The organism is Collinsella sp. CLA-ER-H3, assembly GCF_040092425.1.
Classification (GTDB): domain Bacteria; phylum Actinomycetota; class Coriobacteriia; order Coriobacteriales; family Coriobacteriaceae; genus Collinsella.
In genome coordinates this window covers 1-115,343 of sequence record NZ_JBBNLP010000005.1, presented here as the reverse complement: position 1 = coordinate 115,343, position 115,343 = coordinate 1, and the positions used below count along the sequence as shown (strand labels likewise).

Genomic DNA, 115,343 nt, shown 5'->3' with positions numbered 1-115,343 from the left:
CGCTCAAAAAGATTAAATCGATGGACGAGCACCTGACCCGTGCCCGTGATATCAACAAGGAAATCGCCCGTCAGCTGCGACCGCTGGAGCGTCAGGTCGATCGCGCGCGCAAGTACAAAGAGCTGTCCTCGCGCGCGAACGAGCTTACGCAGATGCTGGCCGTCGACGAGCTTCGTTCGCTGCAGTCGCAGTGGAACGACCTGGAGAGCCGCTCCAAGGAGGGCGCTGCCGAGCTTGAGCTTGCGCAGTACCGCCTGGGCGAAAAGGAGCGCGAGCTCGAGAAGCTCCAAGTTATGCTCGAAGAAAAGGGCCTGTTTGTGGGCGACTTGGGCGAGCAGCGCCGCCATATGCAAGATGTGGTCGGTCGCATTAACTCAGACATGCGTCTGCTCGAGGAAAAGGGCCATAACATGGTGTCGCGCCTGTCCGACATGCGCGGCCAGATCTCGAGCTCCGAGCATCAGCGCCGTCGCGTGGTCGAGGAGCTCGAGGATGCACGTGCCCAGCTTGAGGAAGTTACCGGTGCGCACATGCAGGCCCAGGAGGACGTTGATGCCGCTGGTCCTGCCGCCGCCGAGCTCCACGAGCGTCGCGTTGCGCTCGACAATCAGATTTCGCAGCTCACGCGCGAACAGCGCGATGTGCAGCGCGTTGCCGATAATGCTGCGCTCGAGCTCGCCAAGGTGAAGGACTCGCTGAGCAACGCCGAGGTCGAGGACAACATGTATGCCTCGCGCCTGGAGCAGATTGATGAACAGCTCGAGGAGGTCACGGCATCGCTTGATAGCCGCCGCAACCGTGCTGAGGAGCTTGAGAGCGCCCTTGAGGCGGCTCGTCAGGCCCAGAGCGATGCGCGCGAGGCCACCGAGACGGCGCGCGCTGCCCTCAAGGACCTGCGTGCCCGCGAGAGCGAGGCACGCAACAAGCTGTCCGAGGTGCGCTCGGAGCTTGCCAGCCAAAAGAAGCTTGATGCTCGCATGGCCGACAGCTCGCCGCTCGTAAGCCGTCTGGTGGGCGCGCTGGGCGACGATGTCTCGGGTCGTCTGGGCGATGTGCTCGAGGCCCCTCGTGAGCTTGAGGGCCTGGTTGAGCAGCTGCTCGCCGGCGATATCGATGCCCTGTTGTTCGATAACGCTGCCGCACTTGAGCGCGCCGGTCGCGCCGCCCTGGACCAGAAGAAGGCCTCGGGCGAGGCGCTGCTGGTGGCGCGCAGCGTGAGTGGCTCTGCGGCTGCCGAGGGTGCCGCCGGTACCCGTCTTGTTGATCGTCTGTCCGTGCGTGCGGGCTACGGTCCGGTCGTCGAGGCATTGCTCGGCGGCTATTACGTGGTCGATGACCTTTCTACCGCCCTGGCTGCGCCTGTAGTTGACGGTGTGACCTACGTGACTCCCGATGGCGCACGCGTTGCCTGCGGCGGCTTGGTTCGCGTGGGGGTCGATGCCGGCGAGGCTTCGGGCGCTCTGGAGCGCAAGCGTCGTATCCGCGAGCTGGAAGGCCTGGAGCCCGATCTTGCTACCGTGTTTGAGCGTGTTTCGGATCAGGTCGTCGAGGCCAACGCTGCCGTCGAGGAGGCCCGTGCTGCCGAGGGCGATGCTGCCGGCGAGATCGCCCGCCTTGAGGGCGAGCGTCGCTCCCTGCTGTCCGAGATCGGCCGCCTGGAGCAGAGTGCCAACAATGCCGAGGTCGAGCGCGTGCGCATTTCCAAGCGCCGCGAGCAGGCCGCAGAGGCCGTTCGTGCCGCACGTCCGCGCGTGGACGAGCTCACTCGTTCGCGTGACGAGGCCCGTGCGCAGGCGAGCGACTTAGGCTTGCAGATTGCCGAGGCCAACGACGAGCTCGATCGCGTGCGTCGCGACGACTCCGAGGCCGCCGGTAAGCTCGCCGACGCTAAGGTGCGCCTGGCTCAGACGAGCGAGCGCCTGCGTTCGCTGAAGGGCCGTGTGCCCGATCTTGAGCATCGCCTGGAGGGTATCGACCGTCGTATCCGCGGGACACGCCAGGCCTCGCGCTCGCTTGAGCTGCTGCGCCTTCGCGTCGACCCCATGCACGAGCGCTATTCTGCCCTGTTGGAGCGCGCCTCGGACTGGGCTGCGCGCCTGCGCGATCAGGCCTCGCTCGAGGAGGCGGACTCGGCTTCGCTTAAGAAAACCATCGAGGACGCCAAGACCGAGGTCGCCCACGCCAAGGAGCGGGTCGATGCTGCCACGGCGACGCAAAACGAGTTCAAGGTCGCACGCGGCAAGCTCGAGGTTCAGGTCGAGGCTGCTATCAAGGCCATCACCGCCGATGGCACTACGGTGCTCGAGGAGGCGCTCATGCTGCCGGCGCCCACCGACCGCGACGCCGCCGAGCGCGAGCTCAACCAGCTCGTGCGCCAGATCAACAACTTGGGTCCTGTGAACCAAGTCGCCATGGAGGAGTACGAGCAGCTCAAGCGCCGTGCCGATTACATCGAGGAGCAACTTGCCGATCTGGAGAGCGCGCGCAAGGCGCTCACCAAGATCACCGTGGCGATCGACCGCAAGATGCGCAAGGCGTTCCTGGTGACGTTTGAGAAGGTTGATGCGAACTTCCGCGAGATCTTCGCCATGCTGTTCCCGGGTGGCCAGGCACATCTGGAGATGACCGACCCCGAGCATCCGGCCGAGACGGGCATCGAGGTCGTGGCGCAGCCGCGCGGCAAGCGCATCACCAAGATGATGCTCATGTCGGGCGGCGAGAAGAGCCTGACGGCGCTCGCCTTGCTCTTTGCCGTGTATCGCACGCGCACGGTGCCGTTCTATGTGCTGGACGAGGTCGAGGCCGCGCTCGACGACGCCAACCTGTCCAAGCTCATCGGCGCCCTCGATGTGCTGCGTTCCGATACGCAGCTCTTGGTAATCTCGCATCAGCGCCGTACTATGGAGGATGCTGACGTTCTCTACGGCGTCTCGATGCAAGCCGACGGCGTCAGTCGCGTCGTCTCGCAAAAACTCGATCGCGAAACCGGAAAGGTCGTGAATGCATAATGGGATTCTTTGACGCACTCTCGCGCGGACTTGAGCGCAGCCGCGAGGCCCTCAACGAGGTCTTCTACTTTGGCGGCGAGGTCGACGAGGATTTTTGGGAGGACCTTGAGGACACCCTCGTTATGGGTGACATGGGTGCCGAGGTCGCCATTCAGGTCTCCGATGACCTGCGTGACGCCGCTGCCAAGAAGAACCTCAAGACCGCCCCGCAGCTTCGCCGCGCCCTGGCCGAGCAGCTCGAGGGCCATTTTGTGCCTGTTGAGCGCGATCCGTTTTCCGATACGCCGAGCTGCGTGCTGTTTGTCGGCATCAACGGTGCCGGCAAGACCACCACGGTCGGCAAGATTGCGAGCGCCATGGCCGCCCGCGGCAAGAACGTGGTGATCGGTTCGGCCGACACCTTCCGCGCCGCTGCCATCGAGCAGCTCGATGTGTGGGGTCAGCGTGCCGGCGTACCGGTTATCAAGCGTGACCGCGGCTCCGATCCGGCGAGCGTGTGCTATGACGTGCTCGACGAGGCCGATAAGCGCGGCAGCGACCTGGTGCTCATCGATACCGCCGGCCGTCTGCACACGAGTCCCGAGCTCATGCGCGAGCTCGCCAAGGTGGTTAATGTGACCCGTAAGCGCGCCGCCAATATGGCCGCCGGTCCCATGCCGGTCTCGGTCGTGCTTGTGATCGATGCCGCCACTGGTCAGAACGGTCTGAACCAGGCGCTCGAGTTTAACGAGGCGCTGGGCCTGGACGGTATTATCATGACTAAGCTCGACGGAACGGCTAAGGGTGGTATCGCCATGGCCGTGGCCGAGAAGCTCAAGCTCCCGATCCTTCGCATCGGCGTGGGCGAGCAGGTCGATGACCTGCAGGAGTTTAACGCCAAAGATTTCTGCCGCGCCCTGGTGGGCGAGTCCAACTAAGGAGTGACTAGTGTTTGATTCCCTGAGCGATCGCCTCAACGACACATTTGACCGTCTACGCGGCAAGGGTAAGCTGACCGAGGCCGATATCACTTCAGCCATGCGCGACATTCGCATGGCACTGCTCGAGGCCGACGTTAACTTTAAGGTCGTCAAGGAGTTCGTCGCCAAGACCAAGGAGCGCTGCATGACCGCCGAGGTCATGGAGTCGCTGTCGCCGGCGCAAAACGTCGTCAAGATCGTGCTCGACGAGCTCACCGAGATGCTCGGCTCAACCGAGAGTAAGCTCGTCTTTAGCAACCGCATTCCCAATGTCATCATGCTCGTGGGCCTGCAGGGCTCTGGTAAGACCACGGCGGCCGTAAAGCTGGCCTACCTGCTCAAGAAGCAGGGCCGCTCGCCGCTGCTCGCCGCGTGCGACGTCTACCGTCCCGCCGCTGCCGACCAGCTGGCCACGCTCGGTGGCGAGATCGGCGTGCCGGTCTTCCGCGGTGACGGCGCGCACCCGGTCGACATTGCCAAGGGTGCCATCCAGGAGGCCGTCGACCACCTGCGCGACGTGGTCATTGTCGATACCGCCGGTCGTCTTCAGATCGACGAGCAGATGATGCAGGAGGCCGTCGACATCAAGAAGGCCGTCAAGCCCGACCAGGTGCTGATGGTCGTCGATGCCATGACCGGCCAGGATATCGTCAACGTCGTCTCGACCTTCGCCGATCGCACCGACTTTGATGGCGTGATTATCTCCAAGCTTGACGGCGATGCCCGTGGCGGTGGCGCACTTTCGGTGCGTCAGGTGACCGGCAAGCCCATCAAGTTCGTGAGCATGGGCGAGAAGCCTGATTCGCTGGAGCCGTTCTATCCCGATCGCATGGCCAAGCGAATCTTGGGCATGGGCGATGTCGTAGGCATTATCGAGAAGGCCCAGGAGGCAGCCGATGCAGAGCAGCTCGAGGCTGCCGAGCGTATGCTGCGCGAGGGCTTTACCATGAACGATATGCTCGACCAGATGAAGGCCGTCAAGAAGATGGGCGGCATGAAGGGTATCCTGGGCATGCTCCCCGGCGGACAGCGTGCGCTCAACCAGATGGGCGGCAACCTGGATGAGGGCATCTTCGATAAGAACGAGGCCATCATCATGTCGATGACCAAGGAGGAGCGCCTGCGTCCCTCCATCATCAACGGTCAGCGTCGCGCGCGTATCGCCAAGGGCGCCGGCGTAACCCCCACCGAGGTCAATAGCCTTATGAAGCAGTGGGGCGAGATGAATAAGATGATGGGCCGCATGCGCACAATGGCCAATCAGGCGCAGGCCGGCGGCAAGAAGGGCAAGAAGGGTAAGAAGGGCAAAAAGATGCGCATGCCCAATATCCCCGGCCTGGACGCTATGGGCCTGGGCGGCATGGGCGGCCTGGGTACGGGCGGCCCCAAGTCCGATATGGACCTGCTGCGCCAGATGGAAGCGCAGATGCGCAACAAGAAGTAACGACTAGTTGAGTCGTGTATGGCGAAGGCCGCCTGGATGGTACTCCAGGCGGCCTTCGCCGTTCGTTCGCAGGTTGTCGCACGCGCGGAAGCGTGCTGGCGCCGGGGTATGTGCCGCTAGTGGCAGCCGCAGCCCTCATGTCCGTCGTGGTCGTGATGGCCGTGACAGCCGCAGGACTCGCCATGCTCATGGGTGTGCTCGTGGTCATGTCCATGGCAGTCGCAGGTGGCCTCGCCGTTCTGTGCGAGCGTGCCGGCAATGAGGGCCTCGACGCAGGCATCGCAGCTGCCCTGGGCGCCCGCATAGACCGTGATGCCGGCTTGGGCAAGCGCGTTGATAGCGCCGCCGCCGATACCGCCGCAAATGAGCGTGTCAACGCCACCGTTGGCAAGCAGGCCCGCCAAGGCGCCGTGACCGGTGCCACCGGTGCCTACGACCTGCTCGTTGAGCACCTTGCCATCCTGGATGTCGTAGATCTTGAACTGCTCGCTGCGGCCAAAGTGCATAAAGATGTTGCCGTTGTCGTACGTTGTTGCCACCCTCATGGTGCCGACCTCCTTTGCTGGCCATGCGGCCGTCGTCGTGGTGATGGGGGAGTACGCGATGTTGCCGCCTTCGATGACGATCGCCCGTCCATTGACCAGCGCGTTTGCCACCTTGCGATGCGCGCGACTGCTGATTGCCGCCACCGTGGCGCGGGCGATACCCATGTGCAGGGCGACGGCCTCCTGATTGAGGCCCTCCAGATCGCACAGGCGCAGTACTTCGAGCTCATCGACCGTCATATCGATAGCGTCTCCGCTGGCAAGGCCATCGGGGGTAAAGCCGCGATATTCGGGGATGATCCCAACGCGGCGCAGTTTTTCGCGTCTTCCAGCCATACACTCTCCAAATCTGACATATGTCAACAATAGAATAGCGAACGTGCGGATTTGCGCAAGGAATTTCTGGCATATGTCAGAAAATGAGGGCTTATGTTTGGGCTGTGGGGCCGGGTGCGCCTGGGCTACAATAAAAATCGCTTATAGGCGACTGACAGGAGGGTCAATGAGCAAGGCTGATCAACAGTTTGTAGCCATGTGCCGCGACATTCTGGACCATGGCACCACCACCGAGGGCCAAAAGGTCCGCCCAGTGTGGGAGGATGGCACCCCTGCCTATACCATTAAAAACTTTGGCGTCACGGCACGCTACGACCTGCGCGAGGAGTTCCCCGCACTTACGCTGCGTCGTACGGCGCTCAAGTCCGCCATGGACGAGATCCTGTGGATCTATCAAAAGAAGTCCAATAACGTGCATGACCTCAATAGTCACATTTGGGATGAGTGGGCTGACGAGACCGGCTCCATCGGCAAGGCCTACGGGTATCAGATTGGGCAGAAGAGCCATTATGCCGAGGGCGACTTTGACCAGATGGACCGCGTGCTGTACGACCTTAAGCACACGCCGTACAGCCGCCGCATTATGACGAACACCTATGTGTTTAGCGATCTGTCCGAGATGCACCTGTATCCGTGCGCCTACAGCGTGACGTATAACGTCACGCAGCGCCCGCAGGATGACAAACCGACGCTCAATATGATTCTCAACCAGCGCAGCCAGGATATTTTGGCCGCGAACAACTGGAACGTGTGCCAGTACGCCATTCTGCTCATGATGGTTGCGCAGTCGGTCGATATGATTCCCGGCGAGCTGCTGCATGTGATCGCCGACGCCCATATCTACGACCGTCATGTCGATATCGTCCGCGAGCTTATCGAGCGTCCGCAGTTTGCGGCTCCCAAGGTAACGCTTAACCCCGATGTGCATGATTTCTACGCGTTTACGACCGACGACCTGATCGTGGAGGGCTACGAGCACGGTCCGCAGGTTAAGAACATTCCCATTGCGGTGTAGGTGACGCGCATGACGTGTAAGCTTTCTGCCATTGTCGCCGTGTGCGATGACTGGGGCATTGGTTGCGAGGGCGACATGGTCGTCTTCAATCGCGCCGATATGCGCCATTTTGTGGCGTGTACCAAGGGGTGCCCGGTCATTATGGGGCGCAAGACCCTGCTGAGTTTTCCCGGCGGGCGTCCGCTTAAGAACCGCCGTAATATCGTGCTTACGCGCGACGATAGCTTTGCGCCCGAGGGCGTTGACGTGGTGCATAGCGTTGACGAGGCGCTCGCCGCGGTAGCCGATGAGCCTGTTGCCTGGGTGATCGGTGGCGGTGAGGTGTATCGGCAGTTTTTGCCGTATTGCGCCGAGGCCGAGGTCACGCACAACCATTGCGCCCATGCCGTGGACACGTACTTTCCCAATCTGGATGCCGATCCTGCGTGGGAGATTGCGCAGTGTAGCGGGGTCGCGACGATTGCCTCTGGCGAGGGTGACGAGGGCGTTGTTTATGAGTTCGTGACGTATCGTCGCATCGAGGCGTAAAACCGATTATCCCTTCGGTATTATCGGGATGAAATGAATGACGGGGCGGCGCATGGCGTTGCCCCGATATTTGTATAGGTGCTGTAAAGAAGGGTGCGGGCAGGCTGCTATGACTGATGCCGTTGAGGTTCTGCGAATTGATTCGCTCGAGGACGAGCGGCTCGATGCCTACGTGCGACTGACCGAGCGTGAGCTGCGCTGCGTGCTAGAGCCGCAAAAGGGCATCTTTATCGCCGAGAGTGCCAAGGTTATTGAGCGCGCGGTGCGTGCCGGATACGAGCCGGTGAGCTTTCTTTTGGGCGAACGCTGGCTCGACCAGATGATGCCGCTGTTTGAGCGCCTGGTTGTGCGCGAGGGCGCAGGTCCGGTTCCCGTGTTCGTGGCCTCCATGGAACTCATGGAGCAGCTGACGGGCTTTAACGTGACGCGCGGTGCGCTCGCGGCGTTTCGTCGCCCGCGGCAGATTCCGGTTGATGAGTTCTTGGGTGGCGTCGTTGAGGCGGCGGGGGAGCGCCCGGTGCGCGTGTGCGTGCTCGAGGGTATTGTCGACCACACGAACGTGGGTGCGATTTTCCGCTCGGCCGCCGCGCTCAATGTCGACGGTATTTTGGTCAGTCCGACGTGCTGCGACCCGCTGTACCGTCGCTCGGCCCGCGTGAGCATGGGCACGGTGTTTCAGGTGCCGTGGACGCGTATTGGCAGCGAGGCTCGTGTGTGGCCGCACGATGGCCTGGCGGCACTGCACGAAGCCGGTTTTTCGTGCGCTGCGATGGCACTGACGGACGACTCCGTTTCGCTGGACGATCCTGCGCTGCAGGAGGTTGATCGCCTGGCGATCTTTATGGGCACCGAGGGTGCCGGCCTGGGCGCCAAGACTATCGCGGGCTGCGACCGAGCCGTGCGTATTCCGATGGCGCACGGGGTCGATTCGCTCAACGTGGCCGCGGCGAGTGCCGTCGCCTTTTGGCAGCTGTGCCCGCACGTGAGCAACGAGTATCACTACCAGCCGGGGCTGTATCACTAGGCAGATAGTTTGCACCGGGCTCTGACTCGGGGTGTTTCGGTCGACGTCGGTCGGTGCTAAGCTGCTATTAGCTTAGGTCTTTAATTACTGTTTTGTCGGTTGACGTACGCTTTTGGGGAGGGCGTGTGGCTAAGAAATCTACGGCTATCGATGTAACGCAGGGTGTTATTTGGCAGCAGCTGCTTTCGCTGTGCGTTCCCATCTTTTTTAGTTCGTTTTTTCAGCAGGCCTACACGCTTATCGGTACCTATATCGTCGGTCAGTTTGGCGGCAAGCTCGCGCTAGGTGGCATTCAAGCTACGATGGTGCTCACCGAGCTCTGCATTGGCTTTTGCGTTGGCGTCGGCGCCGGCTGCGCGGTCATTACCGGTCAGTATTTTGGTCAGCACGATGATGAGCGACTGAGTCGTTCGGTCCATACAGCCATGACGCTCGCGCTGGTGGGCGGTATCGTTTTCTCGATTCTTGGCATAGTGTTCGTTGAGCCCATGCTGGTGCTTATGAACACGCCGCATGAACTATTGGCCGAGGGCGTGGCCTATGCTCGCTGTTATTTTGCCGCGATGGTTGCGGCGCTGCTGCTTAATATGGGAACCGCACTGCTGCGTGCCGTGGGCGACACGCGCGGCCCCGCTGTGATCATTGCCTCTGGCTGCCTGGTTAACGTGGTGCTGGATATCATCTTTGTCGCTGTGTTGCATATGGAGGCGCTGGGCTGCGGCATCGCAGTGGCGCTGACCATTTGCTCCAATGCAACGCTGATCGTGTTGCGCATGATGCGCGCTCCGGGCGCATGGCGTCTTTCGCTGTCTAAGCTCGGCATCGATCGCGGTATTTGCAAGAGTATGATCTCGTGTGGTCTGCCACTCGGTTTTCAATCGGCTGCCTATTCGATCTCGAACGTGCTGATCCAGGTGTCGGTTAATTCGTTTGGCGCCGATGTCACGACTGCTTGGGGTCTATCTGGGCGCCTGGATGGCATTATCTGGATGGTGACCGAGGCGCTCGGCGTATCGATCACTACGTTCTCGGCGCAGAACTTTGGCGCGCGCAACTACGAGCGCATGCGCAAGGGCTACCATACGTCGCTCGTGCTGTCGTTTATGCTCATTGGTGGCCTGTCTGCCGTGCTGCTGGTGTTCTCGGGCCCGCTGTCGCGTTTGTTTGTCGACGATGCTTCGATTTCGGCGTACACCACGACCATCCTCCATTTCATTGCGCCGTTCTATGCGATTTTCTCGATTATCGAGAACGCCTCGGGTTCCATCCGCGGCGCCGGCGTGAGTCTGCAGCCTATGATGCTCACCATCTTTGGCACCGTCGTACTCAGAGTGATTTGGGTGTTTGCGATCATGCCCTTCGATCCGTCGCTCGAGCATCTACTGCTGGTCTACCCCGTAACCTGGCTCATCACCGCAACCATGTTCACCATCTACCACCACAGCGGCAACTGGCTAGGTCGCGCCACCGCCTAGCTCATCCGTCAGATACCCCTGATAAGTTGCGGTGAAATAGTTCCTGAAAAGCCCTTGCGGACCGTCAAACAAGTACTATTCCACCGCAACTTCCTTATGAGCTGTAGGTGTTGGCGGAAAACGAATCAATTAGTATTCGATGCCTTGGCGGGCTAGGAGGCCTTCGTCGAAGCAGTGTTTGATGGGACGCATTTCGGTGACTAAGTCCGCGAGGTCGGCCAACGGCAGCAGCCCGCGGCCGGTGAGCACGAGTTCCGTGGTGGCGGGCTTTATCGCGATCAGCGCTTCGACATCCTCGCGTGTCACGAAGCCGCGGCGCATGGCCTCGCCGAGTTCGTCCAAAATCAGAACGTCGACCTGTGATATCTGCTCGCATGCGAGCTCCATGATCTGTGCGGCGCAAGCCTCGGGCGTGTCGCGGTCAGCTTGTACGATGCGCAGCCCCAGGCGCGGCGCGGCATCGTGTTCGGCGCAGCGCAGTTTCTTGGCAAACTGCAGCCTAAGAACGTCGAGCCCGTAGCCCGTCGCGCGCAGCGCGAGCCCCAGCGCAGCCGTCGTCTTGCCCTTGCCGTCGCCTGTATAGATTTGAACCTTGCCGACTTACAGTGATGCCATCTCTGTCCTTTCGTGCCCGGCGTCGGTTTATCGCCGTCCGGGTTGGGTATTCTAGAAAGCATTATCAACCCCAGTAGATGGAGTTCAAGCAGATGGAGATGGATGACAACAAACGTAGACGGAATATGATCCTCTACGTGCTCATCGCCTTCGTCGTCTACCTCGTGCTCTCGACCGTTCTGTTCCCCAACATCGGTCACACGCAGCAGATTACGAAGACCGATTACTCGGCGTTTGTCAAAGCGCTCGATAAGAAGAGCGTCGACAAGGTCGAGTACAACACGGACGATTACTCGATTTATTACACCAAGAAGGGCGAGGACGAGAACATCGCCTACAAGACGACCGGTGTGCCGAATGACGCGGGCTTTACCGATCGCGTGCTTGAGTCTGGCGCTTCGCTGGAGTCGGTCGTTCCCGATAAAAACTCGGGTTTGATGACCTACTACCTGCTCACACTCATTCTTCCCATGGCGATTTTCTTCCTCATCGGTTGGTGGCTCAACCGCCGCATGAAGAAGGCTATGGGCGATGACGGCCCGTCGATGAACTTTGGCGGCGGCGGTTTTGGCGGCGGCGGACTGGGTAAGTCCGGCGCGCGCGTGATCGCCTCCAAGGACGTGGGCGTGACCTTTAAGGACGTCGCCGGTCAGGAAGAGGCCAAGGAGTCTCTCAAGGAGGTCGTCGACTTTCTGGAGAAGCCGCAGCGCTACGAGGAGATCGGCGCCAAGCTGCCGCGCGGTGCTCTCCTTGTTGGCCCTCCGGGTACCGGTAAGACCCTGCTTGCCAAGGCTGTTGCCGGCGAGGCCGGTGTTCCGTTCTTTAGCATTTCGGGCTCTGAGTTCGTTGAGATGTTTGTCGGTCGCGGCGCTGCTAAGGTTCGTGACCTGTTTAAGCAGGCCAAGGAAAAGGCACCGTGTATCGTCTTTATCGATGAGATCGATACCATCGGTAAGAAGCGCGATGGCGGCGGCTTTAGCGGCAACGACGAGCGCGAGCAGACGCTCAATCAGTTGCTGACCGAGATGGATGGCTTCGATAACCACAAGGGTATCGTTGTCCTTGCCGCAACCAACCGCCCCGACAGTCTCGATCCCGCTCTACTGCGCCCCGGTCGTTTTGACCGCCGCATCCCCGTCGAGCTGCCCGATCTGACCGGCCGCAAGAACATCCTCGAGCTGCATGCTAAGAGCGTGAAGACCGAGCCGCCGATCGACCTGACCGCGATTGCCCGCGCCACGCCCGGTGCCTCGGGCGCCGACCTGGCCAATATCATCAACGAGGGCGCCCTGCGCGCCGTTCGCGAGGGTCGCAAGCGTGCAACCCAGGACGACTTCGAGGAGTCGGTGGAGGTCGTCATTGCCGGCCAACAGCGTAAGTCCACGGTGCTGTCCGACCACGAGAAGCAGGTCGTTTCTTATCACGAGATCGGCCATGCCATCGTTGCCGCTCGCCAGAAGGGCTCTGCGCCGGTCACGAAGATCACCATCGTGCCGCGCACGAGCGGTGCTCTTGGTTATACCATGCAGGTCGAGGAGGACGAGCGCTTCCTGACGACGCGCCAGGAGGTCTTGGACAAGCTCGCTGTCTATTGCGGTGGCCGCGCAGCCGAGGAGCTCATCTTTGGAGAGATGACGACCGGCGCCGCCAACGACATCGAGCAGGCCACCAAGCTCGCCCGTAATATGGTGACGCGCTTTGGTATGTCCGACGAGTTTGGCATGATGGCGCTCGGTACCGTGCAGAACGCGTATCTCAATCAGGACACGTCGCTCACCTGCGCCCCCGGTACGGCCGAGCGCGTGGACGCGATTGTCGCCAAGCTGATCGAGGATGCGCACGACCGCGCTTTGCAGATTCTGAAGGAGAACAAGTTTAAGCTCCACGAGCTGGCTCGTTATCTGTATAAGAAGGAGACCATCACGGGCGAGGAGTTCATGAACCTCCTCACGCGCGAGAATCCGCTGATGCCCAAGCAGCAGTAAAGCCGCGGCCGAGCCAGTAAACGCCGACGCCCCATTTGAGCAGCTTTCTCAAATGGGGCGTTTTGCTTGAGAGGGATGGAAATGAAGATCGTGGTGAGCGCCTGCTTGATGGGCGAGAGCTGCAAGTATAATGGGCTCGACAACTATCATCGCGAGTTGGTCGAGGCCTGCGAGCGTACAGGGACCGAGGTCCTCTTGGTGTGCCCTGAGGTCTTTGGGGGCCTGCCCACGCCGCGCAAGCCGTCCGAGATTGTGAACGGCGAGGTCTGTACCTGCGAGGGCGTGTCCGTTGACCTGGAATTTCGCCTAGGCGCCCAACGTGCGCTCGACATGTGCGAGCAGGCGGGTGGGCCGGAAGAGATCGCCGCGTGCATCCTGCAGGACCGTAGTCCCTCGTGCGGCGCGAGCCTCATCTACGACGGAACATTCAGTGGCACCCTCACGGCGGGCAACGGCGTCTTCGTTGATTTACTGCTCCTCCACGGTTATCGCGTGATCCCGGCTAGCGAGTTCGACCCCAGCATGCTGGAGCAATAAAAAACCACCACAAAGGTGCGGCTCCCTTGTGGTGGTTTTGGCCTGGGTCTAGAGCGTGTGGCCGTAGGCGTTGGCGGCCTTGATGGCGGCGGCGAATTTTTCGTCGGTGAAGGGCTCCGGGTTGCCTTGCTTCCACTCGTTGGTGGCGTGCGCGTGCTCGCACAGGGCAGGGATATCGGTCTCGGAAAGCCCGACCTGCTCAAGCGTTACGGGCAGCCCCATCTGCTTGTTGAAGTCAGCATAGCGCTTAAGGTTCTCGGTGTCGCCCGTGTAGGCGAACAACACCAGCACGCCCAGGCTTACGACTTCGCCGTGCAGGTAGGTGCCCTCACGCGGAATGCTGCAGGTGGCGTTGTAGAACGCGTGCGCCACGCTCGAGTTGTAGTAGTAATCGTTCTGGTTGGTCAGGTTCGAGACATAGCCCGTGTTGACCACGATGTCGAGCGCGATCTGCTTGACGGCCTCGCTCGACAGATTCTGACGAACGTCCTCAAGACCCTGAACACCGTAGGTAAACAGCGGCTCGGAACAGGTGTGGGCAAGAGCCAGGCCAAGGCCGGCGGTGTGCTCCAGGTCGCCGGCGCTCGTGGCGTACTCGACTTCGGGCTGCTTGGACAGGGCGTCGCCCACGCCGGCCCAGAAGTACTCCGCCGGAGCCTCGGCGATGATCTTGGGATTGATGAAGATGTGCGCCGGTCGGTTGGGGTACGAATAGCCCTCGAGCGATCCATCGTCGTTGTAGACGACGGCAATGGCGGTCGCGGCGGAACAGTTAGAGCAAATCGTCGGCACCGTAAAGACAATCTTCTTGAGCTCGATTGCCGCTGTCTTGACGGTGTCGAGTGCCTTGCCGCCGCCACAGGCGATAAGCACGTCTGCCTGCTGGCAAGCGGGGGAGTTCACGACCTTGGCGATATTGGCGCGCGTACTGTTGGTGCCGTAGACGCTCGTCTCCAGAATCTCGACGTCGGTACCTTCAAGCGCCGCCTCGATGCCCGGCAGCGCCGCAGCTAGGGCTCGCTTGCCGCCAATGATGGCGACCTTGGTCGCTCCGTACTCTGCCAGTGCGGCGGGCAGCTCGGTAAAGCAATCCTCGCCGACGGTGTAGTCGCTCATTCCGATTGTGCGCATGGCAGCCTTCTTTCGTTAGTTAAAGTGCTTTCAGGTATTTTGCTCCTAGAGAAGGCTAACGACCACGAGAAATTTCTTACGTATGAAACCAGTGTTGAGGGTTTTTCGCCGGCGCGGAACGTGCTAGCATACTCCGCATAAGCGTTGATGGGGACGAGTAGTCGGCCGTCCGCATGCCACAGAGAGCGGGGAGCGCTGAGAACCCGTGCATGCGACCGATGAAAATCACCCCGGAGCTGCGGTCCCAACGGACGTGCCGCGCAGGCACGTCTTAGTAGATATCGCCGAGATGGTCGTCGATACAGGCCAGCCGAGTAACGGATGCGAGCGCGCGAATACGCGGGCGAGGGCATCTAAGCTGGGTGGTTAAACGAAGAGCTTTTGCGGGCATACAGCCCGTTTTTGTGGCGCTTCGTCCCAGCTTGTAGGGACGGGCGCTTTTTTGGTGCCCAACGGGCGTGCGCGCCCACGACATGAAAGGGGTACCGTGGCAAACGAGTACAAGCAGACGATGAATCTGCCCAAAACCGGTTTTCCCATGCGTGCCGGTCTTTCCAAGTCCGAGCCCAAGCGACTCAAGGACTGGCAGGACAACAAGGTCTACGAGCAGGTTCTGAAGAAGAACAAGGGTCACAAGAAGTTCGTGCTGCACGACGGCCCTCCGTACGCCAACGGCCCGATCCACATCGGCCACGCCATGAACAAGATCTCCAAGGACATGATCAACCGCTACTGGATGATGCAGGGCTATGAGGTTCCCTATGTTCCCGGTTGGGACTGCCATGGCCAGCCGATCGAGCATAAGGTCGAGGAGAAGCTCGGCACCGAGAAGTTCAACCAGACCTCCACGGCTAAGATCCGTGAGCTTTGCAATAAGTTCGCTGTCGAGAACATCGAGCTGCAGAAGGCCGGCTTCCGTCGCCTGGGCGTGCTCGGCGATTGGGACAACCCCTATCTGACGCTCTATCACCAGCATGACGCCGCCGACATCGAGGTTTTCAAGGCCATGTTCGACAAGGGCATGATCTATCGCGGTCACAAGCCCGTCCACTGGTGCAAGCACTGCCATACCGCACTTGCTGAGGCCGAGATTGAGTACTCCGACGAGACGAGCCCGTCCATCTTCGTGCGCTTTGAGATGACCTCCAAGCCCGTCGGCCTCGAGAACTTCGACGGCCCGGTTGACTTTATCATCTGGACGACCACGCCGTGGACCATCCCCTCCGACCAGGCAGTTTCTCTCAAGCCCGGTGCCGCCTACGTCGCCGTTGAGCACGACGGCCGCGCCGAGGTCATGCTCGAGGACCTGGCTCCCAAGTGCTGCGAGGAGTTTGGCTGGGAGTACACCCCGGTTGTGGTCGACGGCAAGCCCTATGTGGTTCCCGCCGAGACCTTCCATCACATTCACTATAAGCAGCCGATCTTTGACGGTGTTGAGGGCGTGGCACTGTTGGCCGATTACGTCGGTGTCGATGACGGTACCGGTATCGTCCACAACTCGCCCGGTCACGGCGTCGACGACTACTTCGCCTGCCTCAAGGAGGGCATCACCGACATTTGCATGCCGGTCGATGACGACGGCAAGTTCTACACCGGCGAGGAGTTTGGCACCGGCGGCCCCTTCAGCGGCATGGATACCGACGAGGCCAACCCGCACATCATCGAGTTCCTGCGCGAGCGCGGCACCCTGGTCCTCGAGAAGAAGATCACGCACAGCTATCCGCACTGCTGGCGCTGCAAGCACCCGGTGCTCTTCCGTGCTACCGACCAGTGGTTTGTCTCGATGGACAAGACCGGCTTGCGCGAGCAGGCTGGCAAAGAGGTCCGCGAGAACGTTAAGTGGTATCCGGCCCACGCGGCCAACCGCATCGGCGCCATGGTCGAGCAGCGTCCCGACTGGTGCATCAGCCGTCAGCGCAACTGGGGCGTGCCTATCCCCAGCTACACTTGCGCCGACTGCGGTGAGAAGGTCATGAACGACGCCACGCTCGACGCCGTCATCAAGCTCTTCCACGAGAAGGGCTCCGACGCCTGGTTCACCGACGCTCCCGAGAGCTACCTGGGCGAGGCCTGCGTCTGCCCCAAGTGCGGCGGCCATCACCTCAAGGCCGATAAGGACATCCTCGACGTGTGGTGGGATTCCGGCGTCTCTTGGAAGGCCGTCTGCGAGTACCGTCCCGAGCTGGAGTATCCGGCTGATGTGTACCTCGAGGGCTCCGACCAGCACCGCGGTTGGTTCCAAAGCTCGCTGCTCACCTCGGTGGGCGCCAACGGCCACGCTCCGTACAAGGCGGTTGTCTCGCAGGGCTTCACCCTCGACGGCCAGGGCCGTAAGATGTCCAAGTCGCTCGGCAACGTCATCGACCCCAATAAGGTCTGCGACGAGATGGGCGCTGACATCATCCGTCTGTGGGTTGCATCCGTCGATACCAGCTCCGACGTGTCCATCGACCACGAGATCCTTGCTCGTACGTCCGATGCCTACCGTCGTTTCCGCAACACGCTGCGCTTCCTGCTCTCCGAGCTCGAGGGTCAGTTTGAGCCCGAGACCGACGGCGTCGCCTTTGCCGACCTGCTGCCGCTCGACAAGCTCATGGTTGCCCGCCTGACTCAGGTTCAGGCCGAGGTCGACGACGCCTACGCCAGCTATGAGTTCCCGCGCGCCTACCGTGCGCTTTATGACTTCGTGGTTACCGAGCTCTCCAACGTGTACCTCGACGCCCTGAAGGACCGTCTGTACTGCGACAAGCCCGGCTCGCTCGAGCGTCGCAGCGCCCAGACCGTGCTGGCCGAGCTCTTCTCGATGCTCATGCGCGACCTGCAGCCGATCCTGTCCTACACGGTTGACGAGGCCATGGCATATGCGCCCGCTGGCTGCGTCGATCACCAGAAGTACGCCGCGCTGCTCGATTGGTACAAGTCGCCCATCACGGTCGACGAGGCCAATGAGTTCGAGGGCGTGCTCGAGGCTTCTCTTGAGCTCCGTAGCGCCGTGACCAAGGCCCTTGAGGATGCCCGTTCTGCCGGCACCTTCACCAAGAGCCAGCAGGTTCGCGTCAAGGCGGTCGTTCCCGCCGAGATGTACGCGCTGCTGACTGGTGACAAAGCGGTCGACCTGGCCGAGTTCTACATCGTCTCCGATGTTGAGCTGACCCAGGGCGAAGAGCTTTCCGTCTGCATTGATGCTGCCGAGGGCGAGTGCTGCGACCGTTGCTGGAACTACCGCACCACCGTCGGCGAGTACAACGGCCACGCTCATATTTGCAAGCGCTGCGCCGATGCTTTGTAGGTTACGGCGTTCGTAGAACGCCGTAACCTACCGACGCTGCAAACGCCCCTAAGCGGCAATCTGACGTTCAATCGTCGGTCGCGTACCAAAGTACGCTTCCCTCCTCTTTCACGTCACCTTGCTCGCTTAGGGACGTTTTCGCTGTTGGTGACGATAACGCGGCGTTTCCATTGCTGGAGCTAGAGGCTTTCTTTCGACTTGCGTTTTTAGTCGAAAGCTATTAAGCGACATTCCGTTATTCGGAATGTCGCTTTCGTTTTTAGCTGGTTATTTCGCTTGCGTTGGTGGATATGTCGTGCGTTCTGCGTATGGCAATATAAGATAGTTCTTTGTATTAAACGTAATTCGATGATCTTGAGGGTAGGGGATTTCTTTGGGTCGTGCTGGGGATATGACGCCGCCTTTGCGCTGGCGGTTAGGTGTTGCTGGTGGGGTGGTGCTGGTTGTGCTGCTTTTTGATCAGCTGACCAAGCTTGCGGTTCGTGCCGTGGGCGACGCTTTGCATGTGACTGTTATCCCCGGTGTGATCGACTTCCTGTTTGTCCGCAATATCGGTGCTGCCTTTAGCATGGGCGAGGGGCATGGCGTTGCGTTTGCTTTGCTGGCGCTTGCGGTCATTGTCGCCATTGCCGTGTACTTGCTTCGCGCGCCCCAGCTTGCTCGCTTGGAGGTTGTGGGCATGGCTATGGTCGCGGGCGGCGCCATTGGCAACGCGATCGACCGTCTGGCCTTTGGCTTCGTGACCGATTTTATTGCCACCACCTTCATCGACTTTCCCGTCTTCAATGTGGCCGATATCGGCATTACCGTGGGCGTTGTGCTCGCCCTCTTCGGCTACATGTTCTTGAGTCCCGCGGCCCGCGAGGTTGATGCGACTGCCGAGCTCAATGCCCGTGATGAGGCCCGCGCTAAGCGCAAAGCCAAGCAGCGTGGGGAGCGTGCCCGCAAGATTCGCGAAAGGAATGAGCGTTAATGGCCGACATCCATATTCTTGTTGCCGACGATTCCGCTGGTCAGCGTCTTGACGCCTATTTGGGCGCCAACGATGGCTGTCCCACGCGCTCTGCCTGCGCGCATCTGATCGAGGGCGGCGCCGTTGCCGTCAACGGTGAGACTTGTCTCTCTAAAAAGTACGCCGTACGCGCCGGCGATCGCATCTCGGTCGACTTGCCCGAGCCGCACGACCCGACCGACGTGATTCCCGAGGCCATTCCCCTCGATATCCGCTACGAGGACGACTACCTTATCGTGCTCTCCAAGCAGCGGGGCCTGGTGTGCCATCCCGCCCATGGCCACGAGAGCGGCACCCTTGCGAACGCTCTGGTCTACCACTGCGGCATCGATCATCTTGGTACTGTGCAGGGTGAGGACCGCCCCGGCATCGTGCATCGCCTGGATCGCGATACCTCGGGCCTTATGCTCGCGGCAAAAGACGACGACACCCAGCGCGCGCTTCAGAATCTCATCCGCACGCGCACGCTCGACCGTCGCTATATCACGCTCGTTTACGGTCACATCGCCATGGACGAGGGCACTATCAACACCGGTATTGCCCGTTCCACGCGCGACCGCGTGAAGATGGCGGTTTCGGATGACCCCTTTGCCCGTCAGGCCATTACGACCTTTAAGGTCCTCGAGCGCTTTGATTCCACGCGTTTTGACGACGGCTATACGCTCGTTGAGTGCCACCTGTTTACGGGCCGCACACATCAGATTCGCGTGCATATGCGCCATATCAACCACGCCTGCGTGGGCGATCCGCTCTACGGCAAGTGCGATGCGCGTGCCGATCAGGGCCTGACCAGGCAGTTCCTGCATTCTTGGCGCGTTGCGTTCGATCATCCCGTAACGGGGAAGCGCATTGAGTGCCGTGACGAGTTGCCGTGGGATCTCGCTGCGGTTCTCGACGATCTGGCTCCGCGCTCGCTCGGTCGCACGGCCGTTGGAGATGAAATCGTTCCGCAGCTCGGTCTTCTCGAAGCCTAGCCAGTATTAGGTGGTTTCTTGAACTCGGTAAGCCTGCGGTAAGATATACGATTGTTTACGTTACACGTTGCTGGGAGCCTGCATGCTCGCCTTTTTACAAACCAACACACCCATCGTGATCTTCAACCAGATTGTCGTCACGCTGCTCACGGTCTGCTTTCTGTACCAGGTGGTCTTCTTTGTCATTGGCGCTCTTCGTGGCGAGGTCGCGCCTCCCAAGGCCAAAAAACTCCATCGCTATGCCTTTTTTATCGCGGCGCATAACGAGGAAGCCGTAATTGCCAATCTCGTACGCTCCATCAAGGACCAGGACTATCCGTCCGAGCTTATCGAGGTCTTTGTCGTTGCCGACGCCTGCACCGACAACACCGCGCAGCTCGCACGCGAGGCCGGTGCCATTGTTTACGAGCGCAATGACCTGGCCCGAAAGGGCAAGAGCTGGGTCATGGACTTTGGTTTCGATCGCATTCTCAACGAGTATCCCGACACGTTTGAGGGCTACTTTATCTTCGATGCCGACAACGTTATCTCCCGCGATTACGTGTCCAAGATGAACGATGCCTTTGACCAGGGCTTCCATGTGGTCACGAGCTATCGCAATTCCAAGAACTTCGGCAGCTCGTGGATCTCGGCTGCTAATGCCACGTGGTATCTACGCGAGGCGCGCTTCCTCAACAACGCGCGCAATATCTGTAAGACGTCCTGCGCTGTTTCGGGTTCGGGTTACCTTATCTCGTCAAGCGTTATCGAGGGCATGCACGGTTGGCAGTTCCACACGCTGACCGAGGACATTCAGTTCACTACGTTCTGCGCTATTCACGGTATTCGCATTGGCTATGCGCCGGCGGAGTTCTTTGACGAGCAACCCGTGACGTTCAAGGCATCCTGGAAGCAGCGTATGCGCTGGACCAAGGGCTTTTACCAGGTGTTCTTTACCTACGGTAAGCATCTGGTCAAGTCGATGTTCCGCTATCATCGCTTTGCCGCCTACGACATGTTCATGACGATCGCCCCGGGTATGCTGCTATCGCTGATCTCGATGCTCGCTAATGCGACGTTCTTGATTGTGGGTGGCCTTTCGCATGGTTTCTTGGCAACCGAAGTCGAGATGCAGGCGTGCGCCGCTTCGCTCATTATAACCTTCGCCATGATGTATCAGACGTTCTTTATCCTGGCGCTGCTCACGACTATCTTTGAGTACAAGCATATTCACTGCGCGCAAAAGTGGCGCCTGGTGACTAACCTGTTTACCTTCCCGATCTTTATGTTCAGCTATATCCCCATCACGGTGGCCGCGCTGTTCCTGAAGGTCGACTGGGTGCCGACGCAGCACGCCGTCAACGTTACCCTTGACGAGGTCATGCAAGGCGCCAAATAACCACCACCAAAACCACCGCAAAGGGGACAGGCACCTTTGTGGTGGTTTTTGCTTTTGCGATGCAGCTCGAGGAGGAGTCCGATGGCCTATATCCCGTTTTGGATTTGCATCTTTGCCGGCGTGGCAAGTGATGCCCGAGAGCGACGGTTTCCCAATGGGCTTGCCGGCGCATGTGCCGTGGCGGCGTTGGCGGGCGTTTGGCTCGACCTCGGTTTGAACACAGCGCTTGACCACGCCGGTCTTGCGGTCATCGTCTACCTTGCCCTTGTGCTCACTGAGTCGCTCTGGCGGCGCCTTCGCCACGCCCCGGGCATCGGCATGGGGGATGCCAAGGCGCTCTTCGCGCTTTGCACGCTCGACCCTATGGGTGGCATCGTGGCATTTGCCGTCGCACTCCTGGCCCTGGCCCTCTCCTGCCTCTTCACAAAATCACGCTCCCTGCCATTGCTCCCGTTTTTGGTGCCGATTTTTGCCATAATCGAGGTCGTGGGCTGCACTTTGTAACCGATTGCGCATCCTTCTTAAGGAGCATGCCATGGCAACTAATCAAGAAACGGCCGTCATTAAGGCGCGCATGGACCGTATTCCCTCGGCGTTGTCGCCCGAACTTGTCGAGCGCATTGCCGCCGATCGTGCTTCGGGCTATGTCAACCCGTATCGTTGCAACGACGATCAGGTCATTCGTCGTATTGATCGCGCCGCCGACAAAGGCACGCTTATGCGTCCGGCGTTTATGCGCGATACCGAAAAGATACTTCATCTTCCGGCGTACACCCGTTATGCAGGCAAAACGCAGGTCTTTAGCTTCCGTAGCAATGACGATCTGTCACGCCGCGGTTTGCACGTGCAGTTCGTCTCCCGCATTGCGCGCGATATCGGTCGCGCCCTGGGGCTCAATTGCGATCTGATCGAGGCGATTGGCCTGGGTCACGACTTGGGACACACGCCTTTCGGCCATGCCGGCGAGCGTTTCCTCAACGATATCTATCATGAGCGTACGGGGCGTTATTTTTTCCATAACGTGCAGTCGGTCCGCGTGCTCGACACACTGTACGGCCGCAACGTGTCGCTCCAGACGCTCGACGGCGTGCTATGCCATAACGGCGAGTACGAGCAGCGTGTGTTTGAGCTCTCGGACATGAGCTCCTTTGACCAGTTTGACCAGACGGTTGAGGATTGCATTGCCACGGGCTATAGCGCAATTGGGCATCTGCGTCCCATGACGCTCGAGGGCTGCGTCGTTCGCATCTCGGATATTCTTGCCTACGTCGGTCGTGACCGTCAGGATGCGATCGCGGCGGGCCTGCTTTCGCCCGACGTTTTTGATGATGGCCGGGGCGGTGCCTACAACAGTTGGATCCTTACGCACGCTTCCATCGATATCGTTGAGCACAGCTATGGTAAGCCGCGCATCGAGATGAGCGAGGACCTGTTTGGGGAAATCCGCCGAGCCAAGCGCGAGAACTACGAGAAGATCTATAGCAAGGGCGGTATCGAAGGCGATTCCGAGGTGGAGCTGCGCGAGGCCTTCGAAAAGCTCTACGACCGTTGCCTGCGGGATCTAAACGAAGGCGACGAGTCTTCGTATATCTTTAAGCATCATATTTCGCGCATTGAGCAGCAACTTTCCTACTACGATCGCACCTATGCCTGGCAGGACGACAAGGATCAAGCCGTGGTGGATTATATCGCGAGCATGACGGACGGTTATTTCTGCGAACTGACGAGCAAGCTGTTCCCGGGTCTAAAGTTTCCGCATCGTACCTATATTAACGAACGGTAGTTCGTATCCTTTCGGTATACTGGTTAGTTGAAAACGTTTTTGATTGATGCACGGGATGGCTATGGACGACCTTTTTTCTGCCTCGACGCGCGAGCGTTCCTTTAAAAATGCGCCGCTCGCGGTGCGCATGCGACCCAATTCGCTCGACGAGTACGTGGGCCAGCAAAAGGCCGTCGGTAAGGGCTCATGGTTGCGTGCCGCGATCGAGCACGACGTGCTTTCGAGCGTGATTCTGTACGGGCCGGCCGGTACGGGTAAGACGACGCTGGCCCACATTATCGCCAACCATACCAAGAGCGAGTTTGTCGAGGTCAGCGCCGTGACGGGTACCGTGAAGGATCTTCGCCGCGTGATTGACGAGGCCAAGACGCGCCTGAATACCTACGACCGCCGCACCATCCTGTTTATCGACGAGATTCACCGCTTCTCCAAGTCTCAGCAGGATGCCTTGCTGCATGCGGTTGAGAACCGTACCGTCATTATGATTGGCGCCACGACGGAGAATCCGTACTTCGAGGTCAACTCGGCATTGCTCTCGCGCGGTCGCGTGGTGGAGCTTGAGCATCTTAAAGACGAGGATATCGCCACGCTTATCGAGCGTGCGCTCGAGGCGCCGCAGGGTTTGAACGGCAAGTTCTCGGCCGATGAGGATACGGTTAAGACCATCTGCACGCTGGCAGCGGGTGACGCTCGCTCGGCGCTCACGACGCTCGAACTTGCGAGCGAGATTGCCGTCACGCGTCCCGATACCGAGGGAACGCCAGCGCCCGTGGCGGGGGAGCGCTATCCCATCACCGTGGATGACGTGAAGATCGCCAACCCGCGTCGTGGATTTTCGTATGACAAAAACGGCGACATGCACTACGACATCATCAGTGCGTTTATTAAGTCCATGCGCGGTAGCGACCCCGATGCCACAATCTATTGGCTCGCGCGCATGATTGATGCGGGGGAGGATCCCAAGTTTATCGCTCGCCGTATTATGATTCAGGCTTCTGAGGATGTTGGCAACGCCGACCCGCAGGCGCTTTTGGTGGCGCATGCCGCGTTTAAGTCTGCCGAGGTCATTGGCTATCCCGAGTGCCGCATTAACCTGGCTCAGGCTGCACTCTATGTGTGTTTGGCCCCTAAATCCAACGCGTGTGAGGCTTCGATTGATGCGGCGCTGGCCGATATCCATTCTAGTGGGCTTCGCGAGGTGCCGAGTTATCTGCGCGATCGCCATCGCCCAGGCAGCGACGACTACGGTGTGTATAAATACCCGCACGATTATCCCGAAGGCTGGGTCGATCAGCGCTATTTGCCCGAGGGGCTGGAGCGCGGTGCGTTCTGGCAGCCTGCCGGGCGCGGCTGGGAAGAGTGGCGCGTAGAGCAAAGCGAGCGCGACCGCAGCGGGAATGCACCGAAGTAGCTGCTGATAATTTTGTCCCACGTTGCTACTCTTGGCATGTTCGGTCCCCTTTGGGGTACCATGAAAAGCGTCTGTATTTCGATTTTTCCGGGAGGCTTGTATGAGTCCCATTCAAATCGCCCTGCTGCTGCTCGCCGTTGCCGGCGTGTGGGCCATCGCTGAGCTCGCGCTTACCCTGCGCAAGACCCGCAATGTTGTCGACTCGCTCGATAAGACCGTGAACGACCTCAACAACACCATCGCCGAGGCTCAGCCTGTGGTGGCAAAGCTCGATGGCGCTGTCGATGAGCTTACGCCGGCGCTTGCCCAGATGGAGCCGCTGCTTAAGTCGAGCAAGACGGCAGTTGATGCCCTTACCTCCAATCTCGTAGAGGTCGAAGCCGTGGTTCGCGACATTTCTGAGGTTACGGGCAGCATGGCCGAGGCCAGCAATGCTGTGTCTAGCGTGACCGACTCTGCCGCCGGTGCTGTGCAGAAGCTCTTCAATAAGGTGAAGGCTCCTGCAGCCGACGCCGATCGCAAGCTCGCCGCTGCCGCTGCGGAGGCCGAGCTGCCTACCGAGCGCGTCCTAATTGGCGAGGACGAGGCTGCCGCGGGCGACGATGATGGTCAGAAGTCTGTATCCAAGCCGGCTCAGTATTACACCTACACGCCCGCCGAGACCTCTGAGGAGTCCTGCGATGAGTAGCGAAGCAACTTGCCCCATTACGCTGACCGTTGCCGGCGACCCGCGTCTGGCGCGCCTTGTGCGCATGACGGCGGCAAATGTCGGTGCGCTCTGCTCCATGTCCGTCGATCGCATCGAGGACATTCGTATGGCTGCCGAGGAAGCATTTATTTTCGGCTGCACGGCTGTTGATTCCGATGACATCTCGATCAAATTCGATGTCGACGAATCTCACGTTGGCATGACCTTTACCTTTGGCGACCAGGCCACCGTCGACGAGGATGACCAGGCCGCTGTGTATGCCGAGCTCATTTTGGCGAGCGTGTGCGACTCCTACGAAAAGACTGCGGCGCCCCTGACGCTTTCCCTCGACCTCAAGGCGGATATCTAATATGACCGAACGTTCCCGGAGCGGTAAGACCGCTTGGGACAAGGAGAAAACCCGCGAGCTGTTTCGTCGCTATAAAGAGACCGGTGACCCGGACGCACGCGAGCAGCTCGTCATGTCCCACATGAACCTGGTAAGGTTTCTTGCCAACAAGTTTAAGAACCGCGGCGAGCCGCTCGATGACCTGATGCAGGTTGGTTATTTGGGCCTGCTCAAGGCTATCGATCGCTTTGACCCTGAGCGCGGACTCGAGTTCACCACGTTTGCCACGCCTACCATCTTGGGCGAGATCAAGCGTCACTTCCGCGACAAGGGCTGGAGCGTGCGCGTGCCCCGTCGCTTGCAGGAGCTCTCGGCCAAGGTCAACCAGGCTACCGATAAGCTCACCAACGAGCTACAGCGCTCGCCTAAGGTTGAGGAAATCGCTGAGTACTTGGACGTGACGGTCGATGAGGTGCTGGAGGCCATGGAATCGTCTTCGGCCTATACCTCGGTGCCCATCGAGGCTCCTGGTGCGTCCGATTCGGACGATGCCCCCTCGATTCTCGACCGTTACGCCGACGACGACAACGAGCTCGACTTTACCGATGACCGCCTAGTGATCGAGGAAGCCATCCGTGATTTCTCGCCGCGCGAGCGCGAGGTGATTGAGCTGCGCTTTGTGAAGGGCATGACCCAGATCGAGATCGCCAAGAAGCTGGGTATTTCTCAGGTACAGGTTTCGCGTCTGCTGCGCCGCACGCTTAAGAAGATTCAGGACAAGATCGACCCCGACGGAGTGATGATTCGTTCATGAGTGAGCACCCCCAGCAAACCGATCGCGTGCTGCGCGACACCCGCATTCTGACGCTGCGCATTTGGGCTGTTGTCGGCTGCATTGTTATTGCTGCTGTCATCTTTAACCTTATGGGCATCCTGGCACCGGTTATTGAGTTTCTTGCCGTCGGCTCCATCATTGCTTTTGTGATGTCCCCGATCACCAACTGGCTCGAGCACCATGGCGTGAATCGCGGCATCGGTTCGCTTATCGCGCTTATTGTTGTTGTTGCCGTGCTCGTCGGTGTCGTTTGCATCTTGTCGCCGATTCTCTTTGGTCAGATCATGGAAGTCCTGAGCCGCCTGCCCGAGCAGCTTCGTGTTGCGGGTGGCGATCTCAATGAGATGATCTCGCATGCCAAGACGCTCAACAACACGCCGCTCAAGGAGTATTTGGACGATAATCTTTCGTCCCTGGTTACCGTGGCATCGAAGTATGTGTCTCAGATTGCTGCCGAGCTTGGTCGCGGTGTGTTCCCGCTCATCACCAATACGGCCTCGCAGTTGTTCGTGATCTTCCTTGGTCTGGTGCTTGCCTACTGGATGGCCTGCGACTACCCTCGCATGCATCACGAGATTTGCACCATCATCGGTCAGGAGAAGGAGACCTCGTACCGCTTTATGGTCGCCATCCTTTCTCGCTCTGTCGGCGGCTACATGCGCGGTATGGTCGTGACGTCCATCTGCGGTGGTTTCCTCGCCTTTATCGGTTTTTTGATCATCGGTCATCCGTATGCGGCGCTCATGGCTATCTTTACCGGCATCATGCATTTGGTTCCGGTCGTCGGTCCCTGGGTGAGCGCAGCAATCGCCACGGTACTCGGCTTCATGTTCAGTCCCATGTTGGCGTTATGGACGCTCATCGTGACGATGGTCGCGCAAAACGTCACCGATAACGTGATTTCGCCTAAGGTTATGCAGAGCTCGGTGCAGGTGCATCCCATCATGAGCCTCACGGCGCTCGTTATTGGCTCGGCACTCATGGGCCCCATCGGCATGATTATTGCCATCCCGCTATGTGCGGCCCTCAAGGGTATCTTCGTGTACTACTTCGAGAATGAGACCGGCCGCCAGCTTGTGGCCTATGACGGCGCCGTGTTTAAGGGCACACCGTACCGCGATGTCGATGGCAACCCGGTCGCCGCCTACGACGCGCTCGGCGACGACACCTTCATCTACGAGTCCGAGCTCATCGGCAACGAGACCGCGCCCGAGGCCCAGGCCATGCCCAAACCCGAGCTCGATAATCCCTGGATGAAGCTCTCGGGCCTTCAGCCCGATGCTACGGGCTTTTTCAAGAATCCCTTCGCCAAAGACGACGATTTCAATATGAACGACGAAACCAAAACCGGCATCGACGGCTCCATGGACGATTCGGATTCTAAATAGGTTCTATTAACGTTTCTTGAAGTTGTAAATGACAAGAAACGCGACCAAAGCGATTGATAAGGGGCCGGCTACATAGAAAAAGAGAACGTCAATTGCGCGTAGAGTGTAATAAGCCTTATCGCCGGACATTACTGTATACAATACGTATCCAAATGATGGTTGGTTTGCGTACCAGCATGAGAAGGCTAAGAGCGCTAAAAGTGCTACAACCAGAAGTGCATTCAGGACAAATCGTTTGCTTTTCATCGATCGCTCCTTCCGGGTGAATCTTATATGCAATTATTCAGCAGTCCTTTTTCAAAGGATCGCGCAGTACTAAATAACGTGCACTTTCGCTGGAGGGTCGCTGTTTGGCGACCCTCTTTTTTGCACAGGCGCGGCGGGATGGTAATATCGTTACGTTTGAACTGTTTCGATGTGAAACCGAGGAGATTCCCTCTATGAGTGCTGACTACCCGTCAATGACTACGGCCGAGATTCGCTCCAAGTTCCTCAACTTCTTTGAGGAGCGCGGTCTTAAGCTCTATCCTTCTTCGTCCCTCGTCCCTGACGATCCTTCGCTGCTGCTTGCCAACGCCGGCATGAACCAGTTTAAGGAGTACTACCAGGGCAAGAAGACCATGAAGGAGATCGGCGCTATCTCCTGCCAGAAGTGCGTCCGCACCAACGACATCGATTGCATCGGCGAGGACGGCCGTCACCTGTCCTTCTTTGAGATGCTCGGCGACTTCTCCTTTGGCGGCGTCTCCAAGCAGCAGGCTTGCGCCTGGGCCTTTGAGCTCATCACCAAGGAGTTCAAGCTGCCGCTCGACCGCCTGTACTTCACCGTCTTTACCGAGGACGACGAGACCCACGACGTGTGGCGTTCTCTGGGCGTTGCTGAGGACCACATCTCCCGCCTGGGCGAGGACGATAACTTCTGGGCCGCTGGCCCCACCGGTCCCTGCGGTCCGTGCTCCGAGATCTACTTTGACATGGGCGAGGAGGTCGGCTGCGGCAGCCCCGACTGCAAGCCTGGCTGCGACTGCGACCGCTTCCTGGAGTTCTGGAACCTCGTCTTTACCCAGTACGACCGCCAGGAGGACGGCTCCATGCCGGAGCTGCCGCACCGCAACCTCGATACGGGCATGGGCCTGGAGCGCATGGCCGCCATCATGCAGCACAAGACCGCCAACTACGACGGCGATCTGATGCAGCACCTCATCAAGCTGGGCGAGAAGATTAGCGGCAAGACCTATGACGCCGACGATTACTCTGGCGCCAGCCGCTCCCTGCGTATCATCGCCGACCACTCCCGTGCCGTCGACTTTATGATCTCGGACGGCATCCTTCCCGGTAACGAGGGTCGCGAGTACGTCCTTCGCCGCCTGCTCCGTCGTGCCGTGTTCCACGGTCGCCTGCTGGGCATCGAGGGCGCCTTCCTGACCAAGTTCATCGACGAGGTTAACGCTCAGATGGGTGAGGCTTATCCCGAGCTGCTCAAGAATGTCGCGCTCGTCAAGGGTATCGTCGTCTCCGAGGAGGAGCGCTTCTCCACGACGCTCGACAACGGCCGCGTCTATCTGGACGAGGCCCTGGCAGCGCTTGCCGAGGGCGCCGTGCTTTCGGGCGATGTCGCCTTTAAACTGCACGACACCTTTGGTTTCCCCATCGATCTGACCGTCGAGATCGCCGGCACCGCTGGCCACGACGTCGATATGGACGGCTTCACTGCCTGCATGGAGGACCAGAAGGCCCGCGCCCGCGCCAATGCCAAGGGCGACGCCTGGGGCAGCTTCAACGACGTGTGGGTCGAGCTTTCGGACAAGGTCGCAGCGACCGAGTTCGACGGCTATGACAACGATGTGATCGAGGGCGCCAAGGTTGTCGCCATCGTGCGCAACGGCGAGTCCGTCGAGTCCGCTGCCGCCGGCGAGGATGTCGAGGTTGTGCTCGACCGCACCCCGTTCTATGCCGAGATGGGTGGCCAGCAGGGCGATGCCGGCAAGCTTTCCGCCGAGGGCGTTGTTCTGACCGTTGCCGACACCAAGAACCACAACGGCCTGTATGCCCACGTCGCGCACGTTGCCGAGGGCACGCTGGCTGTCGGTGCCGCTGTTACCGCCGCGCTCGACGCCGAGCGCCGTGGCTTCCTGCGCCGCAACCACACCGCCACGCACCTGCTCGACGCTGCCCTTAAGCAGGTCCTGGGCGAGCACGTCTCCCAGGCCGGCTCGCTGGTGACGCCCGAGCACCTACGCTTTGACTTCACGCACTTCGAGGCCCTGTCCTCCGAGCAGCTCAAGGCTGTCGAGGACCTGGTCAACCAGCAGATCTTCGCTTCCAAGCCGGTCGTGACCCGTGTCATGGGCATCGACGAGGCTAAGGCTGCCGGCGCTGTCGCTCTGTTTGGAGAGAAGTACGGCGATGTCGTCCGCGTCGTCTCCGTGGGCGCTGAGGACCAGCCGTTCTCCCGCGAGCTCTGTGGTGGCACCCATGCCGCCAATACCGCAGAGATTGGTCTGTTCAAGATCATTTCCGAGTCCTCCACGGGCTCCAATGTCCGCCGTATCGAGGCCGTGACCTCTAAGGGTGCCCTCGACTACATGGCCGACCGCCTGGCGCTCGTTGACGCCGCCGCCGCTGCGCTCAAGTGCCGCGTCGACGAGGTTCCCGCCCGCGTGGAGAACCTGCAGGCTGAGCTGCGCGAGACGTCCAACAAGCTCAAAAAGGCTCTGACCGGTGGCTCCTCCGACGCCATCTCCAGCGCCATCGAGGGCGCCGTCGAGCTCGACGGCTATAAGCTCGTTGTCGCTGAGCTCCAGGGCCTTGAGGCTGCCGACCTGCGCAACGTATGGGATACCGTGCATCAGAAGGTCGCCGGCCCTGTCGCTTGTGTCGTCGCCAGCGTGACTGAGAAGGGCACTCCGACCCTGCTCGCTGCCGGCTCCGATGACGCCGTCAAGGCCGGTTTCCACGCCGGTAACGTGATCAAGCAGATCGCGGGTCTGGTCGACGGTCGCGGTGGCGGTCGTCCCAACATGGCCCAGGCCGGTGGCAAGAATGCTGCCGGCATCGCCGATGCCCTCGCGGCCGCTAAGACCGCGCTCGGCGCCTAAGAATCTAAGAAGTCGCTGTGGTTGCGCTCGCGCTGGACATAGGGGAGACCAGGATTGGCATCGCCGTCTCGAGCCGTGATGGCAAGATGGCGATGCCTGTCAAGGTGCTTCCGGCTGCCGAGGTCACCGGTATGGCCAAGACGTTCCGCTACCTGGTTGAGGACTATGAGCCCGACATCCTGGTAAGCGGACGCCCCCTGACCATGGCCGGTGAGCCCGGCCCCCAGGCCGAGCGCGTTGCCGCCGTGGCGCAAAAGATTGCCGACGAGCTCGATCTTCCGCTGGAGTTTGAGGACGAACGTCTGTCTTCGCAAGAGGCCAAGCGTATCCTGCGCGAGCAGGGCCTCAACGAAAAGCAGATGAGGGGCAAGATCGACATGATTGCCGCCAGCCTGTTTTTGCAGACGTGGCTCGATCGTAAAAACGAGGAGGTTTCGCATGTCTAGCGCTTCCGATCCGCGCCAGCAGAATCGTACACGGCAGCCGGCGTCGCGCCCTGCCCAGCCTGGCCAGCGTCCGGCACAGCCGACGCAGCGCGCAGCTCAGTCTGCCGCGCGCTCGGTGCAGTCCTTCTCTCATTCGGCCCAACCTGTTCAACGGACGGGTCAGCAGCCTTCTGCTCGTTCGGTTCAGCATTCGGCTTCTCACGCGGCTCAACAGCCCACTGCTCGTACGGCCCAGCCTGCAGGCGGTACCCGCTTTAAGCAGCAGGCACCTACCCAGCGAACTCAGGTCCCTCAATCGCATTCGCATCACGCTCGCGGTTCGCATGGCGTTGCTCCGGCGACCCGCTCGAGCTACAACACGCATGCTCGTCGCGGTGCTCAAAAGAAAAGCTCCCCGGTGCCTATGATTATCGGCGTTGTGGTGGCGGTGCTCGCGCTTGCTGCGATCGCTTTCTTTGTCGTGCCGGCCGTCAAGGGCTTCTTTGCCGGTGAGGATACGAAGGTCACGGCTGGTCAGCAGGTTACGGTGACCATTCCCGATGGTGCTTCAGGCGATACGATCGCCTCGATTCTCTCCGAGAACCATATCGTAGAAAATCCCAAGGATTACTATGCGGCGGTGAAAAAGCTCAACGCCGATATGTCGCTCAGGCCCGGTGATTATTCGTTCACCACACTCATGGATGCGACCAAGGTTGTTCAGCAGCTCATGGAAGGCCCCAACGCGGGCTCCAGTGCGCTGACTATCCCTGAGGGCCTGACGGTCGATCAAGTCGCCGACCGTGTGGCCCAGGCCTACGACAGCATCTCTAAGGAAGACTTCCTCAACCAGGCCAAGGCCTCCAACTACGTGGACGACTATAGCTTCCTTAAGGGCGCCGCCAACGATTCGCTCGAGGGTTTCTTGTTCCCCAAGACCTATTCGTTGGGTGATTTGCCGACGGCCGATGGCGTGATTCGCGCTATGCTCGATCAGTTTAAGACCGAGTACAAGTCGCTTGACTTTGCGAGCTGCGAAGCCAAGATCAAGGAACGCTACGGTGTGGAGATGTCCGACTACGACATCGTCAACTTGGCCTCTATCGTTGAGCGCGAGGGCCTCAACGCCGACCAGCGCGCGCACGTGGCCTCGGTCTTCTACAACCGTCTTGCCGGCAAGCTCGATGGTCTGCGCTATCTCAACAGCGATGCGACCATGATGTATGTCACCGGTGGCGAGGTTACCGCCGACGACCTGCAGAGCGATAGTCCGTATAACACCTATAAGCACGAGGGCCTGCCGCCCACGCCCATCTGCTCTCCGTCGCTCGAGGCACTCAAGGCCACGCTTGAGCCGACCGACTCCGATGACCTGTATTTCTACATTACGCAGGACGAGGAGTACTTCTCGCAAACCTACGAAGAGCATCAACAGTCTTGGAATTAGCATGAGGATTTTTAGCCCCAAACGTTACGTTGCCTCGGTCGATCGCATCGACCTTGATACCCTTTGGGCCGACGGCAAACGCGCCATTCTGCTCGATCGCGATAACACCCTGGTGCCGCGCGACACCGAGCAGGTTCCCGCCGCGGTTTCCGCTTGGCTCGATACCGCCCGCGCCAAAGGCTTTAAGCTGTGCATGGTGTCCAACAACTGGCATCGCGACCAGGTCATGGCATCAGCACGCGAGCTGGGACTCGAGGCCATCAGCCATGCCATGAAGCCGGCGCCGTTTGCCCTCAAGGCGGGTCTTAAGCGCCTCGGCGCCACGGCTGACGAGGCGGTGCTGATCGGTGATCAGCTCTACACGGACGTGTGGAGCGGCAACTTCGCCGGCGTCGATACCATCCTGGTAAAGCCGCAGGCGACGCAGGACCTGTGGTATACGCAGATCTTCCGTATCTTTGAGCGCCGGGCCCTGCGCGACCTTCCTTGCGAGGAATAGGTCTCGTCATGTCCCAGCACATCAAACACGGCTGCGACCATATCTTCTTTATCGGCTTTTTGGGCGCGGGCAAGTCGACGCTTGCGCGCAACGTGGGCACCATGTTCAAGCGGCGTTTTATCGATACCGACCGTCTGGTCGTGCGCCGTTGCGGCAAGTCGGTAACCGAGATTTTTGAGACCGAGGGCGAGGATCGTTTTCGCGAGCTCGAGACCTCGGCGCTCCGTTCGCTCCAAAGCGAGCGCAGCCTGTTGGTTTCGTGCGGGGGCGGTATCGTCGAAACGCCGGTGAATATTGAACTGATGCACGAAATGGGTACGTGCGTGTACCTCGAGGGCGACTTCGAGGATTCGATTCGACAGATTCGTCGGTCCGACACGCGCCCCGATTTCCGTTCGCCCGAGCATGCTGCGCGCCTGTTTGAGCATCGCCGTCCGCTGTATCGCCAGGCCGCCGACCTTACCCTTGATATTCGCAACAAGTCCTTCGAGGACGTTTCCTACCTTTGTGCCGAGATGCTTTTGGAGCGTGGGCTGCTATGATTCGCCGTCAACTGATCAATTTCCAAAACCGCAGCGTCGATGTCCGTGTCGGATTGGGTGCGTTCGATGAACTGTCGCGCATGTTTGCCTCGGCCGTGGGCAAGCCTAAGCGCGCGATGGTCGTTTGGAACACCGCCACGTCAGAGCGTTTTGGTGAGGTCGTCGAGCATGCGCTGGTCGACGCCGGTTTTGTCATGTCACAGCTCTTCCTCGAGGTTTCGCCTGCTGGTGCCACGCTGGCCGATGCCGATGCGATCTTTGGCGCCCTGTCTGCCAACGGCATTACCTGCGACGATCTGGTTGTCGCCGTTGGCGATGCCCCGACCTGCTCGGTTGTTTGCTGGTGCGCCAACCAGTGGTGTGGCCGAACCGAGTGCGCACTGCTGCCGACGACCTTCGACGCCATGCTCACGGTCGCGACGACCATGAAGCCGCTCGTCGCCTCGTCGGCCAATGCGCTTCCCGCTATCGCGTTTCGTCCCGAACCGGGCTTGGTTGTGTGTGACCTCGACCTTGTTCGCGAGACGGACCCCGAGGACCTCAAGCTCGGCTACGCGGTACTTGTTGGCACCATGCTTTCAAGTAGCAAATCCCGCTGGAATCAGTTTACCGAGACCGTCCCCGAGATTCTTGCCGGCGACGAAGTTGCACTCGTCAATGCCGTCCAGTGGTCTCAGACTGCCCGCAAGGACGTACTGATGGCCACGAACCCGAGCGCCCGCCATGCACTCGATTTTGGTAAGACGGGGGAGCGCACCCTGCGCGCCTGCTTGGGCGATGCCGCTTCGCAGGTCCCTGCCTACCAGCTGTTGTCCGAGGGCATGCGCTTTGAGGCGCGCCTAGCACATGATGCCTGCGACTTTGATATCGATTACGTCTTTGAGGTCGATGACTGCCTGGAGGACTTTGGCATCGAGGAACTTGCCTTCGACCTGGAGCCCACCGCGTTTATCGAGGAGTTCCGCAAGCAGCAGTTCGCCCGCTCGAACCGCAGCATGTTGCCGCTGCCCGCAGCGCTCGGCTCCATTCGTCTAACGAGTGTTGAGGACGAGGTTCTTGAGCGCCATGCTCACGCCTACTTGGCTTCCCGCAAAGAACTTCTCTAAGATTTATTGACATCCATCGTCTTTCGTATCATGTTGAGGGACGGGTTTTCAATCGGTTGCGGTTCGTATGCGATTCCGACGTTCGGTTGAGACCCGTCCCGCACTTTTTGAGACAATAAGAAAGGAATCTGCATGTCTGAGTTTGCTGCCGGTCCTGCCGGTCGTATCGAACGTGTCCGTGCCCTGATGGTCGTGCGCGGTTACGACGCTATCGTGGTACGCGATGAGGCCAATCTTCGTTGGCTCACGGGCGTGAAGGGCGTCTTCGACTACACCTTCGAGTTCCCGCACGCGGCGTTTATTACGGCTGACCAGTGCCTGTTCCATACCGACTCGCGCTACCTCAACAGCTTTGAGGAGAACACGCCCGCCGACAGCCCCTGGGTCTACGACATGGACGAGGGCACCATCCCCGGTTGGGTCGCCGGCAAGATCGCGGCCAACAAGTGCCGCGTCTGCGCTGTCGAGGACGACATGCAAATCAACTTCTACCAGGGTATTCAGCGTGGTCTGGAGGACCGTTCCGTCGCCTGCATGTTGCCGCTGATGCATGACGACATTCGCAAGATGCGCGCCATCAAGGACGCCGAGGAGATCGAGCTCATGCGCCATGCGCAGTCGATCACCGATGCCGCCTTCCAGCATATGCTCGGCTTTATTAAGCCCGGTATGACCGAGAAGCAGGTTCGCAACGAGCTCGAGAACTTTATGTTCGCCAACGGCGCCGACAGCCTGGCCTTCGGCTCCATTGTGGCGAGCGGCCCCAACACCGCCAACCCGCATGCCGTACCGAGTGACCGTGTCATCGAGAAGGGCGACTTCGTCCTCATGGATTACGGCGCGGGCTACTGCGATTATCGTTCCGACATGACGCGCACCGTCGTGATGGGCGAGCCTACCCAGGAGCAGCTTGACCTGTACGCGCTCGTGCGCCGTACGCACGAGGAGTGCGTCGCTGCCATCCATCCGGGCGTCGAGGGCAACGACATTTTTAAGCTTTCCAAGAAGATCATCGGCGATGCCGGTTATGGCGATTACTACAACCATGGCCTGGGCCACGGCGTTGGTATCGACATCCACGAGCTGCCCAACTTCAACCGCAGCAAGAACAGCATCGAGGTCGGCTCGGTTATCACCATGGAGCCCGGCGTGTATCTGCCCGGTGTGGGTGGCGTGCGTCTGGAGGACTACGGCGTGGTCACTGAGAACGGCTACGAGCCCTTCACCAAGACCCCGCACGACCTGCACGTCATCGATTGCTAGCCCATTTCGATAGATTTTTGGGGCGGGGCGTCCGGAGCAATTCGGGCGCCCCGCGTTCTCTTTTTATGCGCTCGCTGCAGGCGCCGTCTGCAAGTGTATAATTTCGGTCGTATGTAATTTGGACGCTTGTGCGTTCTGCCCATAACAAGAAAGGTCGCTATGCCTACCATTTCTACCGCCGACTTCAAGAACGGCCTCGGTCTCCGCATTAAGGACAAGGTCTACACCATCGTCGAGTTCCAGCATGTCAAGCCGGGCAAGGGTGGCGCGTTTGTGCGCTACAAGACCCGCGACATCAAGAGCGGCCGCGTCGTCGAGAACACCTGCAACGCCGGCACCAAGTTCGAGAGCGTCATGCTCACCACCCGTGAGTTCCAGTACCTCTACAACGATGGCGCTGACTACATCTTCATGGACAACGAGACCTATGAGCAGGTTCCCGTTCCCGAGGACATGGTGGGCGAGAACTCCAAGTGGCTGCGCGAGAACGACATCTGCCAGCTGCTCTTCGCCGACGATGAGCTCATGGGCGTGACGCCGCCGATGTTCATCGAGACCACCATCGTCCAGACCGACCCGGGCTTTAAGGGCGACACCGTCCAGGGTTCCACCAAGCCGGCCACGATTGACACCGGCGCTGTCATCCAGGTCCCCATGTACCTCAACGAGGGCGAGGTCATCAAGGTTGACACCCGCGACGGCAAGTTCGTCTCCCGCGTCTAGCAACCAACTCTTCTAGGAGGACTCATGCCCCAGGAAATCAAGATTGACGGCATCGGCATTTCGCCCGATGTTCTGACCGCCATCGTCTCGCGCGCCGTGTCGGATGTCGAGGGCATCGCCTCCGTTGGCGTCAAGGACCTTGCCACCAACCTTGTCTCCATGATGCTCTCGTCCAAGGCCCCGGCTTCCGAGCCGGCGGTCGAGGCCGAGGTCGTCGGCGACAAGCTCGCACTCACCGTGCGTGTCGTGGTGTTCTTTGGCTATCCGTTCAAGAAGCTCGCCGAGGCCGTTCGCGCCGCCGTGGTCGCTGCCATCGATGCTCAGGTGGGCGTCGAGGTCGAGCGCGTTGACGTTTGCATCGACGGTCTCGTTTTCCCCAAGGAGTAACCTTTGAGCCTTAAGGTTTATCGCGGGCGCACGCTTGCCCGCAGTCAGGCGCTACAGTTGCTGTTCCAGGCCGAGGCCACGGACAGTCCGCTCGAGCGCGTCCTCGAGGGCGATTTCCTGATCTCGAAGGGTCCCCTCGACCCCTATGCGCTGGAGCTTTGCCGCGGTGCCTACGAGCATATCGATCGTATCGACTGTGCCCTGCGCGCCGTCGCCAAGAACTGGGATCTTATGCGCATGCCCGGCGCCGACCGCAATTTGCTGCGTATCGCCGTCTATGAGATGCGCTTCCTCACCGACGAGGAGGTCTCGGACGCCATCGTAATCAACGAGGCCGTCGAGCTTGCCAAGGCCTATGGCACCGACCAGTCCGCTTCGTTCGTCAACGGCGTGCTGGGCAAGATTGCTCGCAGCGAGGAGCTGCCAGGCGAGGACCTGTACCAGGAGCTGCTGGCCGAAGATCGCGCTCGCGAGGAGGCGCAGGCTGCCGAGGCTGCCGCCAAGGTTGCGGTTGCCCAAGCTGAGGCTGGCGTGCTGGCCGAGGATGCGGACGCCGCCGAGGCTGTTGTCGACTCCGTCGAGGAGTAGCCATGCCAGAGGGTTCTGTCCGTAACTTTGATGAGATCTCGGACCGTCTGGATCAGATCATCGCTACCGTTCGCTCCAAGGATACCTCCTTGGAGCGTTCGCTCGATTTGTTTGACGAAGCGATTGAGCTGGGCTCCCGCGCGGTCGATATGGTCGACAAGTTTGAGTTGACGCCGCGTGAGGCCGACAAGCTCGAGCAAGAATACGATGAGGATGCGACAAACGAATCCCAGGATAGCTAGGCCGCATCTCCGGATACGAATGGTTGATGGCATTCATGAAACGCGTGCGTCTTGATGACGAACTGATTTCACAGGGCATCTGCGCCGATCGCGCGGATGCCCTTCGCACTCTTATGGCCGGCTTGGTCTCGAGTGGCGGTGAGCGCTTGACTTCGCCGGGCCTTAAGGTGATCCCGGGGCTGCCGCTGCACGTGAAGGGGCGCATTCCCTATGTTGGCCGCGGTGGTCTTAAGCTCGAAGGCGCGCTTGATGCGTTTGGCATCAATCCGACGGGCCTTGCCTGTTTGGATGTGGGCTGCTCTACCGGCGGTTTTACCGATTGCCTGCTCAAGCGCGGAGCTGCGACCGTTGTCTCTGTGGACGTGGGTCACGCCCAGTTCGATTGGTCGTTGCGTCAGGACGATCGCGTGACGCTGCATGAGCGCACAAACGTGACGCAGCTGCCTGAGCTTGGCTATACCGGCGCCATCGACCTGGCTGTGTGTGATGTCTCGTTTACCAGCATCGCGAATATTATCGATGCGGTACTGGCGTGCCTCGCGCCTACGGGTGCATTCTGCACGCTCGTAAAGCCGCAGTTTGAGGCTCCGGCGGCGCTGGTGGGCGAGGGCGGCATTGTGACCGATCCCGCCGTGCGCCGTGATACACTCGTTGCGGCAGTTGAACTCTTTGCCTCTAAGGGGCTGTTCCCGGTCGATGTGTGCGTGTCGCCCATTCATGGTGCCAAGGGAAACGTTGAGTTTTTCCTGTACGGCACGAGATTTGACTCTGGCGACCGCCCGCAAGACGAGTTGCAATCTCAGGTATCGGTTTTGAGCGAGAAAGCTGCAACGCTATGAAGGTCTTTCTGGTTCCCAATTACTACAAGCAAGAGGCGGTCGAGAGCGGCCTGATGATCGAGCTTTGGCTGACGCGCCAGGGCTATGAGGTCGCATGGGCTGCCGACCAGCGATCCAAGATTCAGAGCACGCCTGATATTGACGGCTCCGATCTGGTCATTACGCTCGGCGGCGACGGTACGTTGCTGCGCGCTGCCCGCATCCTCAACCATCGCGAGATTCCTATCCTCGGTCTTTCCTATGGTCACCTGGGCTTTTTGACGGCTGCGAGTCCCGAGGAGCGCGACATTCTGCAGGTCGTGAGCGACGCCCTGTCCGGCGAGCTGCATGTGAGCCGTCGCGCTACCATCGCCGCGGATATCGTGTCCGTGCGCGAAGACGGTACGAAGGATGTCGTGCGCACCTTCGCCCTCAACGACATGGCGCTTACCCGCGGTCCGCTGTCCGATATGGTCGAGTTCGACATCACGGTGTCGGGCCACCATATCGACCGACTGCGTGGCGACGGCGTGGTCGTGTCCACGGCGACTGGTTCTACGGGTTACGCGCTCAGTGCCGGTGGCCCCATCGTGAGCCCCGACTATACGGGCATGGTCTGCGTACCCATTGCGCCGCACACCATTCAGGCCCGTGCCTTCTTGACTTCGCCGAGTGATGTCGTCGAAATCTTTATGTCCGATGACCGTCCGAGCGTTCCGGCGATCGCTATCGATGGGCAGTTTATTACCTGTGATGGCACCGTTGAGAGCGTGGCTGTGCGCCGCGGGCCCGGTGATGTGCTGCTGCTGGATTACGGCCCCGAGAGCTTCTATAACTCGGTGAGCCGCGTATTCTACGGAGTCCGTCATGATCGATGAACTGCAGGTTTCTAACATTGCACTCATTCGCGAGGCGACGCTGGTGCCGAGTGCCGGCCTGACTGTCCTGACCGGTGAGACCGGCGCCGGCAAGACTGCGCTGCTCTCGGCGCTCAAGCTTATTTTGGGCGAGCGCGCGGATTCGTCGACGGTGCGCGAGGGCGAGGCGCTGGCGAGCGTCGAGGCGCGGCTGTTTGACGGGCCGCACGACACGGAGGGCTTTACCGTGCAGCGTAGCCTTTCTGCCGAGGGCCGCAGCCGCGTGAAGATTGACGGCCGCATCGCCAGCGTGCGCGAGCTTTCGGAGCGCGTCGGCGTGATGATGGATCTGTGCGGCCAGCACGAGCACCAGCGCTTGCTCGACCCGGCGCATCACGTTGCGATGGTCGATGCATGGGCAGGGCGCCCGGCACTCGAGGCGCTGGATGCGTACCGCGCCTGCTTTAAGGCATCGCGTGCTGCCGCCAAGGAGGTTCGACGTGTCGAAGAGGCCTCGCGTGCGCAGGGGAGCCGCGTCGAGGAGGCGCGCTTTGCCCTCGAGCGCATCGGCGAGGTCGACCCCAAGCCGGGCGAGTATGAGGAACTCGAGGAACTGCTGCCGCGCTCCGAACATGCCGAGGTACTGGTTGCCACGGCTAACGATGCCCATGCATCGCTTGCCTCCGAAGGGGGAGCGCTCGATGTCGTGAACAGCGCCGTGGCAGAGCTTTCCCGTATGGCTACCGTCGATCGCAAACTGGGCGACATTGCCGATGCGCTTTCGGATGCCTGCATCTCCCTTGAGGATTGCGCGAACGAGCTTCGTGCCTATCGTGATGGCGTCGCCTTCGACCCGCGCGAGCTCGCTCGCATGCGTGAGCGGTATTCCGACCTCAAGGGCCTGTTGCGTCAGTGGGGTCCCACCATGGACGATGTTTTTGCTATGCGCGATCGCTCGCAAGAGCTGCTGTCCCTGGTCGATGATGGCGATGAGCAGATCAAAAAGGCGCGTGAGGCACTCGGGAGCGCTGAGCGCGAGTTGTTTACCGCTGCCAAGGCACTTAAGCGCGCTCGAAATACGGCGGCCCCGCGCTTCTGCCACGAGGTTGGCCGCCAGATGGCGCGCTTGGAGATGGGTAGTGCCGAGCTCGTCTGGGAGTCGCGCGATCTTCCCCGTGCTGAGTGGACGCCCGTTGGTCCTTCGAGCTACGAGCTGCTATACCGCAGCGGTGCCGGTTTGACTCCACGTCCCCTGCGCCGCATTGCATCGGGCGGCGAGCTCAGCCGCGTCATGCTGGCAAGTAAGGTTGTCCTCGGTAACGCGGACGGTGTCGATACGCTGGTGTTTGACGAGGTCGATGCTGGTGTCGGTGGCTCCACGGCGCGTGCACTCGCGGGCGTGCTGTCAGATCTCGCCTCTACGCATCAGGTGATTGTCGTAACCCACTTGGCGCAGGTCGCCGTCATGGCCGATAAGCATTATGTTGTCAGCAAGGAACCAGGCGATGTTCCCCAGACGCATTTGGACGAGGTAACCGGCGAAGCGCGTACCGCCGAGATCGCCCGCATGTTGAGCGGCGATCAGTCCGAGGCAAGCCTGGCGCACGCCAGGCAGATGCTTGCGGAGGCGCGTGCCTAGGTCGAGTCGCCACACGCATGTCCAACCCGGCCGCCACGAAACGGGTCCATCTACTACGTTTGGTAGGGCATCGGCAACCACGCCGAGAATTGCAAAAAGAAAACCGCAGGTAGAACGCCTGCGGTTTTCTCTATTTTGGGTGTATGGTTGGCGGTTGCGGTTAAAACGTAGTAGATGGGCGGGTTTCGTGGCGAGGGGCGTCTATCGGCTCCCCAATTTACCTACTCAACGACCTTATCCGGCTGGATGAGCTCCTCGTAGTAGCTGATATGCTCGCGAGCGTCTTCAATCTCGGGCAGCAGGAAGTTGTAGATGACTTCGATGATCATCGTGGCACTGATCTTGGAGAACGCAAAGTCGCCTGTCGTCAGCAGCGCTTCGTGGTTGACGGTATTAAAAGTGTGGTCTGCCAGGCGCGCGAGTGGGGATTTGCTGTCACTGCTGATGACGACTACGGTTGCGCCGCAGTTGCGAGCCGCTTTTGCCATGCGATTCAATCGGCGCGATTTGCCGGAGTTTGAGATAAGCACGATGACGTCACCCGGGCGTAACGTGAGCGCAAAGCCGATTGATGTCTCGCTAATGGTGCTCGCCATGCAGCGCAGGCCCAGCTGCGAAAACTTAAACGTCGCATCGAGCGCGACCGCGTTCGTATTGCCCACAGCTGCAAACTCAATAATCCCTGCATGCTTAAGGGCATGCACAACAGCCGCCAGCGTATCGTGGTCGATCCCGTCGATGGTCGCATTAAGCTCGCTCACCTTGGCAGCCAGGATATTCTTGAGGCTCTGCTCCATATTGTCGAGCGAGACCTCGTCAGTCAGGCCCTCGTTACGCTGGCTTTCCAAATCCCTCGCCAACGAAAACTGAAAGCTGCGGAAGCTACCAAAGCCAAGCTTTCGGCAGAAGCGCGAAACGGTCGCCTCGGACGTGGCGGCGGCGCGTGAGAGCTGAGCGGCCGTGAGGCGCGGCGCCTCGGACTGGTGCTCCAATATATAGTCGACGATGCGCTGCTCGGACTCGCTGTATCCCTGATGGGTGCTTATGAGGGAAAGTGCGCTCTTGCTACTATCGCTCATGGATGGCTCCTGGTTGGCATGAAAATCCAATTTGATTTGCAATGCCATAGTATACGGGCATTTCCAATTACAAGATACACCTTGCCGTTTCAAGTGTTGATGGTAAACTTTCACCTACCGTTTACGGTTATGAAAGAACCTTTCACCGGAGAATTGCACCTTGCCTCTTCTCACGCGGACGGTAGGTTGGTATCTTTCAGTTGTGGAAAAACGCGCATCGAAGCGCGTGTAGGGGAGCGCCCGCGGGCGCTGTACTCAAGAAGGAGGGACACATGGCTAAGTTTGACATCATCGCCGCCACCGGTTGCCCGACCGGCATTGCGCACACCTTCATGGCGAAGGAAGCGCTGGAGAAGGCAGCTGCCGAGCGCGGTCTGACCATTAAGGTCGAGACTCATGGCCAGGTCGGTGTCGAGAACGAGCTCACCAAGAGTGAGATCGCTGGTGCCAAGGCCGTCGTCGTCGCAGCCGACAAGGATGTCCAGGCTGAGCGTTTCGCCGGTAAGCCCATGGTTTCCGTTGGTGTTTCCAAGGCCCTGTCCGTTGAGGCCGCCGGTAAGCTGATTGACCGCGCGCTCGCCGCCAAGGGCGACAGCACGGTTGCAGCCGCTGCCGATGTCGAGGATGAGGTCGAGGAGAAGGAGTCCATCGGCCACGTCATCTACAAGCACCTCATGAACGGCGTCAGCCACATGCTGGTCTTCGTTGTTGCTGGTGGTGTTCTGACCGCTGTCTCGTTCCTGTGGGGCATTACGTCCTTCGATTCGACGGCGTCTGACTACAACAGCTTTGCTGCGATGCTCAAGATCATCGGCGGCATCGCCATGAACCTTATGGTTCCGGTGCTTTCCGCCTACATCGCCGAATCCATCGGCAAGCGCCCGGCGCTCGTCCCCGGCTTTGTTGCCGGTATGATCGCCATCCAGGGCCTGCCTGTTAACGCCGAGACCGGCATGATCGATGCCGGTGGCGCCGGCGTGGGCTTCGGCTTCCTGGGCGGCATCGTCGGCGGCTTCCTTGCCGGCTATGTCATCTTGCTGCTCGAGAAGGTCTTTGCCGGTCTGCCCAAGAATCTGGACGGCCTCAAGGCTATCTTCCTGTACCCGCTGTTCTCGACGGCTATCGTCGGCCTGGTCATGCTCGGCATTTCCGGCCCCATGGCTGCCATCAACACCGCCATGATGGACTTCCTCAAGGGCCTGTCCGCCTCTGGCGCCGTTGTCCTGGGTCTTGCCATTGGCTGCATGTGCGCCTTTGACATGGGCGGCCCGGTCAACAAGGCTGCTTACGTCACCGGTACCGCTATGCTCACCGAGGCTCTGGCCGCCGGTGTTGGCACCGATACCTATAACTTCGGCACCAACTTCATGGCTGCCGTCTCCGCCGCCTGCATCGTTCCGCCGCTGATCACCACCTTTGCCGTCGTTGTCGGCAAGAAGTACTTCAGCCAGGAGGATCACGACGCCGGTGTCGTCAACCTCATCCTTGGTTGCACCCACATCACCGAGGGCGCCATTCCGTTCATGACCAAGAACATCTGGCCCGTCATGCCCATCATGATGCTCGGTTCCTCTATCGCTTCGATCCTGACCATTATGTTCAACGTTCACGATCCGGCGCCTCACGGTGGCTTCCTGGTCCTGCCCGTTGTCGAGAACGGTCCGCTTTGGGTCCTCGCGATCCTCATCGGCGCTGTGGTCGGTGGCATCCTGTTCGTGGCCTTCAAGAAGTACGACTTCGAGAAGAACCAGAAGGCCGCTCCTGTAGCCAAGCCCGTTGAGGCCCCCAAGGCCGCTGCCGTCGAGGCCCCCAAGGCCGAGGCTGCTGACTTCGTGAAGGTCGAGAACGTCTTTGTCGCCGAGGACTTCGCTTCTCGTGACGAGGCTCTGAGCTTCGTTTCCAACCAGGCCGTCAAGGCCGGTATCGCAAGCGACGCCGACGCCGTGATGAACGCCTTCCTGGCCCGCGAGGCCGAGGGCACCACGGGCATGATGGAGGGCTTCGCCATCCCGCATGCCAAGTCCGATGCCATTACCGAGGCTGCCGTTATCGTCGTCAAGGACGAGTCCGGCGTGACCGGTTGGGATACCATGGACGGCGCTCCCGTCAACGTGGCTATCGCCCTGCTCATCCCCGGTGCCCAGGCCGGCACTACGCACCTCAAGATCCTGTCCAAGGTCGCCGAGGCGCTCATGGACGAGGACTTCCGTGCCACCGTCAAGGGTTCCACCGACGCCGTCGAGATCGCCAAGACGATCAACGCCCGCCTGGTCTAATTCCACGGTACGGGAATAACATCGCCCCCTGTATATAAGGCGGAGTCCCTCTCCAGGGTCTCCGCCTTTTTCGGTAACAGAGAACGCACCGGTTGATCCCATCAGCCAGAATTCCTTTCAGCCGACATTACTCTGGACCGACCGAGTTTCCGCAGCTCGCCCGCCGGGCGGGGCGGTTAAGTTTGTCGCGAGTTCCGCACGCAAAGGAAAGCACTTAATGTGCTTTCCGTCTTGCGCAGGACTGTAGAGCAGCAAACTTAACCGCCCCGCCCGGCGGGCGAGCGCAGGGATACGACATCTGTCCAACAATTCGTGTGAAACACAATGAAAAACCGTTTGATGTGAGTTAATATAAATAACGTCGTGAATCTGACTCCTGCCACATGCATGACAGGGGTTAAACACAAAAAGGAGTCAACTATGGTTTCTGAGAAGGCTACCCTCGTTAATCCTCAGGGTCTGCACATGCGTCCGGCTGGTCTGTTCGCCTCCACCATGGGCAAGTACGCCTGTGACGTGACGGTCGTCACCCCCGAGAAGGAGGTCAACGGCAAGTCCCCGATGGCCCTCATGGCTGCTGGTATCCCCTGCGGTACTGAGGTCGAGGTCAAGTGCGACGGCGCCGACGAGGCCGAGGCTCTGGCTGCTGCCATCGAGCTCATCAAGAGCGGTCTTGGCGAGTAGAACTCAAACGGGTCGCATGTTGAACAACTAAGTTCATATTTGGGGGCGCAGTGACCTGTTGTAAGGTAGCTGCGCTCTTTTGTCATGGATATGGCAAAACGCTTTATCACATGACACGGAGAGAGGAATGGGAATGTATCAGGGAGTCAACGCTTCCGAGGGCATCGGTATCGGCACCGTCATGGTCGCCGTCGATCCCGACTTGACGTTTGAGCCGCACGAGGTTGCTGATTCGGCAGCAGAGAAGGAGCGCTATCAGTCCGCTCTTTCGGTCTTCTGCGAGAAGACCCAGGCTCAGGCCGACCATATGAAGGAGACGGTGGGCGAGGCCGAGGCCGAGATCATGAGCGGACACATTGTCCTGGCTCAGGACCCGGGCATGACTGACGCCATCAACGCCGCCATTGACGGCGGTACCTGCGCCGAGCAGGCGCTCATGGACACCTCGACCATGTTTGAGAACATGTTCCTGTCCATGGACGACGAGATGTTCCGTCTGCGCGCGGCCGACATTGCCGACATCCGCACCGGTATTCTGGCCGAGCTGCTGGGCAAGGAGGTCGTCGACCTTTCCGTCCTGCCCGAGAACACCGTCGTTGTCGTGCACGACCTCACGCCGTCCATGACCGCCACGATCGATAAGGCCCACGTTGCCGGCATCGTCACCGAGACCGGTGGCCGCACGTCGCACTCCGCGATCATCGCGCGCGCCCTCGAGATCCCGGCTGTCCTTTCGGTTTCCAACAGCTGCACCGCGCTGCGCAACGGTATGACCGTTGTCGTCGACGGTGGCAAGGGTATCGTCGAGGCCGATCCCGACGAGGAGACGCTCGCTGCCTATACCGCCAAGGCCGAGGCCTTCGCTGCCGAGAAGGCGGCCCTCGAGGCCTTCCGTGGCAAGCCGTCCGTGACTGCCGATGGCATCAAGAAGATCATCGCCTGCAACATCGGTAACCCCGATGACGTGCCCAACGCGCTCGATCACGACGCCGAGGCCATCGGTCTGTTCCGCTCCGAGTTCCTGTTCATGGACTCTGCTGAGCTTCCTTCCGAGGAGGAGCAGTTCAACGCCTACCGTAAGGTCGCCAGCGCGCTCAAGGGTGCTCCGGTCATCATCCGCACGCTCGATGTGGGTGGCGACAAGGAGATTCCGTATCTGCATATGGTCAAGGAAGACAACCCCTTCATGGGCTTCCGCGCCGTGCGTTACTGCCTGGCCAATCCCGACCAGTACAAGGTCCAGCTCCGCGCTCTGCTGCGCGCTAGCGCCTTCGGTGACGTCAAGATCATGATCCCACTCGTCACCTGCGTCGAGGAGGTCTTGGCTGTCAAGGAGCTCGTCGAGCAGTGCAAGGCCGAGCTGACCGAAGAGGGTCGCAAGTTCAACGAGAACATCGAGGTCGGCATCATGGTCGAGACGCCCGCCGCTTCGCTGCTCGCAGACCGTCTTGCCGAGGTCGCCGACTTCTTCTCCATCGGCACCAACGACCTGATCGGCTACACCATGTGCGCCGACCGTGGTAACGACACCATCTCCAACCTGTACCAGGTTTACTATCCCGCCGTGCTCCGCTCGCTCAAGAACATCATCGAGAGCGGCGTGAAGGCCGGCATCATGGTCGGTATGTGCGGCGAGGCCGCTGCCGATCCGCTGCTCGAGCCGCTGCTGATCAGCTGGGGCCTGGAGGAGTTCTCGATGAGCGCTCCGTCGATCCTGCGCGCCCGCAAGACCATCAGCCAGTGGACCAAGGCCGAGTGCGACGAGCTCGCCGAGAAGGCACTCGCCTGCAACACCGCCGCCGAGGTCAAGGCACTGCTCGAGTCCGCAGCTCGCTAATTTGGTATCAGAGGTAACCGCGTGGTTGGAATGGGCCGGCCACGCGGCCCTCACATATACAGGGGGTACTGTAAATGTTCTACACGCTAACCGCTAACCCGGCTGTCGACATGACGGTTTCGAGCTCTCCGCTCGAGCCCGACGAGAACGTCCGCACCGGCTCGGCCAGCTACACGGCTAACGGCAAGGGCCTCGACGTGTCCTTCGCCTTTAAGAAGATGGGCGTCGACACCGTCGCGCTCGGCTTCTTCGCTGGCTTCACGGGCAAGTTCATCGTCGAGGAGGTCATGAACCTGGGTTGCCTCTGCCGCCCGGTCTGGACCGACGGTATCACGCGCATTAACACCTACGTCAACGATGGCCAGCACGAGTACGGCATCCTGAACCCGGGTGCTCCTATTACGCCGCAGCACCAGGAGGAGCTCTACAACATCCTGGACACCGCGGGCGATCTCGAGTGCCTGATCGTTTCCGGCTCCGTGCCTCCCAAAGCTACGCCCGACTTCCTGGCTCAGGTCATGGAGCACGCTCAGGCTCGTGGCGCCGACGTCGTCCTGGACCTGTCCTCCGACAAGCTCAAGGAGCTCGCTCACAAGAAGCCGCTGCTCATCAAGCCGAACCATCACGAGATGAAGGCCATCTTCGGCGTGCCGGTCGACACCGACGACGAGGTCCGCGTTGCCATGAAGATGGCTCACGACGCTGGCGTTCAGAACGTGCTGCTCACCCGTGGTAGCCGCGGCGACGCTTACTTCTCCAACGGCGAGGATATTTGGTACGCCAAGCGTGAGTTCAACATCAAGCTGGTTTCTTCTGTCTGCGCCGGCGACTGCACCCTCGCTGCGTTCCTGCACAAGTGGTACAGGGATCGCGACAACGTCGAGGAGGCCATGAAGCTCGCTATGGCCACCGGCGCCAACGTTGCCGAGTCCGTCGGCATCGGCGACTTCGGTCACGTCGACGAGTACAGCAAGCGCGTTGCTGTCCGCAAGCTCGATCGTCAGTAATCGAAACGCGACATATTCGTGCGCATGCGGCGCCCCGGTTTCGGCTGGGGCGCCTTTTTTGTTCCGTTATTGGAGAGAGATGCTCTGCCGTACTTCATCGCTTCCACACCGTTCACCGAGTTGTCCTAGCCTTTTACCGTTGGGTGGAATATACTTTCATTAACACGTTACTTCGTGAAAGGAACATTCATGATTTACACGCTCACTGCAAATCCCGCCATTGACTACAACATCGCCTGCGACGGCCTTGCTGCCAACACCGTCACGCGTACCCGTAACGCCGTCTACACGCCCAACGGCAAGGGTCTCAACGTCTCGTTCACCCTCGATCACTACGGTGTCGACACCACGATCCTGGGCTTTTTCGCCGGCTTCTCGGGCGAGTTTATCGTTAAGGGCGCCGAGGCCCTGGGCGTGCCCGTCAAGCCCGTTTGGACCGACGGCATCACGCGCGTCAACGTGTTCCTCAATGCCGGACCCGACACCGAGTACAACATGGTCAACGCCGGTGCCGCCATCAACGAGGCCAACGAGCAGGAGATGTTTGAGCTCATCGATTCGCTCGATGACATGACCTGCCTGGTCATCAGCGGCTCGCTGCCTCCCAACACTTCCGAGGGCTTCTTGGCCGAGGTCCTGCGCCGCGTCAAGGCCAAGGGGGCCGAGTTCGTCCTCGACATCTCGAGCCATCAGCTGGCAGACCTCATTGCCATGGAGCCGCTGCTGATCAAGCCCAATGACGACGAGCTGCTCGACATCTTTGGCATTAAGGTGAGCGGTGGCGACGATGAGTCCGTCAAGGGCGCTATGGCCGAGCTGCACGCTAAGGGCGCCAAGAACGTGCTGCTGACCCTCGGTGGCGCCGGTGCGTACTTCTCCAACGGCGAGCACATCTGGTTTGCCAATCGCACCTTCGACGTCAAGCTGCTGTCGACGGTGTGCGCCGGCGATTCCTCGCTGGCTGCCTTCCTGTCCGTATGGCACGACGCCCCCGAGCGCGTCGAGGATGCCCTGCGCCTTTCGATGGCTACCGGCGCCAACGTGGTCGAGTGCCCGGGCCTGGGCGACTTTGCCAAGGTCGAGGAGTATAAGAAGGGCATCGCTATCCGCGAGGTCTGCTAACTCCGGCCTAAAGCTTGAGTATTTCGAGTGGTTCGCATCCGTCTTGGCAACAGGACGGATGCGTTTTTGTTTATCGGACTTGCGTGTGCAGGGGAGGCTGTTTCTTGCTAGACTTCTTGCAGATGCAATCGACAACCAATTTGATAGCCGCAGGAGGCCACAGGTATGTGCAATGTTTCGCTCAACGGTACGCACCCGACCGATGCCTCCCTGCGAGTGCTGCGTGCGCTCGAGGCGGCTGGTCTTGAGGCTTGGTACGTGGGCGGTTGGGTGCGCGACGCCCTGATGGGGTGCTCCAGCCACGATGTTGATATGTGCTGTAGCGGCCTGTGGCAAGAGTCCAAGGCGGCGCTCGAGGCCGCTGATATTGCGGTCGTGGAGTCGGGCATTAAATTTGGCGGAATCACGGCTATTTCCGATGGCGAGCGTATCGAGGTCACCACGTACCGTCTGGATGGCTTCTATACCGATGGGCGCCATCCTCAGAGCGTCGAGCGCGCCGCCTCGCTCGAGGACGATCTGGCGCGCCGCGACTTTACCGTCAACGCCATGGCCTGGCATCCCGAGCGCGGGCTTGTCGACCGCTACGACGGCCAGGGTGACTTGGAGTGCAAGCTGATTCGCGCTGTCGGCGATCCCAAGCGTCGCTTTAACGAGGACGCCCTGCGCATGCTGCGCGCGGTGCGCTTTGCCTGCCGCCTGGACTTTATGATTGAGCCCGAGACCAAGCGTGCGCTTGCCGAGTGCGCGCCGCTGCTCGATGCCGTAGCGCGCGAGCGTGTGGGTATTGAGCTCGAGGGCATTCTTTCGACCGGTCACGGGGGAGACGCCATGTTGCGCTACCCTGAGCTCATCTGCGCCGCTGTGCCCGAGTTGGCAGCGGGTCGCGGGTTTGATCAGCGAAGTGTCTACCATGCGTTTAACGTCTACGAGCATATCGCCCGTGTGCTGACGGTGGCAGGGGAGCTGGCGCTGTGCGACGGCGTCGCGCCATCGTCGAGCCTTATGTGGGCGGCGTTTTTGCACGATGTCTCCAAGCCCGAGTGCTTTACGGTCGATCACGCCGGCAGCGGACACTTCTACGGTCATCCCGAGCTCGGCGCCAAGAAAGCGCGCGTCATTATGGATCGCCTGGCTCTCTCGCACGACCTGGTGCGCGACGTGTGCCTGCTCATCAAATATCACGACAAACCGCTGCGTCCCGAGCGATCCTGCCTGCTCAATATGATGTGCGCGCTTTCTGGCGAGGGCGTCGACACGGCCCGTCTGATTGACGAGCTCATGGACCTTAAGCGTGCTGACACGCTCGGCAAGGCCCCGTCGTGCTTCTATTACGTTGAGACGATTGAGGAGATGCGCGCGATGGCGCACGAGCTGCTGAAGGCAGGGGAGCCCTATACGCTCAAGATGCTCGCCATCAACGGCGGCGACCTGATCCGTGCCGGAGTCAAGCCTGGGCCGGAACTGGGTCAGCTTCTCAACTCCGCCCTCGACGCCGTGATCGAAGACAACATTCCCAACGATCGCGAAGCTCTTTTGGTCCATCTCAACTTGAATTAGCTACCCAGTTTACCTGCGTGTTCCATAACCTGCCGACAATTTTTCGGCAATTTGGAATTTCTTCTTGCGCTGACGTTTTTTGTCCCGTAATATATTTCCTCGCAGCACGGCAGTGCAGATGTCATGTGGCCCGTTCGTCTAGCGGTTTAGGACGCCGCCCTCTCAAGGCGGAGATCACCAGTTCGAATCTGGTACGGGCTACCACTTCTTTTCTGCTGATTTCTATGGCCCGTTCGTCTAGCGGTTTAGGACGCCGCCCTCTCAAGGCGGAGATCACCAGTTCGAATCTGGTACGGGCTACCACGCATCTGATACCCGGACTTCCCATGGAAGTCCGGGTTTTTTGTTATCAAACAACCGTCTGCAATTCCCGTTTGAACCAGAGCTTTGCGTTCTGTCTATGGCCCTTACGGGTACAATATCCAAGATATTTTGACTGTTAGAAGGAGTCTCATGACGGAGTCCTCTCAGCATACGTCTAAGCCCCAGGTCGAGGTTGAGGCCTCGGGCGGAGATGACAATAAGAGTGCACGCCGCGGCGCCATCTTTATCGGCGTCGTGCTGGTTGGTTATATCGTCTATCTGGTGGTAACCGGGCAGATGGGACAGTTTTGGGCCGCTATGTCGAGCGTCCAGGCGTCTTGGCTCGTTGTCGCGTGTCTTTGCATGTTCATGTATCTGTTCTTTGGCATTGTGGCCTATGCGATCGCTGTCTGGCTCGACCCCAATTCACCCGTCGGCATCCGCGACCTGATCTCGGTCGAGGCGAGTGGCATCTTCTTTGGCAACCTGACGCCCATGATGATGGGCTCGACTCCTGCCCAGATCTACCGCCTGACCAAGGCGGGCCAAAATGTCGGCGAGGCTGGCGCCACGCAGTTCACGCGCTTTATCGTGTACCAGTTTGGCCTCGTTGCCTGGGGCGCTATCCTACTGCTTGCTCGCATGCCGTTTTTTGCCGAGCGCTATGGCGACATGACGCTGCTGTGCGTCTTTAGCTTTGGCGGGCACTGCTGCATCTTGCTGGGCATCTTCGCCGTCGCGCTCATGCCTAAGACCGTCACGCGCGTCGCCCATTGCATCATCAATTGGCTCGAGTGCATAGGTGTCTCGGCCACTAAGATCGAGGGATGGCGCACGTTTGTCGACGGCGAGATCTACTCCTTCTCCGAGAAGTTCAAGCTTTCGGCCGGACATTTTTCTTCCATGCTGCTCACCGTGTTTATCACCATGCTGCAGCTTGCGTTTTTCTATCTGGTTCCGTATTTCCTGATGCTTGCTTTTGGCCACCACGAGGTCGACTTTTTTTCGGTCATGGCCGCGAGCGCCTTTGTCCAGCTGCTGAGCTCTGCGGTTCCCTTGCCCGGTGGAACTGGTGGCGCTGAGGGCGGCTTTGCATTGTTCTTGGGTCATTTCTTTGGGTCGGCTTCGACCGCCGGCTATCTGCTGTGGCGCCTCATTACGTTTATTGCGCCGACCATTTTGGCTGCGCCCCTGCTGGGCCTTAAGAGCGCCCACAACGAGAGCATCCATGCGCGCTGGGATCGCGTGATGCGCAAACTCGGCCGCACGTCTCAGACGCCCTCTGCGCCCACTAAGCCGCACCCCACGAATGCTGTTACCGTTGACCCCAAGAAGCACGCTCAGAAGGCTTCTGGGGTCGCTAAGCCGGCTCATAAAACCTATGTGCGCCAGACAGGCGACGGTATTCGCGTATCTCCGTCGGCACTCAATAAGAAGAAGCACCCTAAGTCGAAGTAGGGTAGTCGTGCGTTCTTCATGATGCGGGGCATATTTGTGCTGTATGGGGGATAATCCTCTTACGTAGATTATCTCTCATCTGTTGATGAATGCCCTCTTATCGAAGGGACACGCCCATGGCAACCAGCAAACCGCGTCTTGACCGCCGCATCGTTCGCAGCCGCAATGCCATCCTTTCCGCTTTCGAGCGCCTGCTCATGGAAAAGCCGTTGGCAGACATTACGGTGAGTGCCATCGCGCGCGAGGCCAATGTCGACCGCAAGACCTTTTACGTTCACTTTGGTACGGTTGACGGCCTGCTCGATGCCATTGCCGTCGATGTTGTGGAGATGATTGTCGACTCGGTCGAGAAAACGCTTGCTTCCATGGACGGCGACACCAACGAGCGCGCCCTTGGCGCGGCGGCGACCTTCTTTAAAACCGTTAACGAGGCGCTGTGCAACAACCTCGTGCTCAATCGTCAGTTGATCGAGAACATTCCGCTCGATGATTTTATGGCTCGTCTTCGTGCACCGCTCGAGCACGAGATTGCCGAGCGCGATCTGCTGCCTCAAGGTCTCAAGGACGAGATGTTCGACTACTATTTGGCGTTTTTGCTATCGGGTATTATCGGTATCTATCGCACGTGGGCGCTGTCTGACGGCTCGGTTCCTATTGAGCGCGTCTCTGAGGTCGCCAACGACCTGACTCTCAACGGCCTGTCGAGTCTGGAATCTCGCTTCGAATAGCATCGATAATTCAACAACTTAAAGAAGTTGCGGTGGAATAGGGATTGTTTTGGTTATTGGAAGGCCGATCTAGTCCCTATTTCACCGCAACTTAGTAAAACTGTTTTGATGGTAAGGCGGAGCAGCCTCGAAGATGAGCCTCGAGACTGCTCCGCTTCATTTCTGAGCGTTTGCCGTGTAGAACAGCATTAATCGCCGTTTTTGAGCGTGCGGCCCTGCTTTTCGAACTTGTGCATGTCGCTATCGGCCATGCCCTGCGACTTGTCCTCGTGACGCTTGGCGTATAACGGATCTTCGGAGTCGTTCCAGATGCGGTCGGCGACAGGTGACCATGCCTCGGCGGCAGCCTGGGTCTTTTCGCGCAGTTGCTCGGGTGACTCCTTCTCGATTAGGTCGGTGCTCATTGCGCCACTCTCGGCGATCAGTTTGGGCAGCACGTCGGGATTCTCGAGCATGGGGCATGGCTTGAGGTAGTTGTCGTTGAACGGCATGTTCTCGTAGTACTTCATAAAGAGGGGAGAGCGCAGCGCGTCGAGTAAGCTCACATCGTGGATGTTGGCGTTTGAGTAGTGGATGAACACGCACGGCTCCACGTCTCCGGCGGCGTTGATGTGCAGGTAGCGGCGGCCGCCGGCGATACATCCGCCTACAAACTCGCCGTCGTTTTGGAAGTCGAGCGTAAACAGCGGCTTCTTCTCACGCATTTCGCGGATAAAGTGATACATGTGCTCGCGCTGCTCGGGCGTGGGCATGAGCTCGGGGGTTGCATTGCGGCCAACCGGCATAAAGTGGAAGTACCAGCAGAAGAGTGCTCCCTCGCCGATCATCCAGTCCATGTTCTCCTCGGTAGCAACCGTATCGGCATTGGCGCTGGTCCAACAGGTGGAGATACCAAACGGCAAGTCGCGCTCGCGCAGGAGTTTCATGGCGTGCTCGATCTTTGCGTAGGTACCCTCGCCGCGACGGGCGTCGGTGGTGTGCTCATTGCCCTCGGCGCTGATGGCGGGGACAAAATTACCTACGCGAATCATATCGTCGCAGAAGGCCTCGTCGATCAGCGTGGAGTTGGTAAAGCAGAGAAACACGCAGTCCTGATGTTTTTCGCAAATTCTGATCAGGTCGTGCTTGCGGACGAGCGGCTCGCCGCCGGTATAGATGTAGATATGCGTACCGAGCCCTTTGCCCTGCGTAACGATAGAGTCGATGTCTTCGAACGAGAGATTCTGCTTGTAGCCGTACTCGGCGGCCCAGCAGCCCGTACAATGCAGGTTGCAGGCGCTCGTGGGATCGAGCAGGATGGCCCACGGAACGTTGCACTGGTACTTTTCGCGGTTCTTTTCCTGCTCTGGCCAAGCTAGCAGGTTGGCGTCGACAATGAGGGTCTTAAGCAGTTTGGTTCGCATCTGGGGATTAAGGCTGAACACACGCATGATCAGGTCATACCAATTGCCGCGGCTCTTGATGACATTGGTGAATGCCTCTCGCTGTACAGGAAATACGCGATTGGGGACCAGCTTGTTCACGAGGTCCATGATTTTGTCGATGTTTTCTTGCGGGTTGTCGTCGAGATAATCGATGAGCTTGTTGAGCGCTGCACGCTCTGCTGACCGTGTAAGCGACATGGGTATATCCTTTCACGTGTGCTTAATGTGTGATAATACCCACTTGTGGATTAAACGAAGTCTAAAGATTTGTAGTGTGTCTATTCAACGAATCAATTTAATTTGGGGTGAAGCGTTATACGCCGACACCTTCTAAGTTGCGGTGAAATAGTGTCAGATGGGGATGCGGACGATTTCTTGGACCGCGCCTAGGCGTATCCATTGGAATCCTCCGATGCGCCTTCGCACGCTCGCATGACCTCGATACCATGCGAGCGTGCAAACTCGACGAGCTCTGCGTTGCGGGCGTTTATGGTGCCGAAGGCGGCGGGGCACACGATAAGGCGCGCGCAGTGGACGAGGAGCTCTTTGGCGCGGGCTATGGTTTTATCCCCGATCGGCTCGAAGGCGCGCTCGGCCACGCATTCCGCCGCCAGGTCGCGCGCGAGCTCGCAGTCGATGTCCCCTTCGTGCAGAACTCCCGCGTAGAACGCCTTGCCCTGCCGGATGAGCTGGCGAAACATAGCCGACCCCGTACCTGCGCCGGCGATGACGAACGTGTGCGCATCGCCGTGCGGGCGCCCAATTTCCACGCTGCCGAAGCGCTCGTTGAAGGTGCCATGTTTAAGGCCGTAGAGCTCGCCAATCGTCTCGCGCGTGAATATGTCCTCGGGTGCGCCGGCGCGGAAGACCCGGCCGTCCTTCACGCAAATCACCTTGTCGGCGCTTTTCTGCGCGAGCTCGAGTTCGTGGATGGACATGATGACAGCCACATTCCTCGATTTCACAAGGTGGCGAAGTATTCGTAGCAGGTCGATCTGGTAGCGGATATCGAGATACGACGTGGGCTCGTCGAGAACGAGCACACGCGGATCCTGCGCGATGGCGCGCGCGAGCATGACGCGCTGGCGTTGCCCGTCGCTTATCTGCATGAAGTCGCGCTCGGCGAGCTCTTCCACATGTGCGGTTTTTATGGCCTCATCGACCCGACTATGGTCGTCGGGCGAGAGTGTGCCCATTCGCCCGGTGTAGGGATGCCTTCCCGCCTCTACGATATCGCGGCAGGTGAGGAGCTCGGTCCGGGGGCGATCTGTCAGCATAACGGCAAGGTTCCTTGCGAACTCCGCCGTCTTCCATCGGGAAATCTCCCGCCCGTCGAGCTCGACCGCGCCGGCAAGCGGTGCCAGATGGCGTGTGATGGTTTTCAAGATGGTCGACTTGCCAGAGCCGTTCGGCCCGATGAGCGCCACGACGTCGCCCGCGCGAACCTCCAGATCGACGCCTTCGACTACGACCTTCTTATCGTAGCCCGCCGACAGGTCGCTTATGCGGAAAAGCGGTGCTCCGTCAGCCTGCGTTTCGACCGGGGTTTCGAGGTTCGACTCCCCTCCGAGCGTTTTGGGCCGCGGCATGAATTCCCCCATCTACCTCACTCGTTTCTTCAACATGAGCGCGATAACCACCGGCGCGCCGAAGATGGCGGTGACGGCGCTGATGGAAAGCTCGACGGGAGAGAACAACGTGCGCGCGATCAAATCGCAGCCCGCGCAGAAGATGGCGCCCCCCAAGAAGCACGCAGGAATCACGCGGATGGGCTTCGACGACTTTATCGCCGACTTCACGAGATGTGGAACCGCGATGCCTACGAACGACACCGGACCGGCGAACGCGGTCACGCAGGCGGAGAGCATGCTCGCTAGAAGAACGAGCACCACGCGGAAGCGTGCGACGTTCACGCCGACGCTTTTCGCGTAGGCTTCTCCCAGCTGGAAGGCGGAAAGGGGCTTCGATATCGCGAATACGCATGCGCTCACGGTGATCACCACGACCGCGATGACCGCGACGTCGTCCCAGCTCGAACCCGAGAAACTACCCAAAGACCAGTTGTGCAGGTTTACGATGGACTGGTCATCGGCGAAGGCGATGAGGAAGTTCGTCGCCGCCGAGCAGATGTATCCCACCATGACGCCCGCCACGATGAGCATGGCCATGGAACTTATGCGCCGTGCGATGAGGAGCACGAAGCCGATGGTGATAAGCGAGCCCAGAAACGCTGCGGCCACCATGGCCGGCGAGGTCATGGCCTGGTTCGCGCCCAGAAGTACGATCATCGTAAGCGCGACGACGAACTTTGCGCCCGAGGAGACGCCCAAGATGAACGGGTCGGCGATGGGGTTGTTGAAAAACGTCTGCAGTAGGAACCCGGAAAGCGAAAGTGCCCCGCCGAGAAGCACGGCTGAAAGCACGCGCGGCAGGCGAATCTCCCAGATGACCTGGCTTTCCATGGAATTGGCCGCGCCGCCCGAAAGGATGCCGGGGATGTGGTCTGCTGGTACGAGCACGCTCCCGATGCACAGGTTGGCCCCGACGAGCACGATGAGGGCAACGGCGAGCAGCGCCGTCACGACGCGACACCGCGCGGCGCGCCCCGATTCGTCGTATGCCATGGAAAGCCGGCTTCTCATGGCGCTAGCCTAGCTTTCTCAGATAATGGAAGTCGCTCGCGTCATCGCCGGTGAACGCCCCGTGCAGCTCGTCGATAATGTCGGCGGTGGAAGTCATCTGCTGGTACATGTCGGCGCTTGTGACCCAGACGTTGCCGTTCTTCACGGCTTTGAACTGCGACAATAGCGCGTTTTTGCCTACGAAGTCGTTCAAGGTGGCAACCGATTCGTCGATGGTGCCGTTGTAGACGATAATGTCGGCATCCTTCGCCGTCGCGTAGAAGCGCTCCATTTCGAGCGTTACTGACGAACCTGACGTCGACGCGGTCTGCGCGTCATCGAGCGCGTAGTTGCCGCCTGCAAGCTCGATCATCTGCGCCACGTAGTCGCCCGCCCGCCGCGTGACGGCGGCCCCGTTCGAGTTAATGTAGAAATACGCCACGGTTTTACCTGACGACGCGAGCCCCGACGTTTGCTCGACGCGGGCCTTCTGCTCGTTGAACAGGTGCGCGGCCTCGTCTTCCTTGTCGAATAGGACGCCGAAAAGCTTAATCCACTCGACGCGCCCGAGTGCTTCGGGCTCGCTCGACGACTGTTCGGTGAGCACGACGAGCCCGAGTTTCTGCAGCTTTTCCTTCACATCCGGTGTGTGGTTGATCATGGTGTTCTCGATGGCGAGCGTGCAGCCCGAGGCCGATATTCGCTCGTAGTCGGGCGCGCTGTACTTGCCGCCGTAGGCGATCGCCCCACTTTCGAGTGCACTTTTGAAGCCCGCGACCGAGCAATCGTCGGCCTTCGTGCCCGACATGATGATATTGTCGTTCGCATCGAGCGCGTCGACCAGGCACATCGTCGCCGACGACACGAGGTACACCTTGTCGGCGGGGCGCCTTATGACCGCGATGTCGGAGCTCAACCCATCAGGTACCTTCGCATCTTGCGGCACCACGAGGAAGCGCTCCCCGTTCGAAATGCAAATAAGCCGCAGGCCGCCTTCGAACTCGTCGACAGTGAAGTGCTCGGCGTATTCAAGCTGAAGCGTCCCCGTCGGCTTCCAGCCGCAGCCCAAATCGGCGTTGTGGAAGTCGGCCGCGGCGCTTGAAGCCGTTCTCGCAAGGGAGCCGCCGCTTGCTTCGTCGCCCGATTTCTCCTTCATGGTGGATGAGTCGAAGTAGAGCGTGTAGTCGATGGTGTGCGGCGTCGACATGGCGACGGTCTCGGCCGACACGGCGATGTCCTCGTCGAGCGTGACGGGTATCTCGAACGTGGAGTTGCCGCCGTCGTTTACAGGCGCGTAGTCCACGCCGTTGACGGTCATTTTGTCGTAGTTCGAACTCGACCAGGTGATGGTCGCGGTGTAGGTGTCGCCATCCTTCACAATTGTGGTGGGTGAGGCGATGCTTGCGCGCCCTGACCCGCCGGAGAGCGAGACGCTCACAGTGTATTCCTGAGAGCCTGCCGTGCCACCGGTCGCGTTCGGGCTCGCACTGCACCCCGCGAAGGGAAGCGCGAGCAGGGCGACGAGAACGCAGGCGATCGCGCGCACCGCGATGCTGCGACGCTTCCTGCTTTCCCCCTTGGGAAGAATCGACCGCATGGCGTTACTTCAGTGCGTCGGCGCGCAGATCGACGCCGGCGGATTCGAACACGAGCGTGCGGTCGTACCACTGCTCTTTTCTAATACTCCACGCGGCGCAGGCGGTGTCCTCGTCGAGCGCTTCAACGGGCACGTCGTAGGTGTACTTGCCTTCCGCGTTTTCCACATAGGGGATGAAGTCGGCCTCGCTTGCGGCGGCAGCCTCGTCGCCCGTGCCCATGAAGAGCTTGCCGTAGCCCGTGCCGGAAAGCGTCATCACGCAGTGCATGGAGCCGTTTTCCACGATGAGCTGGGCGTCCACAATCCTGAACATGTTCGAGCTGGAATCTACGGTGATCGGATAGGTGCCGTCGGCCACCTTGTCGGCGGTGATGGGGGCAGCGCTTGCGCCCTCGGGCGCATCGGCCGCCTGTTCGGTCTTTTCCTGGGAATCGGCATCGCTTGCCTTTGCGCTGTCGATTGAATTTCCGCCGCAGCCGGCGAGCGAGAACGCGAAAAGCGCCGCTGACAGGGCGAAGGCGAGGGTTTTCTTCAACATGGAGGGGGTTCCTTTCAATCGCTTCGACCGCCCGCGCCGTGCGGTGGGCTGGCGGGATGCGAATGCAACGGGCATGCGCCGTCAGTCGGGGAAGGCGCATGCCCGTTGCACGGGGACGCGACCGGCGCCCCCGTGCGCGGCGAGTTTACAGCTTGGCGATGGCGTCGTCCACGTGCGAGACGTAGATGTCGTCGACCGCGACGTTCTGTCCCAGACCCTGGAGCAGGCACGTCACTTCGAAGCCGGCGGCCATGAACTTCGCAGCCCAGCTGTCGGGGTCGGTCTCGTCTGCCATGTCGTTGTTCGCGTGGTCGCCCGCGACCACCATGAACGGCGCGAGCACGGCCTTCTTGTAGCCTGCGGCGCTCGCGGCGGCGATAACATCCTCGCAGGTCGGTTCAGCCTCGACGGTGCCGACGAAGAACTGCGTCAAGCCCTCGTTCTTGAACACTTCCTGCATTTTGGCATAGTCGGCGTTGGAATCGGCTTCGGTGCCGTGGCCCATGAGGCACAGCGCCGTCTTGCCGTCGTCGAAGGACGCCATGTTCTCCTTAATGGCTGCGGCCACCTTCTTGTAGTCATCGTCGGAGGTGAGCAGCGGGTCGCCGAGCGAGATTTTGTCGAACTTGTCGGCGTACTTGTCGAGCTCGTCTTTCACGTCGGTGTATTCCAGGCCACCCATGAGATGCGTCGGCTGCACGACGATTTTCTTCACGCCGTCTTCCACGCAGCGGTCGAGCGCCTCGGTCATGTTGTCGATCGTGATGCCGTCGCGCTTCTTCAGCTTGTCGATGATGATCTGCGCGGTGAAGGCGCGGCGGATGTCGTAGTCCTGCCAGTACTTCTCGCGGATAGCGTCTTCGATGGCGCCGATGGTGATGTGGCGCGAGTCGTTGTAGCTCGTGCCGAAGCTCGTGACGAGGATGACCGGCTTCACGGCCTTCTCCTTTTCACTCGATTTCTCGGAACTCGCGGAGGTGTTGGAGCAGCCCGCGAGCGCGACTCCGGCGAGCGCGACGGCTCCGGTTGCTGCGGCGCCCATGAAGCCGCGGCGTGACATCTGGTCGGACATGGTTTTTCCTTTCCTCGGTTTGCCGGTCCACCGGCGACAGTTGCTTGTCGGCACAAGCGAAAGAAAAGCGCACCCCTCGGGGTTCACAAGGAGCTAACGCCACGGCGATGCCGTGAGGAAAAGGCGAAGCAGTCTGGCTTGGGGCGCGAGGCGGTTCGCCCGTGCGTCCTATACAGTAATGTCCCTTGCCCAGGATTCCCACCTGGTTCCCTCCGCAAGCCAGCGCGGGCTGTGCGGGCGCCGCGCCGGTCATTTCCTTTTATCCGATTGTCATATGCTCGTTGCCGAATCTTTTACTATGATAGTGGGCACTTGTGAACGTGTCAAAGCCAGGGCGGGCGGCATTGCGCCTCCTGCCTGCGTATTTGCGCCGATTGCCGCCGCAGGCGCCGTGTTTTGCCCGCTGCGCGAATGGCGGCGTAAACGGTTGCGATGAGAAACGGGAAGGGAAGGCTCGGATGATTCATATCGTTGGCGCAGGCTCGGGCGCCGCCGACCTTATCACGCTGCGCGGGGCGCGCCTTCTGCGCGCGGCCGACGTGGTCGTTTGGGCGGGAAGCCTTGTGAACCCCGAGCTGCTCGCTGAGTGCAAGGAATCCTGCATCGTCTACGACAGCGCGCACATGACCTTGGAGGAAGTGCTCGACGTGATGTGCGCGGCAGATGCGCGGGGCGAGGAAGTGGTGCGCCTGCACACGGGCGACCCGTGCCTGTACGGCGCCATCCAGGAGCAGATGGACGCGCTCGACGCGCGCGGCGTGGACTACGAGGTGGTGCCCGGCGTGTCGAGCTTTTGCGGTGCCGCGGCGGCGCTTCGCCAGGAATACACGCTGCCGGGAATCAGCCAGTCGGTCGTGATCACGCGGCTTTCCGGACGTACCCCCATGCCCGCGGGCGAGGGCATGCGCACCATGGCGGAAAGCGGCTCGACTATGGTCATCTTCCTGAGCTCGGGTATGCTCGCCGAGCTTTCCGCCGAGCTTTTGGCCGCGGGCCGCAGCTCCGACGAGCCGGCGGCGCTCGTGTACAAGGCGACCTGGCCTGAGGAGCGCGTGGTGCGCTGCACAGTGGGCACGCTCGCCGATGCGGGCGCGCGAGAGGGCATCGACCGCACGGCGCTCGTGGTGGTGGGCCGCGTACTCGGAGCTCGCGGCGGGCTTGCGCACGACGGCGTGCAAGCGGAGTCGTACGAGCGCAGCAAGCTTTACGACCCTTCGTTTGCCACGGGGTATCGGAAGGCGAGCAGCTAGCGTGGCCTTCGAGCACTACATATATACCGGGACGACCCGCCTGCGCTGCGGCTACACGACGGGGAGCTGTGCCGCGCTCGCGGCGAAGGCCGCCTGCGAGATGCTCTTGTCACGAAAGCCCGCCGGCCGCGTGTCGATCGTCACGCCCGGCGGGCTGCCCGTCGAGACGGACGTGGTCGACGCATTTATCGGCGAGGGGTGCGCCCAGTGTGCCGTGCGAAAGGACGCAGGCGACGATGCCGATGTGACCGACGGCGTGCTCGTGTACGCGCGCGTGGAACATGCGGGGTCGGGCACCGGCGCTGCGGGCAGCAAGGACGTGCCCACGCGCGAATCGGAAGTTTCCGTCGATGGCGGCGTGGGCGTGGGGCGCGTGACGTTGCCCGGGCTCGAGCAGCCGGTGGGGTCGGCCGCCATCAACGCGACGCCGCGCGCGATGATCACTTCGGCGGTGCGCGAGGTGTGCGCCGCGCACGGCTTTTCTGGAAATATTGCTGTGACGATTTCGGTACCCGAGGGCGTTTCCCTAGCCGAAAAGACCTTCAACCCGCACCTGGGGATAGAGGGCGGCATCTCCATCCTGGGCACGACGGGCATCGTCGAGCCTCGCAGTCTCGCTGCCTTGCGCGACAGCATCGAGCTCGAGATCCGGCAGCATGCGGCTATGGGGCGGCGCGGAGTCGTGCTCACGCCCGGCAACTACGGCGGGCAGTTCATCTCGGGGCATTTCCACCTAAACGGTGCGCCGGTGGTCTTCATCTCCAACTTTGTGGGCGATGCGATTGATTGCTGCGTTCGCGAGGGATTCACCAATGTCCTTCTTGTGGGACACATCGGCAAGCTGGTGAAGGTCGCTGGCGGCATCATGGACACCCATTCGCGTACCGCCGACTGCCGCGCGGAGATTCTGGCCGCCCACGCGGCCTTGGCCGGCGCGGGCGCGAAGACCGTGCGCGAGATCATGTCGTCGGTCACGACCACGGCGGCGCTCGAGGTAATCGAGGCCGCCGGCGTGGGGGACGCTGCGCGCGCCTCGCTCGCTGCGGCAATCGAGGACAGGTTGCGCCGCCGCGCGGCGGGCGCATGCGACATCGCCGCGGTCGTGTTCGACGCCGAGCGCCGCGAGCTTTTCCGCACGTCGGGCGCCGATGCAGTTATCGGGGAATTGGGGGCGACGTATGAGTAAAGGCGTGCTGTATGGGGTGGGCCGCGCAATCGGCTGGCCAGGGACGAAGGTGGTCATGAAGGCGCGCCGCTCGCTTGCGGACACGAAGCGCATCCTTCGCGAGGAGGGCGCCTTCGACGGTGGCGAGCTCGTAGAGGACTGTGGGCTTCCGGGCGAGCGCGTGTACCGTTCGCTCGACGATGTGCCCGATCGGGGCAGCTACTTCTCGACGATGGTGGTGCGCTAGATGAGGGTTTCCTGCATAGCGTTCACTGAGAGGGGGTATGCGTTGGCGGAGCGCACCGCACGCGCGCTTTCCGATTGCGCACAGACAGGTGAAGATGACCCTGGCTGGGACGTTTCCGTTTCGCGCGGGTTCGGCGAGGGGAAGGCCGACCTGCGCGCATGGACGGCGCTCGCGTGGGAAGCGTCGGACGCGCTTCTGTTCGTGGGCGCGGCGGGCATCGCCGTGCGGGCGATCGCGCCGCATGTCGCCTCGAAGGCAACCGATTCCGCGGTTGTGGCGATCGACGAGGCGGGGCGCTTTGCCGTCCCGCTTTTGTCGGGGCATTTGGGCGGTGCGAACGAGCTTGCGCAAACTGTGGCACGCGCGGCAGGGGCCATCCCCGTCATCACCACGGCGACCGACGTCCGCGGCGTGTGGGCGGTGGATACGTGGGCGCGCTGTGCGGGGCTCGCCGTTTCGAATCCCGAGGCCATCAAGCGAGTGTCGGCGCGGCTGCTTTCGGGCGGGCGCGTGGCGCTCTATTCCGACATGCCGATTTCGGGACAGCCGCCTGAGGGGGTTGACATTGCGTCCGACCGCGCTCGGGCCGATATCGTCGTGTCGCCGTTCGCTGGCGCTAATGCAGGTGCGTCCGTTCGCGCCTTGGAGACAACGGGCGAGGTCGTGCCCGCCGGTGAGACGTGGAAGCCGGCGGGCGTGCGGGCGCAGGCGCCTGCGCCCGAGCCGCTTCGCCTTGTCGTGCCCTGCATCGTTGCGGGCATAGGGTGCCGTCGCGGTGCGTGCGCCGAAGCGATCGAGGAGGCGTTTCTTCTCGCGTGCGGGCAGGCGGGTATCTCGCCTTCGGCCGTGCGCGAGGCGGCGACGATCGAAGTGAAGGCGCACGAGGAGGGTCTGCTCGCCTTCTGCCGCGCGCGCAATATCCCGCTTGCGACGTATTCCGCAGAGGAGTTGTCGCAGGTCGAAGGCAGCGTTTCGCCATCTAATTTCGTGCGCGCGACGGTGGGGGTCGACAACGTGTGCGAGCGCGCGGCGCTCGCGGACGGGGGCAAACTTATCTTCCCGAAGCTCGCTCACGGCGGCGTGACCGTCGCGTTTTCCAAGGTAACTATCGAACTTTCGTTTAAGGAGCGGTGATGGGAAAGCTCTTCGTGGTGGGGATCGGCCCGGGCGGCCCCGACGGCATGACGATTGCGGCCCGGCGCGCGCTCGAGGCGGCCGACATCGTTGTGGGGTACACGAAATACGTGGAGCTCGCGCTCGCCGCCGTGCCCGACGCGGCGCATCTCGCGACGCCGATGATGCACGAGGTTGAACGGTGCCGCCTGGCGCTTTCGCGCGCGCAGAGCGGAGAAGCCGTGGCGCTCGTGTGCAGCGGTGACGCGGGCGTGTACGGCATGGCGAGCCCCGTGCTGGAGCTTGCGGAGGACTACCCCGATGTAGACGTGGAAGTTATCGCCGGGGCCACCGCGGCTCAGAGCGGGTCGGCGGTGCTCGGCGCCCCGCTTGCCCACGACTTCGCGGTCGTGTCGCTCTCCGACCTGCTCACGCCGTGGGAGGTCATCGAGCGCAGGCTCGCCGCCGTGGCGAGCGCCGACTTCTGCATCTGTTTGTACAACCCGCGCAGCAGAAAGCGCGCCGACAGGCTCTCGCGCGCGGCGAAGATTATGCTCGAATGGAAGGCCCCCGACACGCTCTGCGGCTGGGTACGCAACATCGGGCGCGAGGGGCAGCAGTCGGGCATGTGCAGGCTCTCCGAGCTGGGGGAGATCGACGCCGACATGTTCACCACCGTGTTCGTCGGCAACGCTGACACGAAGCTCGTAGGCGGCCGTATGGTCACGCCGCGCGGGTATCGGGAGATTCCATGCGAAAGGTAACGATCATCGGGGCGGGGCCCGGAAACCCCGACTTGCTCTCGCGCGCGGCGCTCGACGCGATCGACATCGCCGACGTGGTCATCGGCGCTCATCGCGCGCTTGCCGGCATCGACGTGCCGCCCGACGTGGTGAGATGCGAGCTCGTGAAGACGGCGGACATCGTCGCCGCGCTCACCGATGCGGCGTCGTGGCGGCGCGCCGTGGTCGTGATGACGGGCGATGTGGGGCTGTTCAGCGGCGCGCGCCGCCTGGTGGAGGCGCTCTCCGGCGACGCGCAGGTGGACGTGCGCGTTGTTCCCGGCATAAGCTCAGCGTCGTATCTCGCCGCGCGCCTCGCGCGTCCATGGCAGGATTGGCGCTTCGCGAGCGCTCACGGCGTGGCGTGCGACATCGTGGCCGAGGCCGAGCGCGCAGGTGAGCTCTTCCTCGTCACGTCGGGCGGGGAAGATCCCTCGCGGCTTTCGGGCGAGCTTGTGCAGGCGGGCTTCGGGGACGCGAGCGTGACGGTGGCCGAGCGCCTGTCGTACCCCGACGAGCGCATCACCTGCGCGACCGCAAGTGAAATCACAGGTCAGACGTTCGACGACTTGAACGTGATGCTTATCGATTTCGCAGGCAGCGCCGGGTCGCCTGCGGGCTCTAGCGCAGCCTCCGAGGTGCCGGCCGGCGTGTCTGCGCCCGCGGCGGCTTCTTCCGCGGCGGACTCTGCGGGCGCATCCCGCGCCGCGAGTTCCCGCTGGCCGTACGCTTCCTCGGGCATTCCCGACGAGCTCTTCATCCGCGGCGACGTTCCCATGACCAAGCAGGAGGTGCGCGCCGTCGCGCTCGCGAAGCTGCGCCTTACCGCGACCGACACCGTGTGGGACGTCGGCGCCGGCACGGGGAGCGTGTCGATCGAGGCGGCGCTCGTCGCGCGAGCGGGGTCGGTATGGGCGGTCGAGCGCAACGCGGCCGGCGTGCGGCTCATCCGAGAGAACGCGGATGCATTCGGGTGCGGCAACGTGCATGCGGTCCCCGGTGTCGCCCCCGAAGCGCTCGCGATACTGCCCGTCCCCGACGCCGTGTTCGTCGGCGGGAGCGCGGGCGAGCTTCCCTCCATCGTGGAGGTGGCGCTCGAGAAGAACTCGCAGGTTCGCCTGTGCGTGCCATGCGTCACCGTTGAGACGCTCACCGAGGCGTGCACGCTCCTCTCGAGTTCGCGCTTTAAGGGGTTCGAGGCTTGCCAGGTGTCGGCCGCCCGCGCCGAGGCTGTAGGCTCGCACCATCTTATGAAGGCGCAAAACCCCGTGTTCCTCGTCAGCGCGCGTGGTGCAGGTGGGGAAGGCGGCGCCCGGTGAGCACGACCATCCCGCGCTTCATGGTCGCTGCGCCCTCGAGCGGGAGCGGCAAGACGGTCGTTACGTGCGCGCTCCTGCGCGCGCTCGCGCGCCGCGGCCTCGCATGCGCGGCCTTCAAATGCGGCCCCGACTACATTGATCCGCTCTTTCATCGCCGCGTCGTGGGCGCGCGCTCGGGCAACTTAGACGGCTTCTTCACCGACGCCCCGACGCTGCGCGCCCTGCTCGCACGCGGCGCCGCGGGTGCGGATATCGCGGTGCTCGAGGGGGTCATGGGCTTCTACGATGGCATGGCGCCCGGCGTGGCCGACGCGAGCAGCTACCAGGTTGCGCGCGACACGGAAACGCCGGTCGTTTTAGTGGTGAACGGGCGCGGGGCGTCTTTATCGCTCGCCGCCGTAATTCGCGGCATCGCCGAGTTCCTGCCTTGTGCGAACGTGCGCGGCGTCGTGCTGAACAAGACGAGCGCCGCTGCCTGCGCCTACGCGGCGCCTGCGATCGAGAAGCACACGGGCGTCGCGGTTTTGGGGAATATCCCCGCCGACGAGGCGTTCTCGCTCGAAAGCCGGCATCTGGGGCTTGTAACCGCCGACGAGGTCGAGCAGCTCTCCGAGCGCATCGACAAGATGGCCGAGCTGGTGGAAAAGAGCGTCGACGTCGACCGCTTGCTCGAAATAGCGGCAACGGCACCCGATATCCGCGAGGAACCTTACCGGTTGGAGCCGATCACGGGAGCGCGGCCCATCGTCGCCGTCGCGCGTGACGAGGCGTTCTCGTTCTACTACGAGGAGAACCTGCGCGCTCTCGAGGACCTGGGTTGCGAGCTGGCCTTTTTCAGCCCCCTGTGTGATAGCGAGTTGCCCCGGGGGACAAGCGCCCTCTATCTGGGGGGCGGCTACCCGGAGCTCCATGCGCGTCAGCTCTCCGAGAACGCGCCGATGCGCGAAGCGGTGCGGCGCGCGGTGGAATCCGGCATGCCGACGGTCGCCGAATGCGGTGGGTTTCTGTACCTGCAGCGCGAAATCGCCGATAGCGAGGGGCGGCGCTGGCCTGTTGCGGGCGCCCTTGAGGGCGCAAGCGAGAACGGGGGAAGGCTGTCCCATTTCGGGTACGTGGAGCTCACTTCCCAACGCGACGGGCTCTACGGGCCGCGCGGCACACGCATCCGCGCGCACGAGTTCCACTACTGGCAGTCCACCTGCCCGGGCGGCGACTTCTGGGCGCAGAAGCCCCGGCGCGACAAGGGCTGGCCGTGCATGACGGCCACCCCGTCCCTGGTGGCGGGCTTTCCGCATGTGTACTATCCCGCGAACCCCGACGTTGTGCGCGCGTTCGCATCTGCCGCAGCGTCGTTCGCAGAGAGGAGACGGCATGGCTGAAACAACCGAAACCGCGCTTGCCTGCATTCGCGAGGAAGTCGAGCGCGCGTTCTCGTCGGCGCCGGGCGCCGTGCTCGAAGCCGCGCTTTCCCGGATCGCGCCTGCAGACGAGTGCGCCCGCGCCGCCGCGTACGCCGCGTGGGACTCCATCGCGCACCCCTTGGGGGGATTGGGCGACTTTGAAGACGCCGTCGCGTGTATCGCCGCAGCTCAGGGGAGCGCCGAGGTGGCCGAGTTCCCCCGTGCGCTCGCGGTATTCTTCTCCGATAACGGGGTCGTTGCCGAAGGCGTGTCGCAAAGCGGGCAAGACGTGACGCGAGCCGTCGCGCGCAATATGTGCGAGGGGGCCACGAGCGCCTGCCGCATGGCGGCGTTCGCGGGTGCCGAGGTCGTGCCCATCGACGTGGGTATGGCCCGGGGCATAGAAGACGCGCGCATGGTGCGCGCGAACGTGCGGCGGGGGAGCGGCAACATCGCGCACGGCCCCGCTATGTCTCGCGATGGGGCCGTGCGCGCGATCGAGGTCGGAATCGCCGTCGCGTGCGGGCTTGCCCGCGCCGGCGTGCGCCTTCTCGCCGCGGGCGAGATGGGCATCGGCAACACGACCACCTCGGCGGCGGTGGCCGCAGTGCTCCTCCGGGCGGACGCGCGGAGCCTCGTCGGGCGCGGCGCGGGGCTCTCGGACGCCTCGTTCGCGCGCAAGCGCGACGTCGTCGAGCGTGCTATCGACTCGAACTCGCCCGATCCCGCCGACCCGATCGACGTGCTCTCGAAGGTGGGCGGCTTCGACATCGCGGCGATGTGCGGCTTCTACCTGGGGGCCGCGGCCTCGAAGGCGCCGGCGCTCCTCGACGGGGTCATATCCTGCACGGCGGCCCTGTGCGCGGCGCGCCTGTGCCCCAACGCCTTGGGCTACCTCGTGGGCACCCACGCATCAAGCGAACCCGCAAGCCAGGAGCTCCTTCGCGAGCTCGGCATAAGGGCACCCCTCGACGCAGGCATGCACTTGGGCGAGGGCGCGGGCGCCATGGCGTATCTGCCCCTTCTGGATTCGGCGCTGCGCGTGTACCGGGATGGGAAGACGTTCATGGCGACTGGCATGGCTGCTTACGAGCATTTCGAGGCCGGGAAATGACGGTGACGCTCGTTATCGGCGCCGCCGCGAGCGGCAAGAGCGCCTACGCCGAGTCCCTGTGTCTCGGGCACGACGGCCCCCGCGTGTACCTGGCAACGATGGAGCCCTTCGGGGAAGAGGGTGCTCGCCGCATCGCGCGCCATCGGGCACTGCGCGAGGGCAAGGGGTTTTCCACCCTCGAGCGCACGCGTGACGTGGGCGCCGCAGCGCCCGGGCTTCCGCGCGGCTGCACGCTTCTTTTGGAGGACGTGGGCAACCTGGTTGCGAACGAGCTCTTCGCGGAAGGTGGCTTGTCCCCACGTGACCCCGACGCTGTGGCGCGCGATGTGCTCGGAGGCATCGAACGGCTTGCTCAGGCCGCTTCGTATACGGTGGTGGTCACCGTCGACGTGTTCGCCGATGGGATGCGCTACGATGAGGGGACCGAGGCATGGAGGCGCGCGCTCGCGCGCGTGAACGCGGGCGTGGCGGAGCTGGCCGACCGCGCAGTCGAAGTGGTATGCGGGATTCCCGTGTGGATGAAAGGCGAAGGACCTAGAAGGTGAAGATAGTAGAGGCAATCGGCGCGGCGTTCGGAACGTTCTCGCGCATCCCCGTCCCGAAATCGGACTGGACCGATTTCGGGTCAACCCATGCGCTTGCCGCGTTTCCCCTGGTGGGCCTTGCGGAAGGCTTCCTCATGACGGCGTGGGGACACGTTGCGAACCTGCTCGGTGCGCCCGCGACCATCGTCGCGGCCGTGCTTGTGGCGCTGCCTGTGGCGGTGACGGGAGGCATCCACCTAGACGGGCTCTGCGATACCTCCGATGCGCTTGCAAGTTGGGCCCCGCGCGAGCGAAAGCTCGAGATCATGCACGACCCGCGGGCGGGCGCCTTCGGGGTCATCGGTGTTGTTGTGTACCTTATTCTGCAGTTTTCCCTTTTCACCGCGCTGCCGCTTACGGCGGGGGCGTTCCTCGCGCTTCTGTGCTCGCTCGTGTTCTCCCGCTCGCTTTCGGGGCTCGCTGTTGAATGCTGGCCTGCCGCGCGGGCGGATGGCATGGCCGCGGGGCTCTCGCCTGCGAAGAAGCGCGCGGCGATCGTCGTGCCGCTTTGCGCTTTCGCTGCGGCTTCGGCTGCAGGGATGGTCGCGTGCGCTCAGGCCGTCGGCGCCCTTATGGCGGTGGCGGGGCTTTTGGCGCTCGCGTGGTACCGCCATGTTGCCCTGTCCCGCTTCGGCGGGGTGACGGGGGATTTGGCCGGATGGTTTCTGCAATGGGCCGAGCTCGCGATGCTTGCCATGCTGGTGGCGGGGGGAATGCTCCTATGATACTCGTGGTAGGTGGCGCGCATTCGGGGAAGAGGACCTTCGTGCGCGAAAAGCTCGGGTTCGCGGCGGACGATTTCGTCGACGCGGCGCGGTTTGCGGAGGGCGGCGTGCCCGCGGCTTTTGCCGGCCGCGTCGCGTACCGTGCTGAGGAACTCGTACGCGCGCTCGACGCTGAGCGGGCGCTCGAGCGGCTGATCGGCTTCGACGTAGTGATTCTGTCCTTGGTCGGCTCGGGGGTCGTCCCTATGCGTGCGGAAGACGCCCAATGGCGCGAGCGCGCGGGGCGCCTGGGATGCGCGCTCGCTGCGCGCGCCGACGTCGTCGTGCGCATGACGTGCGGGATACCCCAGGTCATCAAAGGAAACCTTGCCGATGCGCCTCGAGGGACGCAGGGCGCGGGCGCGCCTTTGGAAGTCGTCTTCGTGCGCCATGGTGCCACGGCGGGCACGGAAGACCATCGCTACAGCGGGGCGGGCAGCGACGAGCCCCTGTCGAGCGCGGGCGAGCGCGCTTTGCGCGACCTCGCGTGCTATCGTGACGTGTTCCGTGTCATCACGAGCGGCATGGTCCGCACCGACCAGACGGCGCGCGTCCTCTTCCCGAACGCGGAGCTTATGGCGTGCCCCGGTCTGCGCGAGATGGATTTCGGCGACTTCGAGGGGCGAAGCGCCGCCGAGCTTAACGAGGATGCGCGCTACCGCGCCTGGGTAGACTCCTGGTGCGAGTCGCGCTGCCCGCATGGCGAGGGCAAGAGCGATTTCACCCGCCGCGTCGTCGCGGCGTTTCGGGAGGCGTGCAAATCGGAGTGCGCCCAGGGGAGTGGGCGCGCCGTCTTCGTCGTTCACGCGGGTACCGTGAAAGCGCTACTCTCCGAGCTAGCTGTCCCAAAAATGGGATACTTCGACGTGCATACCGAGCCGGGCGGCGCATGGGCCGCCACCTGGGATGGGCGCTGCCTTCGCGACGTTCGCCCCGCTTTGGGGGGCGATGCCCGGTGATGACGATTCTTGCCGTCGCCGCCGGGTTCGCGGCCGACCTTGCCTTCGGCGACCCGCGCTGGCTTCCCCATCCCGTCGTCGCCATGGGGCGCGCGATCACGTGGGCCGAAGGTCGCCTGCGGGGCGCATTCCCGCAAACGTCCGCGGGCACGCGCGCCGCAGGGCTTGTGCTCGCTGTGGCGCTTCCGCTTGCGTGTGGGCTTTTGACCTGGGGAATCCTGCATCTTTGCGGCATGGTTCACTCCGGCTTGCGCTTCGTGGTCGAGGCATGGGCGAGCTATCAGATTCTCGCGGCATGCGAGCTGCGCCGCCAGAGCCTGGCCGTGGCCCGCGCGTTCTCGAAGGGCGGCCTTGTCGCGGCGCGCGAAGCCGTCGGGCTCATCGTGGGACGCGACACGTCTGTTCTCGACGAGCAGGGCGTCGCGCGCGCCGCCGTGGAAACGGTGGCGGAGAACGCGAGCGACGGCGTCATCGCGCCGCTTTTCTACCTTATGATCGGGGGTGCGCCCTTGGGTATGGCGTACAAGGCGGTGAACACGCTCGACAGCATGGTGGGCTACAAAAACGAGCGCTACATCGACTTCGGCTGCGCCTCGGCGCGCCTCGACGATGCGGTGAACTGGATTCCCTCGCGCTTATCGGCCTTGCTCATGATCGCCGTGTGCCCGATCGTCGGGCTTGACGCACGCGGGGCGGCGCGCATCTGGCGCCGCGACAGGCGTCGCCATGCGAGCCCGAACGCGGCGCAGACCGAGTCAGCGTGCGCGGGCGCGCTCGGGCTGCGCCTGGCAGGGCCCGCGGTGTATTTCGGCAAGCTCGTTGAGAAACCGACGATAGGCGACGCGTCCCGTGAAATCGAGTGGGGCGACATCGCCCGGGCGACGAGGCTCATGCTCGCCGCGTCCGTATGCGCGCTCGTCGTCTTCGGCGCCGCGCGCGCGGCGGTCGTGCTCGCCGTGGGGGCGATGGCATGAGGGAAGACCACGCCGCGTCCCGGGCTGCCGGGGGAATCCTGCGCGCCCGTGCGCATGGGGGCAGCTCGCAATCGCTCGGCATCGCTTGCGAAGGAGGTGCCTCCGACCTCATCGACTTCTCGGTGAACGTAAATCCGGCAGGCCCCTCGCCGCGTGCCGTCGCCGCAGCTTGCAAGGCGCTTTCTCGAATCGACGCCTACCCCGATAGGGAAAGCCTCGCTCTTGTTCGCGCCCTATCGCGCGCCCAGGGCATTCCCGAAGATACTATCGTCTGCGGCGCGGGCGCGTCCGACATCATCTGGCGGCTCGCCGCGGCGGTGCGCCCGAAACGCATCGTCGTGTGCGCGCCGACGTTCTCTGAATATGCGGAGGCGGCATCGTACTACGGCGCATGCGTGCAGGAGTTCCCGCTCTCCGAAGCGGACGACTTCGACGTTCCCGCCTCCTTCGCCCGCGCGATTGAGGGGCCGGGAGACGTGGCGTACCTCTGCAATCCGAACAACCCGACGGGGCGCCTCGTCGACCCCCGCGTGATCGATGCCGCGGCTTGCCGCTGCGAGCAGGTGGGCGCGCTGCTCGTCGTGGACGAGTGCTTCCTCGGATTTGCGCCCGACGCCCGCGAAAGGAGCGTGGCCGCACGCGCCGCGTGTTCGCGCCATGTGGCCGTGCTCTCCGCGTTCACCAAGCTCTACGGAATGGCGGGGTTGCGGTTGGGATATCTGATTAGCGGAAACGCCCAACTCATCGAGGGGATTCGTCGGGCGGGGCAGGCGTGGCCCGTCTCCTCGGTCGCCGAGGCCGCGGGCATCGCCGCCCTGGAAGACGTCGAATACGTCTCGCGCACGCGCGATGTATTGGCGGGCGAGCGAGCGTGGCTTTCTCACGAGCTCTCCTCGCTCGGGCTTTCCGTCGTGCCGTCGGATGCGAACTTCCTTTTAGTCCGCACGCCGGCGAAAGACATCCCCGAGCGCCTGTATAAACAGGGGGTTTTGGTCCGCACGTGCGACTCGTTTTCGGTACTGTCCCGCTTCTGGTGCCGCGTTGCGGTGCGCACGCGCAAGGAGAATGCCCGGCTTGCGATGGCGTTCAGCCGCGCGCTTCGGGCGGAAGGTGCATCGGGCGAAGTCGAACCCGACGAACGGGGCGGCGCTTCTTGCAGCGGCGCTATGGCGGGCGCGGATAGCCGAGGCTCGGCGAAGGAGGTCGATACCCGTGGGTAGGGCGAAGCCCATCATGATTCAGGGCACCATGTCGAACGCGGGGAAGAGCCTGCTTGCGGCGGGGCTGTGCCGTGTGCTTTCGCAGGACGGCCTGCGCGTGGCTCCCTTCAAGAGCCAGAACATGGCGCTCAACAGCGGTGTCACGGCCGACGGGCTCGAGATGGGGCGCGCCCAGATCATGCAGGCCGAGGCGTGCGGCATCGCGCCCGACGTGCGCATGAACCCCATTCTGCTCAAGCCCGAAAGCGACCACCGAAGCCAGCTCATCGTGGCCGGCAAGGCGCAGGGAGCCTTCGCTGCGAGGGACTACTTCGCGCGAAAGAAGGCGCTCATGCCGCAGATTTTGGAGGCGTTCGATTCGCTCGCGGAGGAAAACGACGTCATCGTCATCGAGGGCGCCGGCAGCCCCGCCGAAATCAACCTTTCCGAAAACGACATCGTCAACATGGGGCTCGCGCGCGCCGTGTCCTCCCCCGTGCTGCTCGCGGGTGACATCGACCCAGGCGGGGTGTTTGCCCAGCTCTACGGCACGGTCGCGCTCTTTGCGCCCGAGGATCGCGCGCTTTTGCGGGGGCTTGTGGTGAATAAGTTCCGCGGCGATGTGGAAATCCTGCGCCCGGGTTTGGCTCCGCTCGAGAAGATGTGCGGGGTTCCCGTCGTGGGGGTCGTGCCGTATCTTACGCTCGACCTGGACGACGAGGACTCGTTCGCGCCGCGCTTATCTGCCCGCGAGGCGCGCGGCGTCATCGACGTCGCCGTCGTGCGCCTTCCGCATCTGTCGAACTTCACCGACTTCGACCCGCTTTCGCGCGTGCCCGGCATGGGCGTGCGCTACGTTTCCTCGACGACCGATCTGGGCCGACCCGACCTGGTGGTGCTTCCCGGCTCGAAGACCACGCTCGACGACGCGCGCTGGCTTGCGGATAGCGGCATCGGAGCCTGTGTACGCGCGCTTTCGGGCGTGGGCACGCCGGTGCTCGGCATATGCGGAGGCTACCAGCTTTTGGGAGACGAGCTTTCCGACCCGCACGGCAGGGAAGGCGCTGGCACCGCGCGCGGGCTCGGGCTCATCCCTGCAAGTACGGTGTTCAAGGAGGAAAAGCGCCTCGCCCAGTCGGAGCTGCGCATCACGGGCGCCCAAGGCGCGTTCTCGGTGTGGAACGGCATGACGGCGCGCGGGTACGAGATTCACGACGGCGAAACGACCGTCTCCTGCGCCCCTGCGGGCACGATTGGCGGCAAACCAGAAGGCGCGGCCTGCGGAAACGTGTTCGGAACCTATCTCCACGGCCTGTTCGACGAACCGGGGGTGGCGCTCGCCCTCGCGCGCTCGCTCGCGCGCATGCGCGGCCTGCCCGAGAGCGTCGTGGGTGCTGCGGGCGCGGCGTCCGCGGCCGATCACCGTGCGCGCGAGTTCGACCGCCTGGCCGATGTCGTGCGCGGGGCGCTCGACATGGAGTATGTCTACCGCATTATCGAGGAGGGCGTATGATCCACGTGTATCATGGCGACGGCAAAGGCAAGACCACGGCGGCGATGGGCCTCGCCCTTCGCATGCTCGCCGCAGGCCGCCGCGTCGTCGTCGTGCAGTTCCTGAAAGACGGCGAAAGCGGGGAGGCGCGCCTGCTCGCCGAGCATTTCGGCGTGCCCGTGTTCGCGGGGAAGGTGTCGGACAAGTTTACCTGGTCAATGACGTCGGAAGAACTTGCCGCGACGTGCGAGCTGCACGATGGGAACCTCGCTTCCGCGCTCGCCGAGCTCGAGGGCGCTCAGGAGGGGCTGCTCGTGCTCGACGAGGCGCTCGACGCGCTTTCGAAGGGGCTTGTCGACGAGGCGCTCGTGGACTGCGCGCTCGATATGTCCGCGCGCGGCTTCGAAGTGGCGCTCACCGGGCGCGCGCCTTCCCGCAAGATCGTGGAGAAGGCCGACTACATAACCGAGATGCGGTGCGAGAAACACCCCTACGCTCAGGGGATATGTGCAAGGGAAGGAGTGGAGTACTAGATGGATTCCAAGGAGATGGCGCCCGGCGACATCGAGCGGCGCAGCTTCGAGATCATCACCGAAGAGCTCGGCGGCCGCACGTTCCCGCCGCTCGAAGAGCCCGTCGTGAAGCGCGTCATCCACACCACTGCCGACTTCTCGTACGCCGATTCCCTCGTGTTCACCCATGACGCCGCGCACTGTGCGCTCGACGCACTGCGCGCAGGGGCCACGGTGCTCACCGACACGAACATGGCGCTCGCGGGCATAAGCAAGCCCGCGCTCGCGAAGCTCGGCTGCAAGGCCGTGTGCTACATGGCCGACCCTGATGTCGCCGCGGCTGCGCGCGCCGCGGGCACGACTCGCGCCGTTGCGAGCATGGACAAAGCTTGCGGCATCGAGGGTCCGCTTATCGTGGCCGTCGGCAACGCTCCCACAGCACTTCTGCGCCTCGCCGAGCTCATGGACGCGGGGAAGATCGCGCCCGCGCTCGTCGTTGGGGTGCCGGTTGGGTTTGTTAACGTGGTCGAGGCGAAAGAGGAGCTTCTCGCGCGACGCGTGCCGGCCATCGTCGCGAGGGGTCGCAAGGGCGGCTCGACCGTGGCGGCCGCCATTATGAACGCGCTACTCTACCAGATCACGCGCCCAGGCGGCCCGAAGTGACGGCGCCCGCATCCGCGCCGGCGCTGCGCATCTTCGCCGGCACCACCGAGGGCCGCCTTCTGTGCGAATGGGCGAGCGGGGCGGGCATTCCCGCCCGTGCCTACGCGGCAACCGAGTACGGAGGCGAGCTTTTGGGCGAGCTTCCGGGCATCGAGGTGCATGCGGGCAGGCTCGACGATGCCGACATGGAGCGCGAGCTTTCCGGCGCGCGCGTCGTCGTCGACGCCACGCACCCCTTCGCTACGCTCGCAAGCGGCAACATCCGGGCCGCTTCGCTCGCCGTGGGTGCACGATGCCTGCGCCTTGCGCGCCCGGCTGAGGCGCTACCCAAAGGCGTCGTGCCGGTCGCGTCGATCGCCTGCGCGGCGCGCTTTCTCTCCGAGAACCCGGGTCGCGCGCTTCTCACGACGGGGAGCAAGGAGCTTGCTCCCTACACGCGCGTCGCCGATTTCGCGGAGCGCTTCTTCGTGCGTGTGCTCCCGCTGCCCGGTGCTATAACGAAGTGCATCGACGCGGGGTTTTCGCCGTCGCACGTCATCGGCATGCAGGGGCCCTTCACCCGTGAGCTCAACGAGGCGATGCTTCGGCAGGTGGGCGCCCATTGGCTTGTGACCAAGGACTCGGGAACCGTAGGCGGCACGGTCGAGAAGCTCGCCGCCGCGCGCGCCGTGGGAGCGCGCTGTATTGTGGTCACCCGTCCCGCCGAGGGAAGCGGGGCCCTTTCGCTTCGGGAAGTAGAAGATGCGCTCTTACGGGAGTTCGCGCGCTAGGCGCTCGCCGCGCCTGCGCGCCCTCCCGCCCGCGAGGAGGAGCCTCTCGAGCAAGCTCGAACCGTACAAGACCGTCATCCGCCAATAGTTCGAGGACGACGTCCGGAACTGGCGCAAGCAGCCCTTCAATAAGTTGCGGTGAAATAGTGTCTGTTTTTGCTGCTAGATAGCATTTTCAGTCCCTAATTCACCGCAACTTGTTGGTGGTGACTTACTGGTAGCGCAGGCACTCCACCGGGTTGAGCTTTGCCGCGCGGCGAGCGGGGTAGAAGCCAAAGATTACGCCGATGCCGACGGAGACGGCGAAGGCCAGCAGCACCGTGGCGATTGAAAAACTCGGTGTGATTTGCCCGCTGGCTCCGAGCTCGCCAAGAATCCCGGATCTGGAGGCAAACATCGCGAGGCCCCAGGCCAGCAGATAGCCTATCAGGACACCCAATAGGCCACCGGTGACGCACAGCGCCGAAGACTCGGCCAAAAACTGCGCGGTGATATCGCGACGACTGGCGCCCAGGGCACGGCGAATACCGATCTCGCGGATGCGCTCAGTCACGTTGGTGAGCATCATATTCATAATGCCGATACCACCGACAAGTAGCGAGATACTGGCGACAGCTCCCATGATGAGCGAGAACGCGCCCATAAAGGAGTTGAGTGCATCGATGGCGCTTTTCATGGATGTCGCCGATACACCGTCGTACTCATCATCCTCCGCGATGCCCTTCATCGCGCGCACCTTGGACACGATGGTCTTACAGAGCTCATCCATGTCCGTGCCCTCGGTGGCAAGTGCCGTCACGCTGGGGAATGAAGGATTCTCGTCGCCAAACAGACCGGAGATTGTTTCGCGTGGCATATACAGCGTGAGCGAGCCCATTGAGTCACTGCCGCCATCAATCACGCCTACAATCTGCACCTCGCCGTCGGACACCTTGATGGTTTTCCCCAGCGCATCCTGTTCGTTGCCGTAAAGCTGATCGGCGCCGCCGCGGCTGATGAGCGCAACGCGCGAGCCTGATTGGGACTCGGCCTGGGAATAGGTGCGCCCCGCAACGAGCTTGCTGGCCCCCACGGCGTCGAGCATGTCGCTATCGACACCCTGTGCCATGACGGTATAGCTTTTATCGCCGGTCTTGTACTCGGTATACGCGCTGTCGACAATGCCGATCTGCTCTATCTGCGGCACCAGTTTTTGAAGCTTCTCGATGTCCGACTCGGTGAGTTCTTGCGACGAATAGATTTGCACCATGCGTGCCGCATTGAGGCCCAGACTGTTGACCAGGCTGTTTTGGATGCCGCCGATGAGCGAAGTCATGGCGATAACCGAGGCGATGCCGATGACAATGCCCAGGATGGTGAGCAGGCTGCGCCCCTTGTTGGCCTCGAGCGAGTGAAGGGCTTCCTGGATGAGATCGCGGGCGCTCATGCCACCACTCCTTTCGGCGGGTTGGCGGAGGCGGAAATCATGGGCAGGCTATCTACGGCGCTGCGCAGGGTCCGCGGTGCATGTGGAATATACGCGCCGTCGTGAATGCGACCGTCGCGGATGGTCACGGCGCGGTCGGCCTCGGCGGCGATGCCGGGGTCGTGTGTGATAAGAACGATGGTTTTGCCGCGCTTCTGGAGCTTATGGAAGGTCTCCATCACAAGCGCTCCGGTTGCGGAGTCCAGGTTTCCCGTCGGCTCATCGGCCAGGATGATGGGCGGGTCATTGACAAGGGCGCGCGCGATGGCGACACGCTGCATCTGGCCGCCCGAGAGCTCGGATATGCGGTGGTCCCAGTGGTCGACCGGTAGCGTGACGGCCTGCAGCGCGTGCACGGCGCGCATTTCCCGCTGGCTTCGGGGCACATTGGTGTAGGCCAACGGCAGCATGACGTTTTCGATAACCGACAGGCGCGGCAGCAGGTTGAAGCTCTGAAAGACAAAGCCAATGCTCAGGGCGCGAACTTCGGTGAGCTCGTCATCGTCAAGCTCGGCCACGTTGAGCCCTTGCAGGTAGTAGTCGCCCGCCGTCGGCTTATCCAGGCAGCCTAGGATGTTCATGAGCGTTGATTTGCCCGAGCCCGAGGGGCCAGTGATAGCGACGAATTCACCGGGATTTACCGCCAGGCTCACGTTGTGCAGGATGTGGGCGCACCCCGCCTCGCTCTCAAAGATGCGGTGTACGTTGCGGATGTCGATAACGGGACGCATTACATGCCCTCATTGGCAGACATGCTGCCCGAATCCGCGCTGTAGCCGCCGTCAGCCGTTGCGTCCGCTCCGGTGTCCATGACGAGCGTGTCGCCATCGCGCAGCTTGGTAACCGGCACGTTGGGGTTGGTCTCGTTGCCCTGGTCGTCGCGCTTGACCTGTGTCTTGCCGACTACGGCTTCGTTGTCGTTTTGCGTCACGACGGTCACCTTGACGCGGCGGGTTTGCTTGCCCTCGTCATCAGTCGCCACGTTGACGTAATAGTGTTCGCCGTCTTCGGTCATGAGCGCCATCGTCGGCACCATTACCACGTCGTCGAGCTGCTCGGTCACCACCGATACCTCGGCTGTCATGCCCGGCTTCAGGCGCGCGTCGGGAGCCTCGATGAGGATGTCGACGTTAAAGGTTGCGCTGCCGCCACCGGAGTTGGAGTCGGAGTTTGCCACCGAGGCGATGGCCGTGACCGTTCCCTGGCTCACGATATCGGGAAACGCGGGATACGTGACGTTGGCGCTCTGCCCAACGGCGATCTTGGCGATATCCTTTTCACCCACCTGCACGGTTACCTTCATCTTGGACAGGTCGGCGATCTGCATGCACTGCTTGCCGCCGCTCGTATCGCTTTCGCCCATGATCATGCCGCCTGTTACCGTGGCGCCCACCTTGGCGTTGAGCTCCACGATGCTGCCCGAACTCGGGGCCGTTACCGTACGGCTAGCGGCCTTGGCGTTCGCCTGGTCGAGGTTTGCCTGGGCCGAAGCGAGGCTGCGCTGCGCGGCCGATACGGCGTTCGTGTCCGCTGATGCCGCGGAGACACCAGCCGCTGCGGAAGCTCCATCGGCGTCCGTCGTTGGGGTGGCCTGCGCGGCAGCTGCGGCTTTCTGCGCGTTGGCGAGGTCTTCCTGGGCGGCTGCAACTGCACGCTGCGCCTCGGCAACGTTGCGATCGAGCTCGTCGTTTTTAATGGTCATAAGCACGTCGCCCTCGTTGACGGATTGGCCTGCCTGCACGTTGATCGAATCGACCGTGCCGTCGACAGAAGGGGAGACCACTGAGGACGAAATGGGTTTGAGTTGGCCTTTCGCCTCGACCGTTGAGCTAAACGTGCCCTCGGTCACCATGTCGGTCACAGGCCCGCTAGCGCCCTGTGGCTGCGCATTGATAACCAGGGTTGCGACAATGGCAATGAGCGCGATGGCACCCACGACGCCGGCGGCAATACCGCGTCGAATCAGCTTTTTGCGTCGACGTTCGGCGCGTTTTGCCTTGAGCTTGGCATACGCCTCTTCATCGGAAATCTCGGCCGTATCGTTCGCGCGTCCGCTCTGCTTGTCGGTGTGTGCGTTTGTAATCAGAGGAATCGTTTCGGTGGCACCTTCGGGCGTGTGCTCGGTATCATCTGGGCCCGGGGTGATCGTGGGGACATTCGGCATAGCGTCTCCTTTATAGAAAAACCTCGATAATTATAAGCGCCCACCGGTTGGGGCGGGCGCATAGGACGGTTTCTTTCGGAACTGTTAGATTGGTCGCAGCGGTTCCACGTTGTAGGAATGCGCGCGTTGCACTATGAGTGGACAACCACGCACAGGCCGACTTTGATGCAGTCGTGCAGTGCCTTGGCGTCTGCCAGGCGCAGGTTGATGCAACCGTGGCTGCCGCACCACTTGTACGACTCGGCATTATCGAAGCTCTTGTCGTTTTGCCAGGTGGCATCGTGGAAGCCGATCATATTGCCCTCAAACGGCATCCAGTAGCTCACCGGGCTTTCGTATTTGGGCTTACCGGTCTCGGGGTCCTTGGCTCCGATCAGGGTGCTGCCGCCGTCGTTGCTGTTGATCTGCCACACGCCCTCGGGGGTTGCGTCTTCGCCCGGTTTGCCGGAAATAAAGTTGGCCTCCCAAACGACATTACCGTTCTCGTCATAGTAGCGCGCGTGCTGCTCGGACAGGTCGACGTCGATATACGCCTTCCAGTCGGGCTCTCCCTTTGCGGTAAAGGTGTCGGCCTTCTGGGAGTACTTGATCTCGATTTCGCCGGTCTGCTTGCTGTTAATGGCGTCCTCGACCTGCTTGGCGAGTGAGCTGCTGTCGATGGACCAACCAAAGTCACCGCCTTCGACGGCGCACTGCTTGCCATCGGCGCGTGTCCACCAGCGAGTGGAGCCCACGGTATTAAAGCCGTTAGCGAGTTCAGCCGCCCAGCTGCTGATCTGCGACGTATCGAGCGTGGGGTTGGCCGGATCGGCAAAGCTGATCCACTGCAACACGGAGCTGCCATCAACCTTACCGGCATCCTCGCCGTTGAGCTTGAGGGTCACGTTGACGCCCAGAAAGTTGTTGGCGGCATCGCATGCGGCCTGAATTTGATCATCGGTCAGCGTTCCATTGAGCGGCTCATAGGCATCGTTGCCGAGCTTGGAAAGTTCTACGGTCTCGGCCAGCGAGGCAAGCTCGAGCTCGGCATATTTAATGACATGCTCGCGGTTAAGTTTTTCGTTGGAGCGCGCCTTCTCGACGGTAAACTTGCCGGCCTGCTCGTCATATGAGCTATTGGCCTCGAACTTGCCCGAACGTCCTTCGTTAAACTCGTCGATGGCGGCGCCCAGATCCTTCTCAAACTTCTTTTGGTCAAAGGTATCGGAGAGCATGGACAGGTCGACGTCTTGATCAAGATCGACTTCGTTGGAGGTAGCGGTTGTTTTGGTCTTGCCGCTTAAGGATTCCACAAGGCGGACCGGCCATACAAAGGCCTCGTTGTGGGTGATGATCTCTTTTGCGGCAGCTTCGCCATCAACGATGGGCTCATCGGACTCGGGCTGATAGGTCCAGCTAAAGTCATCACCTGTCACGGTGAGCTTATAGTGCTTCCATGCCGAGTTGACGTTGGTTGCGGCAGACGAAGCGTTGGAGAACGAGACGTCGACGCCGGCAATGGTGGTGTTGGGGTAGGCTAGCTGTGAAAACGCTACGATGCCTACGATATAGACAATGACGATAAGACCCAGAACGACAAAGAGCGTCGTCTTTTTGCCCGACTTATTGTTGCCGGCGGACTTGCGCGCGGGGCCGCGATCGCCTCGAGCGTGCGTGGGGGGCTGCTTGGGCGCATTGCCGTTTGCCTGGCGCTGCTGACGTTGTTGACGCTGCTGTCGCTGTTGGTTCGGGCGTTGGGAAGCGTTTGCCGCACCACGCTGCTGACCGTGGCTCGGCGCGATAGGACGCGGTGACTGAACGCCGCCGGTGTGCCTGCTCGGCTGCTGCGGATCGGGAATCAGTTGAGTTCGATCGTTTTGCGACATCGTATGCATATCCTTCGAATTTCGCCTTATGGCTCATCGTGTTTTTACTGGGCTTGCATTATAGCGATTGCCCTGCTGTTTGTGGTACGGAAACGGTGGCATTCAAAAGAGGTGGGACATTTGTCCCACCTTTGAGTCATTCTTTGCCGTTATCCGCACACACCGCATTTTGCACAGGCCGAAAGTGCGGCCGGAGCCTGCGCGATGCCGCCCTTTGCCGTCTCGCGCAGCGTGGCCGGCAACGCGTGACCCACCGAGAGCATGACATGTGCCATCTGGTCAAACGGAACCAGGCTCTTAATGCCTGCGAGGGCGAGTTGTGCCGAGCTAAAGGCCGCTGCCACGCCTATGGCGTTGCGGTTTTGGCAGGGCACCTCCACGAGGCCACCGACGGGGTCACAAACGAGGCCCAGCAGGTTACTCAGCGCGATGGAACTGGCGTCGAGCGCCTGCTCGGGCGTGCCGCCGAGCATCTGCACCAGCGCGGCGGCTGCCATGGCAGCGGCGCTTCCCACCTCGGCCTGGCAGCCGCCCTCGGCGCCGGCGACGCAGGCGCTCGTGGTGAGGTTGAGGCCGATGGCGGCTGCGCAGTAGAGCGCGTCCATGACCTGCTCGTCGTCGAGCTGAAGGTGATCGGCGAGCGCCAGCACGCAGCCGGGCACGACACCCGCGGAGCCTGCCGTGGGGGCGGCGACGATCACGCCCATGGTAGCGGAGCGCTCGAGCACGGCCATCGCGCGGGCCACGGCATCGGTCTGAACGGGGCCCATCAGGCTTGCACTCAAATCGTTGCGGCTGGTGGCATCGACGAGTTTGGCCTCGCCGCCGATAAGCCCGCCGAGCGAGCGCTGCGGATTGACGATGGGGGTTGTGGTCTCCTCGCGCATGACGTCGAGTACGCGGCGCATGGCGGCGACGGCGTGCGCCTCACCGGTCAGACGCGCCTCGCGCACGGCCATAACGGCGCCGATATTCAGGCCGAGCTCGGCACACGCATCGAGCAGCTGCTCGCCGTCGTCGAAGATCTCCTTGGCCGAGACGCCGGGGGAGAGCGACGAGGCAGAACCGGGGAGCTCGATAAAGGTCGCGTAATCGACATTGTCGAGTTTGCGTAGCATGGGGATAACGGTGTCGTCGGGCGCGCCGTCGGTCTCAAAGACGGAGTAGGCCTGGCCGCCCACTTCGGTGCGGTAGGTGCGGCAGAAGGCGATGTTCACGTGGGCGTAGGCGAGCAGGTTGGTGAGCGCGGCGAGCACGCCGGGGACGTCGTAGTGCGCCACGAAGAGCGTGGAGTACATGCCCGAGATGTCGACGCCGACGCCGTTAATGCGGCTGATGCGCATCTTACCTCCGCCCAGGCTCTCACCGCGGACCTGTGCCGTGGCGCCCGTGTCGTCGACCATGTCGATGTCGACGGTATTGGGGTGGATGGAGGCGTCGTCACCCTTGATGTCAAAGTGATATTCGAGGCCCTGCTCGCGCGCGAGGTCGAAGGCCTGCTTGATGTTCTCGTCATCGGTGTCGAGGCCCAGTATGCCCGCGACGAGCGCGCGGTCGGTGCCGTGGCCGCGGTAGGTGTGGGCGAAGGAGTTCCACAGGCCAAAGGTGACTTTGGTGATGCGGCCTTCCAGCAGGCTGGCGGCAACTTGGGCGCAGCGCAGGGCGCCGGCGGTGTGCGATGAGCTGGGGCCGACCATGACGGGGCCCAAGATCTCGAATGCCGAGGTCGTAGCTAGTGTTTGCGGCTTGCCTGCCATGGGTGCTCCTTCTCTATCCCGTCGTTCCGAGGGCTTTGGTATTTGGTCGCCTGCTCTACAGTCCTGGCTCGCACGGAGGCCACATTAAGTGGCCTCCGGCTCGTGCGGAACTCGCGATCGACCAAATACCAAAGCCCTCGGAACTTAGGATACATGGTAGAGGCGCTCATGCTGCAAAATCCATCAGCTGGAGACCTATTCTGTGCTCCATGTCGACTCATCTTCACCACCGATTAAATAAAAAAGAGGTACCGGTTGTTTCGGTACCTCTTTTTGGTGCGTTTCTATTTGGCTGTAGCTTTAGCCGCGTGCTTACAGGCCGCAGGCTGCTTTGAGTTCTTCGACTCGGTCGGTTTTCTCCCAGGTGAAGTCGGCGTCTTCGCGGCCGAAGTGACCGTAGGCTGCCGTCTTTTCGTAAATCGGGCGACGCAGGTCTAGGTCGCGGATGATTGCGCCCGGGCGCAGGTCGAAGGTCTTCTCTACGGCCTCGACGATCTTGTCCTCGGCAACATGTGCGGTACCGAAGGTGTCGACCATGATTGAGAGGGGCTTGGAAACGCCGATGGCGTAGGCAAGTTCGACTTCGCAGCGGTCGGCCAGACCGGCGGCGACTACGTTCTTGGCGACCCAGCGCGCGGCATACGCGGCGGAGCGGTCAACCTTGGTGCAGTCCTTGCCGCTAAAGGCACCGCCGCCGTGACGGCCGTAGCCACCGTAGGTGTCGACGATGATCTTGCGGCCGGTGAGGCCCGTGTCACCCATGGGGCCGCCCACGACAAAGCGACCGGTGGGGTTCACGTAGATGTCCGCGTTGTCCCACGGCATGTTCTCAGCGGCCATGACCGGGGTGATGACGTGCTCGATGAGGTCGGCCTTGATCTTGCCCATGTCCTCGATCTCGGCGGCGTGCTGCGTGGAGATGACGATCGTCGTGACCTCGACGGGCTTGCCTTCCTCGTAGCGCACGGTGACCTGGGTCTTGCCGTCGGGGCGCAGGTAGGGCAGGGTGCCGTCGTGGCGCACGGCTGCCAGGCGCTCGGCCAAGCGGCTGGCAAGGTAGTGTGGCATGGGCATGAGGGTCTTGGTCTCGTTGGAGGCATAACCGAACATCATGCCCTGGTCGCCGGCACCGATTAGGTCGATCGGGTCGGTGGTAGCGCCGGTCTGGGTCTCGAAGGACTCGTCAACGCCCTGGGCGATATCGGGCGACTGCTCGTGTATGAGGCTCATAACGCCGCAGGTGTCGCAGTCAAAACCGAACTTGGCACGGTTGTAGCCAATGCGGCGGATAACACCGCGGGCGATTTCCTGTACGTCGACGTAGGCCTGGGTGCGAATCTCGCCGGCGACGATGACGGTGCCAGTGGTCACGAGGGTCTCGCAGGCGCAACGGACGTTCTCCACGTTGGCAGGCACGCCGTTGGGGGCGATGTAGCCCTGCTCCTGGAGCTCTATTTCTTTGGCAAGGATTGCGTCGAGGACGGCGTCGCTGATCTGGTCAGCGATCTTATCGGGATGACCTTCGGTCACCGACTCCGACGTAAAAACAAAGGACCCGTGTTGGGGCGGGATGGAACGAAGTTCTTCTGACATGATTGTCCTTTCAAAAACGTGTCCCGGCGACCGTTACCATTCCGCCGGGCTCTCTATGCAAGGGCACATCATAGCGCGTAAATCAAACATTCACACCCTTTCCGCACCTACTCATTGGGGACAGACTTAAATGACCACCTTACCTAAGTGCCGACAGGTTGCCCAAAGACTGGTCATTTAAGTCTGTCCCCAATGAGTAGGTCGGTGCCCTTTGTGCGGAGGTTGCTTTGATGCTTTATACTGATGCGGTTAGACATCCATCCTGCAATCGAGGAGATTTCCATGGCATCAGACGTTCGCGTCCGCTTTGCACCCTCACCGACGGGCAAGCTGCACATCGGCGGCGCCCGCACCGCTATCTATAACTGGGCTTTCGCCCGCGCAAACGGCGGCACGTTCATCCTGCGCATCGACGACACCGACCCCACCCGCTCCACCGACGAGAACACGCAGATCATCCTGCGCGCCATGCGTTGGCTGGGCCTGGACTGGGACGAGGGTCCCGAGGTGGGCGGCGACTTTGGCCCCTACGCCCAGACCGAGCGCCTGGACCTGTACAAGCAGGCCGCCCAGAAGCTTTGGGACGAGGGCAAGGCCTATCCCTGCTTCTGCACCAAGGAGCAGCTCGACGCCGACCGCAAGGCTGCGCAGGAGCGCAAGGACCCCTTCCAGGGCTATCAGCGCCGTTGCCGCGATCTTGATCCCGAGGAGGCCCGCCGCCGCATCGAGGCCGGCGAGTCCTACGTCCTGCGTATCAAGGTGCCCGAGGACCGCGGCGACGTCGTCATCCACGACGCCGTCCACGGCGAGGTGACCTTCGACGCCAAGGAGCTCGACGACTTTGTCATCTTCCGCTCCGATGGCACGCCCACGTACAACTTCGCGACCGTCGTCGACGACGCCATGATGAAGATTACCCATGTCATCCGCGGCGACGACCACCTGTCCAACACCCCGCGTCAGGTCATGGTCTACGAGGCCCTCGGCGCGCCCGTGCCTACGTTCGCCCACATCTCCATGATCTTGGGTGCCGACGGCAAGAAGCTCTCCAAGCGCCACGGCGCCACCTCGGTGGAGGAGTACCGCGACGCCGGTTACCTGCCCGACGCCTTCGTCAACTACCTGGCGCTGCTCGGCTGGTCGCTCGACGGCGAGACCACGATCATCCCGCGCGATGTCCTGGCCAGCAAGTTCTCGCTCGACCGCATTTCCAAGAACCCGGCGACCTTCGACCCCAAGAAGCTCGACTGGGTCAATGCCGAGTACATCAACGGCATGTCCGATGCTCAGTTTGCCGACGAGATCATGGTCCCCGAGCTGCACGAGGCGGGTCTCATCGAGGGTAATGTCGAGTACGGCGAGGATTGGATCGACGCGCTCGCTGCCATCGTTAAGCCGCGCACCAAGATGCCGGCCGACGCCGTGACCGTCGCCGCTCCCATCTTCGCTACGGCCGAGACGCTCGAGTATGACGAGAAATCCGTCAACAAGGGCCTGGCCAAGGAGGGCATGGGTGCCATTCTGGACGCCGCCAAGGCCGCGCTCGAGGGTGTGGACGAGTGGACCGCCGCCAACATCGACGCCGCGCTTGAGCCGCTGCCCGAGCAGATGGACCTCAAGAAGCGCGTGGTGTTCCAGGCCGTGCGCGTCGCCGTTTGCGGCAACATGGTGAGCCCTCCGCTGGGCGAGACCATGGCGCTCGTCGGCCGCGACGACTGCCTGGCGCGCATCGACCGCGCCTGCACGATGGCGCTGTAATTGCTGCGCAAACGTTTGTATCCGAGCCCCGTTCACTCTGAGCGGGGCTCTTGCTTCTGTAGACGTATGGGATAGGAGGTGCTGGGGCCATGGCCGAGCAACTTTCGCTGTTTGGTTCGCCGGAACCGGAGGAAGCTCCGAAGTCCGCGGCTCCTGCCGCCGCCCCGGCGCAGCCCGAGCCCGCACCCGAACCCCTCGCCGCCTATGCGAGCGTAGTCCTCGACATCCCGACGCGTGCACTGTCCGAGCCGTTTGCTTACGGCATCCCGCAACCCCTCGCCTGCGAGGCCCAGATCGGCTCCACCGTCCTGGTTCATTTTGGCAACCGTGCGGCCGCGGGCTACATCGTCGACATCGCGCCCGAGCTGGCCGACCTGCAAGGTAACGACGTTCTCGATCCCGCGCGTATCAAGCCTATCGAGGCTATCCTCAGCAAGCCGCTCTTTACCGCCGAGGCTGCCCGTATCGCGTGCTGGATGAGCCGCGAGTATGTCGCGACGCTTTCCGAGTGCCTGCGCCTGTTTTTGCCACCGGGCGGCAGTCCGCGTGTGGTCAAGGGCGACGACGGTGTGTGGACGGTTGAACGTCCCGCCGTCAAACCCATCCAAAACCGCTGGGTGATGCTTACGCCCGAAGGCTTTGACTATACGCCGCCCAAGACCGCGGTCCGTCAGCGTCAGCTCATCGAGGCGCTGCAGTGCGGCCCGGTCACGACGCGCGACCTCAATCTTCTCTATAACAGCATGTCGGCGACCATCAAGGCGCTCGAAAAGCGCGGCGTCGTGGTGGTGGAGGAGCGCCGTGCGTGGCGTGGCTGCAGCGAGCAGACCACGCTGTCCTCGGCAAGCGGCAAGGCGCCGGTCTCCCTTACAAACGGCCAGCAACAGGCACTCGCGCAGATTGAGCGCGCCCGTTTGGACGCTCATGGCGACGTGGTGCTGGTCGACGGCGTTACCGGCTCCGGCAAAACCGAGGTTTATCTCTCTGCCATCGAGCGTGTGCTCGCAGCTGGTCGCTCTGCCTGCGTGCTCGTCCCCGAGATCTCGCTGACGGCCCAGACTGTCGGCCGCTTCCGCTCGCGCTTTGGCGAGACGGTCGCCGTGTTCCATTCGCGCCTTTCGGCCGGTGAGCGTCTGGACCAGTGGGATATGGTCGCCAGTGGTGCGGCCCGCGTGGTGGTCGGCGCCCGCTCGGCGCTCTTTTGCCCGCTCCACGACTTGGGCCTCATCATCATCGACGAGGAACACGAGACCAGTTACAAGCAGGGCTCCAGTCCGCGCTACCACGCGCGCGAGGTGGCGGCCGAGATGGCGCGGCGCTACCGCTGCCCGCTCGTGTTGGGCTCCGCCACGCCTTCTGCCGAGGCCCTCGACCGCTGCCGCCGTGGCACGTATAACGGTGTCACCTGGACGCGTGTCGAGATGCCCGAGCGCCCGGGACACGCCGTGCTGCCCACGGTCCGCATTGCCGACCTGCGCCGTGAGTTTTCTCACGGCAGCCGCTCCATGTTCTCAAAACCCTTGATGGAGGGCCTCGAGCGCGTGGTCGAGCGCCGCGAGAAGGCTGTGCTGCTGCATAACCGCCGCGGCTTTGCGCCGTTTCTGATGTGCCGCGAGTGCGGTTGCGTTCCCACCTGCAACCACTGCTCCACGGCGCTCACGTACCACGAGCGCACGCACACGCTGCAGTGCCACACCTGCGGATCGTCCTGGCGTGTGCAGCCGTATCCCGCGCCCGCGAGTCGCTGCCCCAAGTGCGGCAGCCGCTACCTGGCAAAAATGGGCTTGGGTACGCAGCAGATCGAGGATGCGCTGCATCAAATGCTGCCCGACGACGTCGCCATCATTCGCATGGATGCCGATTCCACGCGCGGCAAGGATGCGCACAAAAAGCTGCTCGAGCAGTTCGATGCCGCCGATTGCGCGGTGCTGCTGGGCACCCAGATGATCGCCAAGGGCCTCGACTTTCCCGAGGTCACGATCGTAGGTGTGGTCAATGCCGACTTTGCCCTCAAGCTGCCCGATTTTAGAGCAGGGGAGCGCGCCTACGACCTGCTGGAGCAGGTGGCGGGTCGCGCCGGCCGCGGCGATCGCCCCGGCGAGGTCATCATCCAGACCTACCTGCCCGAGGACCCGGTCATTCGCGCCGTCGCCGAGCACGACCGCTCGATCTTTACCGACTACGACCTGGACCAGCGCCGCGACGCGCTGTACCCGCCGTTCGTGCGCCTGGCCAACATCTTGGTTTGGTCGACGAACGCGGATGACGCACGGGACTACATCGGTCGCATCGCGAAGCTCCTCAAGCGTCGCTGGCATGCTGCCGCGCCCGACTTTTTGCGGGCGGGGAGCGCCGTTCCCCAGGTGCTGGGCCCGGCTTCGTGTGTAATCGAGAGAGCCAAGGACCGTTACCGCTTCCATCTGCTTGTGAAGTCCCCGGTAGGGTACCATGTCTCTGATGATATCGACGCCTGCCTCAAAGAGGTGGGCTCCGTACGCGGCGTGAGCGTGAGCGTTGACGTCGACGCCTATGATTTGATGTAACAACCCGAAAGGATGGCCATGGAAGCCAACGGAATCGTACTGTCGCCCGACCCTCGTCTGCGCCAGGAGTGCGCCGTCATCGAGGAGATCACCCCGGCGATCGAGGCCCTTGCCGAGAAGATGAAGAAGATGATGTTCGACAACGGTGGTTGCGGTCTTGCTGCTCCGCAGATCGGTGAGCTTATTCAGCTCGTCACTATCGACTGCGACTACAGCGACAAGAACGATTATGACCCGTACGTGCTCATCAATCCTGTTATTGTGGAGCAGAGCGACCATCTGGTGCCCTATAGCGAGGGCTGCCTGTCCATTCCTGGCATTAGCTGCGAGATCGAGCGTCCCGACCATGTCGTCGTCGAGGCGTACGACTTGGACGCAAACCTGATTCGCTATGAGGCTTCGGGCGATCTGTTCTGCGTGTGCCTGCAGCACGAGATCGATCACCTGCACGGCAACACCATGTTCGAGCGACTGAAGCCCATGCAAAGGCTCAAGGCCGTCAAGGAGTACCAGGACGCCCTGGCCCGCGGCGCTCGACCGGGCGAGACGGAGTAAGTCCCACCGTCCCCTTCCGCCGCAGGGCTTAGGTTTTGCTCCATGCTCAAACAGTCCTGCTCGCACGAAGAGCACATTAAGTGCTCTTCGGCTCGTGCGGAACTGCGCGTGGAGCAATAACCTAAGCCCTGCGGCGGAAGGGGACTGCGTTTTCGTGCTCCTCTTCGCCCGGGTGCCGTCGGGTCAGGGATGGGCGTCTTCGCTGATAGTCTTTGTTGAGAGAGAGCTGCTTTTATTGCGGCTCTTTCTTTGGTTTTGGGTATATTTGTTCTTGTTGAATTGTTATTGCGGATGGGCTGGGTACTTGGCTTTCCGCTGTTCTTTGTAGCCGTCTCGGCTTTGGTTGAGAGGAGACGATTTTTATGCGTATTGTGTTTATGGGTACGCCCGATTTTGCTGTGCCCTCGCTGACTTCGCTTGTCGAAGCTGACAACGAGATTTCGCTGGTTATTACACGTCCCGATGCTGTTCGTGGGCGTGGTAAGAAGCTTGAGCCGTCTCCTGTTAAGGCTAAGGCGCTTGAGCTGGGGTTGCCGGTTGTTGAGGCTAATCGTATGACGCCTGAGGTTGTTGAGGTGCTCCAGGCTGCCCAGGCTGATATTTTCTGTGTGGCTGCCTATGGTTGCATTTTGCCCGATGAGGTGCTGCATATGGCGCCGCTTGGTATTGTGAATGTTCATGCTTCGCTGCTGCCTCGTTGGCGTGGGGCTGCTCCTATTCAGCGTGCCATTCTTGCTGGTGATGAGATTGCTGGCGTTTCTATCATGCGCATTGGACATGGCGTGGATACTGGTGCTTATTGTGCCCAGGCTTCCACGTCGGTTGCCGGTAGGCATGCTGAGGCGCTGACCATGGAGCTTGCTGAGCTTGGCGGCAAATTGCTTGCCGATACGCTTCCTTCGCTTGCCGATGGCACTGCCGTGTGGACTGAACAGGATGAGTCGCTCGTCACTCATGCTGCCAAGATTTCCAAGCAGGAGATGCGCCTGGATCCGCAGATGGGGGCGCTCGATTGCGTGCGTCATGTGTTCGCTTCGTCCGATACTGCGCCTGCTCGTTGCGTGATTGCCGGCAAGACTGTGCGTGTGCTCGATGCTGCGCCGGCTGATGTGTCGCTTGACGAGGGTCAGGTTCTCATTCAGGCCAAACGTGTTTATCTGGGCCTTTCTGATGCCTCGGTTGAACTGCTCGAGGTTAAGCCTGATGGCAAGCGTGCCATGGCTGCTTCTGCCTGGGCCGCCGGCCTGCAGGGCGCCGATCTTTCGTGGGGTGTTTTGTCATGAGCAAGCTGTCTCCCGCGCGCAAGCTTGCGCTCGATGTGCTAATGGAGGCCGATCGCCGCGGCATGTATGCGCGTGACGTGCTGTCCTCTCGCGCATCGGCCAAGGCTATTGACCAGCGCGATTCCGCTTTTGCCGCTCGCTTGGCGCTGGGTGTTGCCGCCACGCAGGGTATTTTGGACGAGCTGCTCGATCAGTTTCTCGATAAGCCCAAAAAGGTTGCGCCGCGTGTTCGCATGGCGCTTCGCATCTCGGCCTTCGAGATGCTCTACCTGCACACGCCTGGCCGCGTTGCCGTAAGTCAGGGAGTTGAGCTGGTTCGCTGCGGTGCTAAGTCCGCCGCTGGCTTGGCCAATGCTGTACTGCATAAGGTTGCGGACAATGTTGAGGACTTTGCTACTGCGTCCGATGTGGATGAGTCTAAGCGACGCTTGGTTCGTCTGTCGTGCCTGATGGGGCTGCCGCGTTGGCTGTGCGCTCGCATTTTGGCATCGTTCGACACGCCAGAAGGTGCGCTTAACTTTGCCGGCAATCTGGCCCCCGCGCCGCTGGCCCTGCATGAGAACGCCTTTGCGACTAAGTCCGATCCGTATATCTCGCAGCTCGTCGCGCCTGTTTTCCCGGGCTGCCATGCCCCGGTCGATGCTCAAGTTACCGTTGCTTCGGGTGTGTTTGAGCGTGCTGCTGCCGTGGCCTCGGACCTTAACGCCCAGCTTATCGCCACAGCTGCCACGCGCCCTGGTAGCTGCCTTGAGATTGGAGCCGGTCGTGGCACCAAGACCTATGTGATGATGTGCCAGGCCAAGCGTGCGGGCTATGAGCGTCAGCATACGGCGCTCGATTTGCATGATCGCAAGTGCGATCTGAATCTCGCTCGCCTGCATAAGGCCGGTATTCAGGGCGTTCGTACGGTTTCGGGTGATGCCTGCGAGCTTGATGAAGTACTGACGTCGTTTGATGCCATGCTTGGCAAGCCGGTTAAGTTCGACACGGTCTTTATCGATGCGCCGTGCTCTGGCACCGGTACCATGCGTCGTCATCCCGAGATCCCTTGGCGCCTGACCGAAAAAGATGTGACGGTTGAGCTGCCCAAGCTGCAGCTGACGATGCTCAAGGAAGCCGCTGCGCGCGTGGCTGCCGGCGGCGAACTCATCTATGCGACGTGCTCGGTTTTCGACGAGGAGAACACGCAGGTGGTGGACGCTTTCCTGAACTCTTCCGAGGGCGCCGGCTTTAGTGTGGCGCCGCTCTCCGAAGCCCAGATTCTGCAGCTGCCCGAGTTCGCCCAAGCCAAGAAGCTGGTAGCCGTCCGCCAAAACGACCGAGGACTTTTCCAAAGCGTGCCGGTAAACGCCGACTCCTACGACGGCCACTTCTGCGCCAGACTGGTCCACAAGTAATTACTAAGTTGCGGTGAAATAGGGATTGAATATCGGCTTCTATCCGCCAAACAGTCCTTATTTCACCGCAACTCATAAGGAAACCTGGGTAGCTAAAGAAGCAGCCCCGCGATTGGTGTCGGTCGCGGGGCTGATTGGTTTCTAGTGGCTGTGCGGGCAGTTGGCGCAGCAGCCGCTGGTGGCGCTGGTGCTGGAGCCGCCGCTTCGCTGGTCGGTGTTATAGAAACCGCTACCCTCAAATTTAATGCCGCTGGCCGAGAACGTCTTGGCCGCCGGGGCACCGCAGCTCGGGCACACGACCTCGGGAGTCTCGGACATGGGATGCTCAACCTCAAACACGTTGCCGCAGCTCGAGCACTTGTAATCGTAGCGCGCCATATTACTTCCTTTTCAGCACAAAGCGGGCAGATCGCTCTGCCCGCATAAATTCAAACGTTTGTAACTGTACCCTATATCGGGGGTTTTATCACGCTTCGCCCCAGAATCTATGGTTGTTGCGTAGGAGCTGTGCGGTTTTCTTCTCGGCGGCTGCAATGTCCGCCTCGTCAGCTTGCCAGGTCCAGTTGCCCGTGGCCACGCCCGGCACGTTCATACGTGCGTCGTCACCAAGCCCCAGGATATCCTGCAGTGGCATCATCACCAGGGGAGCGTCGCTTGCCAGCGCGTCGCTCATCAGCTTGGCCGCCACGTCAACACCACTCGGTTCATCGCCGCCCGCAAAGGAACGCGTGCACCAACCGGCCAGCGTCGACGTATCGTGCGTCGAGGTGTACAGGATCTTTCCTGGCGTGGGGTGCACACCGCAACGAACGTCGTAATCGCTAAACTCCAGCACATCCATGCCGGGGAAACCACAGGTTGAAGCCATGGCGCGAACACCGGGCGTCAAATAGCCCAGGTCCTCGGCGATAAAGTTGAGCGGACCCAGCTCGTCGTAGGCGGTCTGGAACAGGTCCTTGCCCGGGCCCGCCAGCCAGCGACCGTCGGCGCAAGCCTTGCCCGCGGGGATACTAAAGTAGCTGTGGAAGCCCAGGAAGTGATCCAGACGCACGCGGTCGTAGAGCGAAAACGCACGACGCAGGCGATCCATCCACCAGCTATAGCCGTTCTGCTTCATGTGGTCCCAGCGGAACGTCGGGTTGCCCCACACCTGGCCCTCGGGCGCAAAGTTGTCGGGCGGCGCGCCGGAAATCTCGATTGCCTTACCGGTATCGGACAGCCAGAAGTTCTCGGGTTCGCTCCACGCATCGGCCGAATCGTCCGAGACATACATGGGGATATCGCCGATGACCTCGATTCCTTTCTTGTGCGCATAGTTCATGAGCTCGCACCAGGCCAGGTCAAAGCGATACTGCATATACGCCTGCAGCTCTGCCTCGTCGTGGAAACGCTTGTCGTCAATCAGATGCTCGTTGTAGTGCGCGACATCGGCCGGCCAATCGTGACGCGATTCGCCTTCAAAATGCTTCTTAACGGCCATGTAGACACAGTACTTCTCGAGCCAATCGGCGTTGCGATGCTTAAACGCCGTGTAGAGCGGGTCTGCATCCTCGCCGCCACGAGCCTTCCAAGTCTCAAAGTCGGCCGCCAGCTCCTCTTGGCTCTCGGGCAGCAGGTCAATATTGCCCGCAAAGGCCGAAGGCCCAGCGTAAGGGGAGCGGAAGAAGTCCGTCGGGTTGACGGGCAGAACCTGCCAGTAGCGCATTCCCATGGCGGCCAGATGGTCGATAAAGCGACGTGTGGGTGCACCGATCGTGCCGGGCTTGCCGTCGTCGGTGGGCACCGAGGTGATATGGCACACGACACCCGCGCCATGATCGAGCGGCTCCTGCAGGCGCTGCTCGGCATGGTGATAGATGATCGACGAGCCCAGCGGATACAGATCGAGCGTGACCGTACCGTTGTGGATCTCGCATTCGTGACCGCTGATCACGTCACTCGCACATTCGTCGAGCGCCGGAATCGTCACGCGGTGCGAATTGCGCAGGCTGCGGTTGATGATAACCGTCGCGGACTCGCCGTTCTTGCCCGTGCGGTTGTAGGCCAGCACCTCGTCGTTGAGCGCGAAGGCCTTGATCTCGCCGTCAATCATAAACGGCAGTGCGCGGCGTACGGCGGAGGCGTTCTTGACAATAGCCAGCGTGTCGAAGTCGTGCAGTTGGTCCTTGGTCGGCAGGGTGCGGCGGTTGCCCGGATCGGTAAGGCCCTCCAGGCCGTACTCGTCGCCGTAGTAGATCGAAGGCACGCCGGGGAAGGTCATCTGCATGAGCGTGGCGAGCCAAAAACGGCTCTTGGCCAGTCCCATCGCGTTCTCGTCCAGGCGCCATTTGCTGCGCTCGCACTCGGGCAGCTGCGACTCGTCAGGGCCGCCGCCGAGCACCGAGATGATGCGCGGGCGGTCGTGACTCGAAAGCAGATTGAGTGCGCAGGACAATGCCTCGCTCGGGTAGTTCTCGCGCAGGGTCTCGATATCCTCGGCTGCCTGGTAGGCGTTCTTGTAGCCCATCAAAAAGCCTATGACCATGTCGCGGAAGGGGTAATCCATAGCAGAGTCCAGCTCGGAGCCCTGCAGGTAGCGGCGCAGATGACCGTAGCTTATCTTGTTGGAGGCGTCTTCCCAGACTTCGCCGAGCAACAGTGCGTCGGGCTTTTCGGCAAGTACGGCCTTCTTGATCTCGGCTAGGAAGTCGTCGGAAAGCTCGTCAGCGACGTCCAGGCGCCAACCATGGGCACCGGCGCGCAGCCATTTGCGGATCACGCCGTCCTTGCCCAGGAGCCTCTCGCGCACCAGCTCGGACTTCTCGTTGATGGCTGGCATGTTGCCCACGCCCCACCAGCAGTCGTACGAGCCATCCTCGTGGAAGGTAAACGCATCGCGCCACGGCGAATCCTCGCTCTGCCAGGCACCCACGCCGGGGTAGTTGCCGTAGCGGTTGAAATAGATCGAGTCGTCGCCCGTGTGGTTGAATACGCCGTCCAGGATGATGGAGATGCCCAGCTTCTCGGCTGCCTGGCACAGCTCGGTAAAGTCCTGCTCGGTGCCAAGGATCGGGTCGATCTTGGTGTAGTCGGCCGTGTCGTAGCGGTGGTTGCTCGCGGCTTCAAAGATAGGGTTGAGATAGATGGCCGTAAAGCCCAGCTCGGCGATGCGGGGCAAGTCTTCCTGGATGCCCTTGAGCGAGCCGCCGTAGAAGTCCCAGGTCTTGATGGAGCCGTCCTCGGCGCGCTCGTACACGGGCGGCTCGTTCCAGTCCTCGACCATCCGGCGCTGAATGCCCTTGCGCGGTTTTTCGAGTTGAGCCATTGTGCGCTCGCGCCAATGCTCGTCACGGGCGTAGCGGTCGGGGAAGATCTGGTACACCATGCCTCGCTCGTACCAAGTGGGGCGGTTCTCGCGGTGCTTATAGACGGTAATCTGGAAGGACGGCACCTCGGCGTAGTTGTAGGTTACGCCCTCGCCGCCGGTGCGTCCTTGCGGCGCACCCAGGCGAACCTCGGGCTGACCTTCGATATTGCAGATAAAGCTGTACCACACAAGATACGGGTTAGCGCATTTGAGCTCGCCGGTAAAAATGCCATCGCCCTCGTGTTCCATCGGGATTAGGGTCTCGCCGACTTCATCGACCCAGGTACGCAGGGTGAGTGTTGCCTGGTTGGGATCGGCATCCTCCAAAATCACCGAGAGTGCAACGGAAGTTCCAGTGGTCACAGCGCCAAACGGAGTGCGAAACTGCGGCAGACGGCTGTTGTGAATCAATCTCATAATACGGTCCAGTTCAATAGAATCATGGCCTGCGGGCCATGGGCTTTACGCACAAGTTGTAAGTATATCTGTTGTACACAGGCTGTATAAACAACATCCGTTTACCATCGGCGAACGGTTGTCCTAGAAAATCGTTTTACCAACTATCTACAGAGAAGGGGCGCCCGGTTGGAGCGCCCCTTACTTAGGGTTTGATTAGGTTTTGAATCGTCTGTGGGCTAGCGGCGTTTGCGGGTGGCCGTGGCCTTGCGGACGGACGTCTTCTTGGACGGAGCCTTTTTCTCTGCCGGAGCGGCGGGGGAGACCGGGGTCTCCTTGGCGGGCTCGGGCTTTGCCTCCACCTTCGGGGCAGCCTTAACCTCAGCGGCCTTCGGCGCCGGCTTGGCCTTTACCTCGGCCTTGGGCTCCTCTTTGGTGGCAGCGGACTTGGGCTCTGTCTTGGTAGCTGCGGCCTTGGTCGTGGTCTTTTTGGCCGTCGTCGTGGTGCGCTTGCGCGTGGTGGTCTTGGCGGCCGGCTTCGTCTCGACAGCCGCCTCGGTCTTGGGCTCGACGGGGGTTTCCTCGACCTTGACAGCAGACTTTGCGGCGGCCTTCGAGGTCGTCTTCGCAGCGGCCTTCGTCGCGGCAGCCTTCGTGGTCGTCGACTTCGTTGCCGTGGTCTTCTTGGCTGCCGTTGCCTTCTTGGCGGTCGTGGTCTTGGTCGCGATCGCCTTCTTAGCAGCGGTCTTTGCCGGAACCTTGGCGGCCGGCTGGGCCTCAGCGACCTCGGCCTTTACCTCGGGAGCAGCTTCGGCTTCGGCGGCCTTCTTGGCAGCGGCGGTCGTGCGCTTGCGCGTGGTCGTTGCCTTGGTAGCGGTCGTCTTTGCTGCGGCGGTCTTGGTGGCAGCAGCTTTGGTCGTCGTAGCCTTCTTGGCGGTCGTCTTGCGGGTCGTGGTCTTCTTAACTGCGGGCTTTGCAGCGGGCTTGACCTCGGCCTCTGCCTTAGGAGCAACCTCAGCCTTCACCTCAGGCTCGTCCTTTGCGGGCTCAGCCTCAACCGGCTTCTCCTCGGCCTTGGGCTCCTCAGCGGCCACCGGTTCAGCAACAGTCTCAGGCTCGTCGACAACAGCCGCCGGCCTCTCAATCTCCGGATGCATAAAGAAGTACAGGTCCAGATACTTGTCGGCCGAGCGCGTCCAGCTAAAGTCCTGGCTCATGGCCTGCGTGACCAGCTGGTTCCAGGCGTCGCGGTTATCCCAGAACAGGCGTGCCGCGCGGAACACGGCGTCGCCCATCTCGTCGCCGTTAAAGTTGCTAAACGAGAAGCCCGTGCCCTCGCCGGTAAACTCGTTGTACGGGATCACAGTGTCCTTCAGACCACCGGTCTCGCGAACAATCGGCAGGGTGCCGTAGCGCATGGCGATAATCTGCGACAGGCCGCAGGGCTCAAACTTCGAAGGCATCAGGAACATGTCGGCGGCAGCATACATGCGCTGTGACAGCGCCGGATCAAACTCGATGCGCGCGGCCATGGTGCCGGGGTACTTGTCCTGGAAGTAGCGCAGTCCGTCCTCGTAGTCGCGGTCGCCGGTGCCCAGCACCGCCACCTGCACGCCGCCGGCCAGGATGCGGTCGAGCGCGTACATGACCAGGTCCATGCCTTTCTGGCGCGTCAGACGCGTGACCATGACCATAAGCGGACGGTCGTCGCGAACCTCGAGCCCCAGCTCTTCCTGCAGCTTGGCCTTGCACACGGCCTTGCCGGAACGGTCCTCGACGGTGTAGTTGGCGGCAATGCGCTTGTCGGTCGCCGGGTCAAAGCCCGCGACGTCAATGCCATTCAAAATGCCCTGCAGCGCGTACGAACGCTCGCGCAGAACGCCGTCCAGGCCCTCGCCAAATTCGGGCGTCTGGATCTCGTTGGCATAGGTAGGACTTACCGTAGTGATGGCGTCGGCATAGCGCAGCGCGCCCAGCATGTAGTTGATGCTGCAAGCGTCGCAACGCAGCTGCGAGGCGGCCGCCGGAATATGTGCCACACCCAGGATATCCTCCATCACGGTGTCGCTAAACTGGCCCTGGAACGCCACGTTGTGGATCGAGAACACGGTCTTGACTCGGTCGTACAGCGGCAGGCCCTGGTAGAACTCGCGCAAAAACACGGGCGCCAGTGCCGTCTGCCAGTCGTTGCAGTGTAGGATGTCGCACTCAAAGCCGGCCGGCAGGTGCTGCAGGCTCTCGGTGATGGCCTTGGAGAAGAACGCAAAACGCTCGCCGTCGTCAAAGAAGCCATACGGATAGTCGCGCGCAAAGTAGCGCTCGTTGTCAATGAACATATAGGTGACGCCATCGTGCTCGAGCTTCTCAAGTCCGCAGTACTCATTGCGCCAGCCCAGGCTCACGTAAAAATCGGAGAAGTGCTCCATCTGCGCCTTGTACTCGTCCTTGATGGTGGCGTATTTGGGCACCATCACGATAACCTCGGCGCCGGTGCGCACGAGCGCCGCAGGCAGCGAGCCCGCTACGTCACCCAGGCCACCGGTCTTCACAAACGGTGCGCACTCGGCCGAGGCAAACACGATCTGCATCTTTTTGCTGGAATCAGCCATATTGTCTCCCTGTTGCAATTCGAGAATAGCCGCCTGGCGCTAACCGGGCGGCTATTCTACATGTTACGAGCGATGTTGCGGTGCCAACGTTAACGCACGATGGTGGTATCGGAAGTTAACGGGGCCTTGCCCAGCACCAGGATGTTCTCGGGCGTGCCGCGAAGCTCGGTGTTGGTGGGAACCACGTTGTTCTTGTCCAGGATGGCGTTCTCAACGCGGGCGCCGCTCTTGATGATGCAGCTCTGGTTGATGATCGAGTTGGTCACCGAGGCGCCTTCCTCAACCACAACGCCGCGCGACAGGATCGAGTTGCGCACGGTTCCCTTGATGATGCAGCCGGCCGAGATAATCGAGTTGCAGGCGTGGCTGCCGGTTGCGTAGCGCGAAGGCGGTACGTCGTGGGCCTTGGTTAGGATCGGGCGCTCGGGATCAAAGAGCTGGTCGGCCACGGTCTGGTCGAGCAGGTCCATGCTGCGGCGATACAGCGACTTCTCGCTAAACACGCCCACGACCTCGCCCTTGTATTCGTAGCTGCAAACGTCGATGTTGCCAAAGTCGCCCTGGAGTGCCTCGAGCAGGTCCAGATAGTCGGCGGCCTGGTAGTGGTCGATGATCTCGAGCAGCGTCTCGCGGTTGACGATGCAGCAGTCCATAGAGGCGTTGTCGCCGTACACGACGCCTGCGCTCACGCCCGTCAGGCGGCCGTTCTCGTTAATCTCGAGCTTGGTCTCGTCATCGACGTTGTGCGTGGCCTTGCAGTACACCACGGTCATCTGGGCACCGGAGTTCTCGTGCGCGTCGATGATGGTGTTGAGATCCATGTTAAAGATGATGTTGGTGCCCATCATCACAACGTAGGGCTTATCCGAGCGCTGGAACAGCGTCTTGTTGGAGATGATGTCGCGCAGCAGGAAGCGCATGCCGCCCTTGGTGGTGCCATACGCGTTGCCGGGAACCATGAACAGGCCGCCCTTTTTGCGGTCCAGGCCCCAGTCCTTGCCCGAGCCCACGTGGTCGATCAGCGAGCGGTAGTTGCCCGGCATGACGACGCCGACGGTCTTAATGCCGGCATTCATCATGTTGGACAGCGGGAAATCGATCAGGCGGTAGCGGCCCAAAAACGGAACGGACGCGATGGGGCGGTCCTTGAGCAGAACGCTGCCGTAGGTCGAAGAGTAGTTAGCGGTGATATAACCGATGGCCTTGCGATTGATCATCGGATCATTCCCCCTTCCCGATAACGACGTCATTTCCAACGACGGCCGTATCCTTGGTGGTATCGACAGAGCCGAGCTTCACGCCCTCTTCGACCGTGGAGTTCTCGCCCAAAATAGCGCGGCAGATGTGCGCGCCGCTCTTAACGTGCGCACCCGGCAGCAGCACGGAGTCCTCGACCACGGCGCGCTCCTCAATGATGACATCGGTCGAAAGGATCGAGTGGCGAGCGGTGCCGTAGATCTTGCAGCCGTTGGAGACCAGGCAGTCGTCCAGGCGACCATCCGGACCAATGTAGTGCGGCGGACGCGTGGTGATGTTGGACATGATGGGGAAGTGCTTGTCAAACAGATCGAACTCGGGGTTGTTGCCCAGCAGGTCCATCGAGGTCTCGTGGAAGCTGGCGATGGTGCCGACGTCCTTCCAAAAGCCGTGGAACTCGTAGCTGTACAGGCGCTTGCCCTCGCCGAGCAGCTTGGGGATGATGTCCTTGCCAAAGTCGTGGCTCGAACGCTGGTCCAGAGCATCCTCCTCGAGCGCCTCGATCAGGACGTCGGCCGAGAAGATGTAGATGCCCATGGAGGCGAGGTTCGAATCGGGCTTATCGGGCTTCTCGGTGAACTTGGTGATGCGGCCGTCCTCGGGGTCGGTGGTCAGGATGCCAAAGCGGCTGGCCTCCTCCCAAGGCACGGGCATAACGCTCACCGTGAGGTCGGCGTTGTTCTCAATGTGCGTCTTGAGCATCTTGCGGTAGTCCATGCGATACAGGTGATCGCCCGAAAGAATCAGGACGTACTTGGGGTCGTTGGCCTTGATGTAGTCGAGGTTCTGCGTGATGGCGTCTGCCGTGCCCGCATACCAGGCGCCGCCGGTCTGCGTCTCGTACGGCGGCAGGATCGACACGCCGCCGTCGCGGCTGTCCAGATCCCACGCCTCGCCGGAGCCCACGTAGGCATGCAGCAGGTAGGGGCGATACTGCGTCAGAACGCCCACCGTGTCGATGCCCGAGTTGGAGCAGTTGGAGAGCGAAAAGTCGATAATGCGGAACTTGCCACCAAAGCTAACCGCCGGCTTAGCGATCTTTTGGGTGAGTGCCCCCAATCGGCTGCCCTGTCCTCCTGCGAGGAGCATCGCGATGCATTCTTTCTTACTCATCGATTTCTCCTTCTGTCATCGATGTTCCTAAACCCATTAGCGACGGGCGCGGCGCTCGGTCGTGCCCATCAAGTAATGCCGTGCTGGCATAGGGGAGTTCGCGGCCTTTACGCGTGCCAGATCTCGTCGCGGTACTCGCGAATGGTGCGGTCGCTCGAGAACCAGCCCGAGGAGGCGGTGTTGAGCAGCGCCTTGCGGTTCCAGGTCTCCTGGTCGCCGTAGCTGCCGGTGAGCTTTTCCCATGCATCCACGTAGCTACGGAAGTCAGCCATGACCAGGTCGGGGTCGTTGTTGTTCATGAGCTCGTTGTAGATGCTCTCGAAGTTGCCCGAAAGACCCGCAAAGGTGTTGTCCTTGAGCTCGTCCATCACGCGGCCCAGGCGCTCGCGGTCGCCATTGAGGGTATCCCACGCAAAGTAGGTGTTTGATGCCCAGAGCTGCTCGACCTCGGGAGCGGTCAGGCCAAAGATGGCCTCGTTCTCGCGACCGGCCAGGTCGGCGATCTCGATGTTGGCGCCGTCGAGGGTACCCAGCGTAATGGCGCCGTTCATCATGAGCTTCATGTTGGACGTGCCCGAGGCCTCCTTGCCGGCCGTGGAAATCTGCTCCGAGATCTCGGCGGCAGGGTAGATGAGCTGGGCGTTACTCACGCGGAAGTTAGGGATGAAGCAGATCTTCATGACCTCGTTGACGCGGGCATCGTTATTGATGACCTCGGCCACCGAGTTAATGAGGCGGATGGTCTCCTTTGCAAAGGTGTAGCTCGAGGCGGCCTTGCCGCTAAAGATGAAGGTCGTCGGCGTCACGTGGAAGTTGGGATCGGCGATGCGACGGTTATAGATGTCCATCACCTTCATGATGTTCATGAGCTGGCGCTTGTAGGCATGGAAGCGCTTCACCTGGACATCGAAGACGGTGTTGGGGTCGATGACCAGACCGGTCTCGGCCTTAACGTAGGCGGCCAGACGCTCCTTGTTGGCGCGCTTGGAGGCACCCACGGCCTTCAGGAACTCGGTGTCGTTCTGGAACTCCTTGAGTTTCTCCAGCTCAAAGGCGTCCTTCAGCCAGCCATCGCCAATGGCCTCGGTGACGAGCTTGGCATAGGTGGGGTTGGCCTCGGCAAAGAAGCGACGGTGCGAGATGCCGTTGGTCTTGTTGTTGAACTTCTCGGGCGTAAGGGCATAGAAGTCCTTGAGCACGATGTTCTTGATGATGTCGGAGTGAATCTTTGCCACGCCGTTGACGCTATGGCTGCAGATCACGGACAGGTTGGCCATGCGAATCTCGCCGTCCCACAGAATGGCGGTCTGGCGCAGACGCTCCTGCCAGCCCTCCTGCGTGGTGTCGAACGACTCGTGCCAACGACGGCTGATCTCGTCGATGATCTGGTACACGCGGGGGAGGAGCTTGGAGAACGTGCCGATGGGCCACTTCTCCAGAGCCTCGGGCAGGATGGTGTGGTTAGTGTAGCTCACGACCTGCGTCACGATGTTCCAGGCGTCGGCCCACTCGAGCTTCTTCTCGTCGATGAGGATACGCATGAGCTCGGGGCCGCACATGGCGGGGTGCGTGTCGTTGGTGTGGATGGCCACAAACTGCGGCAGCAGCTCCCAGTTTGCGCCGTGCTCCTTCTCAAAGGTGTCGAGCAGGCTGTAGATGCCGGCCGAGACAAACAGGTACTCCTGCTTCAGGCGCAGCAGACGGCCGTGCTCGCCGGCGTCGTTGGGGTAGAGGATGGCGCTGATGGCCTCGGCCTCGGCGCGCTCGGCATCGGCCAAGGCGTAGTCGCCGCGGTTGAAGGCCTCAAGGTCAAAGTGCTCCTCGACCGGCTCGGCGGCCCAGACGCGCAGCTTGTTGACGGTCTCGCCGGCATAGCCCACCACGGGGATATCGTAAGGGACGGCCAGGATGTCCTGCGTGTCCACCGTGCGGTAGAACGTGCGGCCGTTCTCCTCAAAGCCCTCAACATGGCCACCAAACTTAATGGTCACGGCCTTGTCTTGACGACGGACCTCCCAGGGATAGCCGTGGGTGAGCCACTCGTCGGTGCCCTCGACCTGGCTGCCGTTGACGATCTCCTGCTTAAACAGGCCGTAGCGGTAGCGCATGCCGTTGCCGTAGCCGGCAATGCCCTCGGCTGCCATGGAATCCAGGAAGCATGCGGCCAGACGGCCCAGGCCACCGTTGCCCAGCGCCGGATCGGGCTCCTGGTTCTCGATGACGGACAGGTCAAAACCCATGTCGTCGAGAGCCTCGGCGACCATATCGCGCACGCCAAAGTTAAGCAGGTAGTTGTCGAGCAGGCGGCCGATCAAAAACTCAATCGAGAAGTAGTACACGCGCTTCTTGCCCTCGGCGGTGACGCGGGCGTCACTCTTGGTGGCAACGGTGCGAGCCTTCTCGGCCACGAGCTTTGCCAGGGCGTTAAAGCGGTCGAGGTCGCTGGCGGCCTCGACGCTCTTGCCGCTGATGCTCATGACGGCATCGCGATAGAGCTCGGTAAACTCCTGCTTGTTGTCGAAGATCTTATTCATACGTTCCTTTCCCCCGGGGATGTTTCTCCCGGAACGGTTATGTCTTGTATCCTACGCCCTCGCGGGGCGGGTGATTACAGCTGTAACGGCTTTGTTACGCATCCTTGGCAGATGGCTTAACAGAAGCAGACTTTGCCTTGGTAGCGCCCTTTTTGGCAGCCGGCTTCTTGGCTGCGGCCTTAGCAGCGGGCTTTGCGGCAGCCTTGGCCTTGGCCTTGGTCGTCGTAGCCTTTGCCTTGGCCGGAGTCTTCTTGGCAGCCGCGGGCTTGGGCTTTACTGAAGACGCACGCTTGCGCGTCGTCTTCTTGGGCTCCTCAACCACGGGCGGCTTGTAGCTGCTGGGGCCGCGGCGCTTAAGCACCACACCTGCCAGGCCGGGTACCTTAATCTCGATAGAGTCCATCTGCCCGTTCCAGGGATAGGGCTCGCTCGAGCAGGTGTAGGGCTCTTCGCCGGCGTATCCGCTGCCGCCAAATTCGGGACGGTCGGAGTCAAAGATGACCTCCCAGTCACCCTCGCGCGGCACGCCCACACGGAAGCTCTCATAGCTTGCCGGGTCAAAGTTGATCAGGATTACCAGGTCGTCGTCGACGTCCTCGCCCTGGCGCACAAAGCTCACGATAGACTGCTTGGAGTTATCCGCGTCGATCCAGGTAAAGCCGTCGTCGGTGTAGCCGCGCTCGTATAGGGCCGGCTCGGCGGTGTACAGGTGGTTGAGCGCCTTGATAAACGCCTGATGGTGCGCATGGGTCTCGTACTGCTCGGTCAGGAACCACTGAATGGACTCGTAGTAGCGCCACTCAATAAACTGTCCAATCTCATTGCCCATAAAGTTGAGCTTGGCACCGGGGTGCGTCATTTGGTAGAAAGCCAGCGTGCGCAGGCCAGCAAACTGGCGCCACCAGTCGCCCGGCATACGACCGATGAGCGAGCACTTGCCGTGCACGACCTCGTCGTGGCTCAGCGGGCAAATGAAGTTCTCGGTAAAGGCGTACATGATGGAGAACGTGAGCAGGCCGTGGTTGCCGGGGCGCCACGGAAAATCGGTCTGCATGTAGTGCAGGGTGTCGTTCATCCAGCCCATGTCCCACTTGTAGTGGAAGCCCAGGCCGCCGTCCTGCGGCGGATAGGTCACGAGCGGCCACGCGGTGGACTCCTCGGCCATCATCATCACGTCGGGGTAGTGTGCCTCAACGGCGCAGTTGACCTGACGGATAAACGCGCTGGCGTCCAGGTCCTCCTCGGTACCGTACTTGTTGAACTTCTTTTGGCCGGGATCGTCGATGCCAAAGTTGAGGTACAGCATGCTGGACACGCCGTCCATGCGAATACCGTCAACGTGGAAGTTCTCGAGCCAGTACAGCACGTTGGAGACCAAGAAGGAGCGGACCTCGCCACGGGCGAAGTCAAACTTATGCGTGCCCCAGTTGGGGTGAATCTCATGCTCAAACAGCATGTGGCCGTTAAAGGTGGCAAGGCCGTGGGAGTCGGCGCAAAAACCGCCGGGCACCCAGTCCATGATCACGCCGATGCCTGCCTCGTGGCATGCATCGATAAAGTGCATGAGCTGCTGCGGGTTGCCGTAGCGCGACGTGGCGGCAAAGTAGCCGGACGTCTGGTAGCCCCAGGAGCCATCGAAAGGATGCTCCATGAGCGGCATGACCTCGATATGCGTATAGCCCATGTCGCGCACGTAGTCCACGAGCTCCACCGACAGGTCATCGTAGGTATAGAACTCGCCGCGCTGCGCGGGGAAGGGATCCATGGGGCCGGGGTAGTTGCCGTACTCGTCGGGCTCGCCCTGCGGCGCGTCGCCGTGGCGCTTCCACGAGCCAATATGCACCTCGTAGATGTTAAGGGGCTGCGACATGTGGTTATGGCTAGCGCGGCGCTTGAGCCATGCGGCGTCGTTCCACTTGTAGCCATCGAGGGTCCACAGCACGCTCGCGGTACCCGGAGGGCACTCGGCCTTAAAGGCGTACGGATCGGCCTTGTAGAGCTTTTCGCCCTCGTTGGTCTCGATGAGATACTTATAGAGCTGACCCTGCTCGGCGCCAGGAATAAAACCTTCCCAAATAGCGCTCGTATGCATGGGCACCAGCGGGTTGGCTTGCTCATCCCAATCGTTAAATTCGCCAATGACGTGAACGCTCTTTACGTCGGGCGCCCAAACGCAAAAACGCCAGCCGCGCGTACGGTTCTGCGTGTCGGGGTGCGCGCCCATCTTTTCCCAGCTGCGCTCCCACGTACCGATGCCAAACAGATAGACATCGTCCTTGGTGAGCTCCGGCGCGTGCGGGGCGGCTTTACGGGTAGTAGGCTTTTTGGTTGCTGGCTTTAGCTTTGTATCGCTCACGTTTGATCCCATCATGACGCGGCAGCATGTTGCCTTGGTGACTAGATGCGAAAGGTCCAAGGCTGCACGAATCGAAGGGACGGCGATAGTTCTATGATTCGTTCCACCTCGCGTGCTCGGTGGAACTTTCGGCAGAAACTACGATAACACCTGTACGTTACTTTTATGAAGGAAAGTGGTTTTAGGGCGGCGTTTAATCGATAAGCGCCATGTTTAGACCACTGGCAGAATTGCCGTGGTAAAACTCTTGACAGTTTTACCAATTAGGGTTTCAAGATTGTTAGTCTGACGTTTGGTAAAACGTTTTTAGCAGGATGTTTACCATTTGACATCGAAAGGTTCGTTTATGTCCCAGACCGCTGCTCCCAATGTCACTTTTATTTTCGATTGCGACGGAACACTGGTTAATAGCACCCCCGTTTGGGCCTATGCTCAGCCCAAGTTATTACACCGCCACGGAGTTGACGTAACGGTCGACGATTTTGCCCAATTTGAGCATTTGTCGCTCGAGGACGAGTGCCAGGCCTACCACGACACCTGGGGCATTGGAGCGAATGGCGAGGAGCTGTATCGCGAACTGAGCGACATTCTGATTGATGGGTACTCCAAGGTGCCGCCGCGCGAGGGCCTGCTTGCATTTTTGGATCAGGCGAAGGCGGCGGGCATTGCCATGTGCGTTGCCACGTCCACGCCAGCCGAACTGGTGCAGTCCGCCCTTGCGGGTGCTGGCCTTGATCGCTATATGGAGTTTATTACCACGACGGGCGAGGCGGGACGCTCCAAGCAGTTCCCCGATGTGTATGAGCTCGCGCTGCGCCGCCTGGAGGAGCGCCATAGGCACAAGTTTGAGCGCGCATGGGTGTTTGAGGACGCCGTTTTTGGCCTTAAGAGCTCTGGCGCCGCGGGCTTTAAGCGTGTAGGCATTTATGATCCGCACGGCCGTATGAAGCGCGACGACGTGCGTGCCAACTGCGAGATCTTTATCGACAGCTATGAGGACCTGGATCTGGCCCGCGTGCTTTCGTTTGAGGGCTAGGCGAGTGCTGTGGCTTGCAAGGTATTAGTGGTCTGCGGCTCGCCCGTGGTGGCGAGCGCGGATCTGTTGCGTAGGCTAGCAGGGGAGTGCGACCACGTTGTCGCCGTGGACCGCGGACTCGACGCGCTGCTGGGCGCCGGCCTGAGCTGCGACGTGTATGTGGGGGATGCCGACACGGTGAGCGACGCAGGCCGTGCGTTGGTCGATGCCGCCACCGACTTTGAAGTTGAACGCCACGACCCCTACAAGGACTATACCGATCTGGCGTTGGCGCTCGATTCCGTCCGCCGTCGATGGCTGGGTGCCGAAGTGGTTGCAACCCGCGCTACGGGAGGCCGTCCTGATATGGCGCTTTCCGTACTGGGGCTGCTCGCGGGTTACGAGGATGCCCCTGTCTGGATTGTCGAGGACAAGGTGGTCGCTCGCTTCCTTCGCACAGGCGAATCGTGGACCATCGAGGGCGCCGAAGGCAAGACGTTCTCCATCATCGCCATAGCCCCCAACACCAAGGTAAGCGAACACGGCTTAGAATGGGAGCTAGACCACAGCCCCCTGGGCCTGTTGGCCGACACGGGTATCAGCAACGTCGTCAGGTCAACAGCCACGATCCAAGTCCATACCGGCACCGCCATTGCTTACCTATATCAATAGGCATTTAGAATCTGACCCAAAATAGTCCTTGCACGCCGTGCCAACTTCCCCTATAGTATCTCCACGTCATGGGGGCGTAGCTCAGCTGGGAGAGCGCTTGACTGGCAGTCAAGAGGTCAGGGGTTCGATCCCCCTCGTCTCCACCATCGTGAATGTTAAGGCCTTCGGTATTCCGAAGGCCTTTTTTCATGTCAAAATACCTCGCACCATAAACCCATACCCACATCAACAAAAAGTTGCACAATTTATTTCCCATGTCTGTACATAGTTTGTTGTCCATACGCAATTACCAGTGCAGCTCGCTGCTCCAGTTGGGCTTCAGGAACGCTCTCAATTATTTCAAGCACCACAATAACCTGCGCCAACGTGAACAACATCCCAAAACAACCCCCTTAAGCACGTCAAATGAACGATATGTTGTCCAACGCAGCCCAAATCAGTTTCACTAACAGCTTGTGCTAGGATACCTAACGTTACATGAGTTCAACTGTGCTCACGGCTCCAGCAAGTCACAAAGCGCAGGGTCGATCAGCATCCGGCCGTAACGGCGGTGTTAGAAAAACCACGAGCTCCAATATCGATTGCCATGCACGTTTTGTACTTGCTTTTGCGGCTAATTAATTAGTTCGCTTTAGGAAGTGCAATAAGTTGATTTGGCAAACCACAGCAGTCCAACAGCTGTTTGCGTGCGGTCCAGTTTCGTACCTGCTTGACTGGCTCGCACGCAGCCAACTGGGACGCGGTCATTTTGCGATATACGTCCGCGCCTCTAGCAACTGCATTTGTACATACCGTTCACGGTGGGGCAGAGCCACGTGCTTGTCTGACTGGGCTCAGGGTTTGAATATGGAGCGTCTACGCGCAAAGCGCCCTGGCGAAGCCATACCCAAACCCCGTGAGCCACACGTAAGACAGCAAGGGGGTGGTGCTCGTGTGGTATGTGATCCAGGTCATTAACGGTCGCGAAGACGTAATGCGCGAGCGCATCGAGCGTATGGTACCGGCGAGCGCCATGCAGGAACTCTTTTATCCCCAATATCAAACCGAGATTAAGGTACACGGCGAATGGGTCAACACGACCAAGCCTCTGTTCCCCGGTTATCTCATCTGCGATACGTCAGACCCTCGCACCGTGCAACAGTATCTGCTGCGCATGGACGACTTTGCCCGGGTGCTTGCCCAGGACGGTCAGTTTGTGCCGCTGGCAAAAGAAGAGGCCCAACTCATAAGCAGCTTTACGCATAGGGGAGACCGCGTAGTGCCCATGAGTGAGGCCCTAAAAAACGGCGACCAGGTCGTAGTAACGGCTGGTCCACTGCTGGGCCACGAAGGCCTCATCAAAACCATTAATAGACGCAAGTGCACTGCTTATTTGGAGCTCGACCTGTGCGGCCGGCGCGTAACCACCCGCGTTGGCCTTGCCGTTCTTTCAAACGAGCAGCGCGTCATGCGCAACTTTAAAAAGGCGATCGCCTAGCTGCAGACGGTCGCTACACAGAACAGGGAGGATCCCCGACCCGGGGACGAAGTGTTGGAAGAGAACGTGTCGGATAAAACTGAATATATAACTGATGTTCCTTGTGGTACGTCAATGATCGGTCAAGTCATTGATCGGCAGGATGGCTCTCATGCTCCTGTGGCGACGGAATTTCCGCCTCCCGTCGAGAACCCTGCTCCGGCGCAAGGTTTCGTAGCGACAGGAAGCTATAAGGCACCCGCTGCCGATCCCAATGCTGCTGCTCCCAAGAAAGGTGGGCCAGGCTACTTTGCCTTCAAGCGAGCCTTTGACATCGTGTTCTCTGCTGGCGTCTGTGTGGTATTGGCTATCCCCGTCGTAGCCGCATGCATCGCCATAGAGATTGACTCTCCCGGCATGCCGTTTTTTCGCCAAAAGCGAGTCGGTAAGGGCGGCAAGCCTATCTATATCTTCAAACTCCGAACCATGGTCTCTGATGCTCACGAGCATCCTGAGAAGTACATGACTCCCGAGCAGTTGGCGCAATGGCAGCGCGAACAAAAGGTTGACGATGACCCTCGCATTACGCGCGTTGGTCGTTTTCTACGTCACACTTCGCTCGACGAATTGCCGCAGTTCATCAACGTTCTTATAGGGGATTTATCCGTTATTGGACCAAGGCCTGTGACGCTCGAAGAAACCTACGAGTACGGTGACGCTCGCGACGAAGTTCTTGCTTGTAAGCCGGGCATTACTGGCTGGTGGGCCGCAACGGATCGTAATGACTCGACTTGGGGGAGTGGTCAGCGACAGGCCCGTGAACTCTTCTACGTTCGTCATCAGTCGCTTGGACTTGACGCCCGCGTGTTCGTCAAAACGTTCAAGGCGATGAGGAGGGGAAAATAATAATGCAATACCCTGCCTATACTGTACTTATGAGCCTGTATGCTAAGGAGCGCCCAGAGTACCTTAAAGAGTCGATTGACAGCATGCTTGCTCAGACCGTGCCGCCGACTGAAATTGTCATGGTCAAAGATGGTCCATTGACGGACGAACTGGAAGCCGTGCTTCTGGATTATGACTCCGCACACCCCAAATTGTTCAACTTCGTTTCGTACGCTAAGAACCGCGGTCTCGGATATGCCCTGCAGCAGGGCATGCTCGCCTGCTCCAACGAGATTGTCGCTCGCATGGACACCGATGACGTTGCCCGACCCGACCGCATGGAGAAGCAGCTCGCCGCCCTAGATGGCGGTCTCGACATGGTCGGCAGCGATGTTTCCGAGTTCATTGATTCGCCCGACAAGCCCGTAGCCACAACCGAACTACCTAAAGGCTTAGATGCAATCCTTGCCTACTCCAAGAGACGCAATCCCTTTCGTCACCCTCCCATGACGTTTAGAAAGTCAAAGGTGATGGAAGCGGGCAACTACAGTTCAGACTTCCTCTATTTTGAGGACTGGGACCTCTTCAACAGAATGCTCGCGTGCGGCTGCCGTGCGGACAATTTGGGTGAGCCCTTAGTTGCCATGCGCGTAAGCGAGGACTTCTACGCCCGCAGGGGCGGAGTTCAGTACCTCAAGTACGCCAAGGCCTTCAAGAGAGCGCAGGTAGAGCGGGGCTATTTCACTGAACGCGACTATGTCTGCTCATATGTGCCGCACGCGCTGGTCTGCCTTATGCCCAATTCGCTGAGGTCGCTGATCTATCGAATTCTTCTACGGAGGGCGTAGCAAAATGGCTTCCGAAGTCGATTACCCTCTGGTAAGCATTATCGTCCCCATGTACAACGTGGGGAAGTTCGCACTTCCTTGTGTGAGGTCGCTGCTCAGTCAGACGTATCCGAACATCGAGATTCTTATCGTGGACGACGGCTGCACAGATAATACTATAGATTTGATTGAAGACACCGTCGGAGACGACCCACGCGTTGTGATTCACCATAAGGAGAACGGGGGTCTCTCTTCCGCTCGCAATTATGGCACGCAACGATGCCGCGGCAACTATCTCATGTATGTTGACGGAGACGACCTCATCGACCCGCGAACCATTGAGCTTATGGTTGAAGCTGCCCTGAAATACCAGGTGACTCTTGTTGCAGGGTCTTTCGCCAAGACGCCCCTTCTCGAGAACTACGAGATTGAGCAGGCTGCTGAGTTCAAGGTGGAGTCCGGTGCTGAGCGTTTTAGGAAGCTGCTTTTATTCAACGGGGAGAGTGGCTCAGCGTGCGGCAAGCTCTTCGCCCGGTCCCTGATCCCTTGCCTTGCCTTTCCCGAGGGGCAGCTTTTCGAAGACATGGGCGTGATCGCCTCTATCTGTTCGCGTGTCGGGGAGATTGCCTTTTCTGATGCTCCTTTCTACGCGTATGTAACGAGACCCGGCTCCATCACCACGTTTAAGAAGCAGGGCCCCAAGCACGCGCAAGACATGGATGAGACTATCGAGACCGTGCGACTAATTGCCGGGAGCGGCTTTAAAGACGAGTTTGAGTGCTTTCGAGCTTACTGTACGCTGCGCGTCGCTATGCGCGTCGACCTTGATGCCTTTGGCGACAGGGCTGAAGGGCGGTCGTATCTGAAGCGTGCTCGCGAGCTTGTGGGGCGAGCTTCACGGAGCCCTTTGGCGTCCCGTACCTGGAGGCTGCGGTGCATGCTCTTCGCGATCTCCCCAAAGGCGCACAACGCCTTCTACGCCTTCTACGCCGCAGTCTCGGGCAAAGCAATTGGATAAACCCCAAGAAATTAAGGGTTGATAAGGTGAGATTTTGTGCAATCGTTCCCGAATGCAACGTCGAGAACTTTTTTGGCGAGTGCTTGGCTAGCATCGCACGTCAGGACCACTTTGAGTACGAGGTCGTCATTGTCGACGACGGATCGACTAACGGCATCTCTGAGGGCTATGTACAACTTGCTGAGCAGGTGCAGTGATGCAGATCTATCTAGTTGCGTTTGCATTCCATATTGCTTTGCTTTATCTCTCAGCGCGCATCGGTGATAAGCGAGTTGGGCTTGTCCTCGCGATAATATCGGTTCTGCCCCTTTGTGTAGTGGCGGGTGCTAGAGATATAACCGTTGGAACAGATACTTCGGCATATCCTCTAAGCTGTTTTAATGCGTCTCAAGTTTATTCGCCTATAGGAGCCCTCGGCGCTTGCTCGGATCAAGAGCCGATTTTTGTGCTTTTATTCTGGTTTCTAGGGAGATTGACTGGCGATTTCAACGCAGTGCTTTTCTTCTGTGAGGTAATTATTTTTCTTCCTTATGTTCTGGTTGCAAAAAAACAATTTCCTCAAGGGTATCCTGTCATCGGATTCTTTCTTTGTTTCATTGTCTTTGGATACACGCTAAACATACTCAGGCAGTGCCTAGCCACAAGCATGCTCGTCTTGATGGTTTATGAGCTGATTCACGGGAAAAATCTACCTGCTTTTGTTTTTTTGGCGATTGCCGTTGGTTTTCATAAGATGTCAATTGTGGGCATTTTTGTTTGGGTTATCTACATTGCTTGTTGCGAGAGCAGGGGTGTTCGCTCATCCAAAACTCTTGCTATGTTGTTTTGCTTCGGCATTGCCGTCTGTGCTGTCAGTGCAGTTTTGATTGGGCCAGATTTAATGGATCTGGTCTCGTCCTTTACGTCGTCATATTCGTTTCAAGTGAAACATGCTGGAATGGGTTCACTGAACAATACGATGTTAATTTACCTGCTTTTTTGTATGATTATGTTGTTTTTGGGCCATAAAAGTTCAATGGGACCTGCTAATCGGGAGATGCTTAATTTTTACATCTGCTGCGGCGTATCCTCGGCTGTGTTCGCTCAGTTTGCAAGCATAAGTCCCGAGTTGATTAGACTCAGTTTCCCATTTCTTTTTATCTCGGGATTCCTCTATCCATTTTTATCGGAGAACCTTGGTAACGAGCGTTTGCTATCCGGGGTACTTGCAATTACTTTTTGCGTGCTCTATTTCGCTATCACATTCGTATTTGGCGGCAGCTGCAATCTTTTCCCGTATTCCTCAGCGCTTTTAGGAGTCTTTTATGCTTGATGAGAAGCCCGATATTTCCATTATCGTGCCTGTCTACAATACCGAAAGCTTCCTACCAGCCTGCTTGGAGTCTATTGATGCCCAAGGGCGAGGAGCGTATGAGGTTATCCTTGTTGACGATGGCTCAGCTGATGGGTCACCTAAGATATGTGACGATTATTGCAAAGGGAACAAAAAGGCCTTCGTAATCCACAAGGATAACGAAGGCTTATTAGCCGCGCGGCGGGACGGCCTTCGTAGGGCGAAGGGGCGCTATGTCCTCGCTCTTGATTCTGACGATTGTCTTCTGGCGGGATGTCTCAAGAAAGTCTGCTCTGCCATCACATCGTCAAATGCGGATATCATTTCTTTCGATTTCACCATGAAACTAGATCCTGTTCGGCCATCGTTGAAGGCCTGCATTTCTCCTGGGATACATGTTGGCGGAGATTTTGATGCCATTAGAAGTATGTTATGCGGCTGCGATTTCAACAGCGTTTGGAATAAGGTTATTCGCACCGATTTGTTCCCTGGATATGATTGGTATACAAACCGGATTGGCCTTATGCACGGAGAGGACCTTTGTCAGCTGCTTCCCGTCTTCGATAAGGCGCGTAGCCTCTTTCATATTGATGAGCCCCTCTATTATTACCGACAGCATGACTCTAACAGTACGAAAGTATTCCAAGAAAAGCAGGTGGCCGATTGGGGCCGAGTGTGCGATGAAATGCTTCAGTACGCGGCAAGATGGTCGAAAAGCGCGCATCTAAATGCAAGGCGCGGCATTTGTCAGCATTATTGCGATCTCGATGAGATCCTGTGGCGTTGCGATCTGGATGATGAGGCAAAAAATACATTCGATAAAATGATCAAACTTGAGTATCGTAAGCGCGTTAGCGGCTTCCCCGATTTAGTTCATAGCATGGTTTTGTCGAATAACGTCATTGTTTCTTCAACTTCCCGCAAGGCGCTTGGCGTTTTCAAGGCTATTCGGCGGAGTTCTATATAGTACGCCTTGCATCTTTATTGCCTTCTTTCTGCGGGGCTATTGCATTTAGGTATTTCATCCCCCCCTTCAAGTCCATTGGAGTTGCGAAATTGCGGTTTGGGGGTGCGGACAGAAAGTTGGACCGCGGGGCGGTCCGGACTGGAGGTTCGCATGTACAGCAGGGAGAAGGTCGAGCTCTTCCTCCTGGCGACGGAGGACGGCATGGGGCCGACCGCCGCCGCGA

The 115,343-nt window shown here is 60.9% G+C and carries 96 protein-coding genes and 3 tRNA genes (1 of these 99 running past the window's edge); 76 read left to right on the top strand and 23 right to left on the bottom strand.

Annotation, left to right across the window (positions count from 1 at the left end):
• The 3 genes in view from smc to ffh are tightly spaced (at most 10 nt apart) and all read left to right on the top strand, a layout consistent with a single transcriptional unit that may run on beyond the window.
• Positions 1–3,008 carry the 3' portion of a chromosome segregation protein SMC gene (gene smc, locus AAAX32_RS05745; protein ID WP_349100255.1) on the top strand. The gene continues 529 nt to the left of window position 1, outside the view, so the window shows 3,008 of its 3,537 coding nt (coding positions 530–3,537); the start codon falls outside the window, past its left edge; the stop codon is at positions 3,006–3,008.
• A complete protein-coding gene (ftsY, locus tag AAAX32_RS05740; RefSeq protein ID WP_117564147.1) occupies positions 3,008–3,925 on the top strand; it encodes a signal recognition particle-docking protein FtsY in 918 nt (305 codons plus the stop codon). The genes smc and ftsY overlap by 1 nt, the downstream gene beginning before the upstream one ends.
• Before the next feature lie 10 nt (positions 3,926–3,935).
• On the top strand, positions 3,936–5,411 hold the full coding sequence (gene ffh, locus AAAX32_RS05735; protein ID WP_349100254.1) for a signal recognition particle protein: 1,476 nt from the start codon (positions 3,936–3,938) through the stop codon (positions 5,409–5,411).
• Between the two features lie 116 nt (positions 5,412–5,527).
• Here the strand turns inward: ffh and AAAX32_RS05730 are convergent, their stop codons facing one another.
• Positions 5,528–6,292: a NifB/NifX family molybdenum-iron cluster-binding protein gene (locus tag AAAX32_RS05730; RefSeq protein WP_195919867.1), complete on the bottom strand. Its 765-nt coding sequence runs from the start codon at positions 6,290–6,292 to the stop codon at positions 5,528–5,530.
• 166 nt (positions 6,293–6,458) lie between these two features.
• On the opposite strand from AAAX32_RS05730, the gene thyA reads away from it, so the two are divergent.
• The 4 genes from thyA to AAAX32_RS05710 all read left to right on the top strand — a co-directional run bounded on the left by thyA (position 6,459) and on the right by AAAX32_RS05710 (position 10,334).
• Positions 6,459–7,307, top strand: coding sequence for a thymidylate synthase (gene thyA / locus AAAX32_RS05725; RefSeq protein ID WP_006234017.1), 849 nt, complete (start codon positions 6,459–6,461; stop codon positions 7,305–7,307).
• A gap of 9 nt (positions 7,308–7,316) precedes the next feature.
• A complete protein-coding gene (locus tag AAAX32_RS05720) occupies positions 7,317–7,835 on the top strand; it encodes a dihydrofolate reductase (RefSeq protein WP_347486448.1) in 519 nt (172 codons plus the stop codon).
• Between the two features lie 109 nt (positions 7,836–7,944).
• The gene (locus AAAX32_RS05715; RefSeq protein ID WP_195503179.1) at positions 7,945–8,859 is read left to right on the top strand and encodes an RNA methyltransferase; all 915 of its coding nucleotides are present in this window, start codon (positions 7,945–7,947) and stop codon (positions 8,857–8,859) included.
• A 125-nt stretch (positions 8,860–8,984) separates the two neighbouring features.
• Positions 8,985–10,334, top strand: a complete 1,350-nt coding sequence (locus tag AAAX32_RS05710; protein ID WP_349100253.1) for an MATE family efflux transporter — start codon at positions 8,985–8,987, stop codon at positions 10,332–10,334.
• A gap of 129 nt (positions 10,335–10,463) precedes the next feature.
• Here AAAX32_RS05710 and AAAX32_RS05705 read toward each other — a convergent pair whose 3' ends face one another.
• Positions 10,464–10,919 (bottom strand): cob(I)yrinic acid a,c-diamide adenosyltransferase, encoded by a 456-nt coding sequence (locus AAAX32_RS05705; RefSeq protein ID WP_349100291.1) that lies wholly within the window; start codon positions 10,917–10,919, stop codon positions 10,464–10,466.
• A gap of 122 nt (positions 10,920–11,041) precedes the next feature.
• Between AAAX32_RS05705 and ftsH the strand changes: the two genes are divergently transcribed.
• Positions 11,042–12,934: an ATP-dependent zinc metalloprotease FtsH gene (gene ftsH, locus AAAX32_RS05700; protein ID WP_349100252.1), complete on the top strand. Its 1,893-nt coding sequence runs from the start codon at positions 11,042–11,044 to the stop codon at positions 12,932–12,934.
• An 81-nt stretch (positions 12,935–13,015) separates the two neighbouring features.
• Positions 13,016–13,471 (top strand): DUF523 domain-containing protein, encoded by a 456-nt coding sequence (locus tag AAAX32_RS05695; protein WP_349100251.1) that lies wholly within the window; start codon positions 13,016–13,018, stop codon positions 13,469–13,471.
• A gap of 48 nt (positions 13,472–13,519) precedes the next feature.
• Here AAAX32_RS05695 and AAAX32_RS05690 read toward each other — a convergent pair whose 3' ends face one another.
• Entirely contained in the window at positions 13,520–14,602 is a 1,083-nt protein-coding gene (locus tag AAAX32_RS05690) for an iron-containing alcohol dehydrogenase family protein (RefSeq protein WP_349100250.1), read from the bottom strand.
• A 487-nt stretch (positions 14,603–15,089) separates the two neighbouring features.
• On the opposite strand from AAAX32_RS05690, the gene ileS reads away from it, so the two are divergent.
• The 25 genes from ileS to AAAX32_RS05565 all read left to right on the top strand — a co-directional run bounded on the left by ileS (position 15,090) and on the right by AAAX32_RS05565 (position 41,343).
• Entirely contained in the window at positions 15,090–17,891 is a 2,802-nt protein-coding gene (ileS, locus tag AAAX32_RS05685) for an isoleucine--tRNA ligase (protein WP_349100249.1), read from the top strand.
• A gap of 445 nt (positions 17,892–18,336) precedes the next feature.
• Positions 18,337–18,864 carry a signal peptidase II gene (lspA, locus tag AAAX32_RS05680; RefSeq protein WP_260698948.1) on the top strand — a complete coding sequence of 176 codons (528 nt, stop codon included), beginning with the start codon at positions 18,337–18,339 and terminating at the stop codon, positions 18,862–18,864.
• The gene (locus tag AAAX32_RS05675; RefSeq protein WP_347486454.1) at positions 18,864–19,877 is read left to right on the top strand and encodes an RluA family pseudouridine synthase; all 1,014 of its coding nucleotides are present in this window, start codon (positions 18,864–18,866) and stop codon (positions 19,875–19,877) included. The genes lspA and AAAX32_RS05675 overlap by 1 nt, the downstream gene beginning before the upstream one ends.
• Before the next feature lie 82 nt (positions 19,878–19,959).
• Positions 19,960–21,255: a glycosyltransferase family 2 protein gene (locus tag AAAX32_RS05670; RefSeq protein ID WP_349100248.1), complete on the top strand. Its 1,296-nt coding sequence runs from the start codon at positions 19,960–19,962 to the stop codon at positions 21,253–21,255.
• Positions 21,256–21,336: 81 nt separating this feature from the next.
• On the top strand, positions 21,337–21,759 hold the full coding sequence (locus AAAX32_RS05665; protein ID WP_347486456.1) for a prepilin peptidase: 423 nt from the start codon (positions 21,337–21,339) through the stop codon (positions 21,757–21,759).
• A gap of 31 nt (positions 21,760–21,790) precedes the next feature.
• Positions 21,791–23,038, top strand: coding sequence for an HD domain-containing protein (locus AAAX32_RS05660; RefSeq protein ID WP_349100247.1), 1,248 nt, complete (start codon positions 21,791–21,793; stop codon positions 23,036–23,038).
• A 61-nt stretch (positions 23,039–23,099) separates the two neighbouring features.
• Positions 23,100–24,449, top strand: coding sequence for a replication-associated recombination protein A (locus tag AAAX32_RS05655; protein ID WP_346981354.1), 1,350 nt, complete (start codon positions 23,100–23,102; stop codon positions 24,447–24,449).
• Between the two features lie 100 nt (positions 24,450–24,549).
• Entirely contained in the window at positions 24,550–25,137 is a 588-nt protein-coding gene (locus AAAX32_RS05650) for a hypothetical protein (RefSeq protein ID WP_346981353.1), read from the top strand.
• Positions 25,130–25,507 (top strand): hypothetical protein, encoded by a 378-nt coding sequence (locus AAAX32_RS05645; protein WP_022094590.1) that lies wholly within the window; start codon positions 25,130–25,132, stop codon positions 25,505–25,507. Before AAAX32_RS05650 ends, AAAX32_RS05645 begins: the two co-directional genes overlap by 8 nt.
• Position 25,508: 1 nt before the next feature.
• The gene (locus AAAX32_RS05640) at positions 25,509–26,300 is read left to right on the top strand and encodes an RNA polymerase sigma factor SigF (protein WP_022094589.1); all 792 of its coding nucleotides are present in this window, start codon (positions 25,509–25,511) and stop codon (positions 26,298–26,300) included.
• On the top strand, positions 26,297–27,709 hold the full coding sequence (locus AAAX32_RS05635) for an AI-2E family transporter (protein WP_217107871.1): 1,413 nt from the start codon (positions 26,297–26,299) through the stop codon (positions 27,707–27,709). The genes AAAX32_RS05640 and AAAX32_RS05635 overlap by 4 nt, the downstream gene beginning before the upstream one ends.
• Before the next feature lie 440 nt (positions 27,710–28,149).
• The gene (gene alaS / locus AAAX32_RS05630) at positions 28,150–30,807 is read left to right on the top strand and encodes an alanine--tRNA ligase (protein WP_349100246.1); all 2,658 of its coding nucleotides are present in this window, start codon (positions 28,150–28,152) and stop codon (positions 30,805–30,807) included.
• 17 nt (positions 30,808–30,824) lie between these two features.
• On the top strand, positions 30,825–31,253 hold the full coding sequence (gene ruvX / locus AAAX32_RS05625; RefSeq protein ID WP_329737985.1) for a Holliday junction resolvase RuvX: 429 nt from the start codon (positions 30,825–30,827) through the stop codon (positions 31,251–31,253).
• Positions 31,246–32,679 (top strand): endolytic transglycosylase MltG, encoded by a 1,434-nt coding sequence (mltG, locus tag AAAX32_RS05620; protein WP_349100245.1) that lies wholly within the window; start codon positions 31,246–31,248, stop codon positions 32,677–32,679. The genes ruvX and mltG overlap by 8 nt, the downstream gene beginning before the upstream one ends.
• A 1-nt stretch (position 32,680) precedes the next feature.
• A complete protein-coding gene (locus AAAX32_RS05615) occupies positions 32,681–33,178 on the top strand; it encodes a YqeG family HAD IIIA-type phosphatase (protein WP_117639353.1) in 498 nt (165 codons plus the stop codon).
• A gap of 8 nt (positions 33,179–33,186) precedes the next feature.
• Positions 33,187–33,720, top strand: a complete 534-nt coding sequence (locus AAAX32_RS05610) for a shikimate kinase (RefSeq protein ID WP_035138190.1) — start codon at positions 33,187–33,189, stop codon at positions 33,718–33,720.
• On the top strand, positions 33,717–34,826 hold the full coding sequence (locus AAAX32_RS05605) for a hypothetical protein (RefSeq protein WP_349100244.1): 1,110 nt from the start codon (positions 33,717–33,719) through the stop codon (positions 34,824–34,826). Before AAAX32_RS05610 ends, AAAX32_RS05605 begins: the two co-directional genes overlap by 4 nt.
• A 132-nt stretch (positions 34,827–34,958) precedes the next feature.
• Positions 34,959–36,089 (top strand): Xaa-Pro peptidase family protein, encoded by a 1,131-nt coding sequence (locus AAAX32_RS05600; RefSeq protein ID WP_349100243.1) that lies wholly within the window; start codon positions 34,959–34,961, stop codon positions 36,087–36,089.
• A gap of 159 nt (positions 36,090–36,248) precedes the next feature.
• Complete coding sequence (gene efp / locus AAAX32_RS05595; protein WP_117806186.1) at positions 36,249–36,812, top strand: elongation factor P; 564 nt, start codon at positions 36,249–36,251, stop codon at positions 36,810–36,812.
• A 24-nt stretch (positions 36,813–36,836) separates the two neighbouring features.
• Positions 36,837–37,199, top strand: a complete 363-nt coding sequence (locus AAAX32_RS05590; RefSeq protein ID WP_006233982.1) for an Asp23/Gls24 family envelope stress response protein — start codon at positions 36,837–36,839, stop codon at positions 37,197–37,199.
• 3 nt (positions 37,200–37,202) lie between these two features.
• On the top strand, positions 37,203–37,787 hold the full coding sequence (gene nusB / locus AAAX32_RS05585) for a transcription antitermination factor NusB (RefSeq protein WP_195364278.1): 585 nt from the start codon (positions 37,203–37,205) through the stop codon (positions 37,785–37,787).
• A gap of 2 nt (positions 37,788–37,789) precedes the next feature.
• Complete coding sequence (locus AAAX32_RS05580) at positions 37,790–38,029, top strand: exodeoxyribonuclease VII small subunit (protein WP_349100242.1); 240 nt, start codon at positions 37,790–37,792, stop codon at positions 38,027–38,029.
• Positions 38,030–38,064: 35 nt separating this feature from the next.
• On the top strand, positions 38,065–38,868 hold the full coding sequence (locus tag AAAX32_RS05575; RefSeq protein ID WP_349100290.1) for a TlyA family RNA methyltransferase: 804 nt from the start codon (positions 38,065–38,067) through the stop codon (positions 38,866–38,868).
• Positions 38,865–39,725: an NAD(+)/NADH kinase gene (locus AAAX32_RS05570; protein ID WP_349100241.1), complete on the top strand. Its 861-nt coding sequence runs from the start codon at positions 38,865–38,867 to the stop codon at positions 39,723–39,725. Before AAAX32_RS05575 ends, AAAX32_RS05570 begins: the two co-directional genes overlap by 4 nt.
• A complete protein-coding gene (locus AAAX32_RS05565) occupies positions 39,715–41,343 on the top strand; it encodes a DNA repair protein RecN (RefSeq protein ID WP_349100240.1) in 1,629 nt (542 codons plus the stop codon). The genes AAAX32_RS05570 and AAAX32_RS05565 overlap by 11 nt, the downstream gene beginning before the upstream one ends.
• Positions 41,344–41,564: 221 nt before the next feature.
• On the opposite strand, the gene AAAX32_RS05560 is transcribed toward AAAX32_RS05565, so the two are convergent.
• The gene (locus AAAX32_RS05560; protein ID WP_349100239.1) at positions 41,565–42,422 is read right to left on the bottom strand and encodes a MurR/RpiR family transcriptional regulator; all 858 of its coding nucleotides are present in this window, start codon (positions 42,420–42,422) and stop codon (positions 41,565–41,567) included.
• A 272-nt stretch (positions 42,423–42,694) separates the two neighbouring features.
• Between AAAX32_RS05560 and AAAX32_RS05555 the strand changes: the two genes are divergently transcribed.
• From AAAX32_RS05555 to AAAX32_RS05510, 10 genes are all read left to right on the top strand, one after another.
• Positions 42,695–44,698, top strand: coding sequence for a fructose-specific PTS transporter subunit EIIC (locus AAAX32_RS05555; protein WP_349100238.1), 2,004 nt, complete (start codon positions 42,695–42,697; stop codon positions 44,696–44,698).
• Positions 44,699–45,118: 420 nt separating this feature from the next.
• Positions 45,119–45,382, top strand: coding sequence for an HPr family phosphocarrier protein (locus AAAX32_RS05550; protein WP_022094575.1), 264 nt, complete (start codon positions 45,119–45,121; stop codon positions 45,380–45,382).
• A gap of 133 nt (positions 45,383–45,515) precedes the next feature.
• Positions 45,516–47,219 carry a phosphoenolpyruvate--protein phosphotransferase gene (ptsP, locus tag AAAX32_RS05545; RefSeq protein WP_035138206.1) on the top strand — a complete coding sequence of 568 codons (1,704 nt, stop codon included), beginning with the start codon at positions 45,516–45,518 and terminating at the stop codon, positions 47,217–47,219.
• A gap of 74 nt (positions 47,220–47,293) precedes the next feature.
• Positions 47,294–48,226: a 1-phosphofructokinase family hexose kinase gene (locus AAAX32_RS05540; protein WP_006233969.1), complete on the top strand. Its 933-nt coding sequence runs from the start codon at positions 47,294–47,296 to the stop codon at positions 48,224–48,226.
• Between the two features lie 189 nt (positions 48,227–48,415).
• Positions 48,416–49,348: a 1-phosphofructokinase gene (locus AAAX32_RS05535; protein WP_349100237.1), complete on the top strand. Its 933-nt coding sequence runs from the start codon at positions 48,416–48,418 to the stop codon at positions 49,346–49,348.
• A 165-nt stretch (positions 49,349–49,513) separates the two neighbouring features.
• Complete coding sequence (locus tag AAAX32_RS05530; RefSeq protein WP_217107881.1) at positions 49,514–50,908, top strand: CCA tRNA nucleotidyltransferase; 1,395 nt, start codon at positions 49,514–49,516, stop codon at positions 50,906–50,908.
• Positions 50,909–51,035: 127 nt separating this feature from the next.
• A tRNA-Glu gene (locus AAAX32_RS05525) sits at positions 51,036–51,112 on the top strand.
• 22 nt (positions 51,113–51,134) lie between these two features.
• A tRNA-Glu gene (locus AAAX32_RS05520) sits at positions 51,135–51,211 on the top strand.
• 150 nt (positions 51,212–51,361) lie between these two features.
• Positions 51,362–52,669 carry a lysylphosphatidylglycerol synthase transmembrane domain-containing protein gene (locus tag AAAX32_RS05515; RefSeq protein WP_349100236.1) on the top strand — a complete coding sequence of 436 codons (1,308 nt, stop codon included), beginning with the start codon at positions 51,362–51,364 and terminating at the stop codon, positions 52,667–52,669.
• A 116-nt stretch (positions 52,670–52,785) separates the two neighbouring features.
• Positions 52,786–53,397 (top strand): TetR/AcrR family transcriptional regulator, encoded by a 612-nt coding sequence (locus tag AAAX32_RS05510; RefSeq protein ID WP_117746330.1) that lies wholly within the window; start codon positions 52,786–52,788, stop codon positions 53,395–53,397.
• Positions 53,398–53,585: 188 nt separating this feature from the next.
• Here the strand turns inward: AAAX32_RS05510 and AAAX32_RS05505 are convergent, their stop codons facing one another.
• From AAAX32_RS05505 to AAAX32_RS05480, 6 genes are all read right to left on the bottom strand, one after another.
• Positions 53,586–55,019 (bottom strand): radical SAM protein, encoded by a 1,434-nt coding sequence (locus AAAX32_RS05505; RefSeq protein WP_349100235.1) that lies wholly within the window; start codon positions 55,017–55,019, stop codon positions 53,586–53,588.
• Between the two features lie 188 nt (positions 55,020–55,207).
• Entirely contained in the window at positions 55,208–56,422 is a 1,215-nt protein-coding gene (locus AAAX32_RS05500) for an ABC transporter ATP-binding protein (protein WP_349100234.1), read from the bottom strand.
• Entirely contained in the window at positions 56,423–57,445 is a 1,023-nt protein-coding gene (locus tag AAAX32_RS05495; protein ID WP_195520437.1) for an iron ABC transporter permease, read from the bottom strand.
• Positions 57,446–57,467: 22 nt separating this feature from the next.
• Positions 57,468–59,039 carry an ABC transporter substrate-binding protein gene (locus AAAX32_RS05490; protein WP_195520436.1) on the bottom strand — a complete coding sequence of 524 codons (1,572 nt, stop codon included), beginning with the start codon at positions 59,037–59,039 and terminating at the stop codon, positions 57,468–57,470.
• A gap of 4 nt (positions 59,040–59,043) precedes the next feature.
• Positions 59,044–59,577 carry a hypothetical protein gene (locus AAAX32_RS05485; RefSeq protein WP_035138217.1) on the bottom strand — a complete coding sequence of 178 codons (534 nt, stop codon included), beginning with the start codon at positions 59,575–59,577 and terminating at the stop codon, positions 59,044–59,046.
• Positions 59,578–59,722: 145 nt separating this feature from the next.
• The gene (locus AAAX32_RS05480) at positions 59,723–60,649 is read right to left on the bottom strand and encodes a sirohydrochlorin cobaltochelatase (protein ID WP_349100233.1); all 927 of its coding nucleotides are present in this window, start codon (positions 60,647–60,649) and stop codon (positions 59,723–59,725) included.
• A 458-nt stretch (positions 60,650–61,107) separates the two neighbouring features.
• On the opposite strand from AAAX32_RS05480, the gene cobM reads away from it, so the two are divergent.
• The 17 genes from cobM to cobK are packed head-to-tail and all read left to right on the top strand — an operon-like array spanning position 61,108 to position 76,956.
• Positions 61,108–61,899, top strand: a complete 792-nt coding sequence (gene cobM, locus AAAX32_RS05475; RefSeq protein ID WP_217108439.1) for a precorrin-4 C(11)-methyltransferase — start codon at positions 61,108–61,110, stop codon at positions 61,897–61,899.
• Position 61,900: 1 nt separating this feature from the next.
• The gene (gene cbiD, locus AAAX32_RS05470) at positions 61,901–63,085 is read left to right on the top strand and encodes a cobalt-precorrin-5B (C(1))-methyltransferase CbiD (protein ID WP_217108438.1); all 1,185 of its coding nucleotides are present in this window, start codon (positions 61,901–61,903) and stop codon (positions 63,083–63,085) included.
• Complete coding sequence (locus AAAX32_RS05465; RefSeq protein WP_349100232.1) at positions 63,078–63,311, top strand: hypothetical protein; 234 nt, start codon at positions 63,078–63,080, stop codon at positions 63,309–63,311. Before cbiD ends, AAAX32_RS05465 begins: the two co-directional genes overlap by 8 nt.
• Before the next feature lie 42 nt (positions 63,312–63,353).
• Complete coding sequence (locus tag AAAX32_RS05460) at positions 63,354–64,445, top strand: cobalamin biosynthesis protein (protein WP_349100231.1); 1,092 nt, start codon at positions 63,354–63,356, stop codon at positions 64,443–64,445.
• A complete protein-coding gene (gene cobJ, locus AAAX32_RS05455; RefSeq protein ID WP_117769633.1) occupies positions 64,445–65,188 on the top strand; it encodes a precorrin-3B C(17)-methyltransferase in 744 nt (247 codons plus the stop codon). Before AAAX32_RS05460 ends, cobJ begins: the two co-directional genes overlap by 1 nt.
• The gene (gene cbiE / locus AAAX32_RS05450; protein WP_349100230.1) at positions 65,176–66,525 is read left to right on the top strand and encodes a precorrin-6y C5,15-methyltransferase (decarboxylating) subunit CbiE; all 1,350 of its coding nucleotides are present in this window, start codon (positions 65,176–65,178) and stop codon (positions 66,523–66,525) included. Before cobJ ends, cbiE begins: the two co-directional genes overlap by 13 nt.
• A complete protein-coding gene (locus AAAX32_RS05445) occupies positions 66,522–67,904 on the top strand; it encodes a cobyrinate a,c-diamide synthase (RefSeq protein ID WP_349100229.1) in 1,383 nt (460 codons plus the stop codon). The genes cbiE and AAAX32_RS05445 overlap by 4 nt, the downstream gene beginning before the upstream one ends.
• Entirely contained in the window at positions 67,897–69,039 is a 1,143-nt protein-coding gene (gene cobT / locus AAAX32_RS05440; protein ID WP_349100228.1) for a nicotinate-nucleotide--dimethylbenzimidazole phosphoribosyltransferase, read from the top strand. Before AAAX32_RS05445 ends, cobT begins: the two co-directional genes overlap by 8 nt.
• Positions 69,036–69,584, top strand: a complete 549-nt coding sequence (locus tag AAAX32_RS05435) for a bifunctional adenosylcobinamide kinase/adenosylcobinamide-phosphate guanylyltransferase (protein ID WP_349100227.1) — start codon at positions 69,036–69,038, stop codon at positions 69,582–69,584. The genes cobT and AAAX32_RS05435 overlap by 4 nt, the downstream gene beginning before the upstream one ends.
• Complete coding sequence (gene cobS, locus AAAX32_RS05430; RefSeq protein WP_349100226.1) at positions 69,581–70,348, top strand: adenosylcobinamide-GDP ribazoletransferase; 768 nt, start codon at positions 69,581–69,583, stop codon at positions 70,346–70,348. Before AAAX32_RS05435 ends, cobS begins: the two co-directional genes overlap by 4 nt.
• Complete coding sequence (locus AAAX32_RS05425) at positions 70,282–71,346, top strand: histidine phosphatase family protein (RefSeq protein WP_349100225.1); 1,065 nt, start codon at positions 70,282–70,284, stop codon at positions 71,344–71,346. The genes cobS and AAAX32_RS05425 overlap by 67 nt, the downstream gene beginning before the upstream one ends.
• Complete coding sequence (gene cbiB / locus AAAX32_RS05420; protein ID WP_349100223.1) at positions 71,346–72,320, top strand: adenosylcobinamide-phosphate synthase CbiB; 975 nt, start codon at positions 71,346–71,348, stop codon at positions 72,318–72,320. The genes AAAX32_RS05425 and cbiB overlap by 1 nt, the downstream gene beginning before the upstream one ends.
• Positions 72,206–73,540, top strand: coding sequence for a threonine-phosphate decarboxylase (locus AAAX32_RS05415; RefSeq protein WP_349100222.1), 1,335 nt, complete (start codon positions 72,206–72,208; stop codon positions 73,538–73,540). Before cbiB ends, AAAX32_RS05415 begins: the two co-directional genes overlap by 115 nt.
• Positions 73,533–75,032 (top strand): cobyric acid synthase, encoded by a 1,500-nt coding sequence (locus AAAX32_RS05410; RefSeq protein WP_349100221.1) that lies wholly within the window; start codon positions 73,533–73,535, stop codon positions 75,030–75,032. Before AAAX32_RS05415 ends, AAAX32_RS05410 begins: the two co-directional genes overlap by 8 nt.
• Positions 75,029–75,544: a cob(I)yrinic acid a,c-diamide adenosyltransferase gene (locus AAAX32_RS05405; RefSeq protein WP_349100220.1), complete on the top strand. Its 516-nt coding sequence runs from the start codon at positions 75,029–75,031 to the stop codon at positions 75,542–75,544. Before AAAX32_RS05410 ends, AAAX32_RS05405 begins: the two co-directional genes overlap by 4 nt.
• Positions 75,545–76,186, top strand: a complete 642-nt coding sequence (locus AAAX32_RS05400) for a precorrin-8X methylmutase (protein ID WP_015538672.1) — start codon at positions 75,545–75,547, stop codon at positions 76,184–76,186.
• Entirely contained in the window at positions 76,183–76,956 is a 774-nt protein-coding gene (gene cobK / locus AAAX32_RS05395) for a precorrin-6A reductase (RefSeq protein WP_349100219.1), read from the top strand. The genes AAAX32_RS05400 and cobK overlap by 4 nt, the downstream gene beginning before the upstream one ends.
• A gap of 211 nt (positions 76,957–77,167) precedes the next feature.
• Here cobK and AAAX32_RS05390 read toward each other — a convergent pair whose 3' ends face one another.
• The 6 genes from AAAX32_RS05390 to metK all read right to left on the bottom strand — a co-directional run bounded on the left by AAAX32_RS05390 (position 77,168) and on the right by metK (position 85,800).
• The gene (locus tag AAAX32_RS05390) at positions 77,168–78,382 is read right to left on the bottom strand and encodes an ABC transporter permease (RefSeq protein WP_349100218.1); all 1,215 of its coding nucleotides are present in this window, start codon (positions 78,380–78,382) and stop codon (positions 77,168–77,170) included.
• Positions 78,379–79,152 carry an ABC transporter ATP-binding protein gene (locus AAAX32_RS05385; RefSeq protein WP_196026079.1) on the bottom strand — a complete coding sequence of 258 codons (774 nt, stop codon included), beginning with the start codon at positions 79,150–79,152 and terminating at the stop codon, positions 78,379–78,381. The genes AAAX32_RS05390 and AAAX32_RS05385 overlap by 4 nt, the downstream gene beginning before the upstream one ends.
• On the bottom strand, positions 79,152–80,585 hold the full coding sequence (locus AAAX32_RS05380) for an efflux RND transporter periplasmic adaptor subunit (RefSeq protein ID WP_349100217.1): 1,434 nt from the start codon (positions 80,583–80,585) through the stop codon (positions 79,152–79,154). The genes AAAX32_RS05385 and AAAX32_RS05380 overlap by 1 nt, the downstream gene beginning before the upstream one ends.
• A 131-nt stretch (positions 80,586–80,716) precedes the next feature.
• Entirely contained in the window at positions 80,717–82,450 is a 1,734-nt protein-coding gene (locus tag AAAX32_RS05375; RefSeq protein WP_349100216.1) for a L,D-transpeptidase, read from the bottom strand.
• Between the two features lie 149 nt (positions 82,451–82,599).
• On the bottom strand, positions 82,600–84,207 hold the full coding sequence (sdaAA, locus tag AAAX32_RS05370) for an L-serine ammonia-lyase, iron-sulfur-dependent, subunit alpha (RefSeq protein WP_349100215.1): 1,608 nt from the start codon (positions 84,205–84,207) through the stop codon (positions 82,600–82,602).
• Positions 84,208–84,519: 312 nt separating this feature from the next.
• Positions 84,520–85,800, bottom strand: coding sequence for a methionine adenosyltransferase (metK, locus tag AAAX32_RS05365; RefSeq protein WP_117636948.1), 1,281 nt, complete (start codon positions 85,798–85,800; stop codon positions 84,520–84,522).
• A 282-nt stretch (positions 85,801–86,082) separates the two neighbouring features.
• Here metK and gltX point away from each other — a divergent pair, with 282 nt between their 5' ends.
• From gltX to AAAX32_RS05340, 5 genes are all read left to right on the top strand, one after another.
• Entirely contained in the window at positions 86,083–87,558 is a 1,476-nt protein-coding gene (gltX, locus tag AAAX32_RS05360) for a glutamate--tRNA ligase (protein WP_349100214.1), read from the top strand.
• 89 nt (positions 87,559–87,647) lie between these two features.
• Positions 87,648–90,101: a primosomal protein N' gene (priA, locus tag AAAX32_RS05355; RefSeq protein WP_349100213.1), complete on the top strand. Its 2,454-nt coding sequence runs from the start codon at positions 87,648–87,650 to the stop codon at positions 90,099–90,101.
• Between the two features lie 18 nt (positions 90,102–90,119).
• Positions 90,120–90,656, top strand: a complete 537-nt coding sequence (gene def, locus AAAX32_RS05350) for a peptide deformylase (RefSeq protein WP_349100212.1) — start codon at positions 90,120–90,122, stop codon at positions 90,654–90,656.
• Positions 90,657–91,018: 362 nt separating this feature from the next.
• Entirely contained in the window at positions 91,019–91,939 is a 921-nt protein-coding gene (fmt, locus tag AAAX32_RS05345; protein ID WP_349100211.1) for a methionyl-tRNA formyltransferase, read from the top strand.
• Positions 91,936–93,336, top strand: a complete 1,401-nt coding sequence (locus AAAX32_RS05340; protein WP_349100210.1) for a transcription antitermination factor NusB — start codon at positions 91,936–91,938, stop codon at positions 93,334–93,336. Before fmt ends, AAAX32_RS05340 begins: the two co-directional genes overlap by 4 nt.
• A gap of 141 nt (positions 93,337–93,477) precedes the next feature.
• Here AAAX32_RS05340 and AAAX32_RS05335 read toward each other — a convergent pair whose 3' ends face one another.
• The 7 genes from AAAX32_RS05335 to glgB form a co-directional block, all read right to left on the bottom strand.
• Positions 93,478–93,714, bottom strand: a complete 237-nt coding sequence (locus tag AAAX32_RS05335; RefSeq protein WP_055310612.1) for an FmdB family zinc ribbon protein — start codon at positions 93,712–93,714, stop codon at positions 93,478–93,480.
• A gap of 88 nt (positions 93,715–93,802) precedes the next feature.
• Positions 93,803–97,099 carry a 4-alpha-glucanotransferase gene (locus tag AAAX32_RS05330; protein WP_349100209.1) on the bottom strand — a complete coding sequence of 1,099 codons (3,297 nt, stop codon included), beginning with the start codon at positions 97,097–97,099 and terminating at the stop codon, positions 93,803–93,805.
• A 218-nt stretch (positions 97,100–97,317) separates the two neighbouring features.
• A complete protein-coding gene (gene glgA, locus AAAX32_RS05325) occupies positions 97,318–99,687 on the bottom strand; it encodes a glycogen synthase GlgA (RefSeq protein ID WP_349100208.1) in 2,370 nt (789 codons plus the stop codon).
• A gap of 89 nt (positions 99,688–99,776) precedes the next feature.
• On the bottom strand, positions 99,777–100,904 hold the full coding sequence (gene glgD, locus AAAX32_RS05320; protein ID WP_138112505.1) for a glucose-1-phosphate adenylyltransferase subunit GlgD: 1,128 nt from the start codon (positions 100,902–100,904) through the stop codon (positions 99,777–99,779).
• A 4-nt stretch (positions 100,905–100,908) separates the two neighbouring features.
• Positions 100,909–102,057: a glucose-1-phosphate adenylyltransferase gene (locus AAAX32_RS05315; RefSeq protein WP_006233920.1), complete on the bottom strand. Its 1,149-nt coding sequence runs from the start codon at positions 102,055–102,057 to the stop codon at positions 100,909–100,911.
• Positions 102,058–102,164: 107 nt separating this feature from the next.
• Complete coding sequence (locus AAAX32_RS05310; protein ID WP_349100207.1) at positions 102,165–104,591, bottom strand: glycogen/starch/alpha-glucan phosphorylase; 2,427 nt, start codon at positions 104,589–104,591, stop codon at positions 102,165–102,167.
• Positions 104,592–104,685: 94 nt separating this feature from the next.
• Positions 104,686–106,962, bottom strand: a complete 2,277-nt coding sequence (glgB, locus tag AAAX32_RS05305) for a 1,4-alpha-glucan branching protein GlgB (RefSeq protein WP_349100289.1) — start codon at positions 106,960–106,962, stop codon at positions 104,686–104,688.
• A gap of 331 nt (positions 106,963–107,293) precedes the next feature.
• Here glgB and AAAX32_RS05300 point away from each other — a divergent pair, with 331 nt between their 5' ends.
• The 10 genes from AAAX32_RS05300 (at position 107,294) to AAAX32_RS05255 (ending at position 115,120) form a co-directional block, all read left to right on the top strand.
• Positions 107,294–107,983 (top strand): HAD family phosphatase, encoded by a 690-nt coding sequence (locus AAAX32_RS05300; RefSeq protein WP_349100206.1) that lies wholly within the window; start codon positions 107,294–107,296, stop codon positions 107,981–107,983.
• A 9-nt stretch (positions 107,984–107,992) separates the two neighbouring features.
• Positions 107,993–108,634 (top strand): thiamine diphosphokinase, encoded by a 642-nt coding sequence (locus AAAX32_RS05295; protein WP_349100205.1) that lies wholly within the window; start codon positions 107,993–107,995, stop codon positions 108,632–108,634.
• A 70-nt stretch (positions 108,635–108,704) separates the two neighbouring features.
• A tRNA-Ala gene (locus tag AAAX32_RS05290) sits at positions 108,705–108,780 on the top strand.
• A gap of 785 nt (positions 108,781–109,565) precedes the next feature.
• Positions 109,566–110,111 carry an antiterminator LoaP gene (loaP, locus tag AAAX32_RS05285; RefSeq protein WP_349100204.1) on the top strand — a complete coding sequence of 182 codons (546 nt, stop codon included), beginning with the start codon at positions 109,566–109,568 and terminating at the stop codon, positions 110,109–110,111.
• A gap of 54 nt (positions 110,112–110,165) precedes the next feature.
• Entirely contained in the window at positions 110,166–110,996 is an 831-nt protein-coding gene (locus AAAX32_RS05280; RefSeq protein ID WP_349100203.1) for a sugar transferase, read from the top strand.
• Between the two features lie 2 nt (positions 110,997–110,998).
• Positions 110,999–111,823 carry a glycosyltransferase gene (locus AAAX32_RS05275; RefSeq protein WP_349100202.1) on the top strand — a complete coding sequence of 275 codons (825 nt, stop codon included), beginning with the start codon at positions 110,999–111,001 and terminating at the stop codon, positions 111,821–111,823.
• 4 nt (positions 111,824–111,827) lie between these two features.
• Positions 111,828–112,820 (top strand): glycosyltransferase family 2 protein, encoded by a 993-nt coding sequence (locus tag AAAX32_RS05270; RefSeq protein WP_349100201.1) that lies wholly within the window; start codon positions 111,828–111,830, stop codon positions 112,818–112,820.
• Positions 112,821–112,846: 26 nt separating this feature from the next.
• Positions 112,847–113,017, top strand: coding sequence for a glycosyltransferase (locus tag AAAX32_RS05265; RefSeq protein ID WP_161145327.1), 171 nt, complete (start codon positions 112,847–112,849; stop codon positions 113,015–113,017).
• Positions 113,017–114,132, top strand: a complete 1,116-nt coding sequence (locus AAAX32_RS05260) for an EpsG family protein (protein ID WP_349100200.1) — start codon at positions 113,017–113,019, stop codon at positions 114,130–114,132. Before AAAX32_RS05265 ends, AAAX32_RS05260 begins: the two co-directional genes overlap by 1 nt.
• Positions 114,125–115,120 carry a glycosyltransferase family 2 protein gene (locus AAAX32_RS05255; protein WP_349100199.1) on the top strand — a complete coding sequence of 332 codons (996 nt, stop codon included), beginning with the start codon at positions 114,125–114,127 and terminating at the stop codon, positions 115,118–115,120. Before AAAX32_RS05260 ends, AAAX32_RS05255 begins: the two co-directional genes overlap by 8 nt.
• The last annotated feature ends 223 nt before the right edge of the window (positions 115,121–115,343 follow it).

Excerpts from the sequence above, each read along its gene's own strand:
- AAAX32_RS05465 (WP_349100232.1), top strand. The coding sequence starts at position 63,078 with ATGAGTAAAGGCGTGCTGTATGGGGTGGGCCGCGCAATCGGCTGGCCA.
- AAAX32_RS05335 (WP_055310612.1), bottom strand. The coding sequence starts at position 93,714 with ATGGCGCGCTACGATTACAAGTGCTCGAGCTGCGGCAACGTGTTTGAG.
- AAAX32_RS05375 (WP_349100216.1), bottom strand. The coding sequence starts at position 82,450 with ATGTCGCAAAACGATCGAACTCAACTGATTCCCGATCCGCAGCAGCCG.
- AAAX32_RS05535 (WP_349100237.1), top strand. The coding sequence starts at position 48,416 with ATGATTTACACGCTCACTGCAAATCCCGCCATTGACTACAACATCGCC.
- AAAX32_RS05480 (WP_349100233.1), bottom strand. The coding sequence starts at position 60,649 with ATGTCCGACCAGATGTCACGCCGCGGCTTCATGGGCGCCGCAGCAACC.
- cobM (WP_217108439.1), top strand. The coding sequence starts at position 61,108 with ATGATTCATATCGTTGGCGCAGGCTCGGGCGCCGCCGACCTTATCACG.
- AAAX32_RS05540 (WP_006233969.1), top strand. The coding sequence starts at position 47,294 with ATGTTCTACACGCTAACCGCTAACCCGGCTGTCGACATGACGGTTTCG.
- AAAX32_RS05340 (WP_349100210.1), top strand. The coding sequence starts at position 91,936 with ATGAGCAAGCTGTCTCCCGCGCGCAAGCTTGCGCTCGATGTGCTAATG.
- AAAX32_RS05590 (WP_006233982.1), top strand. The coding sequence starts at position 36,837 with ATGCCCCAGGAAATCAAGATTGACGGCATCGGCATTTCGCCCGATGTT.
- AAAX32_RS05515 (WP_349100236.1), top strand. The coding sequence starts at position 51,362 with ATGACGGAGTCCTCTCAGCATACGTCTAAGCCCCAGGTCGAGGTTGAG.
- AAAX32_RS05720 (WP_347486448.1), top strand. The coding sequence starts at position 7,317 with ATGACGTGTAAGCTTTCTGCCATTGTCGCCGTGTGCGATGACTGGGGC.
- AAAX32_RS05425 (WP_349100225.1), top strand. The coding sequence starts at position 70,282 with ATGGTTTCTGCAATGGGCCGAGCTCGCGATGCTTGCCATGCTGGTGGC.
- AAAX32_RS05310 (WP_349100207.1), bottom strand. The coding sequence starts at position 104,591 with ATGAATAAGATCTTCGACAACAAGCAGGAGTTTACCGAGCTCTATCGC.
- AAAX32_RS05695 (WP_349100251.1), top strand. The coding sequence starts at position 13,016 with ATGAAGATCGTGGTGAGCGCCTGCTTGATGGGCGAGAGCTGCAAGTAT.
- AAAX32_RS05550 (WP_022094575.1), top strand. The coding sequence starts at position 45,119 with ATGGTTTCTGAGAAGGCTACCCTCGTTAATCCTCAGGGTCTGCACATG.
- AAAX32_RS05645 (WP_022094590.1), top strand. The coding sequence starts at position 25,130 with ATGAGTAGCGAAGCAACTTGCCCCATTACGCTGACCGTTGCCGGCGAC.
- AAAX32_RS05730 (WP_195919867.1), bottom strand. The coding sequence starts at position 6,292 with ATGGCTGGAAGACGCGAAAAACTGCGCCGCGTTGGGATCATCCCCGAA.
- AAAX32_RS05490 (WP_195520436.1), bottom strand. The coding sequence starts at position 59,039 with ATGCGGTCGATTCTTCCCAAGGGGGAAAGCAGGAAGCGTCGCAGCATC.
- AAAX32_RS05610 (WP_035138190.1), top strand. The coding sequence starts at position 33,187 with ATGTCCCAGCACATCAAACACGGCTGCGACCATATCTTCTTTATCGGC.
- mltG (WP_349100245.1), top strand. The coding sequence starts at position 31,246 with ATGTCTAGCGCTTCCGATCCGCGCCAGCAGAATCGTACACGGCAGCCG.
- AAAX32_RS05495 (WP_195520437.1), bottom strand. The coding sequence starts at position 57,445 with ATGGCATACGACGAATCGGGGCGCGCCGCGCGGTGTCGCGTCGTGACG.
- AAAX32_RS05565 (WP_349100240.1), top strand. The coding sequence starts at position 39,715 with ATGATCGATGAACTGCAGGTTTCTAACATTGCACTCATTCGCGAGGCG.
- thyA (WP_006234017.1), top strand. The coding sequence starts at position 6,459 with ATGAGCAAGGCTGATCAACAGTTTGTAGCCATGTGCCGCGACATTCTG.
- AAAX32_RS05330 (WP_349100209.1), bottom strand. The coding sequence starts at position 97,099 with ATGAGATTGATTCACAACAGCCGTCTGCCGCAGTTTCGCACTCCGTTT.
- AAAX32_RS05655 (WP_346981354.1), top strand. The coding sequence starts at position 23,100 with ATGGACGACCTTTTTTCTGCCTCGACGCGCGAGCGTTCCTTTAAAAAT.
- AAAX32_RS05260 (WP_349100200.1), top strand. The coding sequence starts at position 113,017 with ATGCAGATCTATCTAGTTGCGTTTGCATTCCATATTGCTTTGCTTTAT.
- ftsH (WP_349100252.1), top strand. The coding sequence starts at position 11,042 with ATGGAGATGGATGACAACAAACGTAGACGGAATATGATCCTCTACGTG.
- AAAX32_RS05660 (WP_349100247.1), top strand. The coding sequence starts at position 21,791 with ATGGCAACTAATCAAGAAACGGCCGTCATTAAGGCGCGCATGGACCGT.
- fmt (WP_349100211.1), top strand. The coding sequence starts at position 91,019 with ATGCGTATTGTGTTTATGGGTACGCCCGATTTTGCTGTGCCCTCGCTG.
- sdaAA (WP_349100215.1), bottom strand. The coding sequence starts at position 84,207 with ATGGCAGGCAAGCCGCAAACACTAGCTACGACCTCGGCATTCGAGATC.
- AAAX32_RS05570 (WP_349100241.1), top strand. The coding sequence starts at position 38,865 with ATGAAGGTCTTTCTGGTTCCCAATTACTACAAGCAAGAGGCGGTCGAG.
- AAAX32_RS05270 (WP_349100201.1), top strand. The coding sequence starts at position 111,828 with ATGGCTTCCGAAGTCGATTACCCTCTGGTAAGCATTATCGTCCCCATG.
- AAAX32_RS05390 (WP_349100218.1), bottom strand. The coding sequence starts at position 78,382 with ATGAGCGCCCGCGATCTCATCCAGGAAGCCCTTCACTCGCTCGAGGCC.
- AAAX32_RS05510 (WP_117746330.1), top strand. The coding sequence starts at position 52,786 with ATGGCAACCAGCAAACCGCGTCTTGACCGCCGCATCGTTCGCAGCCGC.
- AAAX32_RS05380 (WP_349100217.1), bottom strand. The coding sequence starts at position 80,585 with ATGCCGAATGTCCCCACGATCACCCCGGGCCCAGATGATACCGAGCAC.
- AAAX32_RS05300 (WP_349100206.1), top strand. The coding sequence starts at position 107,294 with ATGTCCCAGACCGCTGCTCCCAATGTCACTTTTATTTTCGATTGCGAC.
- glgD (WP_138112505.1), bottom strand. The coding sequence starts at position 100,904 with ATGATCAATCGCAAGGCCATCGGTTATATCACCGCTAACTACTCTTCG.
- AAAX32_RS05400 (WP_015538672.1), top strand. The coding sequence starts at position 75,545 with ATGGATTCCAAGGAGATGGCGCCCGGCGACATCGAGCGGCGCAGCTTC.
- AAAX32_RS05600 (WP_349100243.1), top strand. The coding sequence starts at position 34,959 with ATGTCTGAGTTTGCTGCCGGTCCTGCCGGTCGTATCGAACGTGTCCGT.
- AAAX32_RS05505 (WP_349100235.1), bottom strand. The coding sequence starts at position 55,019 with ATGTCGCTTACACGGTCAGCAGAGCGTGCAGCGCTCAACAAGCTCATC.
- glgB (WP_349100289.1), bottom strand. The coding sequence starts at position 106,962 with ATGATGGGATCAAACGTGAGCGATACAAAGCTAAAGCCAGCAACCAAA.
- cobT (WP_349100228.1), top strand. The coding sequence starts at position 67,897 with ATGGCTGAAACAACCGAAACCGCGCTTGCCTGCATTCGCGAGGAAGTC.
- AAAX32_RS05605 (WP_349100244.1), top strand. The coding sequence starts at position 33,717 with ATGATTCGCCGTCAACTGATCAATTTCCAAAACCGCAGCGTCGATGTC.
- AAAX32_RS05670 (WP_349100248.1), top strand. The coding sequence starts at position 19,960 with ATGCTCGCCTTTTTACAAACCAACACACCCATCGTGATCTTCAACCAG.
- AAAX32_RS05555 (WP_349100238.1), top strand. The coding sequence starts at position 42,695 with ATGGCTAAGTTTGACATCATCGCCGCCACCGGTTGCCCGACCGGCATT.
- priA (WP_349100213.1), top strand. The coding sequence starts at position 87,648 with ATGGCCGAGCAACTTTCGCTGTTTGGTTCGCCGGAACCGGAGGAAGCT.
- AAAX32_RS05575 (WP_349100290.1), top strand. The coding sequence starts at position 38,065 with ATGAAACGCGTGCGTCTTGATGACGAACTGATTTCACAGGGCATCTGC.
- AAAX32_RS05665 (WP_347486456.1), top strand. The coding sequence starts at position 21,337 with ATGGCCTATATCCCGTTTTGGATTTGCATCTTTGCCGGCGTGGCAAGT.
- AAAX32_RS05385 (WP_196026079.1), bottom strand. The coding sequence starts at position 79,152 with ATGCGTCCCGTTATCGACATCCGCAACGTACACCGCATCTTTGAGAGC.
- AAAX32_RS05615 (WP_117639353.1), top strand. The coding sequence starts at position 32,681 with ATGAGGATTTTTAGCCCCAAACGTTACGTTGCCTCGGTCGATCGCATC.
- AAAX32_RS05560 (WP_349100239.1), bottom strand. The coding sequence starts at position 42,422 with ATGAGCGATAGTAGCAAGAGCGCACTTTCCCTCATAAGCACCCATCAG.
- AAAX32_RS05405 (WP_349100220.1), top strand. The coding sequence starts at position 75,029 with ATGATCCACGTGTATCATGGCGACGGCAAAGGCAAGACCACGGCGGCG.
- AAAX32_RS05275 (WP_349100202.1), top strand. The coding sequence starts at position 110,999 with ATGCAATACCCTGCCTATACTGTACTTATGAGCCTGTATGCTAAGGAG.
- cbiB (WP_349100223.1), top strand. The coding sequence starts at position 71,346 with ATGACGATTCTTGCCGTCGCCGCCGGGTTCGCGGCCGACCTTGCCTTC.
- AAAX32_RS05255 (WP_349100199.1), top strand. The coding sequence starts at position 114,125 with ATGCTTGATGAGAAGCCCGATATTTCCATTATCGTGCCTGTCTACAAT.
- AAAX32_RS05675 (WP_347486454.1), top strand. The coding sequence starts at position 18,864 with ATGGCCGACATCCATATTCTTGTTGCCGACGATTCCGCTGGTCAGCGT.
- AAAX32_RS05530 (WP_217107881.1), top strand. The coding sequence starts at position 49,514 with ATGTGCAATGTTTCGCTCAACGGTACGCACCCGACCGATGCCTCCCTG.
- AAAX32_RS05580 (WP_349100242.1), top strand. The coding sequence starts at position 37,790 with ATGCCAGAGGGTTCTGTCCGTAACTTTGATGAGATCTCGGACCGTCTG.
- AAAX32_RS05650 (WP_346981353.1), top strand. The coding sequence starts at position 24,550 with ATGAGTCCCATTCAAATCGCCCTGCTGCTGCTCGCCGTTGCCGGCGTG.
- AAAX32_RS05635 (WP_217107871.1), top strand. The coding sequence starts at position 26,297 with ATGAGTGAGCACCCCCAGCAAACCGATCGCGTGCTGCGCGACACCCGC.
- AAAX32_RS05640 (WP_022094589.1), top strand. The coding sequence starts at position 25,509 with ATGACCGAACGTTCCCGGAGCGGTAAGACCGCTTGGGACAAGGAGAAA.
- AAAX32_RS05690 (WP_349100250.1), bottom strand. The coding sequence starts at position 14,602 with ATGCGCACAATCGGAATGAGCGACTACACCGTCGGCGAGGATTGCTTT.
- AAAX32_RS05315 (WP_006233920.1), bottom strand. The coding sequence starts at position 102,057 with ATGAGTAAGAAAGAATGCATCGCGATGCTCCTCGCAGGAGGACAGGGC.
- AAAX32_RS05715 (WP_195503179.1), top strand. The coding sequence starts at position 7,945 with ATGACTGATGCCGTTGAGGTTCTGCGAATTGATTCGCTCGAGGACGAG.
- cobJ (WP_117769633.1), top strand. The coding sequence starts at position 64,445 with ATGGGAAAGCTCTTCGTGGTGGGGATCGGCCCGGGCGGCCCCGACGGC.
- metK (WP_117636948.1), bottom strand. The coding sequence starts at position 85,800 with ATGTCAGAAGAACTTCGTTCCATCCCGCCCCAACACGGGTCCTTTGTT.
- glgA (WP_349100208.1), bottom strand. The coding sequence starts at position 99,687 with ATGGCTGATTCCAGCAAAAAGATGCAGATCGTGTTTGCCTCGGCCGAG.
- AAAX32_RS05485 (WP_035138217.1), bottom strand. The coding sequence starts at position 59,577 with ATGTTGAAGAAAACCCTCGCCTTCGCCCTGTCAGCGGCGCTTTTCGCG.
- alaS (WP_349100246.1), top strand. The coding sequence starts at position 28,150 with ATGAGTGCTGACTACCCGTCAATGACTACGGCCGAGATTCGCTCCAAG.
- AAAX32_RS05435 (WP_349100227.1), top strand. The coding sequence starts at position 69,036 with ATGACGGTGACGCTCGTTATCGGCGCCGCCGCGAGCGGCAAGAGCGCC.
- ftsY (WP_117564147.1), top strand. The coding sequence starts at position 3,008 with ATGGGATTCTTTGACGCACTCTCGCGCGGACTTGAGCGCAGCCGCGAG.
- gltX (WP_349100214.1), top strand. The coding sequence starts at position 86,083 with ATGGCATCAGACGTTCGCGTCCGCTTTGCACCCTCACCGACGGGCAAG.
- ptsP (WP_035138206.1), top strand. The coding sequence starts at position 45,516 with ATGTATCAGGGAGTCAACGCTTCCGAGGGCATCGGTATCGGCACCGTC.
- AAAX32_RS05500 (WP_349100234.1), bottom strand. The coding sequence starts at position 56,422 with ATGGGGGAATTCATGCCGCGGCCCAAAACGCTCGGAGGGGAGTCGAAC.
- efp (WP_117806186.1), top strand. The coding sequence starts at position 36,249 with ATGCCTACCATTTCTACCGCCGACTTCAAGAACGGCCTCGGTCTCCGC.
- cbiE (WP_349100230.1), top strand. The coding sequence starts at position 65,176 with ATGCGAAAGGTAACGATCATCGGGGCGGGGCCCGGAAACCCCGACTTG.
- def (WP_349100212.1), top strand. The coding sequence starts at position 90,120 with ATGGAAGCCAACGGAATCGTACTGTCGCCCGACCCTCGTCTGCGCCAG.